We start from the raw sequence: 115343 nt of genomic DNA, 5'->3' as shown, positions 1-115343 counted from the left end.
ACGTAAATATCTCCATCCATATCGTAGGGTTCTGATATCGAAATAACTTCAAAGGAATCATCAAATTTACTTTTTTTGCCATTAATTTTCTTTGTTACATTGTCTTTATATTTCGTTGTTCTCATTGGCTTGTAATGAAAATCAACAATACCAATTGCCTGAATCATTTCATCCTCCCAAATATATCTTTAGAACAAATATTATACCATTTATTTTTAAGAAATTTAGAAGGATTTATTATTTAAAAATTCAAAATTCATGTTAGTATGAAAAAAGAAGGGATTAACTTGGTTTTATTTATTGATTATAACTTTCATAGGAATGACAATTACTCTTTTACAAGGAGGTAGCATGAAAAAACGTATTATTGGAATATTCGTTTTTAATGAGGTTGAAGTTTTGGATGTTGCAGGACCATTCGAAGTTTTTTCTTTAGCTGGAGGGGATAATAAATTATTCTGTGTCTACACCATTTCAGAAAAAGGAGGAATGATTACAGCAAGGAATGGATTGAAGATAGAAGCAGACTATTCTTTTGAAAACCAACCTGCTCTAGATATGCTTGTTGTACCTGGTGGATATGGTGCAGAAGAAATCGAAATACATAACCCTGTGGTAATTAATTGGATTCAAGATCAATCGCACCGAGTAGAATATATGACTTCTGTCTGTACTGGAGCCTTTTTATTGGCTAAAGCAGGTATATTGGACGGGATAAAGGTGACAACTCACTGGATGGATATCGATCGATTGGAAAGGGAATTTCCGAATATTTTGGTGAAAAGGAATGTAAAATTTGTGGATGAGGGAAAAATTTTAACTTCAGGTGGAATATCAGCGGGGATCAATATGTCTTTTCACTTGGTAGCGAAATTATATGGAAAAGAAGTCGCAAAGGAAACTGCCAAAAGGATGGAGTATGATATTAAGTTAGATTGAGAGACAAATATATAGGTGGAGGTTAGATAATGAAAACCATTTCCGTCTTGCATTACGATGCGTTTACAGAGCATCCAAATCAAGGAAATCCTGCAGGAATAGTTTTAGAAGGGGAAAAATTTAACGAGTCAGAAATGCAAAAAATAGCGGAGAAAGTAGGCTTTAATGAAACATCCTTTGTTTTGCCATCAAATATTGCCGATTTGAGAATACGTTATTTTACACCAGGACATGAAATGAATCTTTGCGGTCATGCAACAATTGCTACAGTTTTTGCGTTAAAAGCAAATGGGCATCTTCCTGAAAAAGAGACGATTTTGATTGAGACGAGAGCAGGGATTCTACCTATTCGAATTAATCAAAAGGAACAGTCAACCCCTTCTATTATTATGAAACAAATACCTGCACAATTTAAAGAATTTAACGGTTCAAGAAAAGAATTGGCAGAGGCAATTGGCATCGCAGAATCTGATTTAGATGTAAATCAGCCTATCCTTTATGGAAGTACAGGGATATGGACATTGCTTGTTCCAATAAAGAGTTTACATGTATTTTCACAAATGCTTCCAAAAAATGATTTGTTCCCGTCCATTTTAAAAGAGATTCCCAATGCATCTGTTCACCCATTTTGCCTCGAAACTTTTGAGGGAGAAGCAACAATGCATGGTAGACATTTTTCATCTCCTTTTTCTGGTACGATAGAAGATCCTGTCACAGGAACAGCTTCTGGAGTGATGGGAGCTTATTACGTTACCTATATAAATGACAAGGGAAAGAACCAACCTATTGTTATCGAACAAGGTCAGGAAATAGGTCGGAATGGAAAAGTTTCTGTCACCGTTTCCGATAAGGACGATCAACTGGATGTTGAGATAAGTGGGACTGCAGTATTTGTTAAGGAAATTAAAATAATATATTAATTAGAAAAGGAGATTCAGATGGAAAGATTAGAACCAATAGAAGCAGCTCGTCTTTTTATTGATAAATATTTTACTAATTGCAACGCAGCGGTTTTAGCGGGAAGTGTGGTAAGAGGACAAGCGACAGCAACATCGGATCTTGATATAGTCGTTTTTGATGAACAAATCGAATCTTCCTTCAGAGAGTCTGTATGTGAATTTGGGTGGCCTATCGAAGTCTTTGTACATAATTTATCCTCTTACAAGGATTTTTTCTTAATGGATTATCATATAGCGAAACCATCTATGCAACGAATGGTAACAGAAGGAATCGTGTTGAGGAATGATGGCGTTCTAAATGATATAAAACAAGAGGCAGAAAAAATGTTAGTAGCTGGTCCTAAAGAATGGTCGGAGGAAACAATTAGAACGAAGCGATACTTTATTTCGGACGTATTAGATGATTTTATTGGTTCTACTAATGAACAAGAAGCTATTTTTATCGCAAGTTCGTTAAGTATGCTTCTTCATGAATTTGTCTTAAGAGTAAATAACCAGTGGATAGGAACTTCGAAATGGATGGTTCGATCTTTACGTCAATATGATTTAACTTTCGCTGATAAATTTATTGAGGCGTTTCAAGTTTTTTATCGAACAGGGGAAAAGACAAAAGTAATTTTACTTGCGGAACAAGTGTTAGAGCCATATGGAGGAAAGTTATTTGCTGGGTTCTCGCTTGGGAAGAAATAAAAAGAGATATTCGGATAAGCAAAATGTTAAATTAAAAAAGTGTGTTTATCAATCTATCTTGTACGATTGATAGGAGGAAGTGCAGAGGAGGGGGATATAAGATGACTATTATTGGTGTGCACCATGTCCAAATTACGATTCCAAAAGGTACTGAACAAGAGGCAAAGAATTTTTATTGTGAAGTATTAGAATTAACGGAGATAGAGAAGCCATTATCCTTACAAGGTAGAGGTGGTTTTTGGTTAACACTTGGAAACATGGATGTTCATGTTGGTACGGAGGATGGATTTAATCGGTATTCAACAAAATCTCATCTGGCTTATCAAGTAGATAGTATGATTGTTTGGAAAAATAAGCTTAGTAAACTAGGCGTAAAGATTGCAGATTCTATTGCGATTGAAGGATATGAGCGCTTTGAATTCCGTGATCCATTTGGAAATCGTGTAGAGATAATTGAAAGAAAGAAATAGAAATAGCTGTTCTTTTGCGATTGAGAGATAATAATATGCTAAACTAGTAGAAAAATACATAAAGGAGTCAACCGATGAAAGAAGGATTTATCGAAGTAACAGGTGGAAAGGTTTGGTATGTTATCCATAATCAACAAGCAACAGGAATACCACTCCTTATTTTGCATGGTGGACCTGGCTCTAGTTCTTACTCTTTACAAGGATTAAAAGACCTAGCAATCAATCGACCAGTCATTTTGTATGATCAGTTGGGATGTGGAAAATCGGATCGACCAGAGGACGATTCACTCTGGACGTTGGATCGATTTGTCGAAGAAGTTGGGCTTGTTCGGAAAGCGTTAGAGCTAAATGAGGTACATATTCTTGGTCATTCATGGGGAACAACTCTTGCAGCAGCCTATTATTTTAGTGAGCCAGAAGGAATTGGTAGTATTATTTTTTCAAGTCCTTGTTTAAGTGCTTCGTTATGGGAAGAAGATCAAAAGAAAAATCTTACTTTATTACCGAAAGAAATTCAAGAAACGATTAAAAGCAGTGAAGCAAATGGAACGACTGATTCATCAGCCTTCCAAAAAGCAATTGAAGTGTTCAATGATCATTTTGTATGTCGATTAAAGCCTTATCCTGAACATCTTAAACAGGGCAAGCATTTTAGAAATCCCCATGTATATCAAGTAATGTGGGGACCATCGGAATTCACGGTACAAGGCAACTTAAAATCCTTTGATTGTACGGAACGATTAGCGGAAATATCGATTCCAACTTTGTATACATGTGGGCGATTTGATGAAGCAACTCCAGCATCAACGGAATATTTTAGTAGGAAAACACCAAATGCATCTTTCCATATCTTTGAAAAAAGTGCCCATATGGCCTATATAGAAGAACCAGAACAATATAGACAAGTAATGAGTAGATTTTTGTCTCAAATAGACCATTAAAACAAAAGAATCAAAGTTGGAGAGCCGAAAGGAGTAATAAACCTTTTGGCTTTTACTGCGCAAATAAGAAAAAATTCAGCAAATCTTTACTTATTCTTTCTGTTTTTAGGCGATTATTGGTATACTACAGAATAGAGGTTCTACATCTTGGAAAGATGTAAATAACGATTTTAAAAGTAAAATGAGGGACAATGTGTGGAAAAAAGATCATCAAGAAAAATTGCAAGATATTCACTTATTATTATGGGAATCGGATTTATTTTAACATTCCCTTTTCAAGATAATATGTGGATTCATTTATTACATGGCGGCTTTGAGGCTGGACTTGTTGGGGGATTAGCGGACTGGTTTGCAGTTACAGCTTTATTTAGACATCCACTCGGGTTACCAATACCTCACACTGCACTATTGCCAAAGAACAGGGATAGAATGGTGAATGGATTAGTGAGTGTTTTAAAAAAGGATTGGTTATCGAAGGAAAGTATTCAGGATAAAGTGAAGAATATTCCTTTTACTGAAAAAGTCACAGCAGCTATTAAAACAAGAATTCAAACAGAACCAGTCAAAAAAGCAATGATAAAAGCTACACAACAAGCAATTAGCAATATCAATGTAGAAACGATCACTCCGTTTGTTCGAGAGCAAATGTCATCTGCTTTATCCAATGTGCAAATAAGTAATATTTTAACACTGCTTACTAATCAGTTAATTACCGAGGAAGTAGATAAAAAAGCATTGGATCATGTTTTAGTAAAAACAGAAACTTGGCTAAGAAAAGAAGAAACAGCTAGAAAACTTGGTTCTGTTTCGATGAATGTACTAAATAATGTAGAAGCAAGTGGCATGCTTCAATTCGCATTAAAGACTTTGCAAAATATTTTAACAGAAGATAAGTTAGGGCAAATTGTCCAAAATCTTTGCTTAAGTGGAATGCGAAGTCTCCAAAAAGAAGGAGAGCAAAATCGAGAAGCGCTCATTCTTTATATTCGCAAGGAGATTGAGAGCCTTCCAGAAAACGATAAGGTTTTAGAAGGAATCAATACATGGAAAGATAAAGTGTTAGACTCACTTGAATCTAATCATACGATCTTAGCAAGCCTTAAACAGGTACAAGAAAAGGCGATTGAACTTCTTGAAAACGAAGAATTCATGGAAACAAAAGCAATTCCGTTTATTTTGCAATTAGTAGAAAAAATCGAAGCAAACGGCAAAAAGATCGATCCGTGGATTGTTCAACAAATCTCTAATTTTATCGAGAATAATCATGATCAAATTGGTAATTTAGTAAAAGAAAATCTCGACAAGTTAGATAATGAAACACTGGTCGATATGATTGAAAATAATGTCGGCAAAGATTTACAATGGATCCGTGTAAACGGAGCTGTATGTGGTTTTATTATTGGCCTGTTTTTAAGTGGCATTCAGTTAGTGGCGAATATATTATAAGCGTATAATTTATACCACTCTTAATGGACCCCCCTCCCCCCTCAAGCTATGAGAATACGAGGAAGGTGGGAGAGCAACTGTCCGTAAAGGTCCGCGATTGGTTCAACTAACCCTTAGTGGGAGATGAAGGAAAACCCCCACTAAGGGAAGTTTCACTTTATGATCGAAAAAACGACAAATACATTTTCGAATAAAGGTTTTGAATTTCATCTACTAAAATAAATAATGAGGCTGGGACATAAGTATTCCAGCCAAGGATAATTCCGAACAATTATACGAAGATGCTAATGAATGTTCCGTATAATTGTTCGGGCTTTTATTTGTTTTTCAAAGGATGTTTCCATGAAGTTTGGTGCGATTCCCCGCAGCCGGAATACACTTCGCTTTCCATGGGGCTCGCGCTGAGCCGCGGTCTGCCTGTGGCCTGCAGGGTCTCAGACTGTCTCGCTAATCCCATAGGAGTCTTCGTGTATTCCGGCTGCTCTGTTTTTCCAACTAATTATATTTCCTCTTGTAAAAAGTATGCGAAAGCAGCCGCTATTTACTAGCTATATTAGAAATTGTTCGTCTTTACAGAGTATCTATTTAGTTATGTCCCATCCTCTATTATTTTTTATGAAACCTTTTTAATATACAGTTCTCTCTTTTGTGCTATTTTTTGATAAGCTTTTTGAAGAGAAAAGTAAACTAATGCTCAGCAAACCGGCTATTCCAACGATGCTATAGATAATTCGGGATAATCCTGCATGCTGCCCTCCAAAAATAGCTGCAACTAAGTCAAATTGAAATAAGCCGATAAGTCCCCAATTAATTGCTCCGATAATCATAAGTATTAAGGCAATTTTCTGTAATACACTCATCTTTATACCTCCTTTTAGATTATGTTTACTATTACCTATATACCACCTTTCAGCAAAAGTAAAAACTAAGAAATATTACCAGTTTAAGAGGAAAAAGTTTATAATAGAAAAGACTTAATTTTACAAAAATATAATCTTAATATTGGAGTGAAGATAAAACATGGCAAATGAAGAGGCGCAAACACCTATTCGCAGTACTGGGATAGCAGTTGTGTTATTGAAAAAATAGAGGGGATGTATAAAGTCTTATTATTAAAAAGGGCAACACCGATATTGAAAGATATGTGGTGCTATTATATAGGAGGCAGCTTAGAACAAGGAGAACAAGCTTGGCAAGCAGCTTTAAGAGAAGTGAAAGAAGAAACGGGAATTACAAATTTACTACTCTACAGCATGAATACATTTGATCAAATATATTCTCCGCAAGAAAACTACATTTATATTGCACCTGTCTTTGTTGGTTTCATAGAGGAAGATGACCATGTTAGGTTAAATGATGAGCATAGTGAATATAAATGGTTATCCTTTAAGGAAGCAATCGAATATGTTTCATTACCAGGAAACGATGAAGTTCTTACACATATTGAAAAACATTTCGAAAAAAAATCACCTTTGGACTGGCTACGTGTTGGAGTCACTAAGTAGGGAGAATAGTATGGGAACTTATATCTATAAGGAAAGAACATAGTAATTGGAACACATGGTGTAGTAATGACATTAATGATGGGCTATTATGACAATCAGTTTGACTTGGATTTTTTATTAAATACGACAAAGCCGGATATCTACCGAATGGAATTTCAAGGTAATAAACTCATGCAAGTGCAAAGGTTGGGGTTATTAGGAAAAAACATTGATTTATAAAGGAGAGGATTTCCATTATGAATGAGCAAAGCTCGGCTAATAAAGTGGCTTGGGAATATCGCGCCTATGAATTTTGGATGCAGAGGGATGGTCCTCCAAAGGATAAAGCGATTGAATTAAAGAAAAATCCCTTAGGAAGTTTAAAAAAACATCAAGTGTATTTTAACAATGTGGAAGGGAAAAAGATAGCGAATTTATGTGGTTCAAATGGGAGAAAAGCTGTACCATTAGCCTTATTAGGCGCAGATGTGACAATATTTGATATATCAGTGGAAAATGAACGTTATGCAAAAGAATTAGCTTACTATGCCAATATTTCCATCACCTATGTTGTTGGAGATCTTTATGATATAGATCTAGAAACTTACGGAAACTCATTTGATATGCTCTATTTAGAAGGCGGAATCTTACATTATTTTAAGGATCTTGATAAATTAATGTCGATTCTGTCCTCGCTTTTAAAAAAGAATGGAACGATGATTCTAAGTGATTATCACCCTTTTCTAAAATGCTTGAATGAAGATTTCACTGTAAAGCAAACATATTTTGATTCAGGATTACAAACAGGAGATGTTGCTTTTAAACAATTTTTTCCTGAAGAAGAACAAGTGGATTTTCCTGCTGTTTCTATCCGGTTGTATACACTTAGCGAAATCATTAATTCATTGATACCTGCTGCGTTTAAGCTAGATCGATTTGATGAACATCGTGGTTGGAAAAATGAAAATATTCCATGGGAATTTACGATTGTTGCTAGGAAATTATAAAAAAATGGGGATTAGTAGATAATGATATACGAAAGTGGTCTTTTAAAAGTTCGTAAATTAGAAAAAAAGGATAATATTCTTTTAGTTAAGTGGCTTTCTGACCCATCTGTCCTCGAATTTTATGAAGGGAGAGATAATCCGTTTGATTTAGATAAAGTGAATAAAGTGTTTTATTCTTCTGAAGACGATGAAGTGAGATGCATCGTGGAATATGATAATAAAGCGATTGGGTATATTCAGTTTTACAAATTAGATAGTAAAACGAGTATGTTTTATGGGTATAAGACAGAACTAATATACGGAACAGACCAATTTATTGGCGAGAGTAACTATTGGAATAAAGGAATCGGAACATTACTCGTCACGTCAATGATTAACTTTTTAGTTGAAAATAAGAAAGCAGACTATGTAGTTATGGATCCACAAGCAAGGAATGTAAGAGCAATTTCATGCTATGAAAAGTGTGGATTAAAGAAGGTCAAAATTCTTCCGAAACATGAATTGCATGAAGGCGAGTATCATGATTGTTGGTTGATGGAGTATCGCAATGAACAATCAGTCAGGAAAAGACTATATATTAACTTAAATGGGGAATAAGAATGAATCGTAAAATGACAAAATCAGCTAACAATAAAGCAATTTTTGGAGTTTGTGGAGGGATTGGCGAATACTTTGGGATATCCCCTTTAGGTATTCGTCTGATTTTTGTCCCACTCTTAACGGGCAGTAATCCCCCAGCTAAAGTTGAGAAAAATTGAGGAAGCTAAGTGGGGGAATAACTGCCCGTAAAGGTCCGATAAGTGCAACTAACCCTCAGTGGAGGATGAGAAAAACCCCCACTGAGGGAAGTTTTCTTGATAGTAACACTGCCACTTTCCCTTATCATCTATATTATTTTGGTAAATAGTTTACAGATCCACCAAGAAGTTTGTAATTATATTTTAGGAAGTGTCTAATAATGATAAATAATTTAAAGTCAGATTGTCAAAACTGCTTTGGACTGTGTTGTACAGCATTGCCATTTGGAAAATCAGCAGACTTTCCAATTAATAAAGATGGAGGCGAACCCTGTATCCATTTATGTTCAAATTATTCTTGTTCCATCCATGAAACATTAAAGGATAAAGGTTTCCATGGGTGTGTATCTTATGAGTGTTTTGGTGCAGGGCAGCATGTTTCACAGTCTATTTATAACGGTATGGACTGGCGGGAGGGAGAACATGCAAGAGAAATGTTCGAAGTCTTTCTTCTTGTTCAACAATTGCATGAAATGCTTTGGTACCTTCATCAAACACTAACATTAAAGGAAACTTCGTCTTTTCATGGCAAACTTCAAAAGATTTATGAAGATACAGTTGAGCTAACAGTAAGAAAGCCAAAAGAGATTTTAGAAATAGATATTGTTTTCCATCGCAGTAAAGTTAATGCACTATTAATAGAATCAAGCAAAAAATATAGAAACAATTGTGTGAATAAAGGGAAAAAGAGACAGTTAAAGAATAAATCAAACTATATAGACACTAACTTTAATGGTTTAAATCTACAAGGTGAAGATTTTCGTGGGAAACTAATGATTGCATCTAATTTAAGCAAATGTGATTTAAGGCGAGCAGACTTTATTGGGGCAGATCTTAGAGATGCTGATTTAAGTGGTGCAAATTTAACAGACGCTCTCTTTCTCACACAGTCACAAATTAATTCAGCCATTGGGAATGTACATACTAAAATACCAAACTATCTAGAAAAGCCAAGTCATTGGACGAAGAGTAGTATTTCTTGATTTTTCATGTGACAAGTTACAATCTAAATAAAATACTAAACTGAACTCATTTACTGATTTCAGTTTTTTTAGGTTTTAAGTGTCTATCTTTGGATAAATGAAATGATAAAAAATCATGAACTTTCATAAATAGAAATTTTTTATTCATGAAATGGAAAGCTCAGATTTAGTGGTGCATAAATATAATGAAGGAACTCGTTTCTTGGAATATCAATAGAAAGAGGAGATTGGTCATGGTGAGACTAAATACTTTATTTCAGCATAAAGTGAAAGGTTGGCAGTCAAAGCAAATTATTTTTCAAATCCCGCCATCCATCGGAGAAACAATAATAATTGATAAAGCTTACTACAAAATTGTAAATATTATGCATTACGCAGAAGACGGATCTGTAGAAGTAGTTGCTAATGCAGAATAATAAATCGATTAGAAAATTCTGAGATATACTGAGACTTCAAGTATATAATAGTTTTTTGTTTTGTGTATACAAATGCCTATTCTTCTCATTATTACAGTAAATGATGTCTAATTCTTTTCATTTAAGCTATAATAGTAAATAGACACACTCTGAAGGAGAATGTATGAAAACTAAGGCTAAGATTAAAGGTGTTAAGTATAGCTCAGACTACAAATTTCCAAGATACAAGGTCAAATTAGAAACACCTGAGGGGAAAGTATTAATTATTGCCTTCGATCATACTTTATCGTCCAAATCAAAAGGATACGTTCCATTAAATGTTAATTATGATGGTGAAGACATGGGCAATAAATTGTCATGGTATTCGAAAAAAATCGAAAATATGACAATTAATAACTTTCTAAGAATTTTAGCTGGTAAAATTGATAAATTTTATAAGGTAAGCTAGAGACTCTCTGTTTGAGAGTTTTTTTCTTGCGTACATATAGTTTTTAATCATTTTAATGACGTGCACAATAAAGTAAGCGGTTACAATATACTTAGCTGCTTCATATTATATATTAAATAATCGAATGGGTTAGGAGAATGAATATGATATTTGAAGCGCTTCCGACATTAGTTAAGATTTTGTTTTACTTATTTTTTGTATTAACGATGGGGAATTAGCGAGGACAAACCTTATTTCAAATAATTGGCTGGATTCAGTAAATGAACTCAGCTTTTTCATGTCTTAAAGTATGCCGATATGGATAAATAAAAAGGTGCTATAATTATTTAGGAAAATTATGCAAATTATAACGATAAAAGTGCACCCTATTGTAAATCCATGTCGTCTAACTAGCGATTCTGTAAGGGGGGAAGAAGTGATATTGAAAAAATTGGAGCATTTCTTATTAAATGAAGTAGAGGAGAATGAATTAGATAAACTGTTAGAAGAGATTATGATTTTGTATGGAGATGAACTGACACGGTTAGCTTATACATATGTAAAGGATATAGAAACAGCAAAAGATATTGTGCAAACTGTTTTTATTAAGTGCTACACCCATTTAAAAACGTTCAAAGGAGAGGCTAAATTAAGAACTTGGCTCTACCGAATAACAATTAATAAATGTAAGGATTATGTGAAAAGTGCTTATTTTAGGCGGTTTACTTTATTTAAGAAAGATGATTATAAGAGTGAGACCGTGACTTCTCCAGAAGAGGAAGTAATTGATCAAATTATGCAAGCGGAACTAAAAAATATAATTTTAAATCTCTCGCCAAAATATGCAGAAGTCATCCTATTATATTATTATGAGGAGCTTGATATTAATAAAATTGCTGATATTCTACAAATCTCCAGAAATACTGCTAAAACGAGATTAAGAAGAGGCAGAAAAAATCTTATCCCATTCCTAAATAAGGAGGAGTTCAGATGAAGAATGATTCCAAGGTCATAAAAGAGACAATAGGAGAAGTAATGAAAGATGCCCACTTTTCACAAATAGATCGACAAAAAGTATTATTGCAAGTGAAAAATAAGAATGAAGAGAAGGCTTATCATCATAATTTTGTGATTTTATATAAAAAATATATAGTAACTACGATAATTGCTTGTCTATTCATTTCATTAATGCTGACTTTTCCAAAACTTTCACCAACTCTAGCAAATACACTCTCTTCCATCCCTTTTATTGAATCTATTTTCAAAGCATATGGTGATGGTGGATTAAAGAAAGGGAAGGACAGCCAATTAGTATCAAATATTATTGCTACTTCAAAAAGTAATGATGTAGAAATGACGATAGAAGAAGCAATTTATGATGGAGAAAGAATATCATTTAGTTATGTAGTAGAATCAAAGAAACCAATCAAAGATTATCAGATTGATAATCTAAATGTTTCCTTTAAGGAAGAAGCAAGAGCTGGTTTAGGGAAGTTAACAGATGGTAATTATGAATTGGTGACTCCCAATAAAGTAGCTGGGATTGGAACAGTAAATTTCATTAAACATAAGGAATTACCAAAGGAAATTGAAGTTCATCCCTATTATGCAGTAGTAATAAACGGAAAGTATGAAATCTTTCAATTTGAATTTAAACTTACCAAAACGGAAAACCTAGAAATAATGGCTCCGATGATTACTAGACAAAGCAATGAGAGCGAATTTACAGTTGAAGAAATAAAAAGAACGCCAATCACTACAGTGGTTAAGATGAGCTTTAAACGTCCACTGACAAAAAAAGATGATAAAATTTTAATGTTCCGATTAATCACAAATGAGGGAGAAGTAATACCTTGGATTTATAATACACATGGCTATGGTGGAATCACAATAAAGGATAATATGGAAGTGGTGGATTCTATTCAGGAATCATTTGAAGGGTTAGATGAAAATACAGATTCGGTGACCATTCAACCAATGATCGTCAATATTAATTCGACATATAATCCAATAGAAGAACCATTTAGAGGGAAGGATACTAATTTAGATATAGGGGGATGGGGGAAAATCAATATTATTGGAGTTAAATATACGGGGAATGTAATGACGATAACCTATGAATTAAATAGTCCGTTTCCTTTTTCCCATTCGAACTATTTTACATTAAAGGATCGTAAGGGCAAAGTATATTATGGGGCTAATAAATCTATAACCTTTAAAGAGAAGGATCATTATATTTTCGAAGAGGAATATATGAATATTCCCAAAAAAGAATTGACTATTGAATATATGCAAGAAGAAGCTCCTGAAATATTGAAGGATTTAGAAATTGAAGTTCCATTAAAATAGTCTAATCTATCGCTTTTTCCGATATCTTTTAAAAAGAAAAGGAACCCAAAAAAACTTAAGTAATTCCCTTTCTGTGGGGAAACATATGAAATAGAATACTTATAAGTAGACCAAATTGCATATGATTTGGTCTTTTCTTCTTCTTTGTTTTATTGGTTTTAATATATAAAATCGCACACGAAAAAGCGACAAAATTTATTAATACTTAAACCTGAATTATTCACCGCAATCTAAAATTTTTAAGGATTTCATTAGATTAGTAATGCTAAGGTAAATTTGTACCAAGAAAATAGCCTAGTTAGAGAAGGTTTGAAACGAGTCTTAGGAGAAAACTGATTTTTAGACAGACTCCTCCCTTGGTACGGGTTCGATTTTTTAAAAAGGCTATTTAGTTGAATTTTAGCTGCTGCACCCGAGTCAGTACGTCCCAAAAGAAGCGTTCATAAACAAAGCTCGAGGACATTTTGAAATACAGTGAGCGTCCGGATCTCACCAATTTACTCGCTACTTTAATCAAACGTGTGCGAATCGTCTGAATTTGAATGCTTTTATAGGCAGCTGGAAAACTTAGTGTACGTAGCCAGTTTGTGAAGTTATAGGCAAGCAGACTTAACATCATCCGAGCTTCATTGACGAGGAAATGATGGCTTTTCATCTGATCCAAGCCAAAGCCATCTTTTGCTTCTTTGATGAAATTTTCCATTGTGCCTCGCTGTTGATAGGACGTGACAATCGCTTGAGGCGAAAAGCTTTCACCGAGACTCGTCACAAAAAAAGCATGTAAAAAGAATAGTTCACCTGCTGGGCGGGTCGATTGAATAACAATACGACGAGGCTTTGACCAAGACGATGCTTGATAAATAGATTCTTCCACATAGCTTTCTGTCACGGACACATCACGAATTTCATGTATTGGATGCAGTTCTTCCGCAAGTGCTTTTAACTTGGCGTTCGCTTTTAAACGAATGATATAGTATACCGATTCCTTTTCGCACAATTCATATAGCTCAGGCACCGCAAAGCCACTGTCCCCACGGACAAGATAAGACTTTTCAGGAAAAACTTCGTTATAGTGTTCGATGAGTGGGCGCATAAAATCCACTACACCATTGGAAGTATAAACGCTCCCCGGGCGCAATTGAGCTTTCAAGAAATCGCCGGTTAGCCCATCAAATGCGACAAGTGGATGGAAGCCCATTGTGCGATAATGCGCGTTGTAGGACGAATTTTCTTGATTTCCGTATGTATCGGCATGTGTTGAATCTAAATCAAAAATCAGTGTCTTGGATTGTCGGGCATGATGAACCCGATCAAGTAACTTCTGATTTGCCTCTTGAAGTTGGTCCAGTGCTTGCGTGTCAAAGCGCTTAAAAAATCGAGATAACGACGGTTGAGAAGCGAGTGCAGGGGTACCAAGAATTTGTGTAAAAACCGGATCATGTGTCAAACGGTCCGCTGCATCGTCCTCGTGATAGCCGGCGATGAGCTGATAGATTTTTTGACGAAGAAGTTGTTCGTTTTCATGAATACAATACGTGCGTGTATCCTTCAAACAAAGATGCTTGGCAATAGTTTGAGAAAAGCCGATTTTTTCATCAAACTCACGGAAGATCAATTCACCTGTGTCAGAAGAAAGTGCACCTCCATCATTGGATAATTTAATAGAACGATTGAAATGTAAAGGTTTTTGCGTTAAAGTTGTCATCATAAGAATCCTTTCTTTGGTATTTGTAAGTCGCAATAACCTTAACAGAAAAGGATTCTTTTTTCATCTTTTAAGTGAAAAAGAGAATCCCATTGAAAAGCCGATAAGTCAGCTTTTCAGTGGGATTTCGTGTTGGTTGGTGAATAATCTAGGTTAAATTAATGCATAAGATATTATCCTACTAAACATTTGTATAAGAAAACTCGATCTATACTGTATTGAATTCTTTAAGTTAAATTTAAAATAGTTCCTCAATAGATTAATATTATGTGTATATTTTGTGTCGTAAAATGTTATTGTGACTGCTAGAATAAAGTGTACAGTTTTTGCTTGATAAGATGAAACGCTTATTTACCCAAATATACCAGCAAAAAATATCAACCTATCACTGTAAAATGATCATAGTTCATACTTGCAGTGGAGGTTAGCGAAGGTGGATAAGTGGGAAATGTACATGGAGATAAAGCAATTATTAAAGCAAGGATTTAGTCAGACAAAGATAGCTGAAAAGTTAGGGGTTTCTCGAACAACTGTTTACAGGCACTTAAAGAGATCTCCTTCGGAGATGGCGGAATGGGTTGATTCTCTTCAGTATAAAAAGAAAAAATTAGATCCATATAAAGAACTGATTTTATCTTGGTTGAGAATGCATCCGGATATGTCAGCAGCACAAGTTTATGATTGGCTTTTAGAGAAATATAAAGATCTAACTGTTGGAGAAAGTACAGTAAGAACATATGTAAAAGCATTAAGAGAAGAATACAAAATAAATAAGGAAACATCTCCTCGAATGTATGAGGCAATTCCTGATCCCCCAATGGGAGAACAAATGCAAGTAGATTTTGGTCATACGAGACAAAAAACTGTTGATAATAAGGAAGCCAAACTCAACTTTATAGCTTTTGTCTTATCACATTCTAGACAAAAGTATAAAGAGTGGTTGGATAGACCATTTACAACACGGGATGTTATACAAGCCCATGAGAACGCGTTTAAATGGTATGGAGGAATGACCAATGAGATCGTTTATGACCAAGATAGTTTAATTGTTGTTAGCGAAAATGGTGGAGATCTAATTTTAACTAAAGAATTTCAGCAGTATAGAGAATCCAGAGGAATAAACCTTCGGGTTTGTAGAAAAGCTGACCCTGAGAGTATGGGAAGAATAGAAAATGTAGTTGGATTTATCAAACAAAACTATGCCAAACATAGAGTGTTTCATAACATCGACTCTTGGAATGAGCAAGGATGGGAATGGCTGAACAGAACGGGGAACTATAAAATACACAATACAACAAAAAAGAGACCATTCGAAGTGTTCCTCCTGGAAAAGCAACACTTAAAACCAGTCTCCCAAAATATAGATATTCAAAATAACTATGAGATAAGTATAGCAAGATGTGTTCATAAGGACAATACTATTCGTTACCAATGATTGAGTCAAGTTTTTGTGGGAGTTTTTTTAGCTCCCTTTTTTATAAAGTAAAACCTCTAAGTTTGTATCCGCTTTCCAATTGGTTTTGTTCTTCCAACTGTTGATTCTCTCATTTTTTAAAAACCTTTTAATCCCTGTAAGGCAAAGTGAACGGGTTTTCCAATCGCTTGATTTAAGTATGGCATGTTCTGACGCACGGTTTCTGTTACTAATTTTGTGGGTATTTTTCTTTTCGGTCGATGCTCTTTCTTTGATTTTTCCGTGGCTTTTTCCCATTTTCCATATATCGTTTGGATAGATAGATCATCCTTCAACCCAATCCACAAACGTGCCATGCTCATGACGCCTTTTTTGCTCCATGCTCTTCCATTTTTTAATCGTTTGGCTAATTGATTCATCATTGCTTCTGCACTTCCCATTGGACGATACGCTGTCGTGTCCACGCCTTTCTCCTGTAACCAACTACGGTAATCTTTTATGGTTTCCTGATGATGCGTTAAAAAGCCGAGGAAATGCGCTAGTTTTTCTTCTTCTTCTGGTGTATCCATTGTTCCTACTGCGCTATTCAACTCTAGAAGTAATGTTTCTACCTGGTAGTTTTTTAACGCTCTTTTCATGTAGCGGTATCGAGGATGGCTTCATTAGTTGCTTCATCGAACGAGCGACATGAAAACGGTCCATGGTGAAAAAGGCGCGTTCCCGAAAATACTCCCGACATGCCGTTATCCAGCCTGCTCCATCGCCATTAATAATAAGCAAGGTTTGGGTTGGATCATACGCATAATGATTCTGTAAGAATGTTTCAAAAGCTTCCCAAAAGGGTTCTTTTTCTTCATAGAGAAAATGCCTTTTATTTCGGAGCCTGACTCGCTTTCCGTTTTCTTTCCATCCCTCATGTACAGCGGCGAATTTCAACTCCCATCCACGCTTTTTCTTTTCTTGACTCTTCACATATAATCCATCTACTTCGACAAACAACACCTTTTGAAAAGGACGTTTTTCCTTAGCGGGAAGTACGCTTGTATGAAGAAGATGTTGCCGTAATGCTTCGTGGCTCATCGCCGAATAGCCTAAAAATTGTTCGAACGTTTCCACCGCCTTTCGATAGGAGGAACCATTTGTCGCTAATTCTAGCCCCCATTCTTCTAATAGTGGACTAAACCCTTTATTCCCTTGAAACTGTAAATAATGATCTAACAGACAAATATATTTTTTGGTTACACGATCGAAATAATAATTACGCTTCAGCTCCACTGCTCCAAACGCTGTATCTACTCGTATTTCTCGTTTATCTCGTAAAGCAAATCTTCTTTTGTCTCGTTGCTGAGCAATCTCTAGATCCCAATTTTCTAATGTTTGAACAAGGATTTCTTGAAAGGTCATTTGTAGTGTTCGAAATAAAGTTTTTTCCAATTCTTTTAATGATGGCATTTTTGTGTTACATTGATTCATGAGAGCCTCTCCTTTTCGTAGTGTTCTAGTCAAACTCTACTTTACAAAAGGAAGCTCTCTTTTTTAATACTTAATTTTTTCCAGCTACCGCGCTTTCGCTTGGTGGCCTTTTTGTCTAGTTGGGGGACTCGTCCCCCAACTAGACAAAAAGGATATTTATTCTCCCACAAACATTTTACTCATACTGACATGATCACTTTATTAATATTAATTATTATCGGTCTACTAACAATAATTAGGAATCAATCTAAGACGGTAAAGCAAAATAATATTTTCATAGATATTTTAAGTGATATACGGATAGAAATGAACGAAAAGAATAAAGAGGGTAAATGATTACATGTGAAAAGTAGATAGCAGATAATTAAATAATTGGTTAAATGTATTAATTTATAGAAGCAATGTTTTTATTCTCTCCTACAATACTGTAACGGATATAATAAGATATAAGGAGCTTTCCTTAAATAAAAGGGAAGACTTTTTATTTCAAAAATGTAATAAGTGAAAACTTGGTTATGGTAGAAAAGGGGCAGGATGATTAGATTGAGGTGGGTCATTGCTATTCCGATTATTTTAATTGGAGCTTTTCTGTTTTCATTTAACTATTGATGATATGGGAGATATAAGTCATCTAATTATGAGAATTATAGGATTGGAATTTTTTTATTTGTAGTAAGAGGGAGCACTTCTGATAGAAAAGAAAACGGATTCATATTACAATCGGACAGGTTAAGAAAAAAATGGTAAAATAGTGATAAAAATTCATCTAAACAAAGAATGTAGCTAAATGGAGTTCTTAACAACAGGATTAATACTTATAGCTTTATTTATTTTTATTATTCATTCGATAGAAACATTAGCTTATGCTTTGAGATTATCAGGTGCACGGGTTAAAATGATTGCCTCAGCTTTATCACTCTTTAACATAATGGTTATCGTATCAATATTAGCTAATATGATGCAACAACCCTTCACTGGAAGTCTAATTGATAATGCTCCAAAATTTTATCCGCACTCTATGCAGCATTATTAGTACCTGAAAGATCTGCTACTACAATTATGGCATCGGGTTTAATAAACGGGATAGCAACGATCCTGTTAGTTATTTTTATTGATCCTAAATTATCTGTCATGGCAGACGATGTTGTTAATCAAAGAGGGAATTACAATAAGCTAAAAAGTTTGTCAGTAATGATGGTAACCTCAAGATTATTAGGTACAATACTTGCTCAAGTGTTTTTTTTATGGGGAGCAAGATATATCGCTTGGTTTACAAAATACATTGTCCTATTCAGCTAAAGTGGGTATTCTTCTGTAATTAAGCTAAGTTTGTGAACAAATACACTTAAACTAACGGCGGCTTTCGCATACTTTTTACAAGAGGAAATATAATTAGTTGGAAAAACAGAGCAGCCGGAATACACGCAGACTCCTGTGGGATTAGCGAGACAGTCTGAGACCCCGGAGGCGAAGCTGAGGAGGCTCAGCGCGAGCCCCACGGAAAGCGAAGTGTATTCCGGCTGCGGGGAACCGCACTAAACTTCATGGAAACATCCTTTAAAAACCAAATAAAAAACCAAAAAATTATAGGGAACTCTCATAAGCATCTTCGTATAATTGTTCGGATTTATCCTTGACTCGAATACTTATGTCCCAGCCTTGTTCTTTTAAATAGGTTAAAGAAAGTGACTCAATGTACAAGATTTTCCTTTGGATTAAAAAAAAATTAACAAAAGATCATACGTTCTTATGTTAATATATATTAAAAAGGGAGTGGATTAGTGTGGCAGTAAAGAGTGAAAAAGAAATTTTATTATTGAATAGCAACATAAATTTTAAATCATTGCTTGAAATAATTGACTCTGTACCTACCAGAAAAAGGGTAACTTCTATTGAAACTCAAGAGAGAGATAAGAATTTTCGTGATGTATTAATGCACCTTTATGAATGGCAAGCTATGCTTGAAAGGTGGTATAGAGAAGGCATGGATGGAGATATTCCTTTTATGCCAGCAGCGGGTTATAAATGGAATACTATAAATCTGCTTAATAAACAAATTTGGGAAAAGTATCAAGATGTAACTTTGAATCAGGCTATTAAGAAATTGAAGTTAAGTCATGATAGAGTAATGAAACTAATTAAATTACATACTAATGAAGAACTCATAACAAAGAAATACTACAAGTGGACAAAAACAAGCAATTTATATACTTATTTTGCTGCAAACACCTTACATCATTATACTTGGGCTATAAAAAAATGTGAAGTCATTGCAAAGATTATAAAAGAAACAGAAAATGACAAGGCGGTAAAATAATAAACTAAACAAAGGGGCATTGACCGAATGAATGGATGAATGCTCTTTTTTCTCAGTACTCCTTTAATAAATTGAAGTTGAAAACGAATAACTTTGTGAAGAAATGTACTTAAGCTAACCATAGAGTTGAACAAGATAATAAGCGTTCTTTGTTTGCTATTACTCCTATTTAGGGTGCTAAACATACTGTGTTTTAGTATGTTTAGCACCTGTTTAATTATATTTTTTCCAGAATATCGGAACTACTAAGAAACCATTTTCCAAACTTACTAATACAAGATTCCTCTTTCATTTCATCATATGTATGAAAATCATTTTCGCTAAATTCGGCAAGTGTTTTATCAAAGTGTCTTGGAATAAATATATACCAAAGATCAGACCATTTTTTCGCACTGTCTAATCCTCTTATTTTTTCAGAAATCGTACCTGGAGATTTACTTTCAAAGAATTTTATATTTTCTCCATCATAATAGGCTAAACAGGACCTAAATTCACAATAGCGATTTTCTTCTTCACTTAATAATTTTAAGATGCCACTAATTCCTATCGTGTCTAACATATGATTGACATATGCCCTAGGAAACCCATTTAATTCATCAATGAAAAATCCAGAATCTAAGGCAATACATGGACGCTTCACGATTTCATATGCTTGTAATACTTTTTCTCTTGCAATATCTTTAATATTATCTGTTCTTGGTTCACTTAATTCTGCGCTGATAGGAGTTACTTTAATACTTTTTAATTCATTTTGAGCAGAAGCGATTTTTCCTTTGTTGGTGGTGACAAATACAATCTCTTTCATTTGAAAAGTTTCTCCTTATGCTTCGTTTTAAAGATGAGAACTACAATTTAATTCCATTCTTATTAATAAATATAACAAATATACGAATGATAAGAGAATAGAGAAGTTTGTAAATAGTTGATTAATGGTGTTATGCAATGAGTAAAGCTGATTTTCGCACTAATTTTTTGGTATTTTTCATAGACTATTTTGCAAAATTAGGAGAAAATGAAAAAAAGGTAGCAAATAGATTTCTCTTTACTTGAGAAAATGATTGAGTTTAATACTAATGATAAAGCAAACTGTACGACTTTTTGGAGAAAAGAGTAAAATTTAGAAGGGTGTAATTGGATGACAAATAGGGAACTAAATCCTAATGTTGAGGAATTTTTAAGCAAAGATAGTCAGTGGAAGGAAGAATTTGAGAAGTTAAGACAGATTGTTCTTGATTGTGAGGAACTTACCGAAGAATTTAAATGGATGCACCCTTGTTACACATTTAACAATAAAAACATTGTTTTAATACATGGATTTAAAGAATATTGTGCGCTCTTATTTCACAAAGGTGCCTTGTTAAAAGATTCTCACGGGATTCTAATTCAACAAACGGAGAATGTACAGGCGGCGCGCCAAATTAGATTTACTAATTTACAAGAAATAGTAGACAAGGAAGTAATTATAAAAGAATATATTCATAATGCTATTGAAGTGGAAAAAGCAGGTTTGGAAGTGAAAGTAAAAGAGCACGAAGCATACATCCTTCCTGCAGAACTTGAAACTAAATTTGCAGAAATACCTGAATTAAAGAATGCATTTGAAGCATTGACACCGGGACGTCAAAGAGCATACATTTTTCATTTTTCACAACCGAAGCAATCCAAAACACGAGTATCAAGGATTGAAAAAGCGATGGAGCGAATTTTGAATGGTAAGGGGTTAAATGATTGTATATGTGGACTATCCCAAAAGATGCCTAATTGTGATGGATCGCATAAGTTTGCGGGGAAAAAATAAATAGCTACAGAGGGACGGTTCTATTGCTTTGCAAGGAACGGTTCCTTTTTCTGTTACACGAAAATATTTAATTTATTGAAGGAAATTAATTATCTATGTTGAATTCTACTTAAAATATTATCAGTCTAGTTAATAAAAAGGTATTAGAAATTCAAAATTAACGGAGGAATAGCATATGCATTTTAAGTCTCCACAAATCAATCTATATGTTGATGATTTGGAAAAATCAAAAGAATTTTATCAGAAACTGGGATTTAGACAAACCTTTGCTGCTGAAATCGATGGTAAGGAAGTACATTCTGAACTGTTATTAGATGGTTTTAATTTAGGTATAGCTACAAAAGAGTCTGCAAGAGAAATTCATGGGTTATCTCCCAGCAAAAATATGGGGATTGAAATTGTATTATGGACAGAAGATACGGATTTGGCTATTCAGTATGCGATTAATAATGGTGCAACTCTACTATCTGAACCACATAATTTTTTAAATGACTTAAGATCTGGCTGGGTACAAGACCCTGATGGTAATCCTATACAAATAGTTTGCAAAAGGGAGAAATGATAATTCTCTAGAACCATCCCTCTCTTCTTTTTTAAAAGAAGGAATATTCTGTCTAAACATAGAAATATACATAAAAATATGTTTAGAGAGGTGTAAGGATGGACCAAATTAGTTGTATTTCCTACATATTGCATCAGTCTCGTGAAGAAAACATAAGAAAAATAGCGATTGATCTGTTAATTGGAGACATTTCGTTAAAAGAAGCAGAAAAGATTTCGCCTCAAGTGAACAAGCAATTGAAAAAGGCAGAAATATTGTATAAAAGTCATAAGGTGGATTTAAAAGCTGTTTCAACATTTGTCCAGGACTTTATGTTTGTGACAGGATAGCTTACACATTGAAAAATAAAAGATAAATCTAATTTTAAAGTGTTTCTTTCGATAAGAAATGCTTTTTATTTTTGTTTTACTTATCCAAAAACAATAAAAAACAAATCAAAAATAATAAAAATTTATTGTAAAACAATAAACAATATGATAAATTCAAATTGAAATAAATATGAGAGGTGTTTTTTATGAAACAAGTGTCAACGCTCTTTTTAAAAATTGCTGTTATTCTTATTGGACTGCCGATCCTTGCATTGTGCATCTTTTTAGTACCGGAAATTGGCAATTTCGTAGCTGCGTTATATCCAAATAATGCTTATATAAAATATCTTGTGATGATTGATTTTTATGCAGCAGCAATTCCTTTCTACTTTGCACTGTATCAAGCATTTAAACTTTTAAACTATATTGATAAGAATGAAGCTTTCTCGGAGTTATCGGTAAAGGCTTTAAAGAAAATAAAAAACTGTGCCATTTCCATTAGTGTAATTTTTGTATTAGGTTTGCCGTTATTTTACCTCATTGCAGAAATGGACGATGCTCCTGGTGTCATTCTAATTGGACTAATTCTTATTTTTGCTTCGATGGTGATTGCCGTTTTTGCCGCAGTACTTCAAAAGCTATTAAAAGAAGCAATCGATATAAAATCAGAAAATGACTTAATAGTCTGAGGTGAAAACAAATGGCAATTATAATTAATATCGATGTAATGTTGGCTAAAAGAAAAATGAGTGTAACCGAATTATCAGAGAAGGTTGGAATTACAATGGCCAACCTATCTATATTAAAAAATGGTAAGGCAAAAGCTATCCGAATATCGACGTTAGCTGCTATATGCGAAGCTTTGGATTGCCAACCAGGCGATATATTAGAATATAGAAAAGATGGAGAGAGCTAATGATACGTGCATTAAAGCAGCTCGTCTATTTTGGCTGGGAACAAGCTTTATCCTGTGTATTTCCTGTCGTAATTTTTGCCTCTTTGGCTTTTACAAAAATAATAGATCTTCCCTTGTTGCCAAGATACGATTGGCTGCTTCTCATCTGCCTCCTGATGCAGTGGGGAATGGTCCGATCTGGACTGGAAACAAAAGATGAGCTAAAGGTAATTACTGTTTTCCACTTAATTGGACTTGCACTTGAACTTTTTAAGGTACATATGGGTTCCTGGTCGTATCCGGAAGAAGCTTATACAAAAATTTTTGGGGTACCATTGTACAGTGGGTTTATGTACGCAAGTGTAGCAAGTTATTTATGCCAAGCCTGGAGAAGGTTAAATGTCAAATTGGTTAAATGGCCACCGTTTATAGTTGTAGTGCCTCTTGCTGCTGCCATTTATTTGAACTTTTTCACCCACCATTATTGGCTAGATATTCGTTGGATCTTATCTGGATTAGTAATAATCGTGTTTTGGAAGTCATGGGTTTTATATGAAGTAAATGGCACAAGTTATCGAATGCCACTTGCACTTTCTTTTGTCCTAATCGGTTTTTTTATTTGGATAGCGGAGAATATTGCCACTTACTTTAGCGCATGGGAATATCCAAATCAAGCGGAAGCTTGGAGTCTTGTGCATTTAGGAAAGGTAAGTTCATGGCTCTTATTAGTGATTGTCAGTTTTCTTATTGTCGCAACGTTAAAGCAGGTAAAGGAGAAAATGCCTAATAGTAGTTATTAAAAAGTGTAGCATGTCAATTTTATAAAAAAGTAATCAGAAATGCCCATTTTATTAAAAGCTCCTTGATGTGAACAAGAATAATATTCATTTTGATAAATAAAGTCTTGGAGCTTCTTAGTAAGTTAATCTTTGAGTAAAGATATATTCTTAGTTTAATTAATTTCCTCTTTAGCTCCATTAGAGTACATTTCTTTTTCCATTTGGATCCATTTTATAATATCTTGTTTATCTGGATAAGAAGCTTCTAAATACTTGTGATTTTCTAAAAAATCATGTCCTTTTTTCGTTAATCTAGCTGGCTTAAGAGAGAAAAATGTATCGATTCTAAGTACTCTTTCTACATATCCTTCATTTTCTAAAAGAAAGATGAAATTTTCAAATTCCCTCTGCTTGAAATTATATTCTTTTGCTATTGGTAAAGCTGTACCTTTATTGATCTCTCTTAGAACACTATAGATAACCTTCATTAACAAACCTCTTCTTTCTTTTTATACTATATTTGAGAAAATCACTTGCTAGACTATTCTTTTATTGCTAATTTCTCCGTCCTTATTCCTATTAAAACTAAACAGCTGCTGAACTAGCTTTTCAGATAGTTTTATAATTCGAGTTTGTTAGTATGAGTAAAATGTTTGTGGGAGAATAAATATCCTTTTTGTCTAGTTGGGGGACGAGTCCCCCAACTAGACAAAAAGGCCACCAAGCGAAAGCGCGGTAGCTGGAAAAAATTAAGCATTAAAAAAGAGAGCATCCTTTTGTAAAGTAGAATTTGGCGAAAAATACGAAAAGGAGAGGCTCTCATGAATCAATGTAACATAAAAATGCCATCATTAAAAGAATTGGAAAAAACTTTATTTCGAACACTACAAATGACGTTTCAAGAAATCCTTATTCAAACATTAGAAAATTGGGATCTAGAGATTGCCAAGCAACGAGACAAAAGAAGATTTGCTTTACGTGATAAACGAGAAATACGATTAGATACAGCGTTTGGAGCTGTGGAGCTGAAGCGTAATTATTATTTTGATCGTGTGACTAAAAAATATATTTGTCTATTAGATCACTATTTACAGTTTCAGGGGAATAAGGGATTTAGTCCGCTACTAGAAGAATGGGGGCTAGAACTAGCGACGAATGGCTCCTCCTATCGAAAGGCGGTGGAAACGTTCGAACAATTTTTAGGCTATTCGGCGATGAGCCACGAAGCATTACGGCAACATCTTCTTCAAACAAGCGTACTTCCCGCTAAGGAAAAACGCCCTTTTCAAAAGGTATTGTTTGTCGAAGTAGATGGATTATATGTGAAGAGTCAAGAAAAGAAAAAGCGTGGATGGGAGTTGAAATTCGCCGCTGTACACGAGGGATGGAAAGAAAACGGAAAGCGAATCAGGCTCCGAAATAAAAGGCATTTTCTTTATGAAGGAAAAGAACCCTTTTGGGAAGCCTTTGAAACGTTCTTACAGAATAATTATGCGTATGATCCTACCCAAACCTTGCTTATTATTAATGGTGATGGAGCAGGCTGGATAACGGCATGTCGGGAGTATTTTCGGGAACGCGCCTTTTTCACCATGGACCGTTTTCATGTCGCTCGTTCGATGAAGCAACTAATGAAGAGCCATCCTCGATACCGCTACATGAAAAGAGCGTTAAAAAACTACCAGGTAGAAACATTACTTCTAGAGTTGAATAGCGCAGTAGGAACAATGGATACACCAGAAAAAGAAGAAAAACTAGCGCATTTCCTTGCCTTTTTAACGCATCATCAGGAAACCATAAAAGATTACCGTAGTTGGTTACAGGAAAAAGGTGTGGACACGACAGCGTATCGTCCAATGGGAAGTGCAGAGGCGATGATGAATCAATTAGCCAAACGATTAAAGAATGGAAGAGCATGGAGCAAAAAAGGGGTCATGAGCATGGCGCGCTTGTGGATTGGATTGAAGGATGACCTATCCATCCAAACGATATATGGGAAATGGGAAAAAGCCACGGAAAAATCAAAGAAAGAGCATCGAGCGAAAAGAAAAATACCCACAAAATTAGTAACAGAAACCGTGCGTCAGAACATGCCATACTTAAATCAAGCGATTGGAAAACCCGTTCACTTTGCCTTACAGGGATTAAAAGGTTTTTAAAAAATGAGAGAATCAACAGTTGGAAAAACAAAACCAATTGGAAAGCGGATACAAACTTAGAGGTTTTACTTTATAAAAAAGGGAGCTAAAAAAACTCCCACAAAAACTTGACTCAATCGTTTGTTAGTTACAATTGAGTTTTTTGAATAAATAGATACAATAATATTATATTTAATTTGAAATTTTTCGGAAAGGAAAAGATGTGTTGTATGGACTATTTTAAAAAAGCTCCCATATTAAAAGGTAATAAAGTGACATTACGTATGATTAATCCAGATATAGATAACCAATCATTTTTTGATATGTTTCTAGAGCCAGACCTTCATTTATGGACAGGAAATACTGTTCCAATCAATGAGAATGAAACATATGAACTTCTTTGTAAATATCGCGACTTAAATGGACTAATTTCATGGGCTATAATTAATAATGAAACTCAAGAGTTTATTGGGACTTATTGGATCGCATTAGAAGATGAGAATCCAAAGTTAATTTCCTCAGAAGCACAAAGGATAGGTAAGAAATACTGGAGGCAGGGATATACAAAAGAAGCAAGGATTCTAATCTATGATTTTGTATTTTTTCAGTTATTTGCTGAGGAAATTCATGCAGTGGCATGGAAAGACAATATAAATTCCTGCAAATCAATGGAGTATATTGGTTTTAGTTTAATCCATACAGAAAAGAGTTTATTCTCAAAGCGTAATCAAGTACTTGAGAAAAATCACTATATTTTAAAAAAAGAAATATGGATAAAGAGAAGACAAGAAATTTTATTATGATAGTGAGTAAAGCATGGATAGGATAAGATAATTTTTTATGTAAAGGGAGAAAAAATACGTTAAAGACTAAAAAATGAAAATTATTCTTAAAAAAATAAAAGATAAATTTTAATAAATAGTTTGTAGATAATCAATTTTGAAAGAAAATTAACGCAAATACTGTTTCTCTATTTAAAAATTAATATATTAAATCTTGCTCTCCCCTCTAACTATCATATAGATAAAAAAGCAAAAACTAAATATAAAACCAATTAACAAATGAGCGGAGATCTCTACATCTATCGTGCCGGAAAATAAAATAGATATCGCAACTCCATAAATAAATCCTATCATCATAGCAAATAATCTATTATATCCCTCCACTTGAAGACAAATTTCTATTATGATAGTTTGGACTAAAATAATAAAAAAGCCCAAAATAGTTTGATAAATAAGTAGGGCGGTGAGTTCCTGCACACTATGATGACTAATAAACAAGATAGCGTTTAGAAATATATAACAAGCAAAGCTGACAACAAATCCCTTCATTACATTCATAATTAAATATTCCTTTAATTCATTTTCAGTTTATTCTTTATTTTACCAAAAAACAAAGGTAATTTGTTTTAAAAGTAAAAAACTAGTTGTTTAAGAGAAATCAATCAAATAATCAGGAGGAAGCAATGAAAATATTAATCGGCCAACCAAAACGTGAGAACAACTTACAACAATTAATAGCGGAAATAAAGAGTTATTCTGAAGTTGATTTAATACTATTTCCAGAAGGTTATTTTACAGCCCATTATTTAGAGGAAGTATGTCATTTAGCAAATAAACATCAAACATACATTGTTACAGGATATAAAGATGAAAAGAATAAGGATAGAGTATTTATCGCCAACCAATTTGGAAAAATAATTTTAGAAAGAGCAAAAACACCTGAGAATGAAGGATTATATACACCATCCAAAATAAACGATAAAAATTTTTCATTCGGTTATTTACTATGTAGAGAGATTTTTCAAGGAGTAGTAGGTTTAGAGAATGGAAAGGTTGATATCATTTTTAATCCTATAGGTGTTGGAATGTTTAGTGAAGAACAATATGAAGAATGGACAGATGAAGCAAGAAAAATTGCGATAAGGGAAAAAGCTATGGTTATTGGGACAAGCCATGCCGACGGCTCCTACAGAAATTGTGGTTTTTCTATCCCGATTGCATATTGCTTTGATCAAAATGGCAATCATTTATTGCTTTCAAAAAATGATACTCGAACTAGAATTTTTGATACAGAGACTAAGCTAATAAAGTTAGTAGAGACAATATAGTGGTCACAGAAAAGAGGAGAAAGTTTTCCCTTTTTTCTCTAAATAAATAGGATAAGTACACAAAAATTCACTACATATAGAATAATTCTTTTAAAAAGTTATTTATAAACACTTGCAAATCGTAATCATTTCGTTTTATTATATAATAGTTCTTTCTATTTTAACATTAGATGTTAAAATAGAAAGAATAGCAAAAAAAGAGAATTTTTTATCGGTTTATAAATCGTAATCATTTCGATTTATTTAAAGGAGTGAAATTATTGAACAACAAGAAAATTCCAGTTACCGTTTTAAGCGGCTATCTTGGTTCAGGCAAAACTACTTTATTAAATCATATTTTATCTAATAGAGAAAACTTAAAAGTTGCTGTGATTGTCAATGATATGAGTGAAGTAAATATCGATGCTTCATTGGTGAAACAGGGTGGTTTCTCAAGAACAGATGAAAAATTGGTGGAAATGCAAAATGGTTGCATTTGCTGCACACTTAGAGAAGATTTAATAATAGAAGTAGAAAAGCTTGCAAGTTTAGGTAATATTGATTATATCGTAATTGAATCTAGTGGCATTAGCGAACCGATTCCCGTTGCGCAAACATTTACATATGTAGATGAGAGTGTTGGAATTGACTTATCTCGATTTTGTCAGTTAGATACAATGGTTACTGTAGTAGATGCCAATCGTTTTTGGCATGATTTTTCATCGGGCGAAAGTCTTTTAGACCGTAAGCAAGCGGTGGATGAAATGGATGAAAGAGAAATAGCAGATTTGTTAATTGATCAAATTGAATTTGCTAATGTGATTGTGTTGAATAAAACGGATTTAATTTCAGAAAGTAAACTTCAAGAATTGAAAGCAGTTATACAAAAATTTAATCCAGAAGCTAAAATCATTGAGAGTGAATATTCGCGCGTTCCCTTAAATCAAGTTTTAAATACTGGGTTATTTGATTTTGAAGCCGCAAGTCAAAGTGCAGGCTGGATAAAAGAACTGAATGAAGAACATATTCCGGAGACAGAAGAATATGGAATTTCTTCCTTTGTATATCGAAGCAATAAACCTTTTCACCCAGTTAGATTGATGAATTGGCTAGAAAACTGGCCAGATGAAGTTGTTCGTGCTAAAGGATTTATTTGGTTGGCTACTAGAAATGATATTGCCGGACTACTTTCTCAAGCTGGACCCTCCTTAACCATACAAGGTGCAGGGAAGTGGATAGCAGCTTATCCAGAAATGGAGCAAAAAGAAGTTTTAGAAGAAGATCCAGATTTACAAAAACGTTGGGATTCCTTATACGGAGATCGAATGACAGAGTTAGTGTTTATTGGAATTGGCATGAATCAACAGCGAATGGAAGAAGATTTAAATGCATGTTTATTGACTGAAATGGAAATGAAAAAGGAATGGACCAAATTTATTGATCCATTACCTGCATTTTCCTGAGAATGAGCAAAAAATAAAATTTACTAGGAGGAAGAAAAATGAGAGTAAAAATTACATTAGCATGTACAGAAACAGGAGATAGAAATTATATTACAACAAAAAATAAGCGGAATAACCCAGATCGTATTGAGTTGATGAAATATTGCCCGCGTTTAAAAAAACGTACTTTACATCGAGAAACAAAATAGTTTTTTATATAGTTTAAATCGTAATCATTTCGTTTTAATAGATTGAATGGATTGGAGGAAAGAAAAATGGCAAAAAAGTCAAAAATAATAAAAGAAAAAAAACGTCAAGCAATGGTTGAAAAATATGCTGCTCTTCGATTAGAGCTCAAAGAAAAAGGGGACTATGAAGCGCTTAGAAAATTACCGAGAGATTCTTCACCACCCCGTTTAAAAAACAGATGTGAAGTGACTGGCAGACCAAGAGGCTATTTGAGAAAATTCAAAATGTCCCGCATCGCTTTTAGAGAATATGCTCATAAAGGACAAATTCCAGGAGTGAAAAAAGCAAGTTGGTGATTAATGACAAGAAAAGTCGTCAGATATTAAAGTTTGACGGCTTTTATCTTAAATCAAAGTTGGAGGAATATAAAATGAATTCCGTAAATCCTATTTTAGTTCCATTTTTTTATCGAAGTGCTATTGCAAATTTGCCAGAAAGAAAACGGGAAATTTATCAATACATAGAAAGTAAAGAAGCAGAGTTAGAAAAGATTGCTGCAAATGAGAAGCAGTTTATGGAGTTAATGGTTGAAAAATCACCCTTCAAAGAGGCTGCGGACCATTTTTCCCTCACTATGTCGACTATTAAAGAAATAATGGATGAAGCTCAAGCAGAAATAGATTTAATGATAATGGCGAGAATTAATCGAATGCGATGGATTAATTACTCAAAGACTGAAAGAAAATTTCAAAAAAGAAAAAATAAGAAATGGACATTTTTTTTGTTTCTTAATTATTTCTTTTTGGAGCAATATTCATTTAAACGGAATAGATATGACAAGTTATACGTTATAAATCGTAATTATTACGTTTTGTTATGTTAATGAATAATGTTCCTATTATTTAGAAACTAGGAGTGTATCTTTATGAAATTAGTAATAGTAGGTGCTGGCCCATCAGGAATTGGCTTAGGAATATTATTAAAAAAGCTAAACTTCCATGACTTTATTATTTTAGAAAAAGAAGACATTGGTGCAAGCTTTCTAAAATGGCCAAAAGAAATGAAACTAATCACGCCGTCTTTTACAGGACACGGGTTTGGAATGTTAGATTTGAATGCTCTGGCACCTGAAACCTCTCCAGCATACACGTTTGGAAAAGAACATTTAACAGGAATAGAATATGCTAAATATCTTCAATTGTTAGTAAGTCATTATAAATTACCAGTTAGAAAAGCTTATGTAAAAAAGGTAGAAAAAAGTGATGGGTTATTTCAAATTTATACAGAAGAGCAAGAAATTGAATCCACTTATTTAGTATGGGCGACAGGGGAATATGCTACTCCTGATTTAAGTCCATTTGAAGGATCTGAACTGTGTCTCCATAACAGTTATGTTCGATCTTGGATAGATTTACAGGGAGAAGAATTTACGGTTATCGTAGGCTATGAGAGTGGAATAGACGCAGCATATCACTTAACGCAAAACAACAAAAATGTGACGGTAATTTCTAAATCTTCCCCTTGGAAGTCACCAAAAGCTGACCCAAGTATATCCTTATCCCCGTTTACAAAGGAACGATTAGAAATTGCTGATGACACAGATCGATTAGAGATACTTGAAGATGTAGAAGTATTGAAAGTATCTATAGTGGATGGGAACTATGTACTCTATTTATCAGATGGGACAACCCCTGTATCAAAAACAAGACCTATTCTAGCAACAGGTTTTATACCTGGCGTGAAACAGATTCATGAATTATTTGAATGGGATAATTCCAAAATTGTTAAATTAACGCTAAAAGATGAGTCAACTATAACACCTGGATTGTTTTTAATAGGACCTAATGTGAAACATCAAAATGTGATTTTTTGTTATATATATAAATTCCGCCAACGATTTGCAGTTGTCGCAAAGGAAATTCTAAATCGTAGCAATATTACTTATCCAAATGAAGTATTTGATATTTATCGAGAGAATAATATGTATTTGGATGATTTATCTTGTTGTGAGGTGAATTGTGAATGCTAGCAAATGAAAGCATTCATGATAATAATATAGTTATTATAGGATTTGAATCTTCTGGTAAAACCACTTTATTTTCTAAACTATCAGGTAAAAAGAGGACAGATGAAGCAAATGTAAAAGGTTCTACCGTTCATATTGCTAGTGCTTCCTATGGAAATGGATATTTAAAAGATATGCCAGGAATTAATCAAACAGATTCATTTACGCAAAGAATAGTAAAGGAGGAAATAATAAAAGCAACAACAGTCTTTATAGTAGTTCGTGGTACACATTTTATAGAAGAGTTAGAAAAATTATATCCATTGATCGAAAATACAACCAAAAAAATAGTTCTCTTTGTGACCTTTTCAGATAAAATGTCAACAGATGGAAAACAATTGCTGTTAAAACAAATCACAACGAAGAAGTTACCAATATTTATTACCGACACTCGTCACTTAAATAATGATATTAAGGAGTTAGTGTTAGAATGTGTTAATGAGGAGGAGTCGCTTAAGCCTTCTCAATTAAAGGAGTTACTAAATTTATCAATTAGTAAGATGGATCCACCATCTCTGTTCTTTGAAAGAAAATATATGGGGTCATTCATAGCTTTCATTTGCTTATTCGCAATGTTTGTTATTCCAGTAATTTTAGCTTATAACATATCAAACTTTGTTCAGCCACTCGCCGATACTTATATCATTGATAAAATAAAGACTTTATTTAGTGATACTCCTAGAATTGTGCAAATGATTTTTATAGATGATTACGGGCTATTATCCCTTGGTATGTATTCTTTTATTTGGGCGTTTCCAGTTGTCCTACTGATTAGCTGTAGTAAAGCATTAACAGAAGAAACGGGATTAAAGGATCGTATTATAGATACTATTGAACCAGCTATTGAAAAGATAGGTTTAACAGGGAGGGATATAGCTCCGATTATTACTGGATTTGGATGCAATGTAGTGGCCGTATTTCAGAGCAGGAGCTGTCATTCTTGCAGTAGGACTCAATGTATATCGTTTATTTCCTTTGGATCGGCGTGTAGTTATCAAATTGGAGCAACATTATCAATATTTAACACAGCACATGCACCTTGGCTTTTTCTTCCCTATATTTCATTTTTATTATTAGGAGGAATTCTACACAATCGTTTATGGTTTAAAAACCAAAAGATTCAAGAACATAACTTCATGCGAAAGGCATTTATTCAAAAACCGAGTTTGAAGAATTTTATCTATCAAGTAAAAGTAGATTTATTGCAATTTATAAAACAAGCAATGCCTATCTTTTTGATTATTTGCATTATCGCAGGTTTATTGCAATATTTTCATATAATTTCTTATTTAGCTATCATTTTTAATCCATTGTTAACCCTTTTTCAGCTTCCGACTGATGCGGCAACAACACTGGCTTTTTCTATTATTAGAAAGGACGGAATTTTGTTAATAAATGAGGGAATGGTGCCTTATTTTCTGTTTCAATTATTTATATTAGTCTTTCTGGCTTCTACTCTCACTTCCTGTATCGTTACATTATCGACAATTTGGAGGGAACTAGGGTTTAGGCAAGCAAGGAATATTATTTCAAGACAATTAATAACATCTATTTTAGTTGCCTTATCCTTATTAGTCATTCATCAACTTTTTCAGTATTCATTGTAAATACAGGAGTTAATAAATGAAGCCGCTGAAAAAGTATTCCTATCTAAAGTAAATTAGAATATAGGGCATTAGAAAGTGAAACTAATGCAGCCTCCTAAATTTTTTAACAACCAATTATGAGAAATATTCAATAGATAGCATTTTTTCAGTGTCCATAATAATATTAGTTATTTTTACATCACTCTTAACAGATAGTAAGCTTATGAGAATACGAGTGGAAATTGTGAGAGATCAACTGTCCGTAAAGGTCCGATTGGTTCAACTAATCATCAGTGGGGGATCAAGAAATCCCCCACTGATGGAAGTTTCACTTTATTGAGGTAGAAAATGTAGTTGTTAGAGAATAAAATTAGAAATATAAAAAATTAGAAATTTCAATCGTAATAATAATTAGTGTAAATATTTGATTATAAGGGAGGACTTTCAATGAAAGAGGACACTCTATATGACAGATGGTGGCATATGCCATCAGAAAGCGAACAAAAAATGGAAGATAGCCATGGACATTTTTGGGAAAAAATAGTGGAGCGCATTGTAGAGAAAGAAAGAATTCATGATTTCTCCGTATTGGATTTTGGCTGCAATCAAGGTGGTTTTCTTCGATATTTATATGATCGTTATCCGTTTAAAGAGGGTGTAGGTACTGATTTGGGAGTTGAGTCGGTTAAGGTTGCAAATGAGCGAAAAGGTGACTTACCACTTACATATGTGGCAACTGCATCTCCTGAACAATGGGGCCAACGCTTCGATTTAGCTGTAAGTACTGCTGTTATCTATTTAATTTCTAATCTACATGAGCACGCTCAAAAAATGAAGAGAGCATTAAAGCCTGGTGGCGTATATTATGGAAGTTTCACCGATTATAGCAATAACCCGAGTCTCCCACAGATACGTGAAAAAATCAATAATGGAGGCAAGCTATCAATGAATCTTCATTCCCTTGATGATATCATTGGCGCTTTTCACGCTGAAGGATTTGAAGCAGCAATTACTCGGCTTACTCCTCAAACGTTTATACCAATATCGCGTGATGAACGGTTTTTTCAGAGTGTAAAGGATCGCGTTCAATATGAATATGAAGAGGGGTATTTGTTCCGTTTTACGGCTCCTTTATGAAAGCTATAATGTATTGGCATAGATTCTGAAAAACTAGTTAATACTGATTCAAGTTAATTATATTAGCATTCTTTTTGATGCGTACTAAAGTAATAGAGTTTTAATGTACTATTCTTCTAGAGATAGTACATTTTTTTTATTGGAAATTTATACGTCTTATAATGTATTTACTCATTGACATGGTACGCGTTTCATCCATTACACTTTAAGCAAATAGCAGAAAGCGAGGAGATAATGGTATGTTGAGTTTAATAATACTTTGCATGATTATTTATATTTTAGCTTATGTTTGCTTAAAGAAATCAGGGGAATCATTGGAAGTTACACCGATTCAATCTTTTGAAGACTATTTCATTGGTATATACAGAAAAGAGTAAAAAATGTATTCTTAGTGTATAAGTAAAAATGATATTTCGGTTTTGAAAAGGTGAAAGTATGACAAATATAAAAGATTTAGCAAAAATGGCAGGAGTTTCCGTAACGACCGTTTCTCGTGTTTTAAACAATCATCCATATGTAAGGGAAGAAAAGCGAAATGCCGTTTTAGAGGCAATTAGAGAAAGTAATTATCAACAAAATCTCAATGCCGTTCATTTAAGTAAAGGGAAAACACAAATGATTGGTGTTGTTCTTCCTTTCTCAGATCACCCTTATTTTGCATTGCTGTTAAAAGGGATCGCTAAACAAGCATTGGAAAATAATTATAAGCTTGTTCTATTTCAGACTGATTATATGGAAAGTAGAGAGTTGGAAGCACTGCAAATGTTAAAACAAAAGCAAATTGATTCTCTTATCATTTGTTCGAGAGCTTGTGGATGGTCTGTAATACAAGAATATCTACAATATGGAAAGATTGTATTGTGTGAAGATGCTAACGATAAAGAAGTCTCCTCTACATTTGTTAACCAATATAAAATTTTAATGGAAGCGTTAGAATTTCTGTATAAAAAAGGACATCAAAAAATTGGTTACACGATAGGGAGAAAAACGGGACCAAGCAGCAAATTTCGTGCACTAGCATATCAGGATTTTCTGATCAGGAGCCATCTCCCTTTTCATGATGAATTTATCTTTGATCAGTGTTATTATTTCGAAGATGGCGAAAAAGTCATGAAAGAAATTCTTAATATGAAGACACCTCCTACTGCATTGATTGTCACAAGTGATCAAGTTGCTGCTGGAATAGTAATTTATTGTCAAAAACAAGGGGTTAAAATACCGGAAGAACTTGCAATAATTGGTTTTCATAATGAGCCTATTGCAAAAATGATGGAAATATCTTCGGTTGAAATTCCACTTGTAGACATCGGGAAGAACTTATTTCAACAAGCAATTAGCGATGATATAACTAAAAAAGAAATGTTTTCTCATTTTATTGAAAGAACTACGGTTTAAAAACAAGCGATTATACTAAATATCCATGTACTCTTCATTAGGAGAGTGCTTTTTTATTTGAATTTTTAGTACAATTTGACAATTTCTGCGTTAAAATTAAATTATTCTAAAACATTGCCAAAAATGATTTCGATATTTTGAGGGGGAAAAAGATGAGTGAGAATGTTAATTATAAATTTTGGACTGTTTGCTTGGTTCAAAACGGAGATTATGTACTGCTATTAAATAGACAGCACGATAATTTTAAGGGATATATACCTCCAGGAGGAAAAGTAGAGTTTCCTGAAAGTTTTACGGATGCAGCCATTAGGGAGGTTAAGGAAGAAACGGGTTTAGAAGTGAGCAACCTTATTTATAAAGGACTTTATGAGTACGTTAATCCAGAAAAAAATGACAGGTATATGATTTTTAATTATATAACTAAATGTTTTAGTGGAACCTTGTTGGAAGATGCACCCGAAGGTAAACCTATTTGGGTTAATATAAATGAAATCCCTAGCCTTCCAATGCAAGCTTCTATAAGAAGAAGATTTCCTTTGTTTTTTGAAGATGGAACTTTTGAAATTCAGATTGAATGGGACAATGAGAAAAACCAAGAGGGTAAAGTTACCATAAAGAAAACCTAAGTATATGATAAAAGGAGTAAATTTCTGCTTTTAATACTAATTTAATGTTGAATTTATTGCGAAATATTATATCTTTTCCCCTGCTAATTCTGTTTTTTCTAGTGGGGAAACAGAATTTTACGCATCCAATTTTCATAAAAATTATTTAAATCAATTAAACATTTACACTAGTGTTGCATTAATTTAATTTCACTATTAAAAATACTCGAAATGTTCACTTTTATTATTTTATGCATAGAAAAAGTCCTTTATAATGGATAAGTCAGGTGGTAACCCGTCCAAATCCACTAAAAAAGGACCAATCTCATGGACAAGATTACACGAAAAACTTCATTTGGACAATGGTTTTCGCCAATTAATCTTCAATTATTTGAAGAACAGGTGAAAACATTGAAATTAGATTGCTATACGAAAAAGTTAACGACAGAATCATTCCTAAAACTATTACTTTTTGCACAATTAGAAGAAGTTGAAAGTCTTCATGCGTTAAGTGATTGCCTTTTTGATGATCATCTTCAAAAGGAAATCGACCTTGATTCTATAAGCATTTCTCAGCTCTCGCGCCGTTTAAATGGTCTAAATCCAGATTTGTTTCAAAGACTTTTCCTTGATTTAGTCGGACAAATTCACGCCAAAACACACTACACAAAACTTGTCATGCCGTTAAAAATTATTGATTCAAGTACTTTGCCACTAAATTTGACCAATCATAAATGGGCGAAGTTCCGCAAAACTAAGGCAGGCGTAAAGTTACACTTACGCCTTGTATTTATGGAAAAGGGAGAATCCTATCCCGAAAAAGCCGTGATGACAACGGCAAGCGAACACGATCGTGGTCAACTTGAGATTATGGTTGACGATAAAGAATGCATGTATGTGTTTGACCGAGGTTATCTAGACTACGAGCGTTTTGATCGCATGACCGATGAAGGCTACTTTTTTCTTTCTAGGCTACGAAAAAACGCAGTCGTACGGGAGGTTTATGATTTTAAACTACCCAAGGATTCATCTGTTTTGTCGGATCAAATGGTGTTGATTGGTACAACTCAAAACCGAGCTGAAAACTATTTTCGACTTCTAAAAATAATAGATTCAAAAGGTAATGAACTTCATTTAATCACAAATCGTTTTGACTTAAGCGCCGAAGAAATATCGGAAATGTATAAATCACGATGGGCAATTGAGCTGTTTTTTAAATGGATTAAACAACATCTCAATATCAAGAAATTCTACGGTCAAAGTGAATGGGCGATTCAAAATCAAGTGTTTATCGCACTTATTGTTTTTTGTCTTCATGTTCTGGTACAACTCGAAACAAAAAGTAAGCGGAAAACCTTGCAAATTAGCCGTTATTTAAGGGCATCATTGTGGAAACCAGCACATGTCTGGCTTCGCAAAATTGAAGGAAAAGCCATCCCTTAATCAACAAATTGTTGTCGTTGCACAGGTCTAATTGTAAATAAATTTCCAAATGGACAGGAGCCGCCTTTAGAAAGGTAATTACTTTTTTGGCTCTAAGTAGAGTAAACAATTAAACTGAAAATTATGACACTATTTACGCAACACTAGTGAAACATTTATTAATAAATGGTAAAATATGAAAAAAGAATCGAATAATAACATAATTGATTTTGAAAGGAAGTGATCGAATGAATAAAGGTATTCATAAAGAGAATATTCGTTATTTAAGCATATCAGGTAATAGAATGGAAGCGTTGCTTATTGGTAATAATGGGATACCTATTGTTATTCTTACTGGGTTAGGCTGTTCTTTTTATGAGTGGAATAAAATAATTGGGCCATTAAGTGAAACGAATAGAATAATCATGTTTCATAGACCAGGGTTAGGTGAAAGTGAACTTCATACCAACATACGCAATACAGAAATGGTAGTAAATGAAGTAGTTGAATTACTTGATGTATTAGAAATTGAAGAGAAAATAATCCTCATTAAATACGAAAAGTGAGTTAATCTTAGCAACTAATTCAAGTCATTTTGTATATCTAGATAGACCGGATGTAATTATAGTTGCAATTAAAAAAGTTATAGAGAGAATTTAATAAAACAAAAGCTGAATTTTTGAATACAAGCATAGTATTTACGGTTATGACCTGTATTTTAATAATATCTTTTAAACATCAACACATATCATCCGCCCAAAATCTAGGTTAATATTTATATGTAAACTTACATAATGTTAATGTTAACATATAATAGTAGGATACTTAAAAAGGGGAGATTTTATGTATAAATTACGTGGTCATCATTTATTATGTCTTTTAGGATATAGGGGAATGGGGTATTCCGCTGAATATATAGAAAATATGACCCACTTGCATCACACTTTAAGAATGGAACCGAACACAATCATTCATTTAGTAGATGAACCAGATTATTTATGTGAGAAATATCCTAATTCAGGTAAATATCACTGCCATGATACACATATTTATAAAAGAGATGCATTAATCATGGAGAAATTAGCGCTTCAAGTTGGACAGAAAGTTAAATGGAAATACATAGAAGAAAGAGTTTGTCAACATATAATTCCTTCTGATCTTGCAGAGATTTGCGAAACGTGTTCATGGCGTTCATACGGAGTTTGTGAGATAGGCATAAAAGATATCCATCTCGGTAAAGGGTTAAGAGAAGTGAAATAAATCAAGAAAATTAATAGATTTGCAGCTTATAGGAAATAGAAAATAATAGCCAATGAAACGTAACACAATTCTATTTGTATGTTAAGAAGAGGTGTTATGTTAATATGGTTTTTCAATCAAAAGGATATCGTTTCTTCTAATTATTAATCTCAGTATAATAGTTTTAATTATTGCGATTTAGTGAAGGTGGAGAGTAAATGAAGAAGAAAATAATATTAGTAGGAACATTTCATTTCGAAGAAAATGTGGCTTTAATTAAAACAAAAGAAGATGAAGTAAAAGAACTTGTTGAATTGTTGGCAGAATGGAAACCATCTAAAATTGCAGTAGAATGGGAAAAAAATGAGGAGAATCTACTAAATGAAAGATACAAGAAAATAAGTAATAAGTACTCTATAGATGAAATCGAACATATTGGATTTAGATTAGCAAAAAAATTAGAACATAATAAGCTGTATGGAGTAAACTGGGAAGGAGAATTAGTACAAGAAGATGTCAAGAATCTTTTTTAATGAAATACAAGAAAATTATTCGGAACTTTTTGGAAAAATAGAGAGTTTAAATATTAATGGTCCAGTAATTTCTACCAACTATTCATTAATAGAATCATTTTGTCGTTTAAATGAAAATATTAATATCCAAAAATTAGAACAACTTTATTTATCTCTTGTCATAGTAGAAAATAAAAAAGGTGAAAAAATAGGAATCAATTTTTTAGATAAATGGATGAAGAGAGAACTGACAATTTTTAAAAATATGATAGATATTTCAAGGGATAGCACGGAAGAATGTATTCTTCTTGTTATCGGTAGTGATCATATATGGATGTTAAGAAGGTTATTTGAAGGATTTGGCTGGGAAGTTATTAATCCTTTCTTAAATTTGGAAAATAAAATGGAATGTATGATGGATAGAATAAAAGGTTTTCATTAAACAGTTAATTAGATTAATTGGTAGTTAAGGAGAATACATAGATGAATTTTAAAACAAGTGATGGTTTACAAGTATATTATGAAATTAGTGGAAGCGGGGATCCATGCATTTATCTTCACGGAGGGCCAGGATATTGGAGTAAATCTTTTCAAGTATTTGCACAGGGTCTTTTAGAAGGAGATCTCCAAATGGTGTATTTAGATCAACGTGGATGTGGCCGATCAGAACATTCTTTATCGCAAGATTATTCTTTAAAAAGATTAATAATGGACATAGAAGAGTTAAGAATTGGATTAGGAATTGAGGAATGGTATGTAATGGGGCATTCCTTTGGCGGCATTCTTGCAGTTAACTATGCTGCTCAATTTCCGGAACGAACAAAAGGGGTTATTTTAGCAAATGTAACACTGAATATGTATGATTCCTTTGAACATCAAATAAATAGAGGACTTGAAATTTTACAGGAGCAAAGAGATGTATTTCCTTCTGAACCACTGAAAGACTATATGGAACTTGTTTATTCGACTCTTTTGAAATTAATCGAGAAAGGAGTTTACTATCGCTTTCAATATGAGGATATGGAAAAGAAAAAGGAAGTCGATATACTTGATAAAGAGTTAAGAACAGATCCTTATTTTCAGAAGAAAATTTTTTCATCAGCGGAGTATTTTCAAAATTTTACTGAATTAACGGAAGAAATACAAAAGCCAATATTGATAATAGCTGGAAAATCTGACCATGCGGTTGGACCACATCATCATTTATCTTTTAGAAGTAAGAATGCGAAAATTTATTCTATAAATGGTGGGCATCACCCTTATATCGAAAATCAAAAAGAATTTAAAGATGCTATCTTGGGCTATGTAAAGAGTTAAATGAAACTTGGCAATAATCTTTTGTCCCATGGTAATATGGGGAAAGAGATTTCGTTAGGAGTGAATTTCATGCTTTCTTCATTAAAAGCGATTCAAAAAGTGAAACAGGGAGATAAAGAAGTACTTCGTCAATATAAATGGCTACAGTATCTCTATCTAACAAAGGAAAAGAACATTAACTTAGAACAAGTTAATTCTCTTGAAGGAATAGAAAGTCATCCAGTTCTGTCCTATATTGAAAGAGCGCTAACCATTTTAGACAACAGTACACGAGTAAATCAAGTTGGAAAATGCATCATAGAAGAAGTGTTGATTTGGAGTGATGTCGCAAAATGTGGTTCACCATCTAAAAGAAGGTATTGGCGTGAGCGAGGATTTCAATTAGGCATACATAATATTGGTTCTGCGCAAATTTATGCAGAAGAAAAAAAGAACGTAGCAATCAACCAACGGAATTTAGCACAAGAAGAGCTCGTGTTCACACTCATTTATACGCACGGATTAACGGGACAATTTATTAGAGGAGAAGTTCGCTATTGTCAATTAGAGCCTTTAATTTTATATATGAATAAAAATACAATAGTAAACCAAGATGACATGTACAATATATTGTATGTCATGAATCAATGTATCATCGAAGCTGTTTCGCCGCAAATATGGAGAGATGTTCAAGAAGAGGTTAAAGAAATTATAGGCTCTATTTTATCAGGAAAAAGGGAGAAAGAGTTATCGTTAAAAGAACGAATAAAAAGACTAAGAAATGCCGCTATTCAAAACGGCGAAAATTTTGATATGGGGTATGAGCAATTTTTTAAGGACGAGAAGCTGAAAGCGTTGTTTCAAATATTTTTTCGCAAAACTGATATGTGGTATGTGGAGTCAGCACTTCATGATTTCACCCTTGAAGAATTTTTAAAAATCTTTCTATTAATATATCAAAAAGTCAATCCATTAACAGTAAAGCAAATCAGCTTTGAACCGTTTATGAAAGACATATATTATGACTATAAAGGCAAAAAAACAATTAATTTATATAAGAAGCGAATCATTGAGGCTTACTTGAAAGAACAAATGATGGAGAAATTAGTTGCAGGACACGATAGCAAAAATGACCATGTAGAATTAACAATTGTTCCACTTGATTCTTTAAATGAAAATATAGGAGTAGCGTTTGCTTATTCAAAAGCAGGAGAAAAATTAATTGAGTTTTGCCAAGAAGCGGAAAAATCCCCCCTTTATGAACGTGCAATTATTCTCCTATATGATTTTTTCGGTTTTCGAAAGGATGGATTTGATCGCCTGCAAAACGAGCAAAACTATCTTACCGATATGAATAATGCCAAAAATTATAAAAAGGCAATTGCCGACTATGCAGTGGGAAATAAGATGCTTGATATAGGTGCAGGCGGCGGGATCATGTTAGATATTTTATCGGATAGTCATCCTAAGGCAACAGTAATTGGCATTGATATTTCTACAAATGTTATTGAGTCATTAGAAAAAAGAAAAATAAGAGAAAAGAAAAGTTGGTATGTTAAACAAGCGGACGCACTTCAATTAAAAGAAACATTTGCGCTTAATAGTATGGATACCATTATATTCTCTTCCATTCTTCATGAGATGTATTCTTATATTCCATATAAAGGGATAAAATTTAATCCAGAGGTTATTTCCGATAGTCTAACAAGTGCATTTGAGGTATTAAAACCAGGTGGCAGAATCATTATTAGAGATGGTATTATGACAGAACCGAAAGAAGAATTAAGACAAATTGAATTTAAGCTGCCAAATGGCATGGACTTTTTTAAACGCTATGTAAATGATTTTAAAGGAAGACAGATCACTTTTGAACAAATAAACAAATCCACTATTCAATTACCGATTAATGATGCGATGGAATTTCTTTATACGTATACATGGGGAGAAGAAGCTTATCCGCACGAAGTACAAGAGCAGTTCGGCTATTTTACCCCTACAGAGTATAAAGATGTTATTCATAAGGTGATTGGAAAAAAGGGAAAAGTTCTATTGTTTGACCATTATTTACAAGATGGGTACGGAGAACATCTTTTACCGAAAGTGAAATTGATGGATGCATCCAGGAATGTAGTTAAACTTCCTGATAGTACTTGTTTTATTGTTATCGAAAAATTAAGTCGATAGGGGATTAAAATGGAATACTGGTCTTTAGTAGAAAACCCAACAGGGGAGGTTTACCAGCAATTAATAAATGTACTTTGTAGTTATTCAGATAAATTTTATTTTATTACTAGAAAAGAATTAGGTTATGACATGAAAATAATAAAGAACTTTGAACCTTATATAGTAGAGACATATAAAACAAAAAAATGGGCAAATACTATGACGGATGGTCCATCTGCAACTGTTTATGTTATTGATGTTAATCCAGAAACTTGTTTATTATTACAACAATTGGCCAATTCTTTATATGATTGGGTTTCGCCTAAATTGCCAGAAGATCTTACGTTTATAAAAAATAATCATCCCTGGTTTATAAGTACAGCACATGAAGAGTTTGCGATTTTCTCCATACGCTCGGATTATTATCGAAATATTATGAAGAAAATAGATGGCTTAACTATACAGATGGAAGAATAGTTCTAATTAAAACGAACTAATTAGAACAAATAAAAAGAATAGAAATTCACCTACTTTCACATAATGAAAAAGGATCTATTTTAACAAAGGAACCGCTATCTTCTGTATTTCATATGAATATAAAAGGTTCTTTTTATAGAAAGTAGGTGGAACTATGGATATAAACAGAGCGAGGCAAATACTTTCGTCATCAGCTGAAATAGAAGTACAGTATAATGGTGTTTCTGTTTGGATAGATGACATTAAAGAAGAAGACGCAACTGCAATCGTTCATCTTGTAGGTGGGATTGAAGAACAAACAGAAGTAGATATCGCAAGCTTGGAAGAAGTATAAAGTTCAAGAAAGACAACCACTAATATTAATAGTGGTTCGTTTTTTTTTTTTTTTTGAAATTATTAGCTCCTAATTCTCATTTCCTGGTTGTTTTTTTGATAGATAATTATTTATATCGGTAAATGTAAAATATGGTAAAATAGTATTCAAATGGTTTAGAAAAAAAGAGGTGAGATACATGCAAATAAGTCTTAAAGTCTATGGTGAGCACGCAGGGATGGTATCCCATCTTATTGCTAAAAACCCGCATAATCTATATGAAAGAAAAGAAAAGGGTGGATTAGTGCGGATTGTTTTTACGAAAAACGAGGAGAGAGAAGTCAATATATTATTTTTCGTTACAGTAGATAATGTTGAATTAACGAAGAATCAAACGAATTTTTCGTCTATAACTCACTATATTAATGATAGAGAAAGCGCTGTTAGTAGTATTTTCTGCTCTGTTTTACGAAAAGCAGTAGGAACAGCACTAAATGGAAAGCCAAAAGAAGAATTTAAAGATTGGGTAAACTTTGCTTTTTCACTTGAAATTACTTTTGGGCCCCTTTCCACAAATTTATCCGAGAAAGAGATAAGGGAGCTCTTTGTACCTTTAGGATATGAAGTGAGCATCGAAAATGGAAAAGTACTTTTGCCAGCAGCTTTTCAGAAAAAAAGTTCAGCCAAGTTTATTACCTTAAAAGCAAATCAGACGATACAAGATTTCTTTCGGCATTTATTTGTATTAATTCCTGTCATGGACCAATATAAGCATTATTTTATTGATGAAAAAGAAGTTGATAAGCTAAAGCGCTACGGGGAGGGCTGGCTTTCCTCTCATCCGAAAAAAAGTTTTATTATAAAGGAATCACTTATTTTTTCAGACTTAATCGACAAATCAAGGTTATTAGATTCAAATTCTAATAACCAAAAACAAGAAACAATTGTAAAAAAGAAAAGCTTAAATCAATGGCGTTATGAGAAAATAGTTGAAACGGTAAAGATACTTCCTCATAATAGCCGGATTGTAGATATGGGTGCTGGAGAAGGAAAGTTAACTGCGCAATTAGGATTTGTTAATGGGATTAAAGAACTAATCGCTGTAGAGCCCTCCGAAAGAGAACAGCAAAAAGCTAAAAAAAGAATCGAAGCATTAGTGGACAAGCCAGATTTTCTTTTCCCAACCTTTAAATGGGGTTCTTTATTCTATTATGATAGCGAATTGGAGAATAAAGATATATTTATTCTCTGCGAAGTGATTGAACATATTGATGAAAATCGATTATTTAAGACGTTTGAAACAATTTTCACGAAATATCAGCCGTATCATTTGATTATTACAACGCCTAATCAAGATTATAATGTTGTCTATGATATGAAGGAAGCAAAAAGGCATAGCGACCATCGCTTTGAATGGACTAGACAGCAGTTTCAAGAATGGGTGAGCTATTGGCAAAATCATTCAACCTATGAGGTGCAAATAGATGGAATTGGCGAATTTGTGGAAGGATTTGGTTTTCCTACACAGATGGCTATTTTTTCAAAGAAAAGAGGTGTATAAATGAAAACGATAAGCATTCCACATAACAGTATAGTCTTATTGATTGGCCCTTCGAATAGTGGGAAATCTACGACATTACAAAATTGGGTAAGAAAAGGCTATTTGCAAGCGGAAGAAGTAATTAGTTCTGATCATTTTCGAAGATTGGTCAGTGATATTGACTTTTTAGACTGGACAAATCAGCCTAAAGAAGTAGCTGCCAATTTGATGGAAGAATATAGCCAAATATCGAGAGTAGCTTTTGATATGATGGAAAAAATGATTGGAGCAAGAGCAGCATTAAATAAGCGCTCGTTTATAGATGCAACCCATTTAAAAGAAGCAGAGCGCGAAAAATATCGACTTCTTGGTAAGCAATTTCATGTTCCAGTAATAGCAATTTTCTTCGATATTTCCTTGCCTGTTCTCCTTGAAAGAGATGAGAAACGAACTCATCCGAGAGGGAAGGGAAGAGTGAAAAGACACTTTGAAATAATGCGCCAAGAAATTCGCAAAATCCAAAAAGAGACCTACTATGCAATTTATTCTTTAAGAGAACGGGATGAGTCTGTGCAAATAGATCCAGTCGTTTCTTCTTTATATTTAAGTGCAGATAGTGGTTTGGATGTTATCGGCGATATTCATGGATGTATGGATGAATGTTACGAATTGCTTGAACGGCTGGGATACGTGAAAGAGGAGGATGGATTATTTAGACATCCAGAAGGGCGAAAGTTTGTTTCAGTAGGCGATATTATGAGTCGTGGACCAAAATCTGCCGAAGCGCTATTCTTTTTTTCTGCGCATCTAAAAAATAATCTTGCCTATATGATCGACAGTAATCATGGTTGGAAAATAGCAAGATGGCTAGACGGCAAAAAAGTGACACTAAGTCATGGTGATGAATGGATTGAAGAAGCCTTTTCTGCATTTTCTCATGAATATACGGATAAGCAGATAGAGGAAATAAGAGAAGATTGGAAAACAATACTCCTTAATGCCCCTTCTCATTATGTATTAACAAGAAATGGAATTAAAACAGCCATTATCGCCCATGCAGGTATTAAGGATAAATATATTGGAAAAGAATCTGCTGGAATTTCTGATTTTACGAGATATGGAGAAACCTTAGGGATGGATTCAGACGGAAAGCCAATTCGCGGAGACTGGTATCGAAAACATTTATCAAAAGAATTAATCATCTGGGGACATGATCCAAAGCCAGAGCCGCTCGTTGTGAATAATACGATAAATATTGATCAAGGCGTTGTTTTTGGCGGCAAGCTAACGGCTATACGCTATCCAGAAAGGGAATTTATATCAGTAAAGGCGCAACAAGATTATGCCCAAATCGAAGATAATCCATTAAAAAAGTGGCAAGAAACAAGATTAGCCTTACCAAACGTTCATCGATTTATAAATGGTTTTAGTGTATGGACAGACACATATGGAGAAATTAACTGTCCACAAAACAATGTGAAAGCAGCACTGGACAAAGTTTCTCATTATACGATTCCTATGGAAGAATTAATCTATATTCCGCCAACCATGAGCCCTACACCGAAGAGTTCGTCGATAGAAGGATATTTAGAACATCCGATAGATGCCTATCACTATTACATAGACAATGGGATAGAACAAATGGTTGTGGAGAAAAAGCATATGGGCAGTAGAGGAATTCTTTTGTTATACAAAAATCAAGAAACAGCTGAAAAATATATCGGTAAAAAGAGCTTGGGAACTATCTACACGCGAACTGGGAGAGCTTTTTTCTCCCATGAACTAGAAGAAGAGATCCTCACTAAGCTGCACAATGATTTAACAGCTGCAAATTATTTTGAAGAGAATCAGACAGACTGGGTATTGCTTGACGCTGAAATTCTCCCTTGGAATTTAAAAGCGAAAGATTTAATTATTCAGCAATACGCTCATGTCGCTGAAATGAGCCAGATGGATAGAGACAAGATACATCAGCAGCTTCTTCTTGCACAACAAAATGGCATGGATGTTCAAAGTTGGATAGAAGAATTTGAGCAGAAACGAAAAAATGCGCAAAGCTTTAGTGAAGTATATAACCAATATTGCTGGGAGATTCAGCGTTTAGATGACATAAAAATTGCACCATTTCATTTACTTGCACATAGTAAAGAAAGCTTTTTTCTAAAAACCCATCAGTGGCATATGGAGCAAAATGAATATTTTAGTACCATAAGCAGTCTTTTTATGAAAACAGATTATATGATTGTAAATGATGAAGAATCACTGACAAAAGCAGTGAGATGGTGGGAAGAGATAACTGCAGACGGCCATGAAGGAGTTATCTTTAAACCATATCATTTCCTCGCTAGAAATCAAAAGGGCAAATTACTTCAACCAGCTATTAAAGTAAGGGGACAGAAATACCTTCAAATTATTTATGGTATGGATTATTTAGAAAAGGATCAATTACGTCGTCTTAAAGACCGAAAAACAGGAAAAAAACAGCGTAATGCCTTAAAAGAATTAGCATTAGGATTAGAAGGAATTAATCGCTTTATACAGCTTGAATCTCTGGAACGGATTCATGAATGTGTTCTTGCTACACTGGCGCTTGAAGAAGAACCTATTGATGCAAGATTATAAGATGGAACCAGTATCCATGCAAAAAGCAAATTCAGAGGACGTTTTCATATCACTCCCTGAATTTGCTTTTTTATCTTTTAATCGCATCTATAATAAGAGAGGGAAATAAGAGTTTTTCCCCATTATTTCGTGGATCATACTTTTTTGACCGGAAAATGACGCCATCCTCCCCATCCCAGTCATTTTCATGGAAAGTTCCTTTTTCATCACAATATTCCAATAATTTAGTATCAAATCCTGCTAATTCAAACATCCGACTTAATGTTCGATAATTATGAACGATTCTATGAGTAGAGGCAGGATGATCCTTTGGGCCTGGTCCACCTACTTGAACTATTTGTTGATACGACTTATCTGGAAAGAAACCATCTGGAACAGCACAACGAATGTATCCTGAGGGCTTCAAGTATTGATAGCAAAGAAAAGCTGCTTGAACGCCTTCTTTAAAGGTTAAGTGCTCCCACACATGTTCAGCTAAAATAGCGTCAATCGAAGATTTGTTAAAGTGTATCCAGGTTGATTCATCTAGTAAATTCAATTCTTCTTCTTGTGTATATATCCAGCCAGGATTATTCCTGTATTCTCCTGCACCTATAACAAGCTTTATAGACTTTTCATTCATTTAAATTCCCCTCCTTTTTGCTTAGAAAATTTTAATTACACTATAATATATAGTTTGTAGGTGAGCAATAAAAAAATGTTAACGAGTAACAAATGAAAAATATGACTAATGGCATAGGAACCTTCTCCTATCTATTGTAAAATAAGGGAGCAGATAAGGGATTACCTATTTTTTCTTGTAAAGATGTATGCGTATACAAAGAGAGGGGCGATTACAATGAAAAAATTTTATATTCGAAAAAATAAAGGAATTCCGCTAAAAAAGAAGCTTATTTTTTCTTTTTTAGTGATGTTATTAATTCCAAGTATCCTAATTGGTGCATTTTCCTTTTTATATGCAAATAAGCAAATGGAAAAGGACTTTATAAACAATGCAAGTACTAATTTAAACATGCTAGATACATCGATAACTAACCTAATGTCCGCAAAGGTTTATGATATCTCGGCACTGGCAGAAACGCTGACGAAGGAAACAATCGAAAAAGATTCAGCGATTATTCAGAACACAATTGAACAATATAGCCAAGTCCATCCTGAAGTCTCGAGTATCTATATAGGGACAAATGATGGAAAGCTTTTTCAGAAGTCTACAGAGGAACTCGATGATCATATGGATCCTAGATTGAGAGACTGGTATAAAGCAGCTGTTAATAAACCAGGGGAAGCCGTTATCATGGATCCTTATCTATCCCCAGTTTCTCAGAAAATGGTTATTACAATAGGAAAAACAATTGCAGACAATGCAGGAGTTATGGCCGTTACGATGAATTTAGATTACTTAGCAGAGCTATCAGGTGAGATCACGTTTGGTCAAGAAGGTTATGTTATTCTTCTTGATCAGAAGAAACGTTTTATCGTTCATCCTGATGAAAAACAAGGAGACATTGTGAAAGATGCTTTTTACGAAACGCTTTATGAGAGACAAGCTGGAACATTGGATTATTCAGCAAATAAAGTTAATCGAAAAATGGTTTATCAGACGAATAAACTGACCGGATGGAAGCTAGCTGGAACGATGGAAAAATCAGAAATTGTCAATAATTCTAGAGGTCTTTTGTATACGATTGCAGGGATATTAACAGGATCTCTTATTATTGGAGGAATAATGATGATGCTTATTGTTTCCTCTATCATCAAGCCGATAAAAAAATTAAAAGAACAAGCAATTGCAGTTAGCAAAGGTGATTTAACAACCTCCATTAATATTGCAACAAAAGATGAAATTGGCGATGTAGCGGCTGCTTTTCATACGATGCAGCATAATTTGCAACAACTTATCAAAAATATTGAACATAGTTCAGAGAATGTCGCAGCAAGTGCGGGTCAGTTAACAGCAAGCGCTAATGAAGTAACCATTGCTTCAGAGCATGTAACCAATACAATTCAACAAGTTGCAAGTGGCGCGGAAATACAGACAAAAGGATTAGATAATAATGTAGATAATATCAAATCTGTCTTAGAAGGAACAAATCAAATTGTTGCCTTTAGTAAGAAAGTGTCCGATCTTTCAACTGGCACAATAACAAAAGCCCATGCCGGCGGAAGTTCTATTCAAGCAACACTAGAACAAATGCAAGTAATAAGTGAGACCGTAGCAGAATCAAATAAAATGATTAAAGAACTAGTCGAGCAATCCAAACATATTGGGAAGATTACAGAAAGTATTACCACAATCTCAGAACAAACAAATCTATTAGCTTTAAATGCGGCGATAGAAGCTGCCAGAGCAGGAGAGAAAGGAAAAGGGTTTGCGGTTGTTGCTAATGAAGTACGCAAACTTGCTGAGCAGTCAGGTGAATTTGCGAATAATATCTCTCAATTAATTAATAGTGTTGAGAAAACGACCGAAAATACGGTGCATCGAATGGCAGAGGTATCACTGGCAGTTCAAGCAGGGTTAAAAGTAACAGATGAATCAAATACAAGGTTTCAAGAAATCGTTCATAGTATGAAGGAAATGACACCACATATTCAACATGTTACCGATACTTCAAACGAAATGGCTATAACGTTAAATGAAGTAAGCATTTCAGCTGGTGAATTAGCCCAAATTGCTTATGATAATGCTACTTCCTCTGAAGAAGTCGTTTCTTTAACGGAAGAACAACTAGCCGCTATGGAAGAAATTTCTGGGTCGGCAAAGAACTTATCAGAGATGGCGAAAGAGCTTAGGAAGAATCTTCATCAATTTACCTATTAATCTGTCATAATTAAAATACCTCCTGCATAAAGTAACGATAGGCTTTATATGCAGGAGGTATTTTAATGAAAAAAATTAATGTTTATTTAATAAATGGGTTCCTTGGAAGCGGAAAAACAACAACTCTATTAAAATGCATGGAGTATTTTAAGGGGAAGAATAAAAAGTATGCGATTATCCTTAATGAACTTGGTGAAACAAATATAGAAAAACACCTATTTAAAGATGAGTCACTCTATGAACTGTTAAATGGCTGTGTATGCTGCTCCATCAAAGAGGATTTAAGAACAACGCTCGATGAACTGGCAGAGACATTACATAAAGAAAACATTGAAGTCGTTTTATTAGAAGGTACAGGAGTAGCAAATCCTTCCGAAATAATGGAGACATTTAATGAAAAGCAATATAGGGAAGTTTTTGAGATTGCTGAAAGTATTTGTTTGATTGATAGTTTGCATTTTACGGAATATACGAGTATTTTTTCGAGCAGCAAAGAAGTGAGACAGCTGCAAAAAGAGCAAATTGAAAACGGAACAGTACTTGTCCTAAATAAAGTTGATCAGCTTTCTAGCAAACTTGCTATTGAAAAGGTTGAAAAGCGAATTAGAAAATTAAATGCTGAAGCACCATTACTATATAGTAATTATGGAAATGGTGTAACGGAGTATCTAGAAAGCCAGCAAAAAAACAGCAAGATCAAAGAACGTTCCATTTCTGGTCACCATCATCACCATCACCACCACCATATTAAAGCAATAAAAGTGGAGCAGACAACTGCAATGACGAAAAGAGAACTAAGAGATTTCTTGAAAAGCAATCAAGATAAATTACTTCGTGCCAAAGGGACAATCAAAAATAGTGATGATCAATCATGGTATCATTTTCAATATGCTTCTGGATTGCTAGAATGGCAAAAAGTTAACGAATATCTTCCGAATCGAAAAGGCGAGATTATTTTAATAGGAGAACGATTATCTGAGAAAGTTACTATATAAATTTTTTTCTAAGTGTATCTTATCGAATCTATCATAAGATACACTCATTTTTTGCATAGATAGAATAGGACAAGCATAGACATGTAATAAGTGATTGTAAAAGGTCGAACGATGGAAGAAAAGGAGTATGCTATGTCTATCCCAACACGTGTAAAAGATATTCTTATATTTGGCTTGTTTCTGGCTATGATGTATTTATTTTTTTTCGGAGATATTTACGTTGCGAATAAATGGAATTTCGTATTGCCAGATCAGATAAAAACCATTTTTGTTTTATTTCTTGGAATTATGCTTGAGGCCCTACCATTTTTATTATTAGGAGCAATTGCCTCTTCTGTTATTAATCTATATATTTCTGAGGAGTATATTGCTAGAATCATGCCCAAAAATCCATTTGCAGCTATAGGTGTCGCATTAATTGCTGCAGTAATTACTCCTGTGTGTGAATGTGCGATTATCCCAGTTGTGCGCAGGCTTATTCAAAAAGGAATTCCTGTCCATATCGGTGTCGTTCTCTTAATGGGAGCACCAATCCTTAATTTTATCGTGTTTGGCAGTACTTATTATGCCTTCCAAAATAATTTATCGATTGCATACGGACGTTTTATTATTTGTATCTTGGCAAGCATCATTGTGAGTATCATCGTATATATGCTTTTTTCGAAACAAAAGGTATTAAAAACACACAGAGAAGATTTAATGGCAGTTGTTCCTATTAATGAAAATAAAGGTGATTCCAAGTGGAAAGGGATCTTACATCATACATGCCATGAATTCTTTACGATTGGCAAATATTTTATTATTGGAGCAGTATTTGCTAGTGTTGCACAAGTTTATTTAAAAGATAGTTATATAATGCAAGCTGGAGAATCATCAATCGAAGGCACCGCTGTGATGATGGGACTAGCATATGTGTTATCGCTTTGCTCTGAGGCAGATGCTTTTGTTGCAGCTTCCTTCTCAAAGATGTTTACACCTGAAGCAATTATTGGATTTTTAGTGTTTGGACCTATTCTTGATTTTAAAAATACTTTCGTTATGATGGCTTCATTTCGGATAAAGTTTGTCCTGCTATTTATTTTGATTGTTACGATTGTTGTCTTTATACTTTCTTTAGTATCAGGATTGTTTTTGGCATAAATTACAAATATAAGGAGGGAAAACGATGAAAATCAAATGGAGTCCAACCTGGCAATTGGCAAACGAACTGCAAGGAATTGTGTTGATTGGCTTCAGTCTCCTTATTTTTAAATTAATGGTGACAGGAGAGGTAGTGCGACTTGTTGCCCCGAAGATGGTGCCATTGTTATATATAACCATGGCCCTGTTATTTTTGCTTGGATTTTTTAGATTGCTTAACAGTAATTTAAAGGGGGCTGATTGTGATTGTGATGTGTGCGACGAAAATGCCTCTTTAATGAATCTTACTTTTTCTTATTTATTATTTTTTAGCCCTTTATTTTTGTTTTTCACCCAACAAGATATGTCCATTAACAAAAGCATTCTCCCAAATACTCAATTTGAGCATGGTCAAACTTTTTCTGTTAGTCAAGTTAATAACGAAGCAGCAAATGATGAAGATATGATTGCAATAGAGGACGATAATTATTTACAAACGATGGACATGATTAATACAAATTTGGACAATTTAGTTGGGAAAGAAATAATGATTACAGGTTTTATCCATCGAGAGGAATCGTTTACCGACAAACAAGCAGTTATTGCCAGATATGTGATGACTCATTGTATCGCTGATCTTGGGTTGTATGGCTATTTGATTGAGGGAGAAGTAAATGAATTACAAAATGAACAGTGGTATGTGATAAAAGGAAAATTGGAGAAAAAGGAATACGAAGGTCAGTTAATGCCAGTTATTAAGGTCGAAAAGGTAGAAGTGACGGAAGAACCTGAGGAAGAATACTTATATGCATTAGACTATTAGCCTACAATTCTTGCATTATTCCTATTTTTTCGCTAAAATTTAGATGAAATCAATTGAATACGTAGCGGGAGCTTGTGGAAACAGGCTGAGAGTATGGCTATTTGCTGCCATTGACCGGATGAACCTGTTGGATAATGCCAGCGTAGGGAGGTGTATGAAATAGACGAACACTTTGCTTAGGCGTAGTGTTTTTATTTTTGTCATAATTACTGACAACTAGCACGCCGCTTCCTTTTTATAACGCGTGCAAAACGTTACAGTCAGTTATGGCTTTTTTTAGTTTGCATTCCTTTACATTGTATGAATATTGCGAGCAATCAAGTTAATAAGGATAACAGAAAGGAAATGAGTTTGAGAGATGAATGAAAAATATGAAATGTTGATACCGAAAGTACTAACAAAATTACGAGCGCAAGTTCCGTTAGTTCATAATATTACAAACGTAGTAGTCACTAATTTTACAGCGAATGGCTTATTAGCAATTGGGGCTTCTCCAGTAATGGCATATGCAAAGGAAGAGGTTGCAGATATGGCAACAGTAGCGAATGCCCTTGTTCTCAATATTGGAACATTAACTGCTGAAAACGTAGAAAGCATGATTATTGCTGGAAAGGCTGCAAATTTGGCTAATACTCCTGTTATCTTAGACCCGGTTGGGGCTGGAGCTACTAGATATCGTACGGAATCTGTACATCGTATTATGAAGGAAGTGGAAATCACTTTACTACGAGGAAATGCAGCAGAAGTAGCGAATGTTGCTGGTATTAAAGCAAAAATGAGAGGCGTAGATTCTGTTAGTGAACATAATAATAGCGAAATCGCGCTAGAAGCTGCAAAGCTATTACAGGTACCAGTTGTTATAACAGGAGAAAAAGATATAGTAGCTGTTAACGAGAAGCTATCTATAGTACATAATGGCCATCAGATGTTAACAAAGGTTACGGGGACAGGCTGCTTACTATCTTCTATTCTTGGAGCATTTATCGCTGTAGAAGAAGATGTTTTCCTTGCTTCAACAGCAGGTTTAGTGACATATGGGGTTGCAGCTGAGCGTGCCTTTGAAAAGACGAAAGAAGAAGGACCAGGAAGTTTTCAAATTGAGTTATTGAATCAATTAATGAAAATTAAAGAAGAAGATATAAAAAAATGGATGAAAGTAGAGAGTATAAGGGGGTAATTCAATGACCACAGCAAAAGCTTTAACAATAGCAGGATCAGATAGTGGAGGTGGGGCTGGAATTCAGGCAGACTTAAAAACTTTCCAAGAACTTAAAGTATATGGAATGAGCGTGATTACCGCAATAACAGCGCAAAATACCCTTGGTGTTGATGGAGTATACCCAATGATGCTCGAGGCAATAGAAAAACAATTAGAATGCATCGCTGTTGATTTACAGCCAGATGCCTTAAAAACAGGAATGTTATTTAATAGCGAAATAATTGAATTAGTAGCCAATAAAATGGAACAATACAAATGGAAAAATTTAGTTGTTGATCCAGTCATGATTGCTAAAGGCGGAGCCAATTTACTACAGCAAGAAGCAACAGAGTCCATGAAAAGGAAGCTTCTTCCCCTTGCCACTGTCTTAACACCAAATATACCTGAGGCAGAGGAATTAACTGGGATAAGCATTCGAAATATGGAGGAAAGAAAAGAAGCGGCTAAAAGATTAAGTGCCATGGGGGTTAACTATGTCATTATTAAAGGCGGACATGGGGATGAAAAGGAAGCTGTCGATTTGCTATTTGATGGCAGCCATTTTTCAAGTTTGGTAGCGGAAAGAATTCCAACCAAAAATACGCATGGGACAGGCTGTACTTTTTCTGCTGCAATAACGGCAGCTCTTGCAAATGGCTATTCTATTAACGATGCATTCCAATTAGGCAAGGATTTTATTCATCAAGCAATAAAAAATGATCTTCATATAGGAAGCGGGCATGGACCAACCAATCATTGGGCTTACCAAGAAAGCAAACGATAAGAATGCAATTTGGAGGATATATGACATCTTATACAAAAGAACGAATGAAACAACTGCTCAAAGTATATTTTATTATGGGAAGTAACAATAATAGTACACTTGCTCCAGAAATTATTTTAGAAGAAGCATTAAAAGGTGGTATTTCTATTTTTCAATTCAGAGAAAAAGGAACTGGGGCATTAAAAGGAGCGGCCAAAATTCAATTAGCAAAAAGAATGCAAGAACTTTGCAATCAATATCATGTTCCATTTATTGTGAATGATGATATTGAACTAGCCTTAGCATTAGATGCAGATGGCGTGCATATAGGGCAAGATGATGAAAACGCCATAAAAGTACGGCAATTGTTTGCAAATAAATTAGTGGGAGTATCTGCTCACACTATAGAGGAAGTTAAAGAGGCAATCGAGGCAGGTGCTGATTATATAGGCATAGGTCCTATCTACCCGACGAGCACAAAGAAAGATGCTAAAGAAGTGCAAGGAACCTCACTTATCGAAAAAGTCAAAGAGGCAAACCTTACTATACCAATCGTTGGTATAGGGGGGATTACAGCCGAAAATGCTTTTCCTGTTATTCAAGCTGGTGCCGATGGAGTCGCCATTATTTCAGAAATTAGTATGGCGGATAATCCCTATGAGCAAACAAAGCGATTAAAGAAAGTAGTGTTTGGCCAAGGGTAATTTCTATAAATAAGTAAAATGGAAACAATTTAGGTTTTTTGCGGAAAATAGACATTTACCCAACCCAAATATACATCTCTGCATACAATAATTTTGTAAGAGGAGCTAGTAAAGAAAAACATAAAAAGCTCCTTCCTCGTTAACCAAAAAAAGATATGGTTAATATACTACAAAAATGAGAAAGGGAGATGTATATATGTACGGTTATGGTGGATATGGTTATGGATGCGGATATGGAGCTGGACCTGGTGTAGGATACGGCGGCGGTTTCGCATTAATCGTAGTATTATTTATCTTGTTAATTATCGTTGGTGCAACTTTTATTTGCTAATATAAGATGAAAAGCTGACCTTGTGTCAGCTTTTTTTACATTCTAAAAAGAATAGCCTTTATTTTAGCTATCCAATAAATGGTAGCGGTTTCGGGAAAATTAATAAAAAATACATACAATTATCGCGGAAAAACAAATAACTAAGTATAAAATCGAATAAGTTATAATATTTTAAGTTTTAAGAAAATTAATTTTCAAAATCTTATTGACAGAAAATATAATATGGGTAAAATAAAGTTATTAGAGTGTTAGATTATATGACACTTGATGGTAATTTTATATACATAAAGGGGGAAATGGTAAAATGGAAAATTTGGAATTTTTGATGAACAGCTTGTGGACGATGATTGCTGCAATTTTAGTTATTTTTATGCTTGGTGGATTTATATTATTAGAAGCAGGTTCCACAAGAATGAAAAATGCGGGACATATTGCTGGTAAAACCATCTTCACATTTGGAATTGCTTCCTTAGTATTTTGGGCTGTGGGCTATGGCTTTATTTTCGGAGATAATGCGAATTTCTTTGTAGGGATGAGTGACTTTTTCTTCAATGGAGGTGAAGTTGGTCAAATTGATGGCGATGGATTACAAACAACTGTATTCTTTATTTTCCAACTAGCATTTGCAGGAATTTCCTTAACGATTGCGCTTGGTGGATTTGCAGAACGTGCGAAATTATCTGTTTATCTTATCTTCTCTGTGTTATTCGGTATTTTAGTTTACCCAATCATCGCCCATTGGATTTGGGGCAGCGGCTGGTTAGCGGAGCACGGAAAACAGGACTTTGCAGGATCCACTGTTGTTCACTTAACTGGTGCGGCAGCAGCGCTTGCAGCGACAATGCTTTTAAAACCACGTATTGGAAAATACAATGCTGACGGTTCAGCAAACCCAATTTTCGGGCATAACCAAGTATATACGGCATTAAGTGTATTAATTCTTTGGGTAGGTTGGTTTGGTTTTAATGCAGGTAGTACAGTTTCTGTAGCTGACGGTTTCTTCGGATATGTTGCTTTAAACACAAACTTAGCAGCAGCAGCAGGTGCGGTTGCAGCGTTACTAATTTCTTGGATTGTATTAGGGAAGTCAGATATCACTACAATGCTGAATGGTGCATTAGCTGGACTTGTTGCAATCACAGCATCTTGTGCATTCGTTGAGCCTTGGGCAGCGGTTGTTATTGGTTTAATTGCTGGAGTGCTTGTGTTTTATAGTGTTCGCTTCTTTGAAAGCAGAAAAATCGATGATCCAATCTTTGCATTATCCGTGCATGGAACAGCGGGGATTTGGGGAACATTATCCAATGGTTTATTTGCTACAGCAGAGTTAGCGGAGTACACGGGAGTAGGTAAAGCTGGTCTGTTTGATGGCGGTGGATTTGGTCAATTAGGTGTTCAAGCGCTTGGCGTACTTACTTGTGGACTATTCGCTTTTGCAATAAGCTATGCCATTCTATTTGTTATCAAGAAAGTTAGCGGTCTACGTGTAACAGAGGAAGAAGAAATCATGGGCTTAGATATTAGTGAACATGGTTCATACGGTTACCCAGAAGCTTTCTTGCCAAAAGAAGAAACAAAAAGCCTATAATACATGGCGATAGTCGGATTTAAGTAATAGGCGATCGAATGAATGAAGATAGGAGTCTCGCTGAAAAGTGGGGCTTTTATCTTTTTTAAGTGGTCTATAGGAAAAGATTAAATGATATGATAGACATAAAGAAGATATTAATAATGATTATCGAAGGAAGTGCATGGATGTGCTCTAATACTATTGGACTAAGTGAACTGAAAAAAGATAAGAAATTATTTTTGCGATCAAATTCTTATAATAATAGTGAATTAAATGATTTTCACGATCAAATTTTTAAACAGTTATTTCATTTTGTCCTGGCTGAGTATACGAAGGCTTTTGGAGATCCGCCATGTTCGTTTGTTTGGTTTGTAACAGGGAGCGCTGGAAGAAAGGAACAAGGCATTTTAAGCGACCAAGATCATGGAATCATCTATGAAGTGAAAGATTCGTCCTATAAGGAGTATTTTTTAAAATTTGGAGAATTTCTAAGTGATGCGTTAGATGAGATCGGATATCCCTACTGTGAAGGGAATGTTATGAGCAGTAATTTTGTTTGGTCCAAATCCTTAGAAGAGTGGAAACAACAATTGCAACAATGGATGGAAAAGGAAAACTGGGAATCTATTAGATTTTTACAAATTTTTTATGATAGTAGAAAAATATTTGGCGAACATGAATATGTCCAAGAACTAAGAAACTATATCCATGCGTACTGTAGATTACATCCCAATCTCTTAAAAAGATTTATGAATAATGTAATGCGTATAAAAAAAGGTGTTGGAATATTCGGTCAGTTTTTCGTGGAAATAACTGGAAGTCACAGAGGATCGATTCATTTAAAGCATACTATGTATTTGCCTTATGTGAATTCAATCAGGCTCCTTGCAATTAAGGAAAGTATTCAACGAACTTCAACTATTGATCGGATACAGGCATTGCGGGATATGGAAATATATGATGAATGGCTAAAACCATATGAATCCTCTTTTAATAGAATTCTAGAATATCGGATTGATTTATTTCGAGAAGCAAAAACATATGAGGATGTTCACTATCTAAGTATTAATCGATTAACTAAGGAACAAAGGCAGGAAATAAAAACATTAATGCGCAACGGTATTAAATTATATCATCAAGTACACAGGATAATCGAAAAAGGGTGTTAATATGGGAGTAGAATCGTTTCTTCAATATATGAGAGATTTATATGGAAAAGTTAATTCTAGTGTATTGCACGCAACCTCGAGTGGAAGTAATTCGCAACAAATTGCCTTTATGCGACAGCTTCAAAAGGATTTAAAGGTTGAAGTTGCTTCCAGATTGCCGTTAAGTAATTTAAAAGCTGTTGTTTTTGACATTGAAACAACAGGTTTTTTACCAGATAAAGGTGATCAAATTATTTCTATTGGCGCGGTAAAGGTAGAAGGTTGCGAAATCCTCGATGAACAATTTTATACACTAGTGAATGCTGATGTTGAGATACCAAGAGAAATAAGTCGCTTAACAGGAATTGAAACAGAAAATTTACTTGATGCTCCACCCTTATCAGATGTACTTGTACAATTTTTTGAATTTATAAAAGATGATACGCTTGTTGCACACCATTCTTCCCATGAAAAAAGCTTTATGCAATCTGCTTGCTGGAAAAGCTTTAAAACACCGTTTAAGCATCGGATTGTGGATACTTCCTTTGTATTTAAAATTGTTGAACCTAAACAACGGATATTAACATTAGAGGAATGGTGTGAGTTTAGTGATATTCCTGTAATTGATCGTCACCATGCATTAGGGGACGCAAAATTAACAGCCATTTTATGGTGTCAATATTTACAAAGGGTGCAACAGTTAGGGTGCCGTACGTTACAGGATATTTATGAAAGGTTAGCTTTACGATAACATCGATGAGAGAAAGTTTAACAATAAACTGGTGGTGATTTATTGATGGACAGGTTTGAGACAGAGAGACTACTGTTGAGAGGATGGCAGGAATCGGATTATAAAGATTTATATGAGTATGCACAAAGGGAAGAAGTTGGTCCTTTCGCCGGCTGGTCCCCGCATAAAAGTGAACAAGAAAGTAAAGAAGTGATCCGTTATTTTTTACAAAATAAAAATTCTTATGCCATCGTATGGAAAGAGGAAAACAAAGTAATTGGAAGCATTGGTTTTCATAAGCGGACACCAGATGTTAAGCAATCCCATCTAGCGCAACGAGAAGTTGGTTTTGCTCTCCATCCAAAATATTGGGGAAGAGGGATTGTTCCTGAAGCGGTAAATCATCTTTTAAAATATGGTTTTGAACATTTGCATTTGGATTTAATATGGTGTGGACATTTTGACTTTAATACAAAGTCAAAACGAGTGAATGAAAAGTGTGGTTTTCGCTATAAATTTCAGAAAACGGACCGTTATAAGCTTTTTAACAATCGGTTAATTACAAGTGTCTATTATTGTATGACAAAAGACGATTATTTTGAAAAAAAACAGCTTAAATCTACAGCTGATTTATCCCATACGAATAGGCTATAAGCAAAATTCTTTTAATAAAAGTTAAGAGGATGGGAGGACGTTGGGACCTAAGTATTCCAGCCGTGGATAAAACCAAACAATTATACGAAGATGCAAATGAAAGTTCCGTATAATTGTTTGTTTTTTGTTTTTAAAAGGATGGTTCTAGAAAGTTTGGTGCTATTCATCCATGGGACTCGCGCTGAGTCACCTCAGCTTAGCAGTGCATCCCACTTATTGGACGCAATAAGTGGGGTGTTTTTTTGATGGTTTCGAAAACCCCTGGCTATGCCGGGGGTTCCGGAGAGCTTATAGCGAGGTAACAAAAAAAACTCCTTTCATGGTAGGATAAAGTTGGTTTCCCGACCACTTTATCTCACGCAAGAAGGAGGTATGCCCTTATGAAGGACATGAACAGTTTAGCACATACAACATGGAATTGTAAGTATCACATAGTCTTTGCCCCAAAATACAGAAGGCAAATTATTTATGGCAAATACAAAAAGAGTATAGGACAAATCATAAGAGAGCTATGTGAAAGAAAAGGTGTCATTATACATGAAGCAAATGCCTGTCCGGATCATATCCATATGTTGGTTAGTATTCCACCAAAATTAAGTGTATCGCAGTTCATGGGTTACCTAAAAGGAAAAAGTAGCCTGATGATATTTGATCGACATGCGAATTTGAAATATCGCTATGGGAATCGTAAATTTTGGTGTCGTGGTTTCTACGTTGATACCGTGGGGAGAAATAAGAAACAAATACAAGAATATATAAGAAATCAGCTGAAAGAAGATTATATGGCTGATCAGCTAACGTTGTTCGAAGAATTCGATCCGTTCACGGGTGAGAAAAATCGGAAGTAAATAAAGAAATTCTTTAGAATTGGTGAGTGAATGTGGTGCAGAAGGGAAACCTTTTCAGTGGGCCTTTAAGGCCGAGGCCGGTAAGAGAGGCTTTTAGCCGCAGAGCAAACCACCAGTTCACACTGGTGGTTTTGATTTGTATGGAGAAAAAAGAAAAATGGACAGTAGAAGGAAAGTTGTCTGTTGTTCAACTATATGAGAGTGGAAAATATTCTTTTGCTAAATTAGAGATTATTCGTCTTTACAGAGTATCGATTTAGTTACGTCCGAACCTCTTAACAAAGTTATAGTTTGTTAACCTCATTATCTACATCATTTACCTTCACATATAGCCATAACTATTGATCGAGAAATCTACCGACTTCCCTAATTGCATGGACTCAAGGTGATTTTAAGCATTTTTCAGAAAAATCCCGTTCGTTTTATCCCACCCTTAACAGACAGTAAGACTCCCGCCTCAAGCGTATGTTTCACTTTATTGTTAATTGTATATCTTGCCGACTTTATTTGTAATTCAGCGGCTTTTTTGATTGTTTCCTCTACAAATCAAGCGAGTGCTTGATTTTAAATTTCTTGGTACTATTTATGTATAAATGGCGAATTAAAGAAATAAAATCGCGGAAGTTTTGCAAAAAAAAGTCGCTTCTAAGAAGCGAAAAAAGAGACATTGGATTAAAGAATTGATTCGATAACTATATATAGTGGATTATTAATTTAAATCAACTATATATTGATTTGATAGTATCATACAATCCATTCTTACGCAATTACTTTCTATTAAAATAATTTAGTAAACGAGAAGAACAATATAAAATACCAAAATAAAAACTATGCCAAAAAGTACGAGATATTTAGACCATATCGGTGGAAGTTTTTTTCTCTGTTTATTTTTCATAAATCCGATAAAACTCAGATAGTTTTTATAAATAACAAAATAAATCAGTGCAAAACCTATGTATTGAAGGATAAACAATCCAGATAGCGCTTGTTTACCATCTAAAAATTGCGCATTGGGAAATGAGACACCAGTAATCATTTTTATAATACTATCGTTAATTGTTCCAAAAATCGCGAACAAGAGAACAGCAGAAAATAGTATTTTTACAAATTCCAAGTAGAAATAAGAGACCTTTTTCATAAATGCATTCCTTTTCCTTATTTATATTTTTTGTACCAGAACAAAGAATACCATAAATAAGCGATAATTGATAAAGAAAACTTCTATCAGTGGGGGTTTTTCTTATCCCTCACTGTTGGTTAGTGCACTTATCAGACCTTTACGGGAGAGATTCAGCAACCTAGCTGTCTCGATTTTTCGCAGCTTGTGGTTTGGTCTTACTGATGTTAAGAATGGAATAAATAAAATAAATAGTTTCGGGCATTATACATGTAATTATAGACTGGCAAACTAATAAGAAAATTCAAATTCTACTAAAAACGTTCACAAAACGTCAAATTTATGATAATATTTGATTGTTTTTGAAAGAAAATGCTTGAAATGTGAAATCGTTTACAGTAAGATGTAATTAAATCAAAGACATACCCGAAAAGGGAGTGTGATAATTTTGTTAACACCTGAAAGGCATGAACTTATTTTACAATTGCTTAAACAACAAAACGTTGTCAAGATACAAGAGTTAATGGATATTACGAATACATCTGAATCAACCATAAGACGTGATTTGACTCAATTAGAGCAAGAAGGTTTTTTGAAAAGAGTTCATGGTGGCGCAGCGAGGCTTCAAGGGAAAATAAGTGAGCCAAGTATGAGTGAAAAAGCGTTCAAAAACATCCAAGAGAAAAAAATGATCGCCGCCTATGCAGCAAATCTAGTAGAAGATGGAGACAGTATTTATTTAGATGCAGGGTCAACTATTACAGAAATGATACCCTATTTAAAAGATCGTGACATTGTAGTGGTAACAAACGGTCTTATGCATTTGTCCACATTACTAGAAGCTCGAATCCAAACCTTTATTACAGGTGGTTATGTCAAAGAAAAAACAAACGCTTTAGTAGGACGTGGCGCTATATTGAGTCTTGATAACTACCGATTTGATAAATGTTTTATGGGAGTCAATGGTATTCACCCTGAATATGGGTATACTACTCCTGATCAAGAAGAAGCTATGGTGAAAAGTAAGGCACTAACATTATCAAGAGAAGCTTTCTTTGTCGCAGATGACAGTAAATTTTCTGAAGTGTATTTTTCGAAAATTGCTGATTTGCACGAAGCTTCTATTATTACAAACTCCCTGGATGAGGAAGTAAACGATTTTTATTCAAGGAAAACTAGTATAAAGGTTGTGAAAGAATGATTTATACCCTAACCTTAAATCCTTCTGTCGATTATATTATCGAGGTACCAGAAGTGCATTTAGGAGAGCTAAATCGATTAGAAAAAACAAGTAAGTTTGCTGGTGGAAAAGGAATAAACGTTTCCAGAGTATTGAAAAGAATGGGAGTACAAAGTAAAGCATTAGGATTTGTGGGCGGTTTTACAGGTAGCTTCATTGAAAATCAATTACAAGCAGAAAATATTGAAACTGATTTTGTTAAAGTAGAAGAAGACACGCGAATTAACGTTAAGGTAAAAGCTGATACTGAAACGGAATTGAACGCGAGTGGGCCGACTATCTCCGAAGTTAAATTCCAAGAGTTAAAAAATAAGATAGCTTCTTTAACCTCAGAGGATCTTCTTGTTTTAGCAGGAAGTGTACCATCTACTCTGCCAAAAACCACCTATGAAGAATTGGTGAAGATTTGTCATGAGAATAATGTATCCTTTGTTGTAGACGCAGAAGGAGATTTACTAAAAGCAGTCTTGCCATACCGACCATTTTTAATTAAGCCTAATCATCATGAACTTGGTGAACTGTTTGGAACAACTATTACTACTGCTGAAGAAGCGATTCCATATGGAAAAAAACTATTGGAAATGGGCGCACAGAATGTCATTGTTTCGTTAGCTGGTGAAGGAGCAGTATTGATTAGTCAGCACGAAGAATTAATAAGTACGGTACCAAAAGGAGAAGTAAAAAGCTCTGTCGGTGCAGGGGATAGCATGGTGGCAGGATTCCTATCAAAATATGAGGAAACACAGGATATGAAAGAATCTTTCCGCTATAGCATTGCTTCAGGTAGTGCAACAGCATTTTCGATTGGATTATGTACAAAGGAAAAGGTAGAGAGTCTCCTTTCACAAGTTCAATTACAATCATAAACGGAAGCCATTTTACAAGAAAGAAATAGTGAAATGGATAAAATATAATGAAAAAGGGAGCGTTATAGGATGAAAATTACCGAGTTATTAACGCAAGAGACTATCCTTTTAAATATTGAAGGAAACGGGAAACTGGATGCTATCAATCAGTTAGTGGATACTCTTTATTCGGCAGGGAATTTAACAGATAAAGACACATATAAGCAAGCCATTTTAAAAAGAGAAGAGCAAAGTACAACTGGGATTGGAGAAGGGATTGCCATTCCCCATGCAAAAACGAGTGCCGTAAAATCACCGGCAATTGCGTTCGGTCGATCAATTAGTGGTGTTGATTATGAATCACTTGATGGACAGCCAGCAAATCTATTTTTTATGATTGCTGCACCAGATGGAGCGAATAACACTCATCTTGAGGCATTATCAAGATTATCAACTTTATTACTTAAAGAAGAAGTTCGTTCTAAGTTATTAAATGCAACGTCTAAACAAGATATTATATCTATAATCGATAGCTATGATGTAGAGGAAGAATCGGTCGAGGAAAATATTGCAGATAAGAAGAATTTCATTGTTGCAGTAACTGCTTGTCCAACTGGTATAGCTCATACTTATATGGCAGCAGATTCTTTAAAAGCAAAAGCAGCTGAAATGGGAGTAGATATTAAGGTTGAAACAAATGGATCTGGCGGTGCAAAAAATGTTCTTACGGCTGAAGAAATTGAAAATGCAACGGCGGTAATCGTAGCAGCTGATACGAAAGTACAAATGGATCGTTTTAACGGCAAACATGTGCTGGAAACACCTGTTGCAGATGGTATTCGTAAACCTGAAGAACTGATTAACCGTGCTCTTAAGCAGCAAGCTCCAGTTTATCAAGGAGGCTCTGGTTCTAGTTCGGGCGAAGGGAAAGCAGAAGGAAAAAAAGGTATTGGAAGTCAAATCTATAAACACTTAATGAATGGTGTATCCAATATGTTGCCATTTGTTGTCGGTGGCGGGATTTTAATTGCGATCTCTTTTATGTTTGGTTATAACTCTGCTGATCCGAATGATCCGAGCTATAATGCATTTGCAGCTGTAATTAAATATATCGGTGGAGATAATGCGTTTGCACTATTAGTGCCAGTTCTTGCTGGATTTATTGCAATGAGTATTGCTGATCGTCCTGGTTTTGCACCAGGTATGGTGGCTGGATTTATGGCAGCTCAAGGTGGCGCAGGATTCCTTGGTGGCTTAATTGGCGGATTCTTAGCAGGTTATTTAGTGATTGGCTTGAAAAAATTGTTAGAAGTTCTACCAAGATCATTAGAAGGAATTAAAACAATTCTACTGTATCCATTATTAGGGATTTTCTTTACTGGACTTATCATGAATTATGTGATTATGGAACCAGTCGCAGCAATTAATACAGGAATGACTAATTGGTTATCAGGTCTTGGAACTGGAAATGCGGTAATTTTAGGAATTATATTAGGTGCGATGATGGCCTTTGATATGGGTGGTCCAATCAATAAATCTGCCTATGTTTTTGGTACGGGTCTTATTGCAAATGGTGTATTTGAACCAATGGCTGCGATTATGGCTGGTGGAATGGTTCCACCACTTGCAATTGCATTAGCAACTGTATTATTTAAAAAGAAATTTACGAAACAAGAAAAAGATGCAGGCTTAACAAACTTTATTATGGGACTTTCGTTTATTACAGAAGGGGCAATCCCATTTGCTGCAGCAGATCCATTGCGTGTTATTCCATCTGTTGCAATTGGAGCAGCAGTTACTGGTGGATTATCAATGTTCTTTAATATTGGATTAAGAGCCCCACATGGCGGAATTTTCGTTGTTGGATTAGTTGATGGAAATCCATTGTTATATCTTTTAGCAATCGTTATTGGCGCTATTATAGCTGCTCTATTATTAGGACTATTGAAGAAACCTGTTCAACAAAAATAAAGGAAACTTTAGAAAAGCGGTAAATTAACCTTTAAGTTAATTTACCGCTTTTTAGTTTCTTCTTTTACACCTAATAAAACCAATGAAGAATCTTAAAAATGTTCTTCATTGGTTATTTGTTGTTTCGTCATGTCTTACTTTGTCTGTGTTTCTTTTTCTTCTTGCTTTAATCGGAAGAATGCAGCAAGGGCAGCGATTAAAGCAAAGGAACAAAGCAGATAGAATTGAAAATTCTCCATATGCTTCATTAAAATGGCCATAATTGGTGGCCCTGCTGCTACTCCGATAAAGCGCATGCTACTATAAATACTAGTGATGGTGCCTCGTTCTTCTTTTTCGATACCTTCTGTTATAAGGGCGTCCAGAGGTGGCAAGCTAGCACCAATACCAATACCAGCAATGGTAAGAAAGACGATGATAAACCACATGTTTTCCGAAAAATTAAGAGCAATCGTACCGATAATGATTGCGACCAGACCGATAAAGGTAATCCACCTCATTAAATTTTTGTCTTTTTTTATTTTTTTGCCTGTAATGTAAGAAGTAAGGCATAAGGCTCCAAGTGGTATAGCAAGATATAGCCCTTTTTTAATATTTTTTATCTGATATTTCTTTTCTAATATATCTGATAAGTAAAACATTTCCGCAAAAAGAACAAACATAACAATAGCTCCAATAAAGAAAATGGCGTATAGCCATTTTTTGTCTTTATGCATTGTTTCTTTCGTATGTTGGATAAATTGCTTAAACGGCAGTGGTTTTACTTTACTCTTTGGCGATTTGACAAAAAACAAGATCAAAACGATTGAAATCAAACAGAAGACCGGAATAGACATGAATGGGATAAACCAAATAAAACCCGCCAAAAAGGCACCAAGAATTGGACTAAGAACTTTCCCAAATGTATTCGCTGTTTCAATAACCCCTAATGTGCTACTAACTTCCTCCTCCTCTTTAAACAAATCACCTACTAACGGTAATACTATCGGAAATGCTCCTGCAGCTCCTACCCCTTGTAATGCACGTCCTATAAGGATCACCCAGTAACTATTATCCATCAGCCATGCAGCAATACCTGAAATCACTCCACCAATAGCTGCAATAATTAAACTTGGGATAATAACCCGTTTACGCCCGATATGATCAGATAAATAACCTGCTACAGGTATAAGAATAATCGCAAGAACAGAATATACTGTAATAATCATACTAACTTGAAAAGAAGATATATTTAACTTTTGTTCAATTGATGGCAATACTGGAATCAGCATGCTATTCCCAAGAGTCATTACTAATGGAATGGAGGAAAGTGAGAATATTGCCATTTTAGAAACCTTTACATTTTGCTTCTTCGCTGTCTTGTGTGCTTTGTTTGTAAGGTTTACTATTCTTTTATCGTCATTTACATGATCCATTTTCATTCTCCCTGCTTTCAAATAGTTAACTATAGTTAATATGTACAGACAAGCTCAAAAATAATGCACTTTCTATCATCCAAAAACTGGGTTTGTGTATTCAGTTTATTTGAACTTTTCGTTTAATAGTGTGTTATTATGGAATAAAAATAGTGGTGGTGTCATGTTAGTGGGAAAAGTTATTGCACTTAGTATTGGCAAGGAAAAATCATTCACATGGAAAGAAAGAAACATTCAGTCAGCGATTGGCAAAGAAAAAGTGAACGAAGCGATTCTAACGTTTGACGGCTTTGTTGGAGATGGAGTTGCCAACACAGCGTTTCATGGTGGGAAAGAAAGGGCAGTATGTTATTATCCTTATGAGCATTATAAAAAATGGGAAGAAGAATTTAAAGCAACGATTAATCCTCCTGCCTTTGGGGAAAATATTTGTGGGACGGAATTTACAGAGCATAATGCATATATTGGTGACATCTTTTCTTTAGGAGATGCTGTTGTTCAAGTAACACAAGGGAGAGTTCCTTGTTCAACTATTTCAAAATATAATCAGATTGATACATTTTTAAGCAGGATAGTGGAAACATGCTATACCGGTTATTTTCTAAAAGTATTGGAAGAAGGAGTAGTCAGTGAACGGTCTACCTTTCAACTGTTAGATCGTCCCCAAGATAAAGTGTCTGTTTGGGATGCTACAAAAGTGATGCTTCTTGATCGGAAAAATAAAGATGCCATGTTATCAATACTACAAATCGAGCAATTGGCGGAAGATTGGAAAAATCGTTATAAAAAGGCACTTGAAAAAATCAACTGATTTTTTCGAGAAAATGGTTGACTTTTATTTTATTGTTCATTATCATGTAAGTAATATATTGAACGGCAATGAAGAAGAGTAGTATCTTTATTAGAAACCTCAGAGAGCTGGTGGTCGGTGCAAACCAGTGTGGACGATAAAGAGAATGGACTTCTGAGCTTCTAAACCGAACCTATTGTAGTAGGCTTTAGCGAACGTCTCATCGTTACAAGAGACAGAAATTTGTCGATATTCGACTGATTTCTTAAAGTGAGCTTAATTTTATTGAGCTAATGAAGGTGGCACCACGGGTTTCTCGTCCTTTTTATAGGAGAGAGACCCTTTTTTATTTGTAAAAAATATTTGAAACAATAAAGCGTTGAAGAAGAGTAGTAAGTATAAGAAGGATGTTTAAGAGAGTCGGTGGCTGGTGTGAACCGATACATCAATTGTGCTGAATGGACTTCTGAGCGGAGGCTTGAAATAAAAGTAGGGCCTAACGGTATCCCCCGTTACCAGGATAGAGTATAAAATGTACTCGAAAAGCGAGAGTGAATCCTTCACTCTAACCAGAGGTGGTACCGCGGTTCATGAATCGTCCTCTATCTGCAAAAGACCAATGCAGATAGAGGACTTTTTTTATAGAGTTTTAAACGGATTAGAGCTTTTCTAATAGCTATAACGAGGAGGATTTATGATGGAAAATAATATGTTGTTAATGGATGAAATTCAAGGAGATACACTTACCCCGATAAGTATTTATCAAAGGTTGTCCGGAAAAAAGAAATTCTTGCTGGAAAGCTCTTTAAAACACGAAGATTCAGGGAGATATTCCATTATCGGATGTGACCCAACCTTTGAACTTATTGGTAAAGGCATGGAAACAGTCATACTTGAAGGCGATAAACGAGAAGTAAGACAAGAAAGAGCGCTTGACTTAGTCAAAGAATTATTACCTAAAAATAACCTAACACTTCCCTTTCAACTACCAGTTAACGCAGGAGCATTCGGTTATGTTGGTTATGATAATATAAGGCACTATGAAAACATTGGTCCAGAAGTTAAGGATGATATTGGAATCCCAGATGTACATCTGATGTTTTTTGAAGATTTAGTAATTTTTGATCATTTAGAACAAAAAGTTTATTTAGTGGCAAGTCCATTAAAAGAAACAACAACAGCAAAAGATCTAAAATTTCGTCTACAGATAAGAAAGCTAGAGATTACTGCTCCATTTAAAGAGGATTCTCCTAAAGTGAAACTGAGCCCTTTTGAAACATGTATATCGAAAGAGCAGTTTATAGAGAAAGTTAATAAGGCGAAGCAATATATTTTAGAAGGAGATATTTTCCAAGTAGTTCCATCACAAAGAATGACAGCAGATATGGAGGGATCTCCGTTTTCTTATTATCGAAAACTGCGCATCAAGAACCAGTCACCTTATATGTATTTCATCGATTTTGACGATTACGCAGTACTTGGGAGTTCACCTGAAAGTTTGATTAAAGCAATAAATGGAAAAGTCATAACGAATCCGATTGCAGGTACTAGGCCAAGAGGTGCGACAAACGAAGAGGATACCAATTTAGAAAATGACTTATTAAAGGATGAAAAGGAATTAGCTGAGCATAAAATGTTGGTTGACTTAGCAAGGAACGATGTTGGAAAGGTAAGTACCTTTGGGAGTATCTCCGTTGATAAGTATATAAAAGTAGAAAAGTATAAGCATGTTATGCATCTAGTTTCAGAAGTAAGTGGAAATTTAAGAAATAATTATACAAGTGTTGATGCACTGATTTCTTGTTTGCCTGCTGGAACTGTATCTGGAGCACCTAAAATACGGGCAATGCAGATTATAAATGAATTAGAAGGAACAAAAAGAGGGATTTACTCAGGGGCAGTTGGCTATTTTTCAAAAAATGGAAATATGGACTTTGCCTTGGCGATTCGTACGATGGTTATTAAAGACAAAAAAGCATATATCCAAGCTGGTGCAGGCATTGTACATGACTCTGTTCCAGAAAAGGAATATGAGGAAACCATTCATAAGCTAAAATTATTTTTGGAGGGACAACATGATTTTATTAATCGATAATTATGATTCTTTTACGTATAACTTATTTCAATATTTAGGGGAATTAGGAGAAGAAATAAAGGTTGTTCGAAATGATGAAATCACTGTAGAAGCTATTCGAAGTTTAAATCCTGAGCGCATTGTTTTGTCACCAGGACCAGGTAGGCCAGAAAATGCAGGCATTTTAATTGAGCTTATCCAATCCCTCTATCAGGAATATCCGATATTAGGAATTTGCTTAGGCCATCAGGGAATTGGATATGCTTTTGGATCAGAAGTAGGAAAGGCGTTAAATGTAATGCATGGAAAAACATCCATATTAAAGGTGACTGGTAATTCTGTTTTTCGTCAGATCGAACAACCAATCGAAGTGATGAGATACCATTCTCTTGTTATAAAAAAGGATACATTGCATGAGGACTTTGAAGTATTAGCTTATTCAACGGATGATAACGAGATAATGGCGATTAAGCATAAGCAGTATCCTCTTTATGGCTATCAATTTCATCCTGAGTCAGTTGGAACAGTTAGCGGAAAGCAATTACTGCAAAATTTTATCAATGAAACAAGAAAGGAAGTTCAAAGATGAAACAATATGTGGAAAGATTAATGGCGAATGAATCATTAACGGAACTAGAAATGGAAAGTGCTGCTGCCCTTCTTTTTTCAGATGAAATAACTGATACAGAGATTGCTGCCTTTATTACAAGTTTAAAGATGAAAGGCGAAACAGTAGAAGAAATCGTTGGTATCGTAAATGCTGTACGTAAGCAAACCTTATCTTTTTCTGAACCAATTAGCGGTTGTATGGATAATTGTGGAACAGGTGGAGATAGGTCTCAAAGTTTTAATATAAGTAGTACTTCGGCATTTGTTTTAGCAGGAGCTGGAATTCCAGTCGCTAAACATGGAAATCGTAGCATTTCCAGTAAGACAGGGAGTGCAGATGTTTTAGAGGAACTTGGAATTAAATTAAATGTGACACCAGAACAAAATATGCAACAATTAGAAGAAGTAGGGATTACATTCTTATTCGCCCAACATGTGCAACCGAAAATGGGCAGAATTATGAAGGTTCGCAGAGAATTAAAACTACCGACTATTTTCAATTTAATTGGTCCACTAACCAATCCAATTTCCCTTGAAACGCAAGTATTGGGGATATACAGAAGTGATTTATTGGTTACATTTGCAGAAAGTTTACGAAAGTTAGGAAGAAAACGAGCAGTTGTATTAAATGGAGCAGGTGGTATGGATGAAGCTTCCTTACAAGGTGACAATCAACTAGTCATTCTACAGAACGGAAAGATTGAGGAAACTTCTCTCACACCAGACGATGTAAATTTACCCTATTATACGAATGAAAAAATACGTGGGGGCGATGCAAAGGAAAATGCAGCTATTTTATTGAATGTGTTAAAAGGAAAGAAGGGTGCATATCGAGATACAATCCTTTTAAATGCAGGAATCGGCATCTATACGGCAGGAAGAGCTGAAAGTATTGTTGAGGGAGTCAATTTAGCAAAGGAAAGCATTGACTCTGGAGCAGCGCTTCATAAGTTATCCCAATTAGTAGAAACAAGTAAAGAATTTGAAGGAGCTGGGATTTAAGTGACAACCATTTTGGATAAAATCATTGCAAAAAAAAGGGAAACGATTGAAAATTTATATAAACGAAAAGAAGAGCTAAAAACAAGAAATCAACATTTAAAAAAGAAGTCCTTTGTAGAAAAAATTAAACAAGCAGACACCTTAGCCATCATTGCTGAATTTAAGCGGGCATCACCTTCAAAAGGTGACATTAATATCGATAAAGATCCAACGGAACAAGCAAAAATGTATGAATTATATGGTGCTGATGCCATTTCAGTTTTAACAGATACACCTTTTTTTAAAGGGACATATGAAGATTTAGCTAAGGTTAGAGAAACGGTAAATTTGCCGATATTGTGTAAAGATTTTATTATCGATAAAATTCAAATCGACTTTGCCAAACATTTTGGTGCTGATCTTGTGTTATTAATTGCCGCAGCATTAGATGATGAAACACTCGATGAACTATATGCGTACGCAACGAAATTAGGGCTTGAAGTATTGTTGGAGGTTCATAATGAAGAAGAATTGGATAGAGCTTTAAAAACAGACGCACAATTAATTGGGGTCAATAATCGGAATTTAAAAACCTTTGAAGTAACCCTTGAAACGACTGAAAAGCTGGCAAGAAAAATAAAAGAAAGTGGCAGATATATGGTTAGTGAAAGTGGTATATCTACATTTGAGGATATAGTAAAGGTTACTTCTTGTGGAGCTAATGCCATTTTAGTTGGTGAAACTTTTATGAAAGCTTCGGATCTTGAAAGCAAAATGAAAGAAATGAAAGTCGCTGTAAAGGCGGAGATAAAATGAAAGTGAAAATTTGTGGAATTACTACGAAGGAAGCAGCTGCATGTGCGGTAGAAAATGGAGTAAATGCACTCGGCTTTGTGTTTGCTGCTAGCAAAAGAAAAATCAACGCGGAACAGGCGAAAGAAATTATCAAAATACTTCCAACAAACATATTAAAGGTCGGCGTTTTTGTCAATGAATCTAAAAAAAATATAGAGAAAATTGTGAATATTTCAGGGATTAATGCGATTCAGCTTCATGGCGATGAAACAGCAGACTTTGCTACTGATTTTTCTTTGCCAATTATTAAAGCATTTAGTATTTCATCACAGGCTGATTTACAACAAGTAGTCTCCTACCCATGTGATTATGCTTTACTAGATAGTCCAAAGGGGAAGTATCATGGCGGAAATGGAATAGCTTTCGACTGGAGTATTCTCAAAGATTATGACTTTGGTAATAAGAAAATTATTCTTGCAGGTGGGTTAAATGAAGATAATCTCATTGAAGCAGTAAATACAGCAAAGCCTTATATGGTCGATGTTAGTAGTGGAGTAGAGACCGATGGAAAGAAAGATCTAGTAAAAATAAAAAATTTCTTACAAATCGCAAATACAGTTCATATTTAAGAAAAGAGGGAGCTTAACATGACAGAAACATATGCATATCCAGATAATAAAGGACATTTTGGAATGTATGGAGGAAGATATGTTCCAGAGACATTGATGCAGGCAGTAACAGAGCTGGAAGCAGCATATAAGAAGGCACAAAAAGATGCTGCCTTTCATGAAGAATTAAATAAACTTTTAAAGGACTATGTGGGTAGAGAAACACCGCTCTATTTTGCAGAGAATCTAACAAAATATGCGGGCGGGGCAAAAATTTATTTAAAAAGAGAAGATTTGAATCATACAGGTGCCCATAAAATTAATAATTCTCTAGGGCAAGCTCTTCTTGCGAAAAGAATGGGAAAAAAGAAAGTGGTTGCGGAAACAGGAGCTGGACAGCATGGCGTAGCAACTGCTACAGCATGTGCACTATTAAACTTAGAATGTACGATTTTTATGGGGGAAGAGGATATTAGAAGACAGAAATTAAATGTATTTCGAATGGAATTATTAGGTGCAAAAGTAATAGGGGTTACTTCAGGGAGTGCCACACTTAAGGATGCTTGTAATGAAGCATTACGCTACTGGGTAACAAATGTAGTAGATACCCATTATATATTAGGCTCTGTAATGGGACCACATCCATTTCCAATGATGGTGCGTGATTTTCAAAGTGTCATTGGGATAGAAGCTAAAAAGCAATATATTGAAAAAGTTGGCAACCTACCTGAAGCAATTGTTGCTTGTATTGGTGGAGGAAGTAATGCGATGGGGATTTTTTATCCTTTCATTGAAGATGAAAGTGTCGCTTTATATGGGGTAGAGGCTTCAGGACATGGTCTTCATACAGATAAGCATGCTGCTTCTTTATCAAAAGGCAAACCAGGTGTGTTACACGGATCTTATATGTATTTACTGCAAAATGAAGATGGGCAAATTCAAGAAGCACACTCTATTTCAGCAGGTTTAGATTATCCTGGAATTGGTCCAGAACATAGTTTTTTACATGATATTGGACGGGCAACCTATGAGTCTGTTACAGATGACGAAGCCTTTGAAGCACTTCAGCTGCTTTGTAAAGTGGAAGGGATCATTCCAGCCTTAGAAAGTGCTCATGCAATTAGCTATGCGGTGAAACTGGCAGCTAAAATGAATAAAGAAGAAGGAATAATTGTTTGTTTATCTGGAAGAGGAGATAAAGACGTAAATACAGTTATGGAAAGAATGGAGGAGTAACAATATGATAACAATCGAAGCTGCCTTTAAAAAGACACTCGAAAAAGGAGATAAAGCATTTGTTCCATATATTATGGCTGGAGATGGAGGGCTGGAGACTTTAAAAGATAAAGTTCTCTTCCTTGAAGAAGCAGGTGCAACTGCCATTGAGCTCGGTATTCCATTTTCTGACCCAGTAGCGGATGGCCCTATTATTCAAGCGGCAGGTATCCGTTCGCTTGAAGCTGGAACGACTTTGAGAGGTGTTTTCGAAACAATTCAATCCTTTAGATCATTAACTAGCATACCCCTTGTCATAATGACCTATTTAAACCCAGTTTTAGCCTATGGACCAGAGTCATTTTTCCAAGACTGTGAAAAAGCAGCAATTAATGGATTGATAGTACCTGACTTACCAGTTGAAGAAGAAGTGCTACTAGAAGAACTAGCAGCAAAGCACAATGTAGAAATTATCCGATTAGTAACCCTAACAAGTCCTATCGATCGGATTGAAAATATTTCAAAAAAAGGAAAGGGATTTTTATACGCAGTTACAGTTACGGGTATCACGGGATCTAGAACAAACTTCCAAGCTCATTTAGGTGCTCATTTATTAAAGGTGAAGGAAGTTAGCCCAATTCCCGTCCTTGCTGGATTCGGAATTTCTTCGCCAGAACACGTTGCGAGCATGGCAGAATATTGTGATGGTGTTATTGTAGGGAGTAGAATCGTTGAACTATTTTCACAGAATAATTTAGATGAAATAAAAGCGCTAATTGCTGCAAGCAAAAAAGGAAATACATTATCTGCTATTTAAAATAACAAATTCTCCTTCATTCTAATACTTGAATGAAGGAGAATTTGTGTTTAAACCATTCCTCAATAAAAAGGACTGTTCCATAAAGTGAAACTTCCATCAGTGGGGGTTTTCCTTGATCCCCCACCTAGCTTCCTCGTATTCTCATAAGCTTGAGGGGGAGTCTTACTGTCCGTTAAGAGTGGGATAAATGGTTGGCCTATCAGTAAATTACTCTCCAAAATTAAGATTTTTATATAATTGTCTGTTTTCCTTAGTCAGCTCGTTAATAAGAGGTGACACAGCATACTGTTTAAAAGTAAATTCAGGAACAATGTAGGAAAAGTATCTTAGAATTGACTCGTTTTTTATCCGGAGCATCCTAAGGCTTCTCATAAAAACTTCTTTCTGGATGGCGTATTTAGAAACGATGGAAATTCCTAAATCAGCTTCTACCGATTCTTTAATAATCTGTGTACTGCCAAATGAGCGGATTATTGGAGGATGAAAGGCATGGTTTTGAAAAAAATGATTAACGATTTCTCTTGTTCCTGACCCTTCTTCTCTAAGTATCCAAGTTTCATCATATAATTTCTCTAAATCTACAGATGAAAGATGGGCGAACCGATGATTCTTGCTGACAATGACGACAAGTTCATCTTCTTTAAATGGAGTTATCGTTAAATGGGGATGGCTTTTTAAATTACTATCAATGATTCCTAAATCAATCTCTCCCCGAAGTAATTGGGCAATAACACGATTGGAATTTCTTATACTTATCATGGGATCATCGCGTTTTTCGTCCAATTTTAAATATTCAGCAATCACTTTTGGAAGTAAATACTCCCCGAATGTAAAGCTAGAACCAATGGCGAGAGGACGACTTTTCTTTTCTGAAAGATGTTCAATTAAATCATTCACTTCCTTGTACTCAGATAAAATCTTCTTTGCATGAAAATAGAATAGCTCTCCTGCTTTAGTAAGTTTTACATATTTATTCGTTCTGTCTAAAAAGGTAACATTATACTTTTTTTCAAGTGCTTTTATGGAAAGCGTTACTGCAGATTGAGTAATATGTAAGCTTTCGGCTGCCCTAGTAAAATTTAGTTTTTCAGCAACTGTTACGAAGGTCAATAAATGATAATCCAAAAAAACACGCTCCTTTATAAAACAATAGAATAGCTGATGCGAAAGTAAACTTTTAAAAATTAGATGGAGAGAATATTAAGAGTGTTCCAAAAAAAAGGAATAGGAAACTGATTCTATCTATTATTATACTAAAAACTAGCAAGGATAAATATATAAGTTGATAGAATTATTGAAAAATAATGAATATTTACTAAATTGATTTTTGTCTGTTTTTATTAATCATCCATATCTCCTAGTTTAAGAAGCATAGTTCGGTATTTATTTCGGAATTTTAAATATTTTTCTTGTGGAAAAAGCAAATAACCTCTATAATCAATAATGATTCTCAATATGAGTTGTAGCAGAAAATGGAAACAAAATTATTTGATTTGAACATTTATCCCACTCTTAACGGGCAGTAAGACTCCTACCTCATGCTGGGTAAAATCAAAGAAGCTAGTGGGGGATAACTGTAACTGCCTATAAAGGTCCGATAAGTGCAACTAATTATCAGTTTGGCGTGAGGAAAAAACCCCATTGATGGAAGTTTTCTGTATAAGAATAAGGGGAGTTAAAAATATCTGCTTAAAGGGAACAATAGGAACAAAAAAATAGTTGACTAGAATGATACGAAAATCTAGAAAAGGATAGGTGTGAAGGAGAACAATCATGATTAAACGCTTTTTTTCATATTATAAACCTCATAAGAAATTATTTACGCTCGACTTTTCCAGCGCGATAGTCGTTGCATTATTAGAGCTCGCTTTTCCACTTGCGGTATCTTGGTATATTGATGAATTACTACCAGAAGGAAATTGGAGTTCCATTTTATCTGTAGGCGTAGGTCTGCTTCTATTATATGTAACAAGTACCTTTCTTCAATACATTGTTAACTATTGGGGACATAAGTTAGGAATAAATATTGAAACGGATATGAGATGTCAATTATTTACCCATGTACAAAGACAGTCGTTTTCGTTTTTTGACAATACGAAAACAGGACATATTATGAGTCGGATTACCAATGATTTATTTGACATTGGAGAACTTGCTCATCATGGACCAGAGGATTTATTTATTGCTATTATGACGTTTGTAGGCGCGTTCTGGATTATGTTGACGATCAATGTAAAACTAGCAATAATCGTTATCTTTATCGTGCCGATCCTTGTTTGGCTCATTACATACTGTAATCGAAGCATGAATAAAGCATGGGCACAAATGTATGGAGATATTGCAGATGTAAATGCTAGAGTAGAAGATAGTGTATCTGGTGTGCGTGTTGTACAATCTTTTACAAATGAAGAGTATGAGATTTCTAGATTTACAGTTAACAATAGAAGATTCCGTAAAGCTAAAATTGGCGCATATAAAGTAATGTCCATTACCTCATCCTCTGTGTATATGTTAATGAGATTCTTTACATTAGTCGTTTTAGTATTTGGTGCCTGGTTAACTTTTAATGAACAAATGAAAATTGGGGAATTAGTATCCTTTATCCTTTTTGTGAATATATTACAAAAACCAATTGATAAAATTAGTGCAATATTAGAACTATATCCTAAAGGGATGGCTGGCTTCAAGCGCTTCTTAGACTTGTTAGATTCAGAGCCCAAGATTCTAGATCGTAAAGATGCAATAGAGATAAATTCCTTAAATGGTGATATTGCATTAGCGGATGTAACCTTTAGCTATGACAGTAATCCTGTTTTAACAAACATTAATTTGTCCATAAATGCCGGAGAAACAATTGCATTTGTCGGTCCTTCTGGGGCTGGAAAGACAACTATTTGTTCTTTAATCCCACGCTTTTATGACGTAAATAGTGGAAGTATCAAAATTGATGGTATCGATATTAGAGATATGACGATGAAATCATTAAGGTCACAAATTGGAATTGTTCAACAAGACGTCTTTTTATTTACAGGCACGTTAAAGGAAAACATCGCCTATGGAAATTTAAATGCAACAGATGAAGAAATCTATGAGGCGGTTAGAAGAGCGCATCTCGAAGATTTAGTGCTTAAATTGCCAGATGGCTATGAAACGCAAATTGGTGAAAGAGGATTGAAATTATCAGGTGGACAAAAACAAAGAATTGCGATTGCACGGATGTTCTTGAAAAACCCACCAATTCTCATATTAGATGAAGCGACTTCTGCACTTGACACAGAAACAGAATTAATTATTCAAAACTCTTTAAATGAGCTAGCTAAAAATCGAACTACACTAATTATAGCTCATCGTCTTGCGACTATCCGTAATGCGGATCGTATTGTTGTAGTAACGGAAAATGGGATAGAAGAAGAAGGGAAACATGATGAATTATTAGAACGTAATGGTATTTTTGCTAATCTTCATCGCGTTCAATATCAACGCTAATTTTCGGGTCTGTACTTATAATAGTACAGACCCTCAGACTGTCGACAAACCCTGATTTAGAAGTAAAAGTTTGTCTATACCTAGATTATTCACCAACCAACACGAAATCCCACTGAAAAGCTGACTTATCGGCTTTTCAATGGGATTCTCTTTTTCACTTAAAAGATGAAAAAAGAATCCTTTTCTGTTAAGGTTATTGCGACTTACAAATACCAAAGAAAGGATTCTTATGATGACAACTTTAACGCAAAAACCTTTACATTTCAATCGTTCTATTAAATTATCCAATGATGGAGGTGCACTTTCTTCTGACACAGGTGAATTGATCTTCCGTGAGTTTGATGAAAAAATCGGCTTTTCTCAAACTATTGCCAAGCATCTTTGTTTGAAGGATACACGCACGTATTGTATTCATGAAAACGAACAACTTCTTCGTCAAAAAATCTATCAGCTCATCGCCGGCTATCACGAGGACGATGCAGCGGACCGTTTGACACATGATCCGGTTTTTACACAAATTCTTGGTACCCCTGCACTCGCTTCTCAACCGTCGTTATCTCGATTTTTTAAGCGCTTTGACACGCAAGCACTGGACCAACTTCAAGAGGCAAATCAGAAGTTACTTGATCGGGTTCATCATGCCCGACAATCCAAGACACTGATTTTTGATTTAGATTCAACACATGCCGATACATACGGAAATCAAGAAAATTCGTCCTACAACGCGCATTATCGCACAATGGGCTTCCATCCACTTGTCGCATTTGATGGGCTAACCGGCGATTTCTTGAAAGCTCAATTGCGCCCGGGGAGCGTTTATACTTCCAATGGTGTAGTGGATTTTATGCGCCCACTCATCGAACACTATAACGAAGTTTTTCCTGAAAAGTCTTATCTTGTCCGTGGGGACAGTGGCTTTGCGGTGCCTGAGCTATATGAATTGTGCGAAAAGGAATCGGTATACTATATCATTCGTTTAAAAGCGAACGCCAAGTTAAAAGCACTTGCGGAAGAACTGCATCCAATACATGAAATTCGTGATGTGTCCGTGACAGAAAGCTATGTGGAAGAATCTATTTATCAAGCATCGTCTTGGTCAAAGCCTCGTCGTATTGTTATTCAATCGACCCGCCCAGCAGGTGAACTATTCTTTTTACATGCTTTTTTTGTGACGAGTCTCGGTGAAAGCTTTTCGCCTCAAGCGATTGTCACGTCCTATCAACAGCGAGGCACAATGGAAAATTTCATCAAAGAAGCAAAAGATGGCTTTGGCTTGGATCAGATGAAAAGCCATCATTTCCTCGTCAATGAAGCTCGGATGATGTTAAGTCTGCTTGCCTATAACTTCACAAACTGGCTACGTACACTAAGTTTTCCAGCTGCCTATAAAAGCATTCAAATTCAGACGATTCGCACACGTTTGATTAAAGTAGCGAGTAAATTGGTGAGATCCGGACGCTCACTGTATTTCAAAATGTCCTCGAGCTTTGTTTATGAACGCTTCTTTTGGGACGTACTGACTCGGGTGCAGCAGCTAAAATTCAACTAAATAGCCTTTTTAAAAAATCGAACCCGTACCAAGGGAGGAGTCTGTCTAAAAATCAGTTTTCTCCTAAGACTCGTTTCAAACCTTCTCTAACTAGGCTATTTTCTTGGTACAAATTTACCTTAGCATTACTAATCTAATGAAATCCTTAAAAATTTTAGATTGCGGTGAATAATTCAGGCTATAGGATATTTATTAGTCTCTTTGAATAAGGATGTTGCTTTCCGCTCCAGGGGTTCGCCCCATGGAAAGCGAAGTGTATTCCGTCTGCGGGTGATCACCACAAACCTTCTTTCTTAAAATGAATAAAACCCCAAACAATTATACGAACTTCACTTTGCATGTTCGTATATTCGTTCGGGGTTATTTGGTTGAAAATACTTATGTCACAGCTCCTATTTTACATCATAAAAATACTGTTCTAATTATCCGATATGCGATATATTGGATATAAGTTTTTTGAATATTAAATCAGAAAGAGGGGGAAGTGGTTGAGACCAATTATTTTAGGGATATTTGCTGCGTTATTTTTTGCAGTCACATTTGTATTAAATCAGTCCATGGAAATAGGTGGAGGAAGCTGGATATGGAGTGCATCCTTACGTTATTTTTTCATGGTTCCGCTATTGCTTGTAATAGTAGTGTGTCGTAAGAATGCATCGGCAGTTTGGCAAGAATTAAAGAAAAACCCAGTTTCTTGGATGCTCTGGAGTACAATCGGGTTTGGAATTTTTTATGGTGGAATTTGTTTAGCAGGTGCTTATGGACCAGGATGGCTTGTAGCAGGAACATGGCAGATCACGATTATTTCTGGAACACTTCTGGCACCTTTATTTTATGAGGAAAAAATGAGAAGAGATGGAAGTATTCAAATAGTAAGAAGGAAAATCCCCTATAAAAGTCTATCCTTTTCCATATTAATTGTTTTAGGTGTCATTATTATGCAATTAGAATTCGCTGTATCCATTTCGTTAAAGGAGGCTTTATTTTGTTTTATACCAATTCTTATCTCAGCATTCGCTTATCCATTAGGTAATCGGAAAATGATGGTGATTTGTAATGGGAGGCTAGATGTTTTTCAACGTGTATTAGGGATGACAATTGCAAGCATTCCTTTTTGGCTCGTATTATCGCTTATTGGTACGTTTACTGTAGGGATACCCGGAAGGCAGCAAATTATCCAATCTGCTATAGTTGCCGTATTTTCTGGGATAATTGCGACAATATTATTTTTTGGTATGAGTAAAATGTTTGTGGGAGAATAAATATCCTTTTTGTCTAGTTGGGGGACGCGTCCTCCAACTAGACAAAAAGGCCACCAAGCGAGAGCGCGGTAGCTGGAAAAAATTAAGCATTAAAAAAGAGAGCATCCTTTTGTAAAGTAGAATTTTGGGAAACTACGAAAAGGAGAGGCTCTCATGAATCAATGTAACATAAAAATGCCATCATTAAAAGAATTGGAAAAAACTTTATTTCGAACACTACAAATGACGTTTCAAGAAATCCTTATTCAAACATTAGAAAATTGGGATCTAGAGATTGCTCAGCAACGAGACAAAAGAAGATTTGCTTTACGTGATAAACGAGAAATACGATTAGATACAGCGTTTGGAGCTGTGGAGCTGAAGCGTAATTATTATTTTGATCGTGTGACTAAAAAATATATTTGTCTATTAGATCACTATTTACAGTTTCAGGGGAATAAGGGATTTAGTCCGCTACTAGAAGAATGGGGGCTAGAACTAGCGACGAATGGCTCCTCCTATCGAAAGGCGGTGGAAACGTTCGAACAATTTTTAGGCTATTCGGCGATGAGCCACGAAGCATTACGGCAACATCTTCTTCAAACAAGCGTACTTCCCGCTAAGGAAAAACGCCCTTTTCAAAAGGTATTGTTTGTCGAAGTAGATGGATTATATGTGAAGAGTCAAGAAAAGAAAAAGCGTGGATGGGAGTTGAAATTCGCCGCTGTACACGAGGGATGGAAAGAAAATGGAAAGCGAATCAGGCTCCGAAATAAAAGGCATTTTCTTTATGAAGGAAAAGAACCCTTTTGGGAAGCCTTTGAAACGTTCTTACAGAATAATTATGCGTATGATCCTACCCAAACCTTGCTTATTATTAATGGTGATGGAGCAGGCTGGATAACGGCATGTCGGGAGTATTTTCGGGAACGCGCCTTTTTCACCATGGACCGTTTTCATGTCGCTCGTTCGATGAAGCAACTAATGAAGAGCCATCCTCGATACCGCTACATGAAAAGAGCGTTAAAAAACTACCAGGTAGAAACATTACTTCTAGAGTTGAATAGCGCAGTAGGAACAATGGATACACCAGAAGAAGAAGAAAAACTAGCGCATTTCCTCGGCTTTTTAACGCATCATCAGGAAACCATAAAAGATTACCGAAGTTGGTTACAGGAGAAAGGCGTGGACACGACAGCGTATCGTCCAATGGGAAGTGCAGAAGCAATGATGAATCAATTAGCCAAACGATTAAAAAATGGAAGAACATGGAGCAAAAAAGGGGTCATGAGCATGGCGCGCTTGTGGATTGGATTGAAGGATGACCTATCCATCCAAACGATATATGGGAAATGGGAAAAAGCCACGGAAAAATCAAAGAAAGAGCATCGAGCGAAAAGAAAAATACCCACAAAATTAGTAACAGAAACCGTGCGTCAGAACATGCCATACTTAAATCAAGCGATTGGAAAACCCGTTCACTTTGCCTTACAGGGATTAAAAGGTTTTTAAAAAAATGAGAGAATCAACAGTTGGAAGAACAAAACCAATTGGAAAGCGGATACAAACTTAGAGTTTTTACTTTATAAAAAAGGGAGCTAAAAAAACTCCCACAAAAACTTGACTCAATCTATTTTTTGCAGCAACTGACTTAGTGAAGGACAATATGGTTAAATTAGGTGCAGTAGAAGCAACACAATCATTGGAAATCTTATTTGCTTTAATAGGAGAAGTTTTATTTCTTTCCGCTCATTTACCGAGTCCAGTAAGTTTTTTTGGAATTAGTCTGGTTATGGTTGGAATGATTTTTCACAGTGTATATTCGAGTAAGAAAATACACATAAATAGTAGCTTGGAAGCATCATGATGTTCTTTAGAGTATTCGTTAATAATTTGTTAAGATTCTTAAGGTTTATTAAGTTTATTTGGAGTTATCGGAATTTTTTACTTTTTCCAATAGAATCGTTATACTATGTTAATGAGTAGGAATAGATATTTACAAATTTAGAAGTTTGATTTAGTTAGTCCGAAATAAGTTGATTTTTAGGTGCATCGTGGTTTGATTAAGAAGTCATAAAGGTAAATTTACGGAATTTCATACATAGTAAATGTAAGGACAAAGGCTGCTTTGTTTTAAAAATCAAACTTAAGGTAACAAAACGGATAGATATAGAGCCTTTAAGAATACGGTATTCTGACAGTCGTGTTTTTTGGCTATCACTTCTAAAAATAATGATTAGGAGGAAAAGCAAAATGACAAAGAAGTTAGAAGAGAAAGAGATTAAATTAATTGCACTGGATATGGATGGTACGTTATTAAACGAAAAAGGTGAAATTCCGGAGGAGAATAAAAAAGCAATTAAAGAGGCTCATGATCAAGGGGTGCATGTAGTATTAAGTACCGGTAGATCCATTGCGACCTGTAGAGATCATGCGAAAAGCCTTTTATTAAAAACCTTTTTAGTAACAGTGAACGGTAGTGAAATATGGGATATGAATGGGAATTTAATCGAAAGAAATCTTGTAGACGCTACCCATATTCAATGGATGTGGGAATTAGCACAGCAGCATAAAGCAAATATGTGGGCAGCTAGTTGTGATCAAGTATGGATAGATAAAATGCCTGAAGATGTAAGTAAATCAGAATGGCTTAAATTTGGCTTTCACATAGAAGATGATCAAGTCCGTGAACAAGTTTTAAACAGTTTAAACGAGAAAAACTGTTTTGAAATTAGTAATTCATCACCAGTTAACATTGAGGTAAATGCATTAGGTATAAATAAGGCAAGAGGGCTCAAAAAAGTATGTGAGCTATTACATATCACAATGGATCAAGTATTAGCAGCTGGGGACAGCCTAAATGATATTAGCATGATTAAAGAAGCTGGGATAGGGGTAGCAATGGGAAATGCTCAAGACATTGTAAAACAAACAGCAGATGTTGTGACTTTAACGAATAATGAAAATGGTGTTGCATACGCGATTAGAAAATGGGCATTAACAAAAGAAGTTGCCGAAGTAAAAAAATAATCCATTCTAATTGTCATACTGAAATATGTTTTTCTATTATTAATAAATTTCAAAAAACGATTGAAACGATTGAAAAAACTGCTTATAATTAGTAAAAAGAAAACGGAACGAAGCGAAAGGACTAGTATGTGAGTAGCTTTCATAAAAGAGAGTGGAGTTTATAAGCTGAAAGACTTCATGATGAAAGTACACAGAACCTACCTTTCAAGTCCTATTAAAGTAGGCGCATCTCTTGCGTTATCAGACAGAGTGGAATCAATATTTTTATTGATTCAATTAAGGTGGTACCACGGAAAGCCCTTTTTCGTCCTTTGTTTAGGATGGAAAAGGGCTTTTTTATTCCATTGAAGCAGGTTTAATAAAGTACGGAGGAAATAGAATGGAGAAGAAAAGAATTGTCGTAAAAATTGGCAGCAGCTCTTTAACGGATTCAAAAGGAGCTATCGATCAATCTAAACTAAGTGACCATATCGCAAGTATTGCAAATTTAAGAAATAAAGGCCATGAAGTCCTTTTAGTGTCTTCAGGAGCAGTTGCTGCTGGCTTTGCAAAGCTCGGTTATCCTTCAAGACCGGTGACATTGAAAGGGAAACAGGCTGCAGCAGCAGTTGGTCAAAGCTTATTGATTCAAAGCTATAATGAACAATTAAGTAAGTTTGGAATAGTTCCAGCACAAGTCCTCATTACGCGAAATGATTTTTCTAAGCGGGATCGGTACCGAAATGCTTATTCTACATTGACTGAATTGTTAGAAAGAAGCATATTGCCAATTATAAATGAAAATGACACTGTATCAGTAGAAGAGTTAACGTTTGGAGACAATGATATGTTATCAGCTCTTGTTAGTGGGCTTATCCATGCTGATCAGCTAATAATTCTAACAGATATTAATGGGTTATATGACAAGAATCCAAAAGAAGACTCCTCAGCGAAACGAATCAATTATTTGCCAGAAATTACGGAAGAATGGAAGACTGCTGCAAAAGGATCTGGCTCTAAGGTTGGTACAGGTGGCATGAAATCAAAGCTGATTGCAGCGGAAACGGCTAATACTTTAGGAGTAAAGGTTTTTATTGGAAAAGGGGAAGGGGAAAATAAGTTAATCGATATAATGGAGGACAAAGGTGATGGAACTTATATTGGTTCTGCTGCTTTAACATCGATAAATAGTAATCGTCAATGGATTTCCCTCCATTCTACTGTAGAAGGAAGTCTATATGTCGATGAAGGGGCAGAAATAGCTCTAATGAATAATGGCAGTAGCTTGCTGCCAGCAGGTATTTATAAAGTGGAAGGTTTCTTTGAAAAAGGAAATGTTGTGGAAGTGTATGGAGTAAATGGCGTTATCGGAAAAGGGGAAGTACTTTATTCTTCTGAAGAACTAAAAGAAATTATTTTACAAAGGGCAGAAGAACAAAAAATAGAAAAACATCCAAAATTGGAAGTCATTCACCGTGATAAATGGGTGAAAATGTGAAATGGGAGAGATGAAAAATGGGCGAGGTTTATCAAAAAGGCAAATTAGCGAAGAAAGCAAGTTATCAATTACTAAATTACACAACCGATGAGAAGAATGAGGCATTACTACTAATCAGCAATCAATTAATAGAAGAGAAAGATTTAATTATAAAAGAGAATAAAAAAGATCTTCAAAGTGGGGCAGAAAATGGTTTATCGACTTCCATTTTAGATCGTATCATGCTTGACGAAAAGCGAATTGAGGATATGGCTTCAGCACTAAAGGAGTTGGTTAAGCTTAAGGACCCTGTTGGCGAAGTAGTAGAAGAAATGGAAAAAGAAAATGGACTGAAAATAAGGAAGAAAACTGTCCCAATTGGTGTGATGGGGATGATTTATGAGGCAAGACCTAATGTCACGATAGATGCAGCGAGCCTTGCGCTGAAAACAGGAAATAGTATTGTCTTAAGAGGTAGTTCATCTGCAAAACATTCTAATATGGCACTAGTTAACACGATTCATAGAGCGCTTGATAAATCTGTACTGCCAAGAGATGCTGTGCAGTTGATTGAAGATACGAGCAGAGAAACAGCGAAGGAACTCTTTCATTTAAAGGAATTTTTAGATGTGTTAATACCTCGTGGGGGAAAAGGATTAATTGACACGGTAGTAAAAGAAGCTACTGTTCCAGTCATTGAAACAGGTGCTGGAAATTGTCATTTATTTATTGATGAAACAGCAGATAGGGAAATGGCATTTAATATTAGTCTAAACGGAAAAACCCAGCGTCCGTCTGTTTGTAACGCTTTAGAGACTATTTTGATAGAAAAAAATTGGTTTGATCAATACGGATTGTCTCTCTTAGAGGCACTGCATAATAATGCTGTAGAGATTTATGGAGATAATACAGTGTGTTCCTCTTTTTCTTTTGCAAAAGAAGCAACAGTAGAAGATTGGTATACGGAATATTCCGCTTTAAAGATTAGTATAAAGGTAGTAGAGGATGTTATAGATGCAATCAGCCATATTAATACTTATGGCACAAAGCACTCGGAAGCAATTATTACCGAAAACAAAGAGAATGCCGAGCTATTTTTGTCAGGAGTAGATGCCGCCGCAGTCTATCATAATGCTAGTACGAGATTTACAGATGGATTTGAATTTGGCTATGGGGCAGAGATTGGCATAAGTACGCAAAAGCTTCATGCGAGAGGTCCAATGGGGCTAAATGCATTAACATCTGTTAAATACTTTATTTATGGAGATGGCCAAGTTAGAAAATAACTGCATTTTATCCCCCACTTAACGGATAGTAACCGTAAGCTTCTGAGAATACGAGGAAGATCAACTGTCCGTAAAGGTCCGATTGGTTCAACTAACCATCAGTGGGGGATGACGGAAAACCTCCACTGATGGAAGTTTCACTTTATCTTATAAAATGTTTGATGCAACAGGACATATCATACTTTATTAAGATTGGATGATGATAGTGCAGTATTTAAGTATTTTATTACCAATTTTCTTTATTTTTTCAGTTGGATTCATTGGACAAAAAATGCTTCATATTGATATAAAATCCGTTTCGGCTGTTTCTGTTTATTTGATGACACCATTGTTGTCATTTAGTGTATTTTATGAAACAACTTTTACAATGGACTATTTGTATATGACTCTTTATGCCTTAACTTTAGTATTAGCTATTGTTGCAATTGTTTCTATCATTGGTTATTTTAGGGGTTATTCGGTAAGAAAGACATGTGGAATGATCTTATCCTCTGCATTTATGAACAATGGCAATTATGGCACACCACTTGTTTTATTTGTTTTCGGTGAGCCAGGATTGCATTATGCTGTTATCCTGATGGTTATTCAGCAATTAATTATGGTAACGATAGGTGTCTACTATGCAGCAAAAGGCTCTGTGGAAGACGGGAATGGTAAAGACACATTAACGAAAGTACTTAAAGTACCAGTTATGTATGGGGCTATACTAGGTGCCTTTTTTCATTTCTTCCATATTCCTGTTGGAGAAACGATGCTTGAAGCGATTAAATTAGTTGGGAATGCAGCTATTCCGACAGTGATGCTTGTTTTGGGAATCCAGCTTGCTAATGTAAGTGTAAAAAATATTGCTTATCGGCCTTTATCCATTTCTTTGTTTTTAAAGTTGATTGTATCTCCAGTTATTGCATGGCTGTTGACATTTATTTTGCCAGTAGATGAGATGTTAAAGCAAATAATGGTCTTACTAGCTGGAATGCCAGCAGCAGCGAATACGACACTCTATGCTGTCCAATATGGAACAGAACCAGATTTTGTTTCCAGTGCCACCTTTTTTAGTACAATTGCAAGTTTAATAACTTTACCGGTTATTTTGTCCTTGATTTAATATATTTCTCCATAAAATCTTCATATTTTATAGATATGATTATGTTATAAATGGAGGGATGATAAAATGGGATTGTTACAATTACTTACGTTACTAATTTGTCCATTAATGATGCTATTTTGTATGAAAGGCATGTTTGGACACAACAAGCATCATCATTCACATACATCAAAAGATTTGGATGATAGAGTAAAAAGCCTTGAGTTGGAAAATGGAAAGTTGAGAAAAGAAATCGATACTCTTTCAACGATTGAGAGAAAAGAATCATAGAACAATAGAATGGAATTTATCCCAATTTTAACGGGCGGCTTATCCATCAGTGCGGGATAAGGGAGGTTGGGATATAATCATTCCAGCTAAAGATAAACCAAAACTATTATACGAACATGCTAAAAAAGGTTCGTATAATAGTTTTGGTTTTTTTCTTTGTTTTTAAAAGGGTGTTCCATGAAGTTTATTACCATTACCCGCAGCCGGAATACACTTCGTTTTCCGTGGGACTTACGCTGACCCGCTTAGAGCAATGGAACGAACTAGTTCTTACATATGACTACATTTAAAAGCACAAATAACCAAACCAAGTATGCGAAAGCAACCATTATTTAATAGTTAATTAGGGATTATTCGTCTTTACAGAGTATCTATTTAGTTCATTATGTCCCAGTCCCTTTCCTATTTATAAAGAAATCTGCACGATAATTGCACATATATAAAGTACTCTAATTATGGACATAACCAAGTTAGGAAGGATGATAATCATGATTAGAAGGAAAATTATATTTAGTCTAGTATCTTTAGTAGCAATGTTTGCCTTAGCTGCATGTACTGGGAAAGATGATGCAGCTCCAAAAGGTGATTCAAGTTCTAATATGATGGAAGGTCATGAGGGAATGAATCATGCAGGTACAAGTGATGTTCCGGAAGGTCTAAAAGAAGCTCTGAATCCAACTTATCCAGTAGGTTCAAAAGCTATTATCCATGCAGATCATATGCCGGGAATGAACGAAGCTGAAGCTACCATTTCTGGTGCTTTCGATACTACTGTTTATACAATAACTTATACGCCTTTAAATGGGGGGGAGAAAGTAGAAAATCATAAATGGGTCATTCATGAGGAAATCGAGAATGCTACAAATGACAGCTATCAAGCAGGAGACGAAGTCATAATAAATGCTGAACATATGGAAGGGATGGATGATGTCACAGCAACTATTGATTCAGCAGAAGAAACAACTGTTTATATGGTAGATTATCAAGATACGGAGACAGGGGAGGATGTTACTTATCATAAATGGGTAACAGAAAGCGAATTGTCACAAGTAGAATAACTAATAATCCCCCTCTCTCAAAATAAATAATCAAAGAGGGAGGGGGATTATGATACTGTTAAAAATAGGTAGTGAAAGTACTAATGCATACAATATCAATCCTGATCTGTCCATTTATAGCCAACACCCCAAACAGTTTGTAAATAAGTATCTGCAGGAAATCCTGTTTTTCGCAGCTTGTCCCGTAGGTTGCGAATATGAGAATCAATGGTTCGGTCTTCTGTTGATACATCATATCCCCAAATGGTTGTAATTAAATGCTCTCTTGAAAACACCAAGTTTTGATTGGATAAAAATAAGGTTAATAAGGAAAATTCTTTTGGTGTAAGGACAATTTCCTGTCCATTAAAAGTTACTTGGAAGGAGTTTTTGTCTAATTTGAGACCTTTAAAGATAATTTTTTTTGAATCTGTTTTCAATCTACGTAAAACGGCATTTATTCTTGCAACCAATTCTTCTTCATCGAATGGTTTTGCGATATAATCATCAGCTCCATATTCTAACCCTTTAACTATATCGGCTTTTTCGCTTCTTGCTGTCAACATAATGATAGGGGTATTCCAGTTCTTCCTTATTTCTCTACAAGTTTCCAAGCCATCCATCTCTGGCATCATAACATCTAATAGAATTAAGTCTATCTCATTGGATTCGATAAAGTTGATAGCGTCCATTCCTGAATTGCATTTGATGCATGTATAGCCTAATGGAGACAAGTATAAAGATAATAAATCTAGCATAATCGGTTCATCATCCACTAGTAATAAAGTTTTCATTGTTCATTCTCCTTAAAAATAATTTCAAATTCGGTACCTATCTGTTCCTGACTTTTTAAGGTAATTTCAGCTCCGTGCGCATGAACTAGCTCTTGAACAATGGAAAGTCCTAAACCAGTGCCACCAAGCGATCTTTTTCGTGATTTTTCCACGCGATAGAATCTGTTAAATATATAAGGAATATCTTTTTCAGGAACTCCCTTTCCGTTATCTCTGATTAAGAAATGAATCGTTTTCTTCTCTTTCCAAACCTTCAATTCTACTAAACCACCAGTTTTTGAATATTTTATGGCGTTATCTAATAAGTTCAGGAGAATTTGTTCGAGTCTAATCGGGTCGGCATGTAAATTTAAGCTGCTTGGATTGTGAACATTAAATATCATGTTTTTTTCATTAATAGCAGGTGTGAGCTTTCGTTCAAGTCTTTTTAGAAAAATACTTAAATCAATTTTCTCTTTTTTTATGACAAATGAATTTTTATCTATTTTAGCCAGCTCAAATAAGTCTTGAATTAATAGATTCAACCGATTTATTTCTGTCACAATAATCGCTAAGTATTTCTCCCGTTCGTCTGTAGGAGGATTCTGTTTTAGAAGGATATCTGCATATCCCTTTATATAGGTTAATGGTGTTCGAAGTTCATGAGAAATACTCGCTAAAAATTCATTACGCTCTCTTTTTAAATAGTTTAAATCAGTTGCTAGTGTTTCAATAGAAGTGGCTAATTCACCTAATTCATCTGCTGATTTCTGTGGTAGGGTGACAGCGAAATTTCCTTTGTTGATTTGAGAGGTTGCTTCTTTCATTTGAATTAAAGGCTTGGTAATACCACGCGATAAGAAAATGATAATAATAATGGTAATAAAAACAGAGATGAAGCCTATTAAAAGAAAATGTTTATTTAAACTTTGAATGAGATTATGTACCGACTCAGTATCCTGAAACATAAATACATAACCACTTGTCTGTCCATTAATCTTTATGGGACTCATTGTAGAAATAACCGGTTCTTGCCGCCAATTCCCTTCCGCGATTTTCCCTTTGTATGGAATATCACCAAATTCTTTTTTTATATATTTATCATATGAATGGTTAGTTATGGACGAACTAAGTATATTCTTTTTTTCATCTGTAATTACTACGTCCGTGTTTGATTCAGATTCCATCAAAATAACATGTTCGATTATTTCTTTGTTAAAATGCTTTTCTAATACAGTTCGATGTGAGTTTCCTCTTGATTGTAGAGCATTTAATTCCTCCTTTACTCTATTTTCCACAACTGCTTCATGTAATAGGAAGAGCATAAAGGTAATAAGTCCGAAAATAATGCAAAAAAATATGATTCCAATTTTTATTGAGAGTTTCTTCATCGTCTATCTCCTAATATTTCAGCTACTTTCTCAAGTATAAAGGATAAATTTCAAGATTTTATGGAGAAATATGAAATTTTTATAGAGGGTATTAGTTTGAAAGCAAAACAAGACTCACATTGCTTCTTAAAAGCAATGGAGTCTTGTTACACATAAAGAAAACTTCGATCAGTGGGAAAATATCCAATAGAAAAAAACTTGCTTAATGAATGGCAGATTTAGAGAATTTCCCACCATGTGCTTCTTGTGTATCCATAATTGTAATAAATGCATTTGGGTCAATTTCTTGAACAATGCTTCGAAACTTTGCTACCTCTAATCGGGTAAACACTACATATAATACTTCTTTTTCCTGATCCAAATAGCCACCTTTTCCTTTAAGCTTTGTTACTCCTCTTCCTAGCCGGTCAGAAAGTGCTTGGGCAATTTCTTCATATTCATCCGAAATAACCATCGCAGCTTTTGTATCATCAAATCCTTGAATAACCGCATCAATTGCTTTACTTGCAATATAATAGGTAAGAATTGAAAACATTGCTTGTTCCCAACCTAAAACAAAACCAGCCCAAGAGAAAATGAAGACATTAATAAACATCACAAATTCTCCAACAGAAAAGGGGATTTTTTTAGTAAGCAGGATGCCTAATATTTCTGTACCGTCTAATGCACCTGAATTTCTAATGACAATGCCAACACCTGCACCTAGCAATAACCCTCCAAAAACTGTAGCAAGTAGCGGCTGGGTGGTAATTGGTTCAAAGTGTTCAAGCAAAAACTCAATGATTGCGAGCATAATGATTGAATAAAGGGAAGAAATACAGAAGTTTTTCCCAATATATTTATAGCCAGCAAATAAAAAAGGTAGGTTGATAATAAAGACAAGGATTCCGAAGTTTAAGCCATAACTATATTTAAGAATCAGTGAAATTCCAATAACTCCACCATCAATAATTGTATTTGGAGCTAAAAATAAATCAATTGCGATTGCTGCAAAACCTGCACCTATTGTTAGCATCAAATATCGAATGATTAAGTGGGCGGTACTTTCTTTTTTATGGGTTTTTACCATGAGTAGATCACCTTTCAACAAACTTTATTAAAAAAATTATCTCATTCTTAACGGACAGTTAGACTCCCCCTCAAGCTTAGGAGAATGCGAGGAAGATAGGTGGGAGATCAACTAACTGCCCGTTAAGATCCGATTGGTTCAACTAACCATCAGTGGGGGATGACGGAAAAAAAACACTGATGGAAGTTTCACTTTATCATTTTATATAGTATCAGAAAAAAAACGATAAAAAAAATTTAGAAGAACAAATAGTATTTAATATTGCATAATAACAATTCGAACGATACAATATTAACATAGTACATTTTAATTCTAGGTAGGTGAAATTATGTTTAACAGAGAGTTAGTAAAAGGTAGTACATCCTTAATACTTCTTCAGTTATTAGCAGAAAAGGAAATGTATGGATATGAACTAGTAAAAGAGATGGAGAAAAGAAGTGACTATTCCTTGCAAGTCAAAGAAGGGACATTATACCCAGCGCTACATAAATTAGAAAAACAAGAATATGTGAAATCTTTCTGGAAGGAATCAGAAAAGGGGCCAGCGAGAAAGTATTACCAAATTACAGTGGCTGGTGAGCAAATATTAGAGCAAAAAACAGCGGAATGGAAAAACTTTGTGCAAACGATTGATAAAGTCATTGGGAGAAAAGGCGTATGATTGCTTCAAAAGAATCCTACATGCAACAGCTGCGGGATTTACTAAAAGAGCATGAACAATCAGAAGAAATATGTAGGGAATATGAACTTCATCTAGCGGATATGTTAGAAGATATTGTTTTAGAAAAACAATATACAGAACAAGAAGCAATCACCATCGCAATAGAAAGATTAGGATTCCCAAAGGAAATTGCTGCATTGTATCAAGAAGAGCTAACGATGACTGCCAAAAAAACGCAATGGAACTTCTTTTTTGCAAATTTGTTTTTCTTTGTAGGAGGTATTGGGTTGACGGTAATTTATCATCACCTATCTAATCCAACAATCAGCAAATTATGGTTATTCCTAACAAGTATTCCGTTTTTTCTTATTATGCTTTATTTATTCTTTTGGCTTTTGCTTGGATATGAAGTGGGCAAGGAATTTGGACTTGGCGGAAAAAAACTATTAATGAAGACCTTTTGCATTTCGTTAGTTCCTAATCTTTTACTTATGTGTTCCGTTGTCTTTAAGATCATTCCGTCAACAATATTTGATCCATTATTAACACCAGAATTTATCCTTATCTGTATTTCTTTTACGATTATGTTATATCCAATATGTTTTCTCGCATTTCGCTATGGAACAACGAGATCGGTATAAGTTGTTCTTTTGCATCCTACCTAGTATTACTGTGCAATGAAATTCTATTTATTTTTTATTTGACTATATAGAATAACTATGTAAGGGGAGAATAAAATGAACAAGAAAAATTTTATTTATTTCATAGGTTGTTTTTTACTTGCAATTATTGCTGAAGTGACATTGTTTACAGAGACAATCGGTATTTCTCTTAGTATTTTTGTTGTTGTCTTTTATGTTTTTTATTTTTATCTAACGAGGAAACAAACACATACACATCGTCTAATAGGCATTTACATATTCGTATGCATATGGTTACTAACATTATCATTTGTTTTTATTGGTAATCCTTATTTTTATCCCTTAAATCTTTTAGTTGTTTTTATTTTAATTGGATTTCACACTGTGTTAATTACAAGTCCCGCTTTTCTTCATTGGAGTAATATAGACGCCTTTCTTTATATTCAAAAGAAAGTATCTTCCTTTTTTAAATTAGGAAAATATTTAACCTTTCTTGTTCGAAAATCGGTAAAAAGACGTGCCAATGAAAGGGATTATGTAGCAATGAAAAGAATATTATTAGGAATTGTTATTGTTATGCCAATTTTGATAATACTGATTTTCCTGCTCAGTATGTCAGATCAGCATTTTAGTACGATGGTCGAAACAATAATTACCTGGCTTGTTTCTTTTAAAGTAGATGAAATAAGTACGTTAATACGAATTGGTTTTATCTTTGTTTTTCTATTACTATTAATGAAAACAATTAGTAAGAAGTCGATTATCATCCCAAAAGAGAGAAAGGTTAAACAAGGAAGATGGGAACAAGCAACTTTATTAACAATTTTACTTTCTATTAATGGACTGTATATATTTTATACCGTCATACAATTTCAATATTTCTTCAATGATGTATTAATAAATGGTTTCACCTATGCAACCTATGCGAGAAGGGGGTTCTTTGAACTTATTATCGTAACAGTTATTAATATATCCATTATTTTATTAGTAAACAGATTTGCTAAAAACCGTACTCTTTTCTTAAAAATAGTTTTATCCTCTTTAATTGTTTTTAGCTTTATCATTCTTTTGTCTGCTCATTTACGATTGTCTTTATATGAACAGGCGTATGGCTATACGTATTTACGTTTGTTTTCTCATTCTTTCATTATCTTTTTAGCGGTATTTTTCTCGTTTACACTAATAAAAATTTGGGTGGAGAAACTTCAACTTATACGCTTTTTCTTATTGTTGTCCCTATTATATTATTGTGGACTAAATGTAATGGATATCGATCGATTAATCGTCAGCAAGAATTTGCAGCGCTTTGACGAAACAAATTTAATTGATTTTTCCTATATAGATGCATTATCATATTCAACCATTCCAGTTTTAGTGGATTATTACGAAAGCAATCCGGAAATGAAAAGTGTAAAACATTTATTGCTTGCTAAAAAGGAACTCCTTCAGCAGAAGAAACAAAAATGGCAGAGCTTTAATATTGTGGAAGACCGTGCTAGAAAGTTGCTTGGAAAAATCGATTTTGATAAGAAAATTTCTGAAAATCAAAATGTAAAAAATAACAATTAGAGGAAGAATAATTATTTTTTTATGACCCGTATCTTTTTCGCTATCTCAAACGTTCTATATATAAACAGTAAAAGGAGGGATGTATTAATGAGGAGGGAAATACAAAATATAGACGATTTATATCAAAAACTTGATCATTATTGCAAGTACCTTTCGCTGGATAAATGGGAGCGGGAAGATTTAATCCAGGATGCTATTTTAAAAGCGCTGGAGAATTATAAAGAGAAAGATATTACACCTGCTTTGCTTAAAAAAATTGCCAATAATCAATTGATTGATAAGATAAGAAAAAAGCAAGAAATGATTGGAATCAAAACAAACGAAACAGGAATAGAAAAAAACAGTTTAACTTCCATGATGCTGGCAGAATTACTAGCTGAAAAACTGACATTTAAACAAGGAATTGTTTATATGCTCGTAGAAGGATTTCAATTTCGCTTAAAAGAAGTTGGCGAATTGTTAAATATGACAGAAACTGCTGTGAAATCGATATTATTTCGGGCCAGAAATCAAGTGAAAAAAGAAAATACAATAGTGAAAGTTCCTTATGATGAAAATAAGGAAATCATTCGAAGCATGTACTATGAAGTACTAAAGAAAGAAGATCCAGCTATTCTAATTAATTCTATCTATAAAGACATCATTTTAGTGAAAAAAGCGAAAAAATATTTGTCTCACCAAACAATGCTTATGGCAGCTTAAAAAAATTATCGGTACGGGAGGCTATAAAAATGAGTACAATTCCTTATGTAATTGAACAATCAGCAAATGGAGAAAGATCCTATGATATTTATTCTCGGCTTTTGAAGGATAGAATTATCATGCTTGGGGATGAAATCAATGACCAAGTAGCTAATAATATTGTGGCTCAACTGCTATTTCTCGCAGCAGAAGATCCGGAAAAAGATATTTCTTTATATATTAATAGTCCTGGTGGCTCAACTTCTGCTGGCTTTGCTATTTATGATACGATGCACTATATTAAACCAGATGTTCGGACAATTTGCACAGGCATGGCTGCATCCTTTGGGGCGTTACTGCTTCTCGCAGGTGCGAAAGGAAAAAGATATGCTTTACCGAATAGCGAAATTATGATACATCAGCCGCTTGGAGGAACGAGGGGACAGGCGACCGAAATTGAAATATCAGCGAAAAGGATATTAAAGTTGAAAGAACATATTAATCAAATTATTGCAGATAAAACTGGTCAAACTATTGAAAAAATTGCCAATGATACGGAAAGAGATTATTTTATGAGTGCAGGGGAAGCCAAAAATTATGGGATTGTGGATGAGATAATTACTGCAAAATAAAAAAGGAAGAAGGTATCCGTTTATTAGTGGATGCCTTTTTTAATGCTTTTAAGGGAACTAGCGCCTAGTCTCTTTTCATGTATAATAGAAAGAGAAAATAAAATATTAGGTTGGAAAGTTAAAGGTGGCAAAATGGAAATTGTAACAGTGCAAATTGAAACACCATTTGAAAAAAATTTACTAAATGGTAATCCCTTAATATATAAAGACGCTATTGCGACTAACCTTGATTTAGAAGAAGGGCAAATTATAGATGTTGTAACGAAAAAGAATAAATTTATCGGCAGAGGCTATTACGCCATTCAAAATAAGGGAATTGGTTGGATTTTAACTAGAGAAAAGAACAAGTCAATTGACCGTACTTTTTTTGAAGAACAATTAAAGAAAGCGATTGATAAAAGAGTTACCTATTTTAAAGATACAGAAACAACTGCTTTCCGTATTTTTAATGGGGAAGGCGATGGAATAGGCGGATTCTCTGTAGATCTCTATCAAAATTATCTTCTAATACAATGGTATAGTATTGGAATATACAAATACAAAAGCTTGATTGTTGAATCTTTACTGCACCTCTTAGATGTGGAGGGAATTTATGAGAAAAAAAGATTTGACGATAATGGAACTTATATGGAAGATGATGATTTTGTCGCTGGGAAAAAGGGCGATTTTCCAATCACTATTTTAGAAAACGGTGTTAAATATTCGGTGAATTTAAATGAAGGTGCAATGACAGGGATTTTTTTAGATCAAAAAGATGTTCGTAAAACTATCCGTGATAAATACGCGAGAGGAAAGAATGTCCTTAATACCTTTTCCTATACAGGTGCATTTTCAGTCGCGGCAGCTGTTGGTGGCAGTGTATCGACAACGAGTGTCGATTTAGCAAATCGGAGTAAACAAAAAACAGCGGATAATTTTCTGTTAAATGGAATCGACGTATCCAAGCAAAAAATTATGGTAGAAGATGTTTTTCATTATTTTAAATACGCTGTAAAGAAACAACTTTCCTTCGATATGGTTATATTAGATCCACCAAGTTTCGCTCGTTCAAAAAAGCATACGTTTCGAGCTGCAAAAGACTATACGAATTTATTAAGGGAAGCAATTGCCATTACGAATCAAAATGGAATTATTGTTGCTTCCACTAATTGTGCAACCTTTGATATGAAAAAGTTCAGAAGTTTTATTGAAGCAGCTTTTAATCAGCAAAAAGAAAGGTATCAAATTGTTGAGCAATTCGGCTTACCCAATGATTTTGCGAATATTAAAGAAGTAAAGGAAAGCAATTATCTAAAAGTTGTTTTTATAAAAAAATTGAAATGATATTTTAGGATATTATTTTAACGTTGAGATCCAAAAACAGGATTTTGCTTCTATGATGCGAAATCCTGTTTTTTATCAAAAGAAGGGTTTACGTTGTGGACAAACACTTGTAATCTAATAAAGAAAGATTACTTTTTTAGGCTTTGCCCTAAATAAAATATTTTTGTTTAAAAAGGAGAAACAGTGAATGACGATTAAAGCAATTCTTTTTGACTTGGATGATACGTTATTATGGGATAAAAAAAGTGTACAAGAAGCTTTCTTAAAGACTTGTAAATTGGCAGAAGAAAGATATAATATTTCAGCTGAACGTTTAGAAGAAGCGGTACGAAAAGAAGCAAGAGCTTTATATGAAGGCTATGATACCTATGCATTTACGAAAATGATAGGTATTAATCCATTTGAAGGACTTTGGGGAGAGTTTCTAGAAGAACATGATTTCTTTCCAAAAATGAGAGAGCTTATTCCTGTTTATCAAAAAGAAGCATGGACAAAAGGATTGTTAACATTAGGGATCCATGATCACAACTTCGGTGAAGAACTAGCTAAAGCTTTTCCAGAGAACAGAAAGAAATCACCTTATGTTTTTGAAGAAACATTTTCAGTTCTTGATCAATTAAAGGGGAAATATTCTTTATTATTATTAACGAACGGATCTCCTCATTTGCAAAATACAAAGCTATCCATCACACCAGAGATTTCTCCTTATTTCGATTATATTGTTATTTCTGGAGATTTTGGGAGAGGAAAGCCTGATCCTTCCATCTTTGAGCATGCCGTTTCTCTAGTAGGTGTAGACAAATCAGAATGCTTGATGGTTGGTGATAATTTAATGACAGATATTTTAGGGGCAAACCGTACGGGAATTAAGTCAGTCTGGATTAATCGTGAAAATGTTATAAACCAAGAAATCCAGCCAACATATGAAATTCATCATCTTCAGGAATTATTCTCTATATTGAAACAAAAAGAATAAAAGTCTGGTAATCATAAGGAGTGTTTTATTGTTCCTTGTGGTTACACAGACTTTTTCATTTTTTATATAGCGAATCTTTAGTCTAATTTTCTGACCGGTCGTTTGGCAAGATATGTCTATATGGAACAGGTGACGCTAAAATAACAGAGGTATTAATGGTGCCGTATGGAATTAGACGATCAACCAAGTTTCTCATTCCGTCTATTCCAGAAACAGCTGCTTTAATTATATAACTCACAGTACCGGTTACGCGATGGCATTCAATAATATCCGTTTCTGTTTTGATAAACTCCTCAAATGCATGAGGCTCTTCTTTTAGTTCACTAATTTGAATAAATAATAGTGTTTCTCTCCCTAACTTTGCAGGAGATATTCTTGCGCTAAATTCTAAAATAATCCCTTTTTCTTGCAGTCTTAATAACCTTTCCGAAACGCTTGGACGGCTTAAAGCTAATTTTTTGGATAAATCACTAACTGTAATTCTTGCATCTTCCTGTAAAATTTTAAGTAGTTGTATGTCAACTTTATCCATTTTAACGAATGCTCCTTTTTGCAAATTGAATGTAATCGCACAAATATTCATGCGAAATTGAAGATGTACAAGATAATTACATTCATATTGGTATGTAAAAATGCTTCGATATATTCTATCATTATATATGTAAGAATTCCACCCAAAAAACCACATGTTTATAGGATTTCATCAATGAATCCTCGTTTACCTTCCACTTATAATCATTACTATAGGAGTGTATGTAGTTGAAAAAAATAATTGTTATGATGTTTGGATGTTTAATTACATCATTTGGTCTGTATTTATTAAAAGGATCTGCGATTGTCACTGGAGGAACAGCAGGACTTGCATTAAGTGTATCTTATTTGCTACCTATTTCTTTTTCCATCTTATTTACTTTAATAAACATTCCATTTTATATTTTATCTTATTTTAAAATGGGCAAAAAATTTACTTTGTCCACCATATTAGCGGTTTCGTTAGTTACTTTATTTTCTTATTTACTTTCCCTCATTCTTCCGCCATTTGCCCTTTATCCTTTATTAGGTTCCATGATCGGTGGTGTTATTATTGGAATAGGAACAATTATTTTGTTTATGAATGGTTCGTCCTTAGGGGGCGCACAAATTCTCTCTATTACGCTTCAAAAACAATTTAATTGGAATATGGGGAAAACAAATTTTATTTTTGATACAATCGTTATTTTAATTGGCCTGTATAGTGTTGGACTAGTTAGAGGCCTATACAGCATTGTATCAGTATTTATTATTTCCTTTATGATGAGTACTTTTAAGGAAAAAATAGCACATCGAAATACAAGCAAAAGTAATATAGAAAAAGTTCCTACAGTTGTTGAAACACAGTCTGTTTAACGGCAAAATAAAAAAGAGGCTGGGACATAAGTATTCCAGCCAAGGATAATTCCGAACAATTATACGAAGATGCTAATGAATGTTCCGTATAATTGTTCGGGCTTTTATTTGTTTTTCAAAGGATGTTTCCATGAAGTTTGGTGCGATTCCCCGCAGCCGGAATACACTTCGCTTTCCATGGGGCTCGCGCTGAGCCGCTTCGGCCTGTGGCCTGCAGGGTCTCAGACTGTCTCGCTAATCCCATAGGAGTCTTCGTGTATTCCGGCTGCTCTGTTTTTCCAACTAATTATATTTCCTCTTGTAAAAAGTATGCGAAAGCAGCCGCTATTTACTAGCTATATTAGAAATTGTTCGTCTTTACAGAGTATCTATTTAGTTATGTCCCATCCTCTTTTATTTTGATAAAGTTCATTATAAAGGAAAAATCAATTGACAGTGATAATCATTTTCATTTAAAATAATAACAAATAAACGAAAAGAATAGGAAGGTGTAAGATATAATGAAAAATGATTTCATTGTTTTAGCTCCATTTCAATATATGATCGAATGTACCTGTCCTAGACCTGAACATTCATTCATTCTAGATTTACATAAAGGTGATATCATTACGGTTACTGAGGAAAGAAAGTACGTTGATTCACTTGGCTGGCTTTTACTTGTCATGATAAAGGATTATAGTTTTTTCATGTTTGTGGATGAAATCGAAGAATTTATCTCCAGTAAAAAGATTACATCTTTACTGGACATGGAATTGAGAATGAATTATTTAGAATATAAAGTAAATGAGTCTTTAGATGGCTTGAATAAAGAGCAATTTGATTTATTTGCAAGTGAACTTAATGATTTAAAATCTATTCAAAAAGATCTTGCGGTGATCTAGCGTTATAAATGGTAAAGTAGCAATTCCAATCTGTTGTTGGGTTGCTTTTTATTTTGGGTACTTAAGATTATGAATGTTAGCTGTTGGTATGTTTGGCTGCTACGTTTGTAGTAATTCTAAGAAATTTCTCTAAAAAGTCTTGATTATTTGCAAACGCCGGAATAGGAGATTACAATAGAGTGGTATTAGAAGAAGGCAAATGTTTGCTTAGGAGGATTATTAGAATGAAAGTCAAAATAAACAGACACGCGGTAAAAGTTCTCAATCAAATGCTAGAAAAGGCTGAAGAAGGAGAAATGATTCGCGTATACATAACTGAGAATCATGGAAACCATGCTCATTATGATCTGAAATTGGACCAAAAGACTGAGCATGATGAAATTGTTCAATCTGATAAGGACATTCCTATTTTATTGGATACAAGAGAGGCAGAGTTCTTGGATGGTGTATGGATTCAATATTTCCATGTTCCACAACCAGGTTTTACAATTTATAATCCATCAAAAGAACATCATCATCATTAAAAAAAGGAAGTGGAGACACTTCCTTTTTTTTGGCTGTTTTCTAAAAGATTGTTGCTTTCTCAATAGAAAAAATCAATTAATGAGTAAATCTGAGCAGCCTGAATACACGTAGACTCCTGTGGGATTAGCGAGACAGCCTGAGACCCTGCAGGCCAAAGGCAGACCGCGGCTCAGCGCGAGCCCCACGGAAAGCGGAGTGTATTCAGGCTGCGGGTCATAGCAACAAAATTTACGAAAACAGCCTTTTTTTACACTTCCTAAAAATTAATTTCTCAAAAACGATATTTCCATCCTGGTTATTATATGCTAATGTTTTCTACTAAATGGAACCTGTACTAAATAAAATCCGTCAAATTTAAATAACTTTACGCAAAAAGGTTTACACATTTAAATATTTAGGTTATATACATTATGTAACCAAAATTATGAGATTCAAGTAAATATAATGAATAGCCTATTTATTTCCATAAATACTCAAAAATAGATTGAAAATACTCTGTTTTTTGTTATTGATGAATAATTGATATAAATATTAGATAAATTATTCGAAATCTATCTTTTCTATCTATTAATTATTGATTTTTGTTAATGAATTTTTAAAAGATTAGTGATAGGATTAATGGTAATAAAGTATTTATGTAAAAAAATTTAGATTAAGGGATGGTAATCTAATGACAACAACGATAAAAGGAAATGAGAGCAGTTTACCTTTACGGAAAGATGTCAAACACCTTGGTAATATTCTTGGTGAAGTGCTTATCCACCATGGTGGCCAAGAATTATTAGAAAAGGTAGAGGTAATTCGTAAGTTAGCAAAAGAACTGCGCGAAACAAATAATGAACATACATATAACCAATTAAAGCTTGAAATGGAAAAATTAGATAAACCTGTTCGCCGACAAGTAATTCGTGCGTTTTCGAAATATTTCCATTTAGTGAATGTTGCTGAATTAAATCATCGCATTCGTCGAAGAAGAGAATATCAATTGAGTCAAGAAAAAGGCGTACAGCCGTATTCAATTGATCGTGCAATAATGGCATTTAAACAAAAGGATTTATCGGAAGAAACGATTCAAGAGGTGTTAAATACTCTTTCGCTAGAACTAATCATTACTGCACATCCAACAGAATCAACAAAACGTACAATTTTAGAGATTCAAAAAAGAATTGCTACTATCATGAAACAGCTTGATAATCCAATGTTAACGAAAAAAGAGCGACAACAGTTAGACGAAGATCTTTTTGAAGAAATCACGATTATGTGGCAAACAGATGAGCTTCGTCAAGAACGTCCTACTGTAATGGATGAAGTAAGAAATGGGCTTTATTATTTCGATCAGACTTTGTTTGATGTTTTGCCAGAAATTCATCAAGAAGTTCAGGATGCGCTCCTCGAAAACTATCCTAACTTTGAGTGGAAAGTACCTAATTTCCTATGGTTTGGTTCTTGGATCGGGGGAGACCGAGATGGTAATCCGAATGTAACTCCGGATGTTACATGGCAAACACTTCATAAACAAAATGAATTGGTAATTCAGAAATACATGGATGCAGTTGACGAATTAATGAAGAAATTTAGCCATTCTACCAATCGTGTAAAAGTTAGCTCAAAGCTAATTCAATCCATTATAGAGGAAGAACAGTTATATTTGACTCCTGAAAAAAAATGGCCGGTTGAAAAAGAAGTTTATCGCAGAAAGTTTTCAGTAATTTTGGAAAGATTAAGGGAATATGGGAAGTCTGATAAAGGCTATGTGAAAGTACAAGAGCTATTAGATGATTTATTTTTAATCCAAGAAAGTTTTGCGTTGCATCAACCTAAAGCACATCAGCAAAAGGATTTACAAAAAATGATTCGTCAGGTTCAACTGTTTGGATTCCATTTAGCAACATTGGATATTCGTAATCATAGTGGGGAGCATGAAGCTGCTATTGATGAGATTTTACGTAAAGTTGGCATAACAGATGATTATAAAAACTTACCGGAAAACGAAAAGTTGCGCATACTTGAAACTGTCTTAAATGATCCACGTCCGATTCTTTTATTAAATGAGGATTATTCAGATGAAACACAGGAAATGATTAGTACATTTTCCATGATAAGAGAGGCGCATAAGAAATTTGGAGAACGTGCTATTAATGTATACTTAGTAAGTATGACTCGTTCACCAAGTGATATTCTAGAAGTGCTTGTATTAGCAAAAGAAGCTGGAATTTATCGCTTACATGCAGATGGCACGGTTGAGAGTCGTTTAAATGTTGCACCATTGTTAGAAACGATTGATGACTTAGTTGCTGGACCTGAAATTATTGAAACATTATTCCGTATGCCCGTTTATCGAGAGCACTTAAGACAGCATAATGATCAACAGGAAATTATGTTAGGATATTCTGATGGTAGTAAAGATGGCGGTACCTTAACAGCGAATTGGAAATTATACAAAGCACAGCGTGAAATTCATGAAATGGCAAGTAACTATCAAATCGGCTTAAAGTTTTTCCATGGTCGTGGTGGTTCGCTTGGTCGTGGTGGCGGTCCATTAAATAAAAGTATCCTTTCTCAACCAGCTGAAACATTAGGAGATGGGGTAAAAATCACGGAACAAGGGGAAGTATTATCTTCGCGTTATTTATTGGAAGATATCGCTTTTAGAAGCTTAGAGCAAGCAACTTCCACTTTGCTTATGGCAATTGCCCATATATCAAAGGATATTAGCGAGCATAAAGAGGAAAGAAGTCTTTGGGAAGATTGCATGGAAGAAATTTCTGCTATTTCTCTTGCTAAATATCAATCGTTAGTATTTAATGATCCTGATTTTATGACTTATTTTAAAGAAGCAACACCTTTAAATGAAATAGGTAATTTAAAAATTGGTTCGAGACCAATGAGTAGAAAAAATAAAACAACGTTTGACAATTTACGTGCAATTCCATGGGTATTTGCTTGGACGCAAAGCAGACAACTACTTCCAGCTTGGTATGCGTCTGGTACAGGACTTTCTGAATTCGCCCAACAAAAGCCAGGCAATCTTGAAATTCTAAAGCAAATGTATGCGAAGTGGCCATTCTTCCGCTCAACAATCGATAATTTACAGATGGCTTTAATGAAGGCAGATTTAACAACTGCTAGAGAATATTCTTCTCTTGTTGAGGATGAAGCAATTGGGAATCGTATTTATCAAATTATTAAAGAAGAATATAATAAAACAAAAACGATCTTACTAGAAATAACAGGAATTGAAGAATTACTTGATCACACACCTTCTATTCAAGAATCAGTTTATAGAAGAAATCCATATGTAGATCCATTGAATTTCTTCCAAGTAGAGTTAATTAAACAGCTTCGTGAACAGGAAATTCCAGATAAGGAATTATTGAACCAAGTTCTTTTAACAATTAATGGTATTGCTGCCGGTTTACGTAATACAGGTTGATTTAGAAATAGAGAAGGCAATATAAACAGACTGGGACAAAACAAAATATAAGTGTATTCAGGCTGCGGGTGATCACCACAAACCTTCTTTCTTAAAATGAATAATACCCCAAACGGATTATACGAACTTTTCTTAGCATGTACGTATAATCGTTTGGGGTTATTTGGTTGAAAATACTTATGTCCCAGCTTCTTTTTTGACCTTTAAAAAAATATAAGTTTTAAAGCAAATTTGTGTCTAGCTGTAAGTACTTTGGAGCTGATGTGTATGTGATTAAATTATTTATATGCTGCTAAAAATTCTTCAACTTGTTCAGGTGTTTTTGCATTAGCACTATGTAAATGACCGATTTTTTCGCCGTTTTTAAAAATTAGTAGGCTTGGTATTCCCATTACATCGTATTTTTCAGCTATTTCTGGCAGTTCATCTTTATTTAGGGTATACCATGTTTTGTCATTATTTGCTTCAACGATATCGTCAATGAACATATCCATTCTTGTACAATCTGGACACCAAGTCGTAAAAAACTTTACAATATTTATTTCTCCATTATTAATAATTTCTTCAAATACATCTACTGTTTTAATTTCTTTCATTTTTAAACTCCTCATTTTAAAATATTCCTTTTAACTATTAATAAGTTATTATTATTTATTATACACATTGCACACACTTATTTCCTGCAAAAATGCTTCCTTTTTTATTTTTATATGAAAGACAAGCATTTTATTTGCATTATGACGTTAGAAAGATAAGAATATACAAAGTAGGAGATTAAGGCTGCGAAGAGATAGATATCGAAAAGAAGTTATATTGCCATTATAAAGTGAAACTTCCATCATTGGGGAGTTTCCTTCCTCCCCCAATGATGGTTAGGTGAACCAATCGGACCGGACAGTTGATCTCCCAGTTATCTTCCTCGTGTACTCATAAACTTGAGGCGGGAGTCTTACTGTCCGTTAAGAGTGGGATAAAATTATGCGAAAGCAGCTATTTTTGGACAGTTTTTTTCGTTATAATAAACGAGATGTTGTCATATGATAAAAAGGGTCAATTTTACGGTTTCAAGTAAGAGGAGGTTACAAATGAGCTCAACAAAAATAAACATTGCACCAGTGGAAAATACGTACATACGGTTAATATTAGCAATCGAAAATATGGATAAAGAAAAATTAGTAGATCTAGGTGATTCCTATTTACTGAAACTGAATAAGAAAAATAAAAGCGGTAACGAGCTGCACTTTTCCATGCTATTTAATAAAAAGCTAATGAACAAAGTAGCTCGAAGTACGAATCCAACTGTTAATATTACGAAGAATAAAAATCTTATTTCTCTTGAAATTACTATAATGCTTGATTTAACAGAGCCAACGAAAGAAGATAATTACTACTGGATTAAAAAAGAGTTCGCAACCACGCCAGCTTTTGAAATCTCCTACAAAATGAACGAAGAATATTTTGATAAAAAAGTTTTACAGCATCTAAATAAACAGGATGCTAGTGAAGAAAGTACAGAAGTTTAAAAAGGATCGGTCTCTTAACTTGAGACCGATCCTTTGGTTTAAAAGAGTATTTCCAATTATTCTGTAATTAATCCTAGCCATTTTAAACCATTGTATATTCCTGAATCTGTCACAGAAGTTGTTTTATGTTTTGCATACGAGAACAACATCTCGTGAGCATTTCCCATTGCGAAGCCTTCTCCGACTACTTGGAGCATTTCTTTGTCGTTAAGGCCATCTCCAAAGGCAATGGAAGATGCTTTTTCGATGTCCAATTTTTTTAGAATAAGGGATACGGCAAATCCTTTATTGACTTTATCGCTAATGACATCATAAGAATGCCTGAATCCATCAATGTTTACTTGCGAAAGGTGAACGTCAGGGAATGCTTCGTATAAAGCAATATCTTCTTCTTTTAAGTTTACAACGGTTATTCCAAGGATGTTTTCTTTTTCATCTGTCGTAAAGGCTCTATTCTTCTTTAGATGGAATTTTGCACTAAATTGTTTCGTCATTTCTCCTTCAGGATGTGAAAGTAGATTATGAGTATTTGTATATAAAATTAGTTCATTTCCTTTTTCGTTTGCAATCTCTAAGTATTTGGTTACTAAGTCAGGGCTCATTGGTTGTCTAAATACATCTTTACCATTATGTATAGCGTAAGCGCCATTGTATCCGATAAACGATTGAATGGCAAGTGTTTCACCAATATTGGAAATTTCATGTAGTGGTCTACCCGTTGCTAAAAAGACTTCTAATCCTTTTTCTTTCATTAATTGTACTGCTATTTTCGTTGAATCTTGAATCGTATCTTCCGGTGTTAAGATGGTTCCGTCAATATCAAGAAATAAAATTTTATAATTTGTAGACATTTTTACCTCCAGTTAATACATACTATTACGTTTCTCCATACCATACTATCATATAAAAAGCGCAAAAGAAAAAGAGTAACCAAAAATTGAAAAATTTTTTGATTACTCTTTAAGTATTTATACATAAGATTTATCGTTATATACTTATGTAAAAATCAAGAAAAAATTCTCCACCATTGACGCCTTTTTTCTTGAGAGGCAGCAGTATGGCGAAAGGTTTGTACTAATTCTTGAAAATTTCTTTCTCTTTGTTCGATTTCTTTATTCATTTGTTCTCTTTCTAACCGGAGAGTTTCCATTAAATATTGATCATTTTCATTTAACTGTTCCACTGTTTTATTTAATTCTTCGTTCGATTTAGAAAGATGTTCAATCATTGATTTAATTTCCTTAGTGGAAGAAACATTTGATGTCCATTGTTTGGAATATGTTTTTCTTTCCGCTTTTGATATTTGAGAAAGTTTCTTGATTTTAGACTGAATTTCTTCATATCCCGTTGCTGTTTTTTCCGTATTTTTATGTAATAGTTCAGAAAACTCTTCCAAATGTTCGCTAGTTTTCTCCTGTGTTTTGTTCACTGAATTTGTAATATGATGAATTGTTTCTTCACTGCCAGCTTTAATTTCCTTCGTAATTGTTTCTAATACTTCTTTTTTAAGCCCATTACGGATCTCATCTTTGACTTCTTCTAGAAAATCTTGCTTGTAATTTTCCAAGGAAGAAAGAAGGATGCGGAAATTTTGTTCAGCAGTAGGTGATGGTGTAGATTCTATAGACTGAGCCGAATCTATTTCCTTTTTATTAACAACTTCGAAGCTTGTCTGTTCATCGTCTGCTTCCTTTTTTGGTTTTTGAACTTCTTCGTCTTTAGGTCTGTTTATGAGCATCGTCAATGTTTCTTTGACTTCTGCTGTTTTCCGTTTTTCTTTATATAAATTTTTTACTTCATGAAGTAATGTAATTTCTTTTTCTGTATAAATACGTGCCCCGGTTTTAGTTCTAGGTATCACGATAATTCCTTGTAACTCCTTTTCCCATTGTTTTAACTTAGTTGGCGTTGCAGTAAGTTTTTTAGATGCTTCTCTAATCGTATATGCTTTCATTTCTCTCTCTCCTTTGTTATATATCAACGTAATATATATGCCTCTTTATGTATTTATTTAGAGAATCGTGATGTAAATTCCTGCAACAAGACAAAAGCTATCAAAACTTCTAAATTGTTGACAATTTTCCCGATTTTTCTATTTTAGGAAATCATTTTGTTTGATGCTTTCTTCCTCTTGGTGTAGTTCTTTTCGTTAATGTATAAACTAAGAGAATCGAAAGGAATGCTGGGAGTAAAGGGGAGACAACCATATGAAAAAGAAATTTTTAATTATTCTTTCCGTCACACTTATCCTTTTTATGCAAATAAACGCAAAACATATAGAAGCAAATAGTGCGATTGTTGATGAATCAACCGTTAAACTGCGAATTTTGGAAACAACCGATATTCATTCTTACCTATTGGATTATAATTATGAGAAAAAAAAGAAAACGATTGAATTCGGATATAACCGAGTTGCTAGTTTAATCGTACAGGCAAAAAAAGAGCAAAGAAATACTTTATTGTTTGATGTTGGTGATGTCATAAAAGGAAGTCCATTAGCGGAGTATGTAGCAAGTTCCCCTATGTTTTATTCAACTGATATTCATCCGGCCTACAAAAGTATGAATTTAATGGGATATGATGCAGCAACAGTAGGTAATCATGAATTTAATTTTGGGTTGGACTTTTTATTAAACACATTAATGGGTGCTGATTTTCCCTATACAAATGCGAATATTTATGTGGATGATCGAAACGGCTACGAACAGGATGATATTCATTTTTTTCAACCGTATTTATTATTGGATAAAATGGTTGTAGCTGAAAAAGGAAAAATGGAAAATTTAAAAGTTGGAGTAATCGGATTGATCACTCCAATAACACAGGAATGGGATAAGGAACATTTTAAAGATAAACTTATTATAAAAAATATGCGTAAAACAGCAGAAGAAATCATTCCGCAAATGAAAAAAGAAGGGGCAGATTTAATCATTGCCTTAGTACATGCAGGCTTATATTCTGATCAGGATTATTGGCCAAAATCAGGTAATAACGTAAGAGATATTAGTAAGGTGGAAGGAATCGATGTTATCCTTTATGGACATTCACATGGCATTTTTCCAGTAAAGGGAGAAAAAGGACCAAAAGGAGTTAATCATGAAAAGGGATTGATTAATGGAAAACCAGCAGTGCAAGCAGGAAACTGGGGAAATCATCTTGGTATTATTGATTTAACACTTAGAAAAAAGAAGGGGAAGTGGGTGATAGCAGATTCAAAATCAACAGCAAAGCCAATTATTCGGATTATCAAAAAGAAGAAAATATCAATTGTATCGCCAATGCCGCAAATTGAATACATCCTTTCCCGTTATCAACATGATACATTGGAGTATATGAACAGCAAGGATTTATTGAATCATTTAGATTAAAACTATATTTGAAAACGAGGTTATACAAGCAATAAAGTTGAAGGGGGAATAAACAAGTACAAAATGTTATTATTTCATTTTGTACTTGTTTTTGTGTATGATAATTCTATAGATATTTTTGTTTAGCTCGTAATAGTTGGAGGGAATTGCAGTGAAAACAACCATGAATTTGGTTAATAAAGAAAAAATTAAACAGATATTAAAAGAGATGGTCGATGATGCATATGAAAATATAAAGGGAGAAGAGGTTCTACTTTGCATGGAATGCTGTGACGTCGATTTATATATTGCTGCAGATTCTTGTGAACCTTTTCTGGAAGCAGTTAGAGAAAATTTTGCATTAGATGAATTAGGCGAAATTATTGATAGGGAAGCTTATCATATTTTAATGAGGGAACTGGATGAATATTATGTGGATTTGCATATAAATTCAGGATACTATGATTACTTTCCAGCAGGCAACTATAAAGTAAACGGAAGGGAAGAGGAGTCAGAAACAAATATCCTCGCCCCAAAAGGAGTATTTTACGCACCCTTTGAAGAGGCGGTTATTAAATAAGAAAGTTTTCTAAAAAAATGCTGTTTTTTATCAGAAAAATGAATGAGTTGGAAAAATAAAACAGTCGGAATACAAGTAGACACCATGGGATTAGCAAGACAGTCTGAGACCCTGGAGGCTCATTGCGAACCCCACGGAAAGTGTATTCCGGCTCCGGGTTATTAGCAACAAATTTTCGAAAACAGCCTTAAATAAAGAAAATTCCATCAGCGGAGACTTCATCCTCCATTGGTGGTTAGTTATATTTTCCCATTTCATGCGTTTTTTTCCGCTTTTCATATTTATGAATCGAGTGAGGCCAATTTAAAATCCCATCATCTTTATCAAATTCAATGATAATATCGGATACGCCCTTTTCTGTGAGGATTTGTTTTTCAATTCGTTGTCTGATTTTATCAACTTGCTCGACCGTTAACTTACTATCGATTTCGATGCTAAGTTCGACATGAAAATCTTCTCCCTCTTTATAAACAGCAAGGCCTTGAATATCTCGTACATCTGGATCTTTCATAGCAATATTGCCGATTACACCTTGCATCTCCAAGTCAGCTTCACCAATTGCACCTGCGGCATTATCCAAGAATACTTTACCGACCACAATAAACATAAAGATTCCAATAATGATGGATACAATGCCTTCCGCTTGCTTAAAGTTTGTGTACTCCGATACGATTACTGCTAGGATTGCTAATATTCCTCCTGCTGTTGCCACGGAATCCTCTAAGAATACCAATTTAGTTGCTGGTTTTGCTGATTTCAAATAGGTAAAGCTAGAAGGGAATAATTGTAAGCCTCTAGTTTTTAAGCCAGCTGTTGTAACGATTTCTCTCATTGCCTTTATTAATACGGTAAACTCTAAGCAAACAGATATGGAAAGGACAATGATAACAAGAAAAAAGCCAGTCGATTCCTGTGGTCTAATAATATGGTCAATTCCTTCACGCACTGTTTCATATGCCATAATACCGACGATAAGAACAGCAAACAATAAAACAATATTGACAAGTCTGCCGAATCCACCAGGGAATCGTTTTGTAGGTGCTTTTTTACTCAAGGCAGAACCAATAAATACAAAAAACTGATTGGCTGCATCTCCAAGAGAGTGCATCGTTTCTGCAAACATTGCAACATTACCAGTGAGAAAATAAGCAACTCCTTTTAATAAAGAAATAATGGTATTTACAAGAGCCGCAAGGAGAGCGGAACGATTGCCGTTCTTTAATAACAATATCAATTCCTTCATTATCTTTAGTACCCTTCTTCCCTACCTATGATGCAGTCATAGCCAAATAAAAAGAGAACTTCCCTCTATATACAACCAATTAATAAATGGTTTTATGTTTATGGGAAGTCTCTATTAGCTTCTATAATTGTAAATATTACAATTAACAGAAGTCTTTTTGTAAGTCTTTGGTGCTATCACACGATTGTTGAATATGTATGTCTAAGAAGTAATAATAGTGGTTAAGTTTTAAGCTAATTCGCTTTTTTCAACTGCACTATTCCAATCAGGAAAATAATGTAGCGCATGGCGCATTAAATCTGGATGGCTTTGTTTTACTTTCTTTTTATTCATATTCATGCCACTTGTACGTAATTGTTGAATAGCCAACATTACTTCATCAGCAGTCATGTTAAGATCCATTGACTTACCTCCTTTTGATTTTGTTCTTATTGTTTACAAGTAATAAGAAAAATATACGATAGATAATAATATTTCTTGGGAAAGCGCAAAATACGCTATTCGAAGACAAATGATGACTAATTCTCGCAAAAATGATCGAATAACTATACAAATATACCACTTGATTGTACGAATGAGTGTTCATTCGCTATAATTGGGAGGGATATAGAAAATAGAAGGACGTGATTTAAAAAGTGAATAGGAAAATATTGCTTATGTTTCCTTTAATTGTACTAATTATTAGTTTTATAGGAATAAATACAGTTTCTGCCCATGCTTATATAACAAATTCCAATCCTAGTGAAAATGAAATATTAGAGGAAGCTCCAGAAAAAGTGTACATAGAATTTAATGAAAAAATTCAAACTGGTTTTACAATATTAAATGTTTTAAACTCATCAGGGGAAAGAGTTGATCAGAAGAATATTGTGATTAACCCCGATACGGAAAAATCAATCGAAGTGGATTTAAAACCAGAGTTACCTAACGATATTTATACAGTAGAATGGAGAGTAGTTTCGGCGGATGGACACTCTGTTTCCGGGATGCTTCCGTTTAGTATTGGTGAATTGCCTAAGGGGGCATCATTTCCAACACAACAGGAGAATGGGAATTTAACAACATTCATTAGTATGATGATAAATAAAGGTTTCCTTTATATCGGATTTTCTTTATATATGGGACTTTTCTTATTTTATACGATTTGGTTTCAGAAAAAAAACTTGTCCAGCACATTAATAAAACGAACAAAAACAGTTTCTATGACTGCAATCATATTGCTTGCGATTAGTATTTTCACTTTCCTTGTAATACAAACACAAAGTTATGCAGGTGGTGGCATAGTAGCTTCCATAAAACCTACCAATTTATTAGAAACATTGTCAAGTACGAAAGAAGGAACCATTTGGATTATCCAAATTATCCTTTTAGCTATCCTTTTTGTAGGACAACGATCTATTTGGACAAAAGAAAGTTACTTCGAAAGAAAACACTGGTTTATTCCAGGGTTGGCTTTTTTAGGTATTATGGCTTCGAAGGCGTTTCTTGGTCATCCTTCCAGTTCACCATATGAAACAGTAGCAATTTTGTTTGATTTTTCTCATTTATTAGCAGCATCCATATGGCTTGGCGGAATGCTTGTTATTGTACTCTTTTTGAGAGAAGGGATATTTGCTAAAGAAGGCGAAGGTCATGACATGTACTGGGCAACGATGGAAAAGTACTCCTTATGGGCT

The 115343-nt window shown here is 34.5% G+C and carries 116 protein-coding genes, 5 pseudogenes, 1 riboswitch and 3 other annotated features (2 of these 125 cut by a window edge); of the genes and pseudogenes, 100 read left to right on the top strand and 21 right to left on the bottom strand.

Annotated features, from left to right (window positions below; genetic code table 11):
* Nucleotides 1-167, bottom strand: partial view of a hypothetical protein gene (locus NKG37_RS21305; protein ID WP_254415316.1) — the 5' portion only. The gene continues 154 nt to the left of window position 1, outside the view; only the first 167 of its 321 coding nucleotides appear in the window; the start codon lies at nt 165-167; its stop codon lies off the left edge, out of view.
* Between the two features lie 184 nt (nt 168-351).
* Here NKG37_RS21305 and NKG37_RS21300 point away from each other — a divergent pair, with 184 nt between their 5' ends.
* The 6 genes from NKG37_RS21300 (at nt 352) to NKG37_RS21275 (ending at nt 5445) form a co-directional block, all read left to right on the top strand.
* A complete protein-coding gene (locus NKG37_RS21300) occupies nt 352-939 on the top strand; it encodes a DJ-1/PfpI family protein (RefSeq protein ID WP_016205379.1) in 588 nt (195 codons plus the stop codon).
* Between the two features lie 29 nt (nt 940-968).
* Nucleotides 969-1859 (top strand): PhzF family phenazine biosynthesis isomerase, encoded by an 891-nt coding sequence (locus tag NKG37_RS21295; protein WP_254415315.1) that lies wholly within the window; start codon nt 969-971, stop codon nt 1857-1859.
* An 18-nt stretch (nt 1860-1877) separates the two neighbouring features.
* Nucleotides 1878-2588, top strand: coding sequence for a nucleotidyltransferase domain-containing protein (locus NKG37_RS21290; RefSeq protein ID WP_016205377.1), 711 nt, complete (start codon nt 1878-1880; stop codon nt 2586-2588).
* A 101-nt stretch (nt 2589-2689) separates the two neighbouring features.
* Nucleotides 2690-3058, top strand: a complete 369-nt coding sequence (locus NKG37_RS21285) for a VOC family protein (protein ID WP_016205376.1) — start codon at nt 2690-2692, stop codon at nt 3056-3058.
* A gap of 74 nt (nt 3059-3132) precedes the next feature.
* Nucleotides 3133-3999, top strand: coding sequence for a proline iminopeptidase-family hydrolase (locus NKG37_RS21280; RefSeq protein ID WP_254415314.1), 867 nt, complete (start codon nt 3133-3135; stop codon nt 3997-3999).
* A gap of 195 nt (nt 4000-4194) precedes the next feature.
* On the top strand, nt 4195-5445 hold the full coding sequence (locus NKG37_RS21275) for a DUF445 domain-containing protein (RefSeq protein WP_254415313.1): 1251 nt from the start codon (nt 4195-4197) through the stop codon (nt 5443-5445).
* A 626-nt stretch (nt 5446-6071) separates the two neighbouring features.
* On the opposite strand, the gene NKG37_RS21270 is transcribed toward NKG37_RS21275, so the two are convergent.
* Entirely contained in the window at nt 6072-6305 is a 234-nt protein-coding gene (locus NKG37_RS21270) for a DUF378 domain-containing protein (RefSeq protein WP_016205463.1), read from the bottom strand.
* Between the two features lie 234 nt (nt 6306-6539).
* On the opposite strand from NKG37_RS21270, the gene NKG37_RS21265 reads away from it, so the two are divergent.
* The 10 genes and pseudogenes from NKG37_RS21265 to NKG37_RS21220 all read left to right on the top strand — a co-directional run bounded on the left by NKG37_RS21265 (nt 6540) and on the right by NKG37_RS21220 (nt 12908).
* A complete protein-coding gene (locus NKG37_RS21265) occupies nt 6540-6950 on the top strand; it encodes an NUDIX hydrolase (RefSeq protein ID WP_254415312.1) in 411 nt (136 codons plus the stop codon).
* A gap of 30 nt (nt 6951-6980) precedes the next feature.
* Nucleotides 6981-7169, top strand: a pseudogene (locus tag NKG37_RS21260) (hypothetical protein); the annotation flags it as partial.
* A 17-nt stretch (nt 7170-7186) separates the two neighbouring features.
* Nucleotides 7187-7936, top strand: a complete 750-nt coding sequence (locus NKG37_RS21255) for a class I SAM-dependent methyltransferase (RefSeq protein WP_169188693.1) — start codon at nt 7187-7189, stop codon at nt 7934-7936.
* 21 nt (nt 7937-7957) lie between these two features.
* On the top strand, nt 7958-8533 hold the full coding sequence (locus NKG37_RS21250) for a GNAT family N-acetyltransferase (protein WP_254415311.1): 576 nt from the start codon (nt 7958-7960) through the stop codon (nt 8531-8533).
* A 2-nt stretch (nt 8534-8535) separates the two neighbouring features.
* Complete coding sequence (locus tag NKG37_RS21245; RefSeq protein WP_254415310.1) at nt 8536-8694, top strand: PspC domain-containing protein; 159 nt, start codon at nt 8536-8538, stop codon at nt 8692-8694.
* A 200-nt stretch (nt 8695-8894) separates the two neighbouring features.
* Nucleotides 8895-9716, top strand: a complete 822-nt coding sequence (locus NKG37_RS21240; protein WP_016205466.1) for a pentapeptide repeat-containing protein — start codon at nt 8895-8897, stop codon at nt 9714-9716.
* 233 nt (nt 9717-9949) lie between these two features.
* Entirely contained in the window at nt 9950-10132 is a 183-nt protein-coding gene (locus NKG37_RS21235; protein ID WP_016205483.1) for a hypothetical protein, read from the top strand.
* 163 nt (nt 10133-10295) lie between these two features.
* On the top strand, nt 10296-10580 hold the full coding sequence (locus tag NKG37_RS21230) for a hypothetical protein (protein ID WP_016205482.1): 285 nt from the start codon (nt 10296-10298) through the stop codon (nt 10578-10580).
* 415 nt (nt 10581-10995) lie between these two features.
* On the top strand, nt 10996-11553 hold the full coding sequence (locus NKG37_RS21225; RefSeq protein WP_254415309.1) for a sigma-70 family RNA polymerase sigma factor: 558 nt from the start codon (nt 10996-10998) through the stop codon (nt 11551-11553).
* Nucleotides 11550-12908 (top strand): DUF4179 domain-containing protein, encoded by a 1359-nt coding sequence (locus tag NKG37_RS21220; protein ID WP_254415308.1) that lies wholly within the window; start codon nt 11550-11552, stop codon nt 12906-12908. Before NKG37_RS21225 ends, NKG37_RS21220 begins: the two co-directional genes overlap by 4 nt.
* 388 nt (nt 12909-13296) lie before the next feature.
* Here the strand turns inward: NKG37_RS21220 and NKG37_RS21215 are convergent, their stop codons facing one another.
* Nucleotides 13297-14613, bottom strand: coding sequence for an IS1380 family transposase (locus NKG37_RS21215; RefSeq protein WP_254416399.1), 1317 nt, complete (start codon nt 14611-14613; stop codon nt 13297-13299).
* 433 nt (nt 14614-15046) lie between these two features.
* On the opposite strand from NKG37_RS21215, the gene istA reads away from it, so the two are divergent.
* Nucleotides 15047-16048 carry an IS21 family transposase gene (istA, locus tag NKG37_RS21210; protein WP_254415307.1) on the top strand — a complete coding sequence of 334 codons (1002 nt, stop codon included), beginning with the start codon at nt 15047-15049 and terminating at the stop codon, nt 16046-16048.
* Nucleotides 16049-16164: 116 nt separating this feature from the next.
* On the opposite strand, the gene NKG37_RS21205 is transcribed toward istA, so the two are convergent.
* Complete coding sequence (locus NKG37_RS21205; RefSeq protein ID WP_254415306.1) at nt 16165-16665, bottom strand: UPF0236 family transposase-like protein; 501 nt, start codon at nt 16663-16665, stop codon at nt 16165-16167.
* Nucleotides 16610-17479, bottom strand: coding sequence for a UPF0236 family transposase-like protein (locus NKG37_RS21200; protein ID WP_254415305.1), 870 nt, complete (start codon nt 17477-17479; stop codon nt 16610-16612). Before NKG37_RS21200 ends, NKG37_RS21205 begins: the two co-directional genes overlap by 56 nt.
* An 808-nt stretch (nt 17480-18287) precedes the next feature.
* Between NKG37_RS21200 and NKG37_RS21195 the strand changes: the two are divergent.
* Together NKG37_RS21195 and NKG37_RS21190 are read left to right on the top strand one after the other, a co-directional pair.
* Nucleotides 18288-18799, top strand: a pseudogene (locus NKG37_RS21195) (DUF2837 family protein).
* 484 nt (nt 18800-19283) lie between these two features.
* On the top strand, nt 19284-19817 hold the full coding sequence (locus NKG37_RS21190; protein WP_254415304.1) for a ClbS/DfsB family four-helix bundle protein: 534 nt from the start codon (nt 19284-19286) through the stop codon (nt 19815-19817).
* Nucleotides 19818-20034: 217 nt separating this feature from the next.
* Here NKG37_RS21190 and NKG37_RS21185 read toward each other — a convergent pair whose 3' ends face one another.
* Nucleotides 20035-20622 carry a non-canonical purine NTP pyrophosphatase gene (locus NKG37_RS21185; protein ID WP_016203564.1) on the bottom strand — a complete coding sequence of 196 codons (588 nt, stop codon included), beginning with the start codon at nt 20620-20622 and terminating at the stop codon, nt 20035-20037.
* 225 nt (nt 20623-20847) lie between these two features.
* Between NKG37_RS21185 and NKG37_RS21180 the strand changes: the two are divergent.
* The 7 genes and pseudogenes from NKG37_RS21180 to NKG37_RS21150 form a co-directional block, all read left to right on the top strand.
* Nucleotides 20848-20931: pseudogene (locus NKG37_RS21180) on the top strand (iron chaperone); the annotation flags it as partial.
* A gap of 21 nt (nt 20932-20952) precedes the next feature.
* Entirely contained in the window at nt 20953-21615 is a 663-nt protein-coding gene (locus tag NKG37_RS21175; protein WP_254415303.1) for a DUF1801 domain-containing protein, read from the top strand.
* A 175-nt stretch (nt 21616-21790) separates the two neighbouring features.
* Nucleotides 21791-22177: a VOC family protein gene (locus NKG37_RS21170; protein ID WP_016203566.1), complete on the top strand. Its 387-nt coding sequence runs from the start codon at nt 21791-21793 to the stop codon at nt 22175-22177.
* Nucleotides 22178-22275: 98 nt separating this feature from the next.
* Nucleotides 22276-22506: a hypothetical protein gene (locus NKG37_RS21165; RefSeq protein ID WP_254415302.1), complete on the top strand. Its 231-nt coding sequence runs from the start codon at nt 22276-22278 to the stop codon at nt 22504-22506.
* Nucleotides 22507-22691: 185 nt separating this feature from the next.
* The gene (locus NKG37_RS21160; protein ID WP_016203568.1) at nt 22692-23174 is read left to right on the top strand and encodes a DUF2975 domain-containing protein; all 483 of its coding nucleotides are present in this window, start codon (nt 22692-22694) and stop codon (nt 23172-23174) included.
* 11 nt (nt 23175-23185) lie between these two features.
* Nucleotides 23186-23401, top strand: a complete 216-nt coding sequence (locus tag NKG37_RS21155; RefSeq protein WP_016203569.1) for a helix-turn-helix domain-containing protein — start codon at nt 23186-23188, stop codon at nt 23399-23401.
* Between the two features lie 2 nt (nt 23402-23403).
* Nucleotides 23404-24180 carry a DUF817 domain-containing protein gene (locus NKG37_RS21150; protein ID WP_254416432.1) on the top strand — a complete coding sequence of 259 codons (777 nt, stop codon included), beginning with the start codon at nt 23404-23406 and terminating at the stop codon, nt 24178-24180.
* A gap of 152 nt (nt 24181-24332) precedes the next feature.
* Here the strand turns inward: NKG37_RS21150 and NKG37_RS21145 are convergent, their stop codons facing one another.
* Nucleotides 24333-24647, bottom strand: coding sequence for a hypothetical protein (locus NKG37_RS21145; RefSeq protein ID WP_254415301.1), 315 nt, complete (start codon nt 24645-24647; stop codon nt 24333-24335).
* 354 nt (nt 24648-25001) lie between these two features.
* On the opposite strand from NKG37_RS21145, the gene NKG37_RS21140 reads away from it, so the two are divergent.
* A complete protein-coding gene (locus tag NKG37_RS21140; RefSeq protein WP_254415300.1) occupies nt 25002-26318 on the top strand; it encodes an ISLre2 family transposase in 1317 nt (438 codons plus the stop codon).
* 209 nt (nt 26319-26527) lie between these two features.
* A complete protein-coding gene (locus tag NKG37_RS21135) occupies nt 26528-27100 on the top strand; it encodes a GNAT family N-acetyltransferase (RefSeq protein ID WP_254415299.1) in 573 nt (190 codons plus the stop codon).
* 186 nt (nt 27101-27286) lie between these two features.
* Here the strand turns inward: NKG37_RS21135 and NKG37_RS21130 are convergent, their stop codons facing one another.
* Nucleotides 27287-27637, bottom strand: coding sequence for a hypothetical protein (locus tag NKG37_RS21130; protein WP_254415298.1), 351 nt, complete (start codon nt 27635-27637; stop codon nt 27287-27289).
* Between the two features lie 125 nt (nt 27638-27762).
* On the opposite strand from NKG37_RS21130, the gene NKG37_RS21125 reads away from it, so the two are divergent.
* From NKG37_RS21125 to NKG37_RS21020, 22 genes are all read left to right on the top strand, one after another.
* Nucleotides 27763-28407, top strand: coding sequence for a carbon-nitrogen hydrolase family protein (locus tag NKG37_RS21125; RefSeq protein WP_254415297.1), 645 nt, complete (start codon nt 27763-27765; stop codon nt 28405-28407).
* A gap of 260 nt (nt 28408-28667) precedes the next feature.
* The gene (locus NKG37_RS21120; protein ID WP_254415296.1) at nt 28668-29849 is read left to right on the top strand and encodes a GTP-binding protein; all 1182 of its coding nucleotides are present in this window, start codon (nt 28668-28670) and stop codon (nt 29847-29849) included.
* Between the two features lie 38 nt (nt 29850-29887).
* Nucleotides 29888-30037 carry a 50S ribosomal protein L33 gene (rpmG, locus tag NKG37_RS21115; protein ID WP_016203575.1) on the top strand — a complete coding sequence of 50 codons (150 nt, stop codon included), beginning with the start codon at nt 29888-29890 and terminating at the stop codon, nt 30035-30037.
* 66 nt (nt 30038-30103) lie between these two features.
* Nucleotides 30104-30373 (top strand): 30S ribosomal protein S14, encoded by a 270-nt coding sequence (rpsN, locus tag NKG37_RS21110; protein WP_254415295.1) that lies wholly within the window; start codon nt 30104-30106, stop codon nt 30371-30373.
* A 74-nt stretch (nt 30374-30447) separates the two neighbouring features.
* Entirely contained in the window at nt 30448-30900 is a 453-nt protein-coding gene (locus NKG37_RS21105) for a hypothetical protein (RefSeq protein WP_254415294.1), read from the top strand.
* A 42-nt stretch (nt 30901-30942) separates the two neighbouring features.
* Entirely contained in the window at nt 30943-32046 is a 1104-nt protein-coding gene (locus tag NKG37_RS21100; RefSeq protein ID WP_254415293.1) for an NAD(P)/FAD-dependent oxidoreductase, read from the top strand.
* Nucleotides 32040-33689: a nucleoside recognition domain-containing protein gene (locus NKG37_RS21095; protein ID WP_254415292.1), complete on the top strand. Its 1650-nt coding sequence runs from the start codon at nt 32040-32042 to the stop codon at nt 33687-33689. The genes NKG37_RS21100 and NKG37_RS21095 overlap by 7 nt, the downstream gene beginning before the upstream one ends.
* Before the next feature lie 426 nt (nt 33690-34115).
* Nucleotides 34116-34805: a class I SAM-dependent methyltransferase gene (locus NKG37_RS21090; RefSeq protein ID WP_101731069.1), complete on the top strand. Its 690-nt coding sequence runs from the start codon at nt 34116-34118 to the stop codon at nt 34803-34805.
* Between the two features lie 239 nt (nt 34806-35044).
* Nucleotides 35045-35182, top strand: a complete 138-nt coding sequence (locus NKG37_RS21085; RefSeq protein ID WP_169188682.1) for a hypothetical protein — start codon at nt 35045-35047, stop codon at nt 35180-35182.
* A 58-nt stretch (nt 35183-35240) separates the two neighbouring features.
* On the top strand, nt 35241-36200 hold the full coding sequence (locus NKG37_RS21080) for a LacI family DNA-binding transcriptional regulator (protein WP_016203582.1): 960 nt from the start codon (nt 35241-35243) through the stop codon (nt 36198-36200).
* Between the two features lie 152 nt (nt 36201-36352).
* Complete coding sequence (locus NKG37_RS21075) at nt 36353-36826, top strand: 8-oxo-dGTP diphosphatase (protein ID WP_016203583.1); 474 nt, start codon at nt 36353-36355, stop codon at nt 36824-36826.
* Between the two features lie 306 nt (nt 36827-37132).
* On the top strand, nt 37133-38248 hold the full coding sequence (locus NKG37_RS21070) for an IS4 family transposase (RefSeq protein ID WP_016205139.1): 1116 nt from the start codon (nt 37133-37135) through the stop codon (nt 38246-38248).
* 227 nt (nt 38249-38475) lie between these two features.
* Complete coding sequence (locus NKG37_RS21065; protein ID WP_016203584.1) at nt 38476-38793, top strand: alpha/beta fold hydrolase; 318 nt, start codon at nt 38476-38478, stop codon at nt 38791-38793.
* Nucleotides 38794-39070: 277 nt separating this feature from the next.
* Nucleotides 39071-39487, top strand: a complete 417-nt coding sequence (locus NKG37_RS21060; protein ID WP_224427679.1) for a DUF1284 domain-containing protein — start codon at nt 39071-39073, stop codon at nt 39485-39487.
* A gap of 197 nt (nt 39488-39684) precedes the next feature.
* Complete coding sequence (locus tag NKG37_RS21055; RefSeq protein ID WP_254415291.1) at nt 39685-39999, top strand: DUF5694 domain-containing protein; 315 nt, start codon at nt 39685-39687, stop codon at nt 39997-39999.
* Nucleotides 39980-40420, top strand: coding sequence for a DUF5694 domain-containing protein (locus NKG37_RS21050; protein WP_254415290.1), 441 nt, complete (start codon nt 39980-39982; stop codon nt 40418-40420). The genes NKG37_RS21055 and NKG37_RS21050 overlap by 20 nt, the downstream gene beginning before the upstream one ends.
* A gap of 41 nt (nt 40421-40461) precedes the next feature.
* Nucleotides 40462-41295 carry an alpha/beta fold hydrolase gene (locus tag NKG37_RS21045; protein WP_016203588.1) on the top strand — a complete coding sequence of 278 codons (834 nt, stop codon included), beginning with the start codon at nt 40462-40464 and terminating at the stop codon, nt 41293-41295.
* Nucleotides 41296-43458 carry a class I SAM-dependent methyltransferase gene (locus NKG37_RS21040; RefSeq protein WP_254415289.1) on the top strand — a complete coding sequence of 721 codons (2163 nt, stop codon included), beginning with the start codon at nt 41296-41298 and terminating at the stop codon, nt 43456-43458.
* A 9-nt stretch (nt 43459-43467) separates the two neighbouring features.
* Nucleotides 43468-43914 carry a hypothetical protein gene (locus tag NKG37_RS21035; RefSeq protein WP_224427678.1) on the top strand — a complete coding sequence of 149 codons (447 nt, stop codon included), beginning with the start codon at nt 43468-43470 and terminating at the stop codon, nt 43912-43914.
* A gap of 154 nt (nt 43915-44068) precedes the next feature.
* Nucleotides 44069-44248 carry an H-type small acid-soluble spore protein gene (locus tag NKG37_RS21030; RefSeq protein WP_016203590.1) on the top strand — a complete coding sequence of 60 codons (180 nt, stop codon included), beginning with the start codon at nt 44069-44071 and terminating at the stop codon, nt 44246-44248.
* Between the two features lie 178 nt (nt 44249-44426).
* Nucleotides 44427-45788 carry a methyltransferase domain-containing protein gene (locus NKG37_RS21025; RefSeq protein WP_101731073.1) on the top strand — a complete coding sequence of 454 codons (1362 nt, stop codon included), beginning with the start codon at nt 44427-44429 and terminating at the stop codon, nt 45786-45788.
* A complete protein-coding gene (locus NKG37_RS21020) occupies nt 45789-48389 on the top strand; it encodes a polynucleotide kinase-phosphatase (RefSeq protein ID WP_224427677.1) in 2601 nt (866 codons plus the stop codon).
* A 70-nt stretch (nt 48390-48459) separates the two neighbouring features.
* Here the strand turns inward: NKG37_RS21020 and NKG37_RS21015 are convergent, their stop codons facing one another.
* A complete protein-coding gene (locus NKG37_RS21015) occupies nt 48460-49011 on the bottom strand; it encodes a class I SAM-dependent methyltransferase (RefSeq protein ID WP_016203593.1) in 552 nt (183 codons plus the stop codon).
* 216 nt (nt 49012-49227) lie between these two features.
* Here NKG37_RS21015 and NKG37_RS21010 point away from each other — a divergent pair, with 216 nt between their 5' ends.
* The 13 genes from NKG37_RS21010 (at nt 49228) to tnpA (ending at nt 62093) form a co-directional block, all read left to right on the top strand.
* Nucleotides 49228-51210 (top strand): methyl-accepting chemotaxis protein, encoded by a 1983-nt coding sequence (locus NKG37_RS21010; RefSeq protein WP_016203594.1) that lies wholly within the window; start codon nt 49228-49230, stop codon nt 51208-51210.
* 65 nt (nt 51211-51275) lie between these two features.
* Nucleotides 51276-52205, top strand: a complete 930-nt coding sequence (locus NKG37_RS21005; protein WP_101731076.1) for a CobW family GTP-binding protein — start codon at nt 51276-51278, stop codon at nt 52203-52205.
* Between the two features lie 132 nt (nt 52206-52337).
* Nucleotides 52338-53345 (top strand): permease, encoded by a 1008-nt coding sequence (locus tag NKG37_RS21000; protein WP_101731389.1) that lies wholly within the window; start codon nt 52338-52340, stop codon nt 53343-53345.
* A 25-nt stretch (nt 53346-53370) separates the two neighbouring features.
* Nucleotides 53371-54147, top strand: a complete 777-nt coding sequence (locus NKG37_RS20995; RefSeq protein ID WP_016203597.1) for a TIGR03943 family putative permease subunit — start codon at nt 53371-53373, stop codon at nt 54145-54147.
* Between the two features lie 54 nt (nt 54148-54201).
* A riboswitch (TPP riboswitch) is annotated at nt 54202-54313 on the top strand.
* Nucleotides 54314-54505: 192 nt separating this feature from the next.
* On the top strand, nt 54506-55324 hold the full coding sequence (gene thiM / locus NKG37_RS20990) for a hydroxyethylthiazole kinase (RefSeq protein WP_302183197.1): 819 nt from the start codon (nt 54506-54508) through the stop codon (nt 55322-55324).
* Nucleotides 55325-55328: 4 nt separating this feature from the next.
* Nucleotides 55329-56129: a bifunctional hydroxymethylpyrimidine kinase/phosphomethylpyrimidine kinase gene (thiD, locus tag NKG37_RS20985; RefSeq protein ID WP_016203599.1), complete on the top strand. Its 801-nt coding sequence runs from the start codon at nt 55329-55331 to the stop codon at nt 56127-56129.
* A 20-nt stretch (nt 56130-56149) separates the two neighbouring features.
* Nucleotides 56150-56812, top strand: coding sequence for a thiamine phosphate synthase (thiE, locus tag NKG37_RS20980; protein WP_040343582.1), 663 nt, complete (start codon nt 56150-56152; stop codon nt 56810-56812).
* 196 nt (nt 56813-57008) lie between these two features.
* Nucleotides 57009-57143, top strand: a complete 135-nt coding sequence (locus NKG37_RS20975; RefSeq protein WP_016203601.1) for a YjcZ family sporulation protein — start codon at nt 57009-57011, stop codon at nt 57141-57143.
* A 304-nt stretch (nt 57144-57447) separates the two neighbouring features.
* Entirely contained in the window at nt 57448-58731 is a 1284-nt protein-coding gene (locus tag NKG37_RS20970) for an ammonium transporter (RefSeq protein ID WP_016203602.1), read from the top strand.
* Nucleotides 58732-58874: 143 nt separating this feature from the next.
* Complete coding sequence (locus NKG37_RS20965; protein ID WP_254415288.1) at nt 58875-59882, top strand: DUF294 nucleotidyltransferase-like domain-containing protein; 1008 nt, start codon at nt 58875-58877, stop codon at nt 59880-59882.
* 1 nt (nt 59883) lies between these two features.
* Nucleotides 59884-60612, top strand: coding sequence for an exonuclease domain-containing protein (locus NKG37_RS20960; RefSeq protein WP_016203604.1), 729 nt, complete (start codon nt 59884-59886; stop codon nt 60610-60612).
* Nucleotides 60613-60657: 45 nt separating this feature from the next.
* Nucleotides 60658-61245 carry a GNAT family N-acetyltransferase gene (locus NKG37_RS20955; RefSeq protein WP_169188671.1) on the top strand — a complete coding sequence of 196 codons (588 nt, stop codon included), beginning with the start codon at nt 60658-60660 and terminating at the stop codon, nt 61243-61245.
* A gap of 380 nt (nt 61246-61625) precedes the next feature.
* Complete coding sequence (gene tnpA / locus NKG37_RS20950) at nt 61626-62093, top strand: IS200/IS605 family transposase (protein WP_100525941.1); 468 nt, start codon at nt 61626-61628, stop codon at nt 62091-62093.
* A gap of 787 nt (nt 62094-62880) precedes the next feature.
* On the opposite strand, the gene NKG37_RS20945 is transcribed toward tnpA, so the two are convergent.
* Nucleotides 62881-63207, bottom strand: coding sequence for a hypothetical protein (locus NKG37_RS20945; RefSeq protein ID WP_169188670.1), 327 nt, complete (start codon nt 63205-63207; stop codon nt 62881-62883).
* A 451-nt stretch (nt 63208-63658) separates the two neighbouring features.
* Between NKG37_RS20945 and NKG37_RS20940 the strand changes: the two genes are divergently transcribed.
* The 3 genes from NKG37_RS20940 (at nt 63659) to NKG37_RS20930 (ending at nt 67266) form a co-directional block, all read left to right on the top strand.
* Nucleotides 63659-64411 carry a DeoR/GlpR family DNA-binding transcription regulator gene (locus tag NKG37_RS20940; protein WP_169188669.1) on the top strand — a complete coding sequence of 251 codons (753 nt, stop codon included), beginning with the start codon at nt 63659-63661 and terminating at the stop codon, nt 64409-64411.
* Nucleotides 64408-65316 carry a 1-phosphofructokinase gene (gene pfkB, locus NKG37_RS20935; RefSeq protein ID WP_101731082.1) on the top strand — a complete coding sequence of 303 codons (909 nt, stop codon included), beginning with the start codon at nt 64408-64410 and terminating at the stop codon, nt 65314-65316. Before NKG37_RS20940 ends, pfkB begins: the two co-directional genes overlap by 4 nt.
* Nucleotides 65317-65385: 69 nt before the next feature.
* Nucleotides 65386-67266, top strand: coding sequence for a PTS fructose transporter subunit IIABC (locus NKG37_RS20930; RefSeq protein WP_254415287.1), 1881 nt, complete (start codon nt 65386-65388; stop codon nt 67264-67266).
* Nucleotides 67267-67400: 134 nt separating this feature from the next.
* Here the strand turns inward: NKG37_RS20930 and NKG37_RS20925 are convergent, their stop codons facing one another.
* Entirely contained in the window at nt 67401-68591 is a 1191-nt protein-coding gene (locus tag NKG37_RS20925) for a bacillibactin exporter BcbE (protein WP_224427681.1), read from the bottom strand.
* Between the two features lie 253 nt (nt 68592-68844).
* Between NKG37_RS20925 and NKG37_RS20920 the strand changes: the two genes are divergently transcribed.
* The 8 genes from NKG37_RS20920 (at nt 68845) to trpA (ending at nt 76570) form a co-directional block, all read left to right on the top strand.
* Entirely contained in the window at nt 68845-69492 is a 648-nt protein-coding gene (locus tag NKG37_RS20920) for an MOSC domain-containing protein (RefSeq protein WP_254415286.1), read from the top strand.
* A 59-nt stretch (nt 69493-69551) separates the two neighbouring features.
* Nucleotides 69552-69798 (top strand) — a binding site (T-box leader).
* A gap of 43 nt (nt 69799-69841) precedes the next feature.
* Nucleotides 69842-70077, top strand: a binding site (T-box leader).
* Between the two features lie 91 nt (nt 70078-70168).
* Nucleotides 70169-71566, top strand: a complete 1398-nt coding sequence (gene trpE, locus NKG37_RS20915) for an anthranilate synthase component I (RefSeq protein ID WP_016203612.1) — start codon at nt 70169-70171, stop codon at nt 71564-71566.
* Nucleotides 71547-72134 (top strand): anthranilate synthase component II, encoded by a 588-nt coding sequence (locus NKG37_RS20910; protein ID WP_016203613.1) that lies wholly within the window; start codon nt 71547-71549, stop codon nt 72132-72134. Before trpE ends, NKG37_RS20910 begins: the two co-directional genes overlap by 20 nt.
* A complete protein-coding gene (gene trpD, locus NKG37_RS20905; protein WP_169188665.1) occupies nt 72131-73156 on the top strand; it encodes an anthranilate phosphoribosyltransferase in 1026 nt (341 codons plus the stop codon). Before NKG37_RS20910 ends, trpD begins: the two co-directional genes overlap by 4 nt.
* Nucleotides 73157-73951 carry an indole-3-glycerol phosphate synthase TrpC gene (trpC, locus tag NKG37_RS20900; RefSeq protein WP_254415285.1) on the top strand — a complete coding sequence of 265 codons (795 nt, stop codon included), beginning with the start codon at nt 73157-73159 and terminating at the stop codon, nt 73949-73951.
* Nucleotides 73948-74559, top strand: a complete 612-nt coding sequence (locus tag NKG37_RS20895) for a phosphoribosylanthranilate isomerase (protein WP_254415284.1) — start codon at nt 73948-73950, stop codon at nt 74557-74559. Before trpC ends, NKG37_RS20895 begins: the two co-directional genes overlap by 4 nt.
* Before the next feature lie 18 nt (nt 74560-74577).
* Complete coding sequence (gene trpB / locus NKG37_RS20890; protein ID WP_212118990.1) at nt 74578-75774, top strand: tryptophan synthase subunit beta; 1197 nt, start codon at nt 74578-74580, stop codon at nt 75772-75774.
* Between the two features lie 4 nt (nt 75775-75778).
* Nucleotides 75779-76570 carry a tryptophan synthase subunit alpha gene (gene trpA, locus NKG37_RS20885; RefSeq protein WP_169188663.1) on the top strand — a complete coding sequence of 264 codons (792 nt, stop codon included), beginning with the start codon at nt 75779-75781 and terminating at the stop codon, nt 76568-76570.
* 210 nt (nt 76571-76780) lie between these two features.
* Here trpA and NKG37_RS20880 read toward each other — a convergent pair whose 3' ends face one another.
* Nucleotides 76781-77698 carry a LysR family transcriptional regulator gene (locus tag NKG37_RS20880; protein ID WP_254415283.1) on the bottom strand — a complete coding sequence of 306 codons (918 nt, stop codon included), beginning with the start codon at nt 77696-77698 and terminating at the stop codon, nt 76781-76783.
* Between the two features lie 648 nt (nt 77699-78346).
* Here NKG37_RS20880 and NKG37_RS20875 point away from each other — a divergent pair.
* From NKG37_RS20875 to NKG37_RS20825, 11 genes and pseudogenes are all read left to right on the top strand, one after another.
* A complete protein-coding gene (locus NKG37_RS20875) occupies nt 78347-80059 on the top strand; it encodes an ABC transporter ATP-binding protein (protein ID WP_254415282.1) in 1713 nt (570 codons plus the stop codon).
* Between the two features lie 232 nt (nt 80060-80291).
* Nucleotides 80292-81608: an IS1380 family transposase gene (locus NKG37_RS20870; RefSeq protein ID WP_254416399.1), complete on the top strand. Its 1317-nt coding sequence runs from the start codon at nt 80292-80294 to the stop codon at nt 81606-81608.
* Nucleotides 81609-82096: 488 nt separating this feature from the next.
* A pseudogene (locus NKG37_RS20865) lies at nt 82097-82840 on the top strand (multidrug resistance efflux transporter family protein); the annotation flags it as partial.
* 204 nt (nt 82841-83044) lie between these two features.
* Entirely contained in the window at nt 83045-84361 is a 1317-nt protein-coding gene (locus tag NKG37_RS20860) for an ISLre2 family transposase (protein WP_254415281.1), read from the top strand.
* A gap of 118 nt (nt 84362-84479) precedes the next feature.
* Nucleotides 84480-84716 (top strand): annotated as a pseudogene (locus tag NKG37_RS20855) (multidrug resistance efflux transporter family protein); the annotation flags it as partial.
* A gap of 386 nt (nt 84717-85102) precedes the next feature.
* On the top strand, nt 85103-85879 hold the full coding sequence (locus tag NKG37_RS20850) for a Cof-type HAD-IIB family hydrolase (RefSeq protein ID WP_254415280.1): 777 nt from the start codon (nt 85103-85105) through the stop codon (nt 85877-85879).
* A 108-nt stretch (nt 85880-85987) separates the two neighbouring features.
* Nucleotides 85988-86194, top strand: a binding site (T-box leader).
* 64 nt (nt 86195-86258) lie between these two features.
* Complete coding sequence (gene proB, locus NKG37_RS20845; protein ID WP_169188660.1) at nt 86259-87356, top strand: glutamate 5-kinase; 1098 nt, start codon at nt 86259-86261, stop codon at nt 87354-87356.
* A gap of 17 nt (nt 87357-87373) precedes the next feature.
* Nucleotides 87374-88621, top strand: coding sequence for a glutamate-5-semialdehyde dehydrogenase (locus tag NKG37_RS20840; RefSeq protein WP_169188659.1), 1248 nt, complete (start codon nt 87374-87376; stop codon nt 88619-88621).
* A gap of 205 nt (nt 88622-88826) precedes the next feature.
* Complete coding sequence (locus tag NKG37_RS20835; RefSeq protein WP_016203625.1) at nt 88827-89726, top strand: AEC family transporter; 900 nt, start codon at nt 88827-88829, stop codon at nt 89724-89726.
* Between the two features lie 66 nt (nt 89727-89792).
* Nucleotides 89793-89996: a DUF2933 domain-containing protein gene (locus tag NKG37_RS20830; RefSeq protein WP_016203626.1), complete on the top strand. Its 204-nt coding sequence runs from the start codon at nt 89793-89795 to the stop codon at nt 89994-89996.
* 488 nt (nt 89997-90484) lie between these two features.
* Nucleotides 90485-91054: a YdhK family protein gene (locus NKG37_RS20825; RefSeq protein WP_224427672.1), complete on the top strand. Its 570-nt coding sequence runs from the start codon at nt 90485-90487 to the stop codon at nt 91052-91054.
* 95 nt (nt 91055-91149) lie between these two features.
* On the opposite strand, the gene NKG37_RS20820 is transcribed toward NKG37_RS20825, so the two are convergent.
* From NKG37_RS20820 to NKG37_RS20810, 3 genes are all read right to left on the bottom strand, one after another.
* Complete coding sequence (locus NKG37_RS20820) at nt 91150-91827, bottom strand: response regulator transcription factor (protein WP_016203629.1); 678 nt, start codon at nt 91825-91827, stop codon at nt 91150-91152.
* On the bottom strand, nt 91824-93197 hold the full coding sequence (locus NKG37_RS20815) for a sensor histidine kinase (RefSeq protein ID WP_224428395.1): 1374 nt from the start codon (nt 93195-93197) through the stop codon (nt 91824-91826). Before NKG37_RS20815 ends, NKG37_RS20820 begins: the two co-directional genes overlap by 4 nt.
* A 202-nt stretch (nt 93198-93399) precedes the next feature.
* Nucleotides 93400-94266: a YitT family protein gene (locus NKG37_RS20810; protein ID WP_016203632.1), complete on the bottom strand. Its 867-nt coding sequence runs from the start codon at nt 94264-94266 to the stop codon at nt 93400-93402.
* A 328-nt stretch (nt 94267-94594) separates the two neighbouring features.
* On the opposite strand from NKG37_RS20810, the gene NKG37_RS20805 reads away from it, so the two are divergent.
* From NKG37_RS20805 to NKG37_RS20775, 7 genes are all read left to right on the top strand, one after another.
* A complete protein-coding gene (locus NKG37_RS20805) occupies nt 94595-94927 on the top strand; it encodes a PadR family transcriptional regulator (protein ID WP_016203633.1) in 333 nt (110 codons plus the stop codon).
* The gene (locus NKG37_RS20800; protein WP_101731097.1) at nt 94924-95568 is read left to right on the top strand and encodes a permease prefix domain 1-containing protein; all 645 of its coding nucleotides are present in this window, start codon (nt 94924-94926) and stop codon (nt 95566-95568) included. Before NKG37_RS20805 ends, NKG37_RS20800 begins: the two co-directional genes overlap by 4 nt.
* A 96-nt stretch (nt 95569-95664) precedes the next feature.
* Nucleotides 95665-97137 (top strand): DUF4153 domain-containing protein, encoded by a 1473-nt coding sequence (locus tag NKG37_RS20795; RefSeq protein WP_254415279.1) that lies wholly within the window; start codon nt 95665-95667, stop codon nt 97135-97137.
* Between the two features lie 87 nt (nt 97138-97224).
* Complete coding sequence (locus NKG37_RS20790) at nt 97225-97839, top strand: sigma factor (protein WP_169188655.1); 615 nt, start codon at nt 97225-97227, stop codon at nt 97837-97839.
* A gap of 29 nt (nt 97840-97868) precedes the next feature.
* The gene (gene clpP / locus NKG37_RS20785) at nt 97869-98450 is read left to right on the top strand and encodes an ATP-dependent Clp endopeptidase proteolytic subunit ClpP (protein WP_016203638.1); all 582 of its coding nucleotides are present in this window, start codon (nt 97869-97871) and stop codon (nt 98448-98450) included.
* Between the two features lie 132 nt (nt 98451-98582).
* The gene (locus NKG37_RS20780) at nt 98583-99773 is read left to right on the top strand and encodes a class I SAM-dependent rRNA methyltransferase (RefSeq protein WP_040343599.1); all 1191 of its coding nucleotides are present in this window, start codon (nt 98583-98585) and stop codon (nt 99771-99773) included.
* Nucleotides 99774-99960: 187 nt separating this feature from the next.
* The gene (locus tag NKG37_RS20775; RefSeq protein WP_016203640.1) at nt 99961-100749 is read left to right on the top strand and encodes an HAD family hydrolase; all 789 of its coding nucleotides are present in this window, start codon (nt 99961-99963) and stop codon (nt 100747-100749) included.
* An 82-nt stretch (nt 100750-100831) separates the two neighbouring features.
* On the opposite strand, the gene NKG37_RS20770 is transcribed toward NKG37_RS20775, so the two are convergent.
* The gene (locus NKG37_RS20770; RefSeq protein ID WP_016203641.1) at nt 100832-101281 is read right to left on the bottom strand and encodes an Lrp/AsnC family transcriptional regulator; all 450 of its coding nucleotides are present in this window, start codon (nt 101279-101281) and stop codon (nt 100832-100834) included.
* A gap of 227 nt (nt 101282-101508) precedes the next feature.
* Here NKG37_RS20770 and NKG37_RS20765 point away from each other — a divergent pair, with 227 nt between their 5' ends.
* The 4 genes from NKG37_RS20765 to ppc all read left to right on the top strand — a co-directional run bounded on the left by NKG37_RS20765 (nt 101509) and on the right by ppc (nt 106974).
* Nucleotides 101509-102135, top strand: a complete 627-nt coding sequence (locus NKG37_RS20765; protein WP_016203642.1) for a YitT family protein — start codon at nt 101509-101511, stop codon at nt 102133-102135.
* Between the two features lie 500 nt (nt 102136-102635).
* Nucleotides 102636-103016, top strand: a complete 381-nt coding sequence (locus NKG37_RS20760) for a hypothetical protein (RefSeq protein ID WP_016205505.1) — start codon at nt 102636-102638, stop codon at nt 103014-103016.
* 224 nt (nt 103017-103240) lie between these two features.
* A complete protein-coding gene (locus NKG37_RS20755; protein ID WP_016205504.1) occupies nt 103241-103540 on the top strand; it encodes a HesB/YadR/YfhF-family protein in 300 nt (99 codons plus the stop codon).
* A 671-nt stretch (nt 103541-104211) separates the two neighbouring features.
* On the top strand, nt 104212-106974 hold the full coding sequence (gene ppc / locus NKG37_RS20750) for a phosphoenolpyruvate carboxylase (protein ID WP_169188653.1): 2763 nt from the start codon (nt 104212-104214) through the stop codon (nt 106972-106974).
* 278 nt (nt 106975-107252) lie between these two features.
* Here ppc and NKG37_RS20745 read toward each other — a convergent pair whose 3' ends face one another.
* Complete coding sequence (locus NKG37_RS20745; protein ID WP_016203643.1) at nt 107253-107570, bottom strand: thioredoxin family protein; 318 nt, start codon at nt 107568-107570, stop codon at nt 107253-107255.
* 489 nt (nt 107571-108059) lie between these two features.
* Here NKG37_RS20745 and NKG37_RS20740 point away from each other — a divergent pair, with 489 nt between their 5' ends.
* Nucleotides 108060-108497, top strand: coding sequence for a hypothetical protein (locus NKG37_RS20740; protein WP_016203644.1), 438 nt, complete (start codon nt 108060-108062; stop codon nt 108495-108497).
* Nucleotides 108498-108553: 56 nt separating this feature from the next.
* On the opposite strand, the gene NKG37_RS20735 is transcribed toward NKG37_RS20740, so the two are convergent.
* Together NKG37_RS20735 and NKG37_RS20730 are read right to left on the bottom strand one after the other, a co-directional pair.
* Nucleotides 108554-109348, bottom strand: coding sequence for an HAD family hydrolase (locus tag NKG37_RS20735; protein WP_016203645.1), 795 nt, complete (start codon nt 109346-109348; stop codon nt 108554-108556).
* 155 nt (nt 109349-109503) lie between these two features.
* Complete coding sequence (locus NKG37_RS20730; RefSeq protein WP_254415278.1) at nt 109504-110451, bottom strand: MerR family transcriptional regulator; 948 nt, start codon at nt 110449-110451, stop codon at nt 109504-109506.
* 253 nt (nt 110452-110704) lie between these two features.
* Here NKG37_RS20730 and NKG37_RS20725 point away from each other — a divergent pair, with 253 nt between their 5' ends.
* Both NKG37_RS20725 and NKG37_RS20720 read left to right on the top strand, forming a co-directional pair.
* Nucleotides 110705-111865 (top strand): metallophosphoesterase, encoded by a 1161-nt coding sequence (locus NKG37_RS20725; RefSeq protein WP_016203647.1) that lies wholly within the window; start codon nt 110705-110707, stop codon nt 111863-111865.
* Between the two features lie 151 nt (nt 111866-112016).
* Nucleotides 112017-112424, top strand: coding sequence for a hypothetical protein (locus tag NKG37_RS20720; RefSeq protein ID WP_016203648.1), 408 nt, complete (start codon nt 112017-112019; stop codon nt 112422-112424).
* Nucleotides 112425-112659: 235 nt separating this feature from the next.
* On the opposite strand, the gene NKG37_RS20715 is transcribed toward NKG37_RS20720, so the two are convergent.
* Together NKG37_RS20715 and NKG37_RS20710 are read right to left on the bottom strand one after the other, a co-directional pair.
* A complete protein-coding gene (locus tag NKG37_RS20715) occupies nt 112660-113667 on the bottom strand; it encodes a cation diffusion facilitator family transporter (RefSeq protein ID WP_016203649.1) in 1008 nt (335 codons plus the stop codon).
* A gap of 228 nt (nt 113668-113895) precedes the next feature.
* Nucleotides 113896-114069, bottom strand: a complete 174-nt coding sequence (locus tag NKG37_RS20710) for a hypothetical protein (RefSeq protein WP_016203650.1) — start codon at nt 114067-114069, stop codon at nt 113896-113898.
* A 254-nt stretch (nt 114070-114323) separates the two neighbouring features.
* Between NKG37_RS20710 and NKG37_RS20705 the strand changes: the two genes are divergently transcribed.
* A protein-coding gene (locus NKG37_RS20705) for a copper resistance CopC/CopD family protein (RefSeq protein ID WP_016203651.1) crosses the window boundary here: on the top strand, nt 114324-115343 show its 5' portion. The gene runs 615 nt beyond the window's last position; the window shows 1020 of its 1635 coding nt (coding positions 1-1020); its start codon is at nt 114324-114326; its stop codon lies beyond the right edge, outside the window.

This window comes from Niallia sp. RD1 (genome assembly GCF_024219955.1).
Taxonomy (GTDB): domain Bacteria; phylum Bacillota; class Bacilli; order Bacillales; family Cytobacillaceae; genus Niallia; species Niallia alba.
This window is presented reverse-complemented; position numbering and strand designations above follow the sequence as displayed.

Bases quoted from the DNA above. Each gene is read 5' to 3' on its own strand.
- NKG37_RS21300 (WP_016205379.1), top strand. From the start codon at position 352: ATGAAAAAACGTATTATTGGAATATTCGTTTTTAATGAGGTTGAAGTT.
- NKG37_RS21295 (WP_254415315.1), top strand. From the start codon at position 969: ATGAAAACCATTTCCGTCTTGCATTACGATGCGTTTACAGAGCATCCA.
- NKG37_RS21290 (WP_016205377.1), top strand. From the start codon at position 1,878: ATGGAAAGATTAGAACCAATAGAAGCAGCTCGTCTTTTTATTGATAAA.
- NKG37_RS21285 (WP_016205376.1), top strand. From the start codon at position 2,690: ATGACTATTATTGGTGTGCACCATGTCCAAATTACGATTCCAAAAGGT.
- NKG37_RS21280 (WP_254415314.1), top strand. From the start codon at position 3,133: ATGAAAGAAGGATTTATCGAAGTAACAGGTGGAAAGGTTTGGTATGTT.
- NKG37_RS21270 (WP_016205463.1), bottom strand. From the start codon at position 6,305: ATGAGTGTATTACAGAAAATTGCCTTAATACTTATGATTATCGGAGCA.
- NKG37_RS21265 (WP_254415312.1), top strand. From the start codon at position 6,540: ATGTATAAAGTCTTATTATTAAAAAGGGCAACACCGATATTGAAAGAT.
- NKG37_RS21255 (WP_169188693.1), top strand. From the start codon at position 7,187: ATGAATGAGCAAAGCTCGGCTAATAAAGTGGCTTGGGAATATCGCGCC.
- NKG37_RS21250 (WP_254415311.1), top strand. From the start codon at position 7,958: ATGATATACGAAAGTGGTCTTTTAAAAGTTCGTAAATTAGAAAAAAAG.
- NKG37_RS21245 (WP_254415310.1), top strand. From the start codon at position 8,536: ATGAATCGTAAAATGACAAAATCAGCTAACAATAAAGCAATTTTTGGA.
- NKG37_RS21240 (WP_016205466.1), top strand. From the start codon at position 8,895: ATGATAAATAATTTAAAGTCAGATTGTCAAAACTGCTTTGGACTGTGT.
- NKG37_RS21235 (WP_016205483.1), top strand. From the start codon at position 9,950: ATGGTGAGACTAAATACTTTATTTCAGCATAAAGTGAAAGGTTGGCAG.
- NKG37_RS21230 (WP_016205482.1), top strand. From the start codon at position 10,296: ATGAAAACTAAGGCTAAGATTAAAGGTGTTAAGTATAGCTCAGACTAC.
- NKG37_RS21220 (WP_254415308.1), top strand. From the start codon at position 11,550: ATGAAGAATGATTCCAAGGTCATAAAAGAGACAATAGGAGAAGTAATG.
- NKG37_RS21215 (WP_254416399.1), bottom strand. From the start codon at position 14,613: ATGACAACTTTAACGCAAAAACCTTTACATTTCAATCGTTCTATTAAA.
- NKG37_RS21205 (WP_254415306.1), bottom strand. From the start codon at position 16,665: ATGAAAAGAGCGTTAAAAAACTACCAGGTAGAAACATTACTTCTAGAG.
- NKG37_RS21200 (WP_254415305.1), bottom strand. From the start codon at position 17,479: ATGCCATCATTAAAAGAATTGGAAAAAACTTTATTTCGAACACTACAA.
- NKG37_RS21185 (WP_016203564.1), bottom strand. From the start codon at position 20,622: ATGAAAGAGATTGTATTTGTCACCACCAACAAAGGAAAAATCGCTTCT.
- NKG37_RS21175 (WP_254415303.1), top strand. From the start codon at position 20,953: ATGACAAATAGGGAACTAAATCCTAATGTTGAGGAATTTTTAAGCAAA.
- NKG37_RS21170 (WP_016203566.1), top strand. From the start codon at position 21,791: ATGCATTTTAAGTCTCCACAAATCAATCTATATGTTGATGATTTGGAA.
- NKG37_RS21165 (WP_254415302.1), top strand. From the start codon at position 22,276: ATGGACCAAATTAGTTGTATTTCCTACATATTGCATCAGTCTCGTGAA.
- NKG37_RS21160 (WP_016203568.1), top strand. From the start codon at position 22,692: ATGAAACAAGTGTCAACGCTCTTTTTAAAAATTGCTGTTATTCTTATT.
- NKG37_RS21155 (WP_016203569.1), top strand. From the start codon at position 23,186: ATGGCAATTATAATTAATATCGATGTAATGTTGGCTAAAAGAAAAATG.
- NKG37_RS21145 (WP_254415301.1), bottom strand. From the start codon at position 24,647: ATGAAGGTTATCTATAGTGTTCTAAGAGAGATCAATAAAGGTACAGCT.
- NKG37_RS21140 (WP_254415300.1), top strand. From the start codon at position 25,002: ATGCCATCATTAAAAGAATTGGAAAAAACTTTATTTCGAACACTACAA.
- NKG37_RS21135 (WP_254415299.1), top strand. From the start codon at position 26,528: ATGGACTATTTTAAAAAAGCTCCCATATTAAAAGGTAATAAAGTGACA.
- NKG37_RS21130 (WP_254415298.1), bottom strand. From the start codon at position 27,637: ATGAATGTAATGAAGGGATTTGTTGTCAGCTTTGCTTGTTATATATTT.
- NKG37_RS21125 (WP_254415297.1), top strand. From the start codon at position 27,763: ATGAAAATATTAATCGGCCAACCAAAACGTGAGAACAACTTACAACAA.
- rpmG (WP_016203575.1), top strand. From the start codon at position 29,888: ATGAGAGTAAAAATTACATTAGCATGTACAGAAACAGGAGATAGAAAT.
- rpsN (WP_254415295.1), top strand. From the start codon at position 30,104: ATGGCAAAAAAGTCAAAAATAATAAAAGAAAAAAAACGTCAAGCAATG.
- NKG37_RS21105 (WP_254415294.1), top strand. From the start codon at position 30,448: ATGAATTCCGTAAATCCTATTTTAGTTCCATTTTTTTATCGAAGTGCT.
- NKG37_RS21100 (WP_254415293.1), top strand. From the start codon at position 30,943: ATGAAATTAGTAATAGTAGGTGCTGGCCCATCAGGAATTGGCTTAGGA.
- NKG37_RS21095 (WP_254415292.1), top strand. From the start codon at position 32,040: ATGCTAGCAAATGAAAGCATTCATGATAATAATATAGTTATTATAGGA.
- NKG37_RS21090 (WP_101731069.1), top strand. From the start codon at position 34,116: ATGAAAGAGGACACTCTATATGACAGATGGTGGCATATGCCATCAGAA.
- NKG37_RS21085 (WP_169188682.1), top strand. From the start codon at position 35,045: ATGTTGAGTTTAATAATACTTTGCATGATTATTTATATTTTAGCTTAT.
- NKG37_RS21080 (WP_016203582.1), top strand. From the start codon at position 35,241: ATGACAAATATAAAAGATTTAGCAAAAATGGCAGGAGTTTCCGTAACG.
- NKG37_RS21075 (WP_016203583.1), top strand. From the start codon at position 36,353: ATGAGTGAGAATGTTAATTATAAATTTTGGACTGTTTGCTTGGTTCAA.
- NKG37_RS21070 (WP_016205139.1), top strand. From the start codon at position 37,133: ATGGACAAGATTACACGAAAAACTTCATTTGGACAATGGTTTTCGCCA.
- NKG37_RS21065 (WP_016203584.1), top strand. From the start codon at position 38,476: ATGAATAAAGGTATTCATAAAGAGAATATTCGTTATTTAAGCATATCA.
- NKG37_RS21060 (WP_224427679.1), top strand. From the start codon at position 39,071: ATGTATAAATTACGTGGTCATCATTTATTATGTCTTTTAGGATATAGG.
- NKG37_RS21055 (WP_254415291.1), top strand. From the start codon at position 39,685: ATGAAGAAGAAAATAATATTAGTAGGAACATTTCATTTCGAAGAAAAT.
- NKG37_RS21050 (WP_254415290.1), top strand. From the start codon at position 39,980: ATGTCAAGAATCTTTTTTAATGAAATACAAGAAAATTATTCGGAACTT.
- NKG37_RS21045 (WP_016203588.1), top strand. From the start codon at position 40,462: ATGAATTTTAAAACAAGTGATGGTTTACAAGTATATTATGAAATTAGT.
- NKG37_RS21040 (WP_254415289.1), top strand. From the start codon at position 41,296: ATGAAACTTGGCAATAATCTTTTGTCCCATGGTAATATGGGGAAAGAG.
- NKG37_RS21035 (WP_224427678.1), top strand. From the start codon at position 43,468: ATGGAATACTGGTCTTTAGTAGAAAACCCAACAGGGGAGGTTTACCAG.
- NKG37_RS21030 (WP_016203590.1), top strand. From the start codon at position 44,069: ATGGATATAAACAGAGCGAGGCAAATACTTTCGTCATCAGCTGAAATA.
- NKG37_RS21025 (WP_101731073.1), top strand. From the start codon at position 44,427: ATGCAAATAAGTCTTAAAGTCTATGGTGAGCACGCAGGGATGGTATCC.
- NKG37_RS21020 (WP_224427677.1), top strand. From the start codon at position 45,789: ATGAAAACGATAAGCATTCCACATAACAGTATAGTCTTATTGATTGGC.
- NKG37_RS21015 (WP_016203593.1), bottom strand. From the start codon at position 49,011: ATGAATGAAAAGTCTATAAAGCTTGTTATAGGTGCAGGAGAATACAGG.
- NKG37_RS21010 (WP_016203594.1), top strand. From the start codon at position 49,228: ATGAAAAAATTTTATATTCGAAAAAATAAAGGAATTCCGCTAAAAAAG.
- NKG37_RS21005 (WP_101731076.1), top strand. From the start codon at position 51,276: ATGAAAAAAATTAATGTTTATTTAATAAATGGGTTCCTTGGAAGCGGA.
- NKG37_RS21000 (WP_101731389.1), top strand. From the start codon at position 52,338: ATGTCTATCCCAACACGTGTAAAAGATATTCTTATATTTGGCTTGTTT.
- NKG37_RS20995 (WP_016203597.1), top strand. From the start codon at position 53,371: ATGAAAATCAAATGGAGTCCAACCTGGCAATTGGCAAACGAACTGCAA.
- thiM (WP_302183197.1), top strand. From the start codon at position 54,506: ATGAATGAAAAATATGAAATGTTGATACCGAAAGTACTAACAAAATTA.
- thiD (WP_016203599.1), top strand. From the start codon at position 55,329: ATGACCACAGCAAAAGCTTTAACAATAGCAGGATCAGATAGTGGAGGT.
- thiE (WP_040343582.1), top strand. From the start codon at position 56,150: ATGACATCTTATACAAAAGAACGAATGAAACAACTGCTCAAAGTATAT.
- NKG37_RS20975 (WP_016203601.1), top strand. From the start codon at position 57,009: ATGTACGGTTATGGTGGATATGGTTATGGATGCGGATATGGAGCTGGA.
- NKG37_RS20970 (WP_016203602.1), top strand. From the start codon at position 57,448: ATGGAAAATTTGGAATTTTTGATGAACAGCTTGTGGACGATGATTGCT.
- NKG37_RS20965 (WP_254415288.1), top strand. From the start codon at position 58,875: ATGATTATCGAAGGAAGTGCATGGATGTGCTCTAATACTATTGGACTA.
- NKG37_RS20960 (WP_016203604.1), top strand. From the start codon at position 59,884: ATGGGAGTAGAATCGTTTCTTCAATATATGAGAGATTTATATGGAAAA.
- NKG37_RS20955 (WP_169188671.1), top strand. From the start codon at position 60,658: ATGGACAGGTTTGAGACAGAGAGACTACTGTTGAGAGGATGGCAGGAA.
- tnpA (WP_100525941.1), top strand. From the start codon at position 61,626: ATGAAGGACATGAACAGTTTAGCACATACAACATGGAATTGTAAGTAT.
- pfkB (WP_101731082.1), top strand. From the start codon at position 64,408: ATGATTTATACCCTAACCTTAAATCCTTCTGTCGATTATATTATCGAG.
- NKG37_RS20930 (WP_254415287.1), top strand. From the start codon at position 65,386: ATGAAAATTACCGAGTTATTAACGCAAGAGACTATCCTTTTAAATATT.
- NKG37_RS20925 (WP_224427681.1), bottom strand. From the start codon at position 68,591: ATGGCAATATTCTCACTTTCCTCCATTCCATTAGTAATGACTCTTGGG.
- NKG37_RS20920 (WP_254415286.1), top strand. From the start codon at position 68,845: ATGTTAGTGGGAAAAGTTATTGCACTTAGTATTGGCAAGGAAAAATCA.
- trpE (WP_016203612.1), top strand. From the start codon at position 70,169: ATGGAAAATAATATGTTGTTAATGGATGAAATTCAAGGAGATACACTT.
- NKG37_RS20910 (WP_016203613.1), top strand. From the start codon at position 71,547: ATGATTTTATTAATCGATAATTATGATTCTTTTACGTATAACTTATTT.
- trpD (WP_169188665.1), top strand. From the start codon at position 72,131: ATGAAACAATATGTGGAAAGATTAATGGCGAATGAATCATTAACGGAA.
- NKG37_RS20895 (WP_254415284.1), top strand. From the start codon at position 73,948: ATGAAAGTGAAAATTTGTGGAATTACTACGAAGGAAGCAGCTGCATGT.
- trpB (WP_212118990.1), top strand. From the start codon at position 74,578: ATGACAGAAACATATGCATATCCAGATAATAAAGGACATTTTGGAATG.
- trpA (WP_169188663.1), top strand. From the start codon at position 75,779: ATGATAACAATCGAAGCTGCCTTTAAAAAGACACTCGAAAAAGGAGAT.
- NKG37_RS20875 (WP_254415282.1), top strand. From the start codon at position 78,347: ATGATTAAACGCTTTTTTTCATATTATAAACCTCATAAGAAATTATTT.
- NKG37_RS20870 (WP_254416399.1), top strand. From the start codon at position 80,292: ATGACAACTTTAACGCAAAAACCTTTACATTTCAATCGTTCTATTAAA.
- NKG37_RS20860 (WP_254415281.1), top strand. From the start codon at position 83,045: ATGCCATCATTAAAAGAATTGGAAAAAACTTTATTTCGAACACTACAA.
- NKG37_RS20850 (WP_254415280.1), top strand. From the start codon at position 85,103: ATGACAAAGAAGTTAGAAGAGAAAGAGATTAAATTAATTGCACTGGAT.
- proB (WP_169188660.1), top strand. From the start codon at position 86,259: ATGGAGAAGAAAAGAATTGTCGTAAAAATTGGCAGCAGCTCTTTAACG.
- NKG37_RS20840 (WP_169188659.1), top strand. From the start codon at position 87,374: ATGGGCGAGGTTTATCAAAAAGGCAAATTAGCGAAGAAAGCAAGTTAT.
- NKG37_RS20830 (WP_016203626.1), top strand. From the start codon at position 89,793: ATGGGATTGTTACAATTACTTACGTTACTAATTTGTCCATTAATGATG.
- NKG37_RS20825 (WP_224427672.1), top strand. From the start codon at position 90,485: ATGATTAGAAGGAAAATTATATTTAGTCTAGTATCTTTAGTAGCAATG.
- NKG37_RS20820 (WP_016203629.1), bottom strand. From the start codon at position 91,827: ATGAAAACTTTATTACTAGTGGATGATGAACCGATTATGCTAGATTTA.
- NKG37_RS20815 (WP_224428395.1), bottom strand. From the start codon at position 93,197: ATGAAGAAACTCTCAATAAAAATTGGAATCATATTTTTTTGCATTATT.
- NKG37_RS20810 (WP_016203632.1), bottom strand. From the start codon at position 94,266: ATGGTAAAAACCCATAAAAAAGAAAGTACCGCCCACTTAATCATTCGA.
- NKG37_RS20805 (WP_016203633.1), top strand. From the start codon at position 94,595: ATGTTTAACAGAGAGTTAGTAAAAGGTAGTACATCCTTAATACTTCTT.
- NKG37_RS20800 (WP_101731097.1), top strand. From the start codon at position 94,924: ATGATTGCTTCAAAAGAATCCTACATGCAACAGCTGCGGGATTTACTA.
- NKG37_RS20795 (WP_254415279.1), top strand. From the start codon at position 95,665: ATGAACAAGAAAAATTTTATTTATTTCATAGGTTGTTTTTTACTTGCA.
- NKG37_RS20790 (WP_169188655.1), top strand. From the start codon at position 97,225: ATGAGGAGGGAAATACAAAATATAGACGATTTATATCAAAAACTTGAT.
- clpP (WP_016203638.1), top strand. From the start codon at position 97,869: ATGAGTACAATTCCTTATGTAATTGAACAATCAGCAAATGGAGAAAGA.
- NKG37_RS20780 (WP_040343599.1), top strand. From the start codon at position 98,583: ATGGAAATTGTAACAGTGCAAATTGAAACACCATTTGAAAAAAATTTA.
- NKG37_RS20775 (WP_016203640.1), top strand. From the start codon at position 99,961: ATGACGATTAAAGCAATTCTTTTTGACTTGGATGATACGTTATTATGG.
- NKG37_RS20770 (WP_016203641.1), bottom strand. From the start codon at position 101,281: ATGGATAAAGTTGACATACAACTACTTAAAATTTTACAGGAAGATGCA.
- NKG37_RS20760 (WP_016205505.1), top strand. From the start codon at position 102,636: ATGAAAAATGATTTCATTGTTTTAGCTCCATTTCAATATATGATCGAA.
- NKG37_RS20755 (WP_016205504.1), top strand. From the start codon at position 103,241: ATGAAAGTCAAAATAAACAGACACGCGGTAAAAGTTCTCAATCAAATG.
- ppc (WP_169188653.1), top strand. From the start codon at position 104,212: ATGACAACAACGATAAAAGGAAATGAGAGCAGTTTACCTTTACGGAAA.
- NKG37_RS20745 (WP_016203643.1), bottom strand. From the start codon at position 107,570: ATGAAAGAAATTAAAACAGTAGATGTATTTGAAGAAATTATTAATAAT.
- NKG37_RS20740 (WP_016203644.1), top strand. From the start codon at position 108,060: ATGAGCTCAACAAAAATAAACATTGCACCAGTGGAAAATACGTACATA.
- NKG37_RS20735 (WP_016203645.1), bottom strand. From the start codon at position 109,348: ATGTCTACAAATTATAAAATTTTATTTCTTGATATTGACGGAACCATC.
- NKG37_RS20730 (WP_254415278.1), bottom strand. From the start codon at position 110,451: ATGAAAGCATATACGATTAGAGAAGCATCTAAAAAACTTACTGCAACG.
- NKG37_RS20725 (WP_016203647.1), top strand. From the start codon at position 110,705: ATGAAAAAGAAATTTTTAATTATTCTTTCCGTCACACTTATCCTTTTT.
- NKG37_RS20715 (WP_016203649.1), bottom strand. From the start codon at position 113,667: ATGAAGGAATTGATATTGTTATTAAAGAACGGCAATCGTTCCGCTCTC.
- NKG37_RS20710 (WP_016203650.1), bottom strand. From the start codon at position 114,069: ATGGATCTTAACATGACTGCTGATGAAGTAATGTTGGCTATTCAACAA.